This window comes from Sodalis sp. RH21, from assembly GCF_047324175.1.
Taxonomy (GTDB): Bacteria; Pseudomonadota; Gammaproteobacteria; order Enterobacterales; family Enterobacteriaceae; genus Acerihabitans.
The window spans coordinates 4,889,095-5,004,437 of sequence record NZ_CP178732.1; the positions used below are offsets into that span (position 1 = coordinate 4,889,095).

The 115,343-nt window shown below is 55.4% G+C and carries 102 protein-coding genes and 8 pseudogenes (2 of these 110 only partly in view); 35 read left to right on the top strand and 75 right to left on the bottom strand.

The window, feature by feature from the left end; genetic code table 11:
- Positions 1-170, bottom strand: the beginning of a protein-coding gene (locus ACL2XP_RS22640; protein ID WP_413735495.1) for an ArdC family protein. The gene continues 775 nt to the left of window position 1, outside the view; the window shows 170 of its 945 coding nt (coding positions 1-170); its start codon is at positions 168-170; the stop codon falls past the left edge of the window.
- A 402-nt stretch (positions 171-572) separates the two neighbouring features.
- Here ACL2XP_RS22640 and ACL2XP_RS22645 point away from each other — a divergent pair, with 402 nt between their 5' ends.
- From ACL2XP_RS22645 to ACL2XP_RS22655, 3 genes are read left to right on the top strand one after another with little or no spacing between them, the layout of a single operon-like run.
- Positions 573-2,903, top strand: coding sequence for a TerB N-terminal domain-containing protein (locus ACL2XP_RS22645; RefSeq protein ID WP_413739263.1), 2,331 nt, complete (start codon positions 573-575; stop codon positions 2,901-2,903).
- A gap of 3 nt (positions 2,904-2,906) precedes the next feature.
- On the top strand, positions 2,907-4,223 hold the full coding sequence (locus ACL2XP_RS22650) for an ATP-binding protein (protein ID WP_413735497.1): 1,317 nt from the start codon (positions 2,907-2,909) through the stop codon (positions 4,221-4,223).
- On the top strand, positions 4,220-6,415 hold the full coding sequence (locus tag ACL2XP_RS22655; RefSeq protein ID WP_413735499.1) for a DEAD/DEAH box helicase: 2,196 nt from the start codon (positions 4,220-4,222) through the stop codon (positions 6,413-6,415). Before ACL2XP_RS22650 ends, ACL2XP_RS22655 begins: the two co-directional genes overlap by 4 nt.
- A 172-nt stretch (positions 6,416-6,587) precedes the next feature.
- On the opposite strand, the gene ACL2XP_RS22660 is transcribed toward ACL2XP_RS22655, so the two are convergent.
- Complete coding sequence (locus ACL2XP_RS22660) at positions 6,588-8,063, bottom strand: PqqD family peptide modification chaperone (RefSeq protein ID WP_413735500.1); 1,476 nt, start codon at positions 8,061-8,063, stop codon at positions 6,588-6,590.
- Positions 8,064-9,381: 1,318 nt separating this feature from the next.
- Between ACL2XP_RS22660 and ACL2XP_RS22665 the strand changes: the two genes are divergently transcribed.
- Entirely contained in the window at positions 9,382-12,339 is a 2,958-nt protein-coding gene (locus ACL2XP_RS22665) for an RNA-directed DNA polymerase (RefSeq protein WP_413735501.1), read from the top strand.
- Between the two features lie 326 nt (positions 12,340-12,665).
- Here the strand turns inward: ACL2XP_RS22665 and ACL2XP_RS22670 are convergent, their stop codons facing one another.
- From ACL2XP_RS22670 to ACL2XP_RS22700, 7 genes and pseudogenes are all read right to left on the bottom strand, one after another.
- Positions 12,666-13,154, bottom strand: coding sequence for a GNAT family N-acetyltransferase (locus ACL2XP_RS22670; RefSeq protein ID WP_413735502.1), 489 nt, complete (start codon positions 13,152-13,154; stop codon positions 12,666-12,668).
- Positions 13,151-13,444 carry a DUF1778 domain-containing protein gene (locus ACL2XP_RS22675; protein WP_413735504.1) on the bottom strand — a complete coding sequence of 98 codons (294 nt, stop codon included), beginning with the start codon at positions 13,442-13,444 and terminating at the stop codon, positions 13,151-13,153. The genes ACL2XP_RS22670 and ACL2XP_RS22675 overlap by 4 nt, the downstream gene beginning before the upstream one ends.
- 320 nt (positions 13,445-13,764) lie before the next feature.
- Positions 13,765-14,238: a hypothetical protein gene (locus tag ACL2XP_RS22680; RefSeq protein ID WP_413735506.1), complete on the bottom strand. Its 474-nt coding sequence runs from the start codon at positions 14,236-14,238 to the stop codon at positions 13,765-13,767.
- 44 nt (positions 14,239-14,282) lie between these two features.
- Positions 14,283-14,375 (bottom strand): annotated as a pseudogene (locus tag ACL2XP_RS22685) (hypothetical protein); the annotation flags it as partial.
- A gap of 786 nt (positions 14,376-15,161) precedes the next feature.
- Positions 15,162-15,420, bottom strand: a pseudogene (locus tag ACL2XP_RS22690) (DUF2442 domain-containing protein).
- A 449-nt stretch (positions 15,421-15,869) separates the two neighbouring features.
- The gene (locus ACL2XP_RS22695) at positions 15,870-16,139 is read right to left on the bottom strand and encodes a hypothetical protein (RefSeq protein ID WP_413735507.1); all 270 of its coding nucleotides are present in this window, start codon (positions 16,137-16,139) and stop codon (positions 15,870-15,872) included.
- Positions 16,140-16,230: 91 nt separating this feature from the next.
- Positions 16,231-17,365, bottom strand: a pseudogene (locus ACL2XP_RS22700) (IS3 family transposase).
- 1,555 nt (positions 17,366-18,920) lie between these two features.
- On the opposite strand from ACL2XP_RS22700, the pseudogene ACL2XP_RS22705 reads away from it, so the two are divergent.
- Positions 18,921-19,079, top strand: a pseudogene (locus tag ACL2XP_RS22705) (IS3 family transposase); the annotation flags it as partial.
- Positions 19,073-19,171: pseudogene (locus tag ACL2XP_RS22710) on the top strand (Arm DNA-binding domain-containing protein); the annotation flags it as partial. The pseudogenes ACL2XP_RS22705 and ACL2XP_RS22710, both read left to right, overlap by 7 nt.
- Here the strand turns inward: ACL2XP_RS22710 and ACL2XP_RS22715 are convergent.
- From ACL2XP_RS22715 to ACL2XP_RS22725, 3 genes are all read right to left on the bottom strand, one after another.
- Positions 19,159-19,566, bottom strand: a complete 408-nt coding sequence (locus ACL2XP_RS22715; protein ID WP_413735508.1) for a hypothetical protein — start codon at positions 19,564-19,566, stop codon at positions 19,159-19,161. The pseudogene ACL2XP_RS22710 and the gene ACL2XP_RS22715 sit on opposite strands and share 13 nt — an antisense overlap.
- A 14-nt stretch (positions 19,567-19,580) precedes the next feature.
- Positions 19,581-20,651: a bifunctional DNA-binding transcriptional regulator/O6-methylguanine-DNA methyltransferase Ada gene (ada, locus tag ACL2XP_RS22720; RefSeq protein ID WP_413735509.1), complete on the bottom strand. Its 1,071-nt coding sequence runs from the start codon at positions 20,649-20,651 to the stop codon at positions 19,581-19,583.
- Between the two features lie 225 nt (positions 20,652-20,876).
- Positions 20,877-21,305: a methylated-DNA--[protein]-cysteine S-methyltransferase gene (locus ACL2XP_RS22725; protein ID WP_413735510.1), complete on the bottom strand. Its 429-nt coding sequence runs from the start codon at positions 21,303-21,305 to the stop codon at positions 20,877-20,879.
- Between the two features lie 41 nt (positions 21,306-21,346).
- Here ACL2XP_RS22725 and ACL2XP_RS22730 point away from each other — a divergent pair.
- Positions 21,347-21,597: pseudogene (locus ACL2XP_RS22730) on the top strand (DUF3644 domain-containing protein); the annotation flags it as partial.
- A gap of 407 nt (positions 21,598-22,004) precedes the next feature.
- Here ACL2XP_RS22730 and ACL2XP_RS22735 read toward each other — a convergent pair.
- Both ACL2XP_RS22735 and ACL2XP_RS22740 read right to left on the bottom strand, forming a co-directional pair.
- Complete coding sequence (locus tag ACL2XP_RS22735; RefSeq protein WP_413735512.1) at positions 22,005-22,211, bottom strand: ester cyclase; 207 nt, start codon at positions 22,209-22,211, stop codon at positions 22,005-22,007.
- Between the two features lie 268 nt (positions 22,212-22,479).
- On the bottom strand, positions 22,480-23,076 hold the full coding sequence (locus tag ACL2XP_RS22740) for a TetR/AcrR family transcriptional regulator (RefSeq protein WP_413735514.1): 597 nt from the start codon (positions 23,074-23,076) through the stop codon (positions 22,480-22,482).
- A 141-nt stretch (positions 23,077-23,217) separates the two neighbouring features.
- Here ACL2XP_RS22740 and ACL2XP_RS22745 point away from each other — a divergent pair, with 141 nt between their 5' ends.
- From ACL2XP_RS22745 to ACL2XP_RS22755, 3 genes are all read left to right on the top strand, one after another.
- The gene (locus tag ACL2XP_RS22745; protein ID WP_413735515.1) at positions 23,218-23,616 is read left to right on the top strand and encodes a RidA family protein; all 399 of its coding nucleotides are present in this window, start codon (positions 23,218-23,220) and stop codon (positions 23,614-23,616) included.
- Positions 23,617-24,332: 716 nt separating this feature from the next.
- Positions 24,333-25,382 carry a porin gene (locus ACL2XP_RS22750; RefSeq protein WP_413735516.1) on the top strand — a complete coding sequence of 350 codons (1,050 nt, stop codon included), beginning with the start codon at positions 24,333-24,335 and terminating at the stop codon, positions 25,380-25,382.
- Positions 25,383-25,403: 21 nt separating this feature from the next.
- Positions 25,404-26,378, top strand: coding sequence for a hypothetical protein (locus ACL2XP_RS22755; RefSeq protein WP_413735517.1), 975 nt, complete (start codon positions 25,404-25,406; stop codon positions 26,376-26,378).
- A gap of 154 nt (positions 26,379-26,532) precedes the next feature.
- Here ACL2XP_RS22755 and ACL2XP_RS22760 read toward each other — a convergent pair whose 3' ends face one another.
- The 4 genes from ACL2XP_RS22760 to ACL2XP_RS22775 all read right to left on the bottom strand — a co-directional run bounded on the left by ACL2XP_RS22760 (position 26,533) and on the right by ACL2XP_RS22775 (position 33,163).
- The gene (locus tag ACL2XP_RS22760) at positions 26,533-27,915 is read right to left on the bottom strand and encodes an MmgE/PrpD family protein (RefSeq protein ID WP_413735518.1); all 1,383 of its coding nucleotides are present in this window, start codon (positions 27,913-27,915) and stop codon (positions 26,533-26,535) included.
- Positions 27,916-27,982: 67 nt separating this feature from the next.
- Positions 27,983-29,437 (bottom strand): anion permease, encoded by a 1,455-nt coding sequence (locus tag ACL2XP_RS22765; protein WP_413735520.1) that lies wholly within the window; start codon positions 29,435-29,437, stop codon positions 27,983-27,985.
- A 23-nt stretch (positions 29,438-29,460) separates the two neighbouring features.
- Positions 29,461-30,894 carry an MmgE/PrpD family protein gene (locus tag ACL2XP_RS22770; RefSeq protein WP_413735522.1) on the bottom strand — a complete coding sequence of 478 codons (1,434 nt, stop codon included), beginning with the start codon at positions 30,892-30,894 and terminating at the stop codon, positions 29,461-29,463.
- A 208-nt stretch (positions 30,895-31,102) separates the two neighbouring features.
- On the bottom strand, positions 31,103-33,163 hold the full coding sequence (locus tag ACL2XP_RS22775) for a sigma-54 interaction domain-containing protein (protein WP_413735523.1): 2,061 nt from the start codon (positions 33,161-33,163) through the stop codon (positions 31,103-31,105).
- A 416-nt stretch (positions 33,164-33,579) separates the two neighbouring features.
- Here ACL2XP_RS22775 and ACL2XP_RS22780 point away from each other — a divergent pair, with 416 nt between their 5' ends.
- Entirely contained in the window at positions 33,580-33,828 is a 249-nt protein-coding gene (locus ACL2XP_RS22780) for a type II toxin-antitoxin system Phd/YefM family antitoxin (protein ID WP_413735524.1), read from the top strand.
- On the top strand, positions 33,829-34,155 hold the full coding sequence (locus ACL2XP_RS22785; RefSeq protein WP_413735525.1) for a type II toxin-antitoxin system RelE family toxin: 327 nt from the start codon (positions 33,829-33,831) through the stop codon (positions 34,153-34,155). It abuts the gene before it with no gap.
- 202 nt (positions 34,156-34,357) lie between these two features.
- On the opposite strand, the gene ACL2XP_RS22790 is transcribed toward ACL2XP_RS22785, so the two are convergent.
- Positions 34,358-35,230: a LysR family transcriptional regulator gene (locus ACL2XP_RS22790; RefSeq protein ID WP_413735527.1), complete on the bottom strand. Its 873-nt coding sequence runs from the start codon at positions 35,228-35,230 to the stop codon at positions 34,358-34,360.
- Between the two features lie 138 nt (positions 35,231-35,368).
- Here ACL2XP_RS22790 and ACL2XP_RS22795 point away from each other — a divergent pair, with 138 nt between their 5' ends.
- The 4 genes from ACL2XP_RS22795 (at position 35,369) to map (ending at position 37,648) form a co-directional block, all read left to right on the top strand.
- Positions 35,369-36,142 carry an SDR family NAD(P)-dependent oxidoreductase gene (locus ACL2XP_RS22795; RefSeq protein WP_413735529.1) on the top strand — a complete coding sequence of 258 codons (774 nt, stop codon included), beginning with the start codon at positions 35,369-35,371 and terminating at the stop codon, positions 36,140-36,142.
- A gap of 55 nt (positions 36,143-36,197) precedes the next feature.
- Positions 36,198-36,515 carry an NIPSNAP family protein gene (locus tag ACL2XP_RS22800; protein WP_413735530.1) on the top strand — a complete coding sequence of 106 codons (318 nt, stop codon included), beginning with the start codon at positions 36,198-36,200 and terminating at the stop codon, positions 36,513-36,515.
- Positions 36,516-36,662: 147 nt separating this feature from the next.
- Entirely contained in the window at positions 36,663-36,875 is a 213-nt protein-coding gene (locus tag ACL2XP_RS22805; RefSeq protein ID WP_413735532.1) for a ParD-like family protein, read from the top strand.
- Positions 36,872-37,648, top strand: coding sequence for a type I methionyl aminopeptidase (map, locus tag ACL2XP_RS22810; protein ID WP_413735533.1), 777 nt, complete (start codon positions 36,872-36,874; stop codon positions 37,646-37,648). The genes ACL2XP_RS22805 and map overlap by 4 nt, the downstream gene beginning before the upstream one ends.
- 227 nt (positions 37,649-37,875) lie before the next feature.
- Here map and ACL2XP_RS22815 read toward each other — a convergent pair whose 3' ends face one another.
- Positions 37,876-38,274, bottom strand: a complete 399-nt coding sequence (locus ACL2XP_RS22815; RefSeq protein ID WP_413735534.1) for a rhodanese-like domain-containing protein — start codon at positions 38,272-38,274, stop codon at positions 37,876-37,878.
- 86 nt (positions 38,275-38,360) lie between these two features.
- Here ACL2XP_RS22815 and ftrA point away from each other — a divergent pair, with 86 nt between their 5' ends.
- Entirely contained in the window at positions 38,361-39,353 is a 993-nt protein-coding gene (gene ftrA, locus ACL2XP_RS22820) for a transcriptional regulator FtrA (RefSeq protein WP_413735535.1), read from the top strand.
- Positions 39,335-39,478 (top strand): annotated as a pseudogene (locus ACL2XP_RS22825) (SDR family oxidoreductase); the annotation flags it as partial. The gene ftrA and the pseudogene ACL2XP_RS22825, both read left to right, overlap by 19 nt.
- 21 nt (positions 39,479-39,499) lie before the next feature.
- Here ACL2XP_RS22825 and ACL2XP_RS22830 read toward each other — a convergent pair.
- Positions 39,500-39,637 (bottom strand): hypothetical protein, encoded by a 138-nt coding sequence (locus ACL2XP_RS22830; protein WP_413735536.1) that lies wholly within the window; start codon positions 39,635-39,637, stop codon positions 39,500-39,502.
- Between the two features lie 109 nt (positions 39,638-39,746).
- On the opposite strand from ACL2XP_RS22830, the gene ACL2XP_RS22835 reads away from it, so the two are divergent.
- Positions 39,747-40,019, top strand: coding sequence for a hypothetical protein (locus tag ACL2XP_RS22835; RefSeq protein ID WP_413735537.1), 273 nt, complete (start codon positions 39,747-39,749; stop codon positions 40,017-40,019).
- A 66-nt stretch (positions 40,020-40,085) separates the two neighbouring features.
- Here ACL2XP_RS22835 and ACL2XP_RS22840 read toward each other — a convergent pair whose 3' ends face one another.
- From ACL2XP_RS22840 to phnF, 11 genes are all read right to left on the bottom strand, one after another.
- Complete coding sequence (locus tag ACL2XP_RS22840; RefSeq protein ID WP_413735538.1) at positions 40,086-41,981, bottom strand: methyl-accepting chemotaxis protein; 1,896 nt, start codon at positions 41,979-41,981, stop codon at positions 40,086-40,088.
- A gap of 239 nt (positions 41,982-42,220) precedes the next feature.
- Positions 42,221-42,826, bottom strand: coding sequence for an acetyltransferase (locus tag ACL2XP_RS22845; protein WP_413735540.1), 606 nt, complete (start codon positions 42,824-42,826; stop codon positions 42,221-42,223).
- On the bottom strand, positions 42,823-43,404 hold the full coding sequence (gene phnN, locus ACL2XP_RS22850; protein WP_413735542.1) for a ribose 1,5-bisphosphokinase: 582 nt from the start codon (positions 43,402-43,404) through the stop codon (positions 42,823-42,825). Before phnN ends, ACL2XP_RS22845 begins: the two co-directional genes overlap by 4 nt.
- Positions 43,404-44,540 (bottom strand): alpha-D-ribose 1-methylphosphonate 5-triphosphate diphosphatase, encoded by a 1,137-nt coding sequence (gene phnM, locus ACL2XP_RS22855; RefSeq protein WP_413735543.1) that lies wholly within the window; start codon positions 44,538-44,540, stop codon positions 43,404-43,406. The genes phnN and phnM overlap by 1 nt, the downstream gene beginning before the upstream one ends.
- A complete protein-coding gene (gene phnL / locus ACL2XP_RS22860; protein WP_413735545.1) occupies positions 44,537-45,244 on the bottom strand; it encodes a phosphonate C-P lyase system protein PhnL in 708 nt (235 codons plus the stop codon). The genes phnM and phnL overlap by 4 nt, the downstream gene beginning before the upstream one ends.
- A 33-nt stretch (positions 45,245-45,277) precedes the next feature.
- Entirely contained in the window at positions 45,278-46,066 is a 789-nt protein-coding gene (gene phnK / locus ACL2XP_RS22865; protein WP_413735546.1) for a phosphonate C-P lyase system protein PhnK, read from the bottom strand.
- Positions 46,063-46,932, bottom strand: a complete 870-nt coding sequence (locus ACL2XP_RS22870; RefSeq protein WP_413735547.1) for an alpha-D-ribose 1-methylphosphonate 5-phosphate C-P-lyase PhnJ — start codon at positions 46,930-46,932, stop codon at positions 46,063-46,065. The genes phnK and ACL2XP_RS22870 overlap by 4 nt, the downstream gene beginning before the upstream one ends.
- Positions 46,925-48,025, bottom strand: coding sequence for a carbon-phosphorus lyase complex subunit PhnI (locus tag ACL2XP_RS22875; RefSeq protein WP_413735548.1), 1,101 nt, complete (start codon positions 48,023-48,025; stop codon positions 46,925-46,927). The genes ACL2XP_RS22870 and ACL2XP_RS22875 overlap by 8 nt, the downstream gene beginning before the upstream one ends.
- Positions 48,025-48,606: a phosphonate C-P lyase system protein PhnH gene (gene phnH / locus ACL2XP_RS22880; protein ID WP_413735549.1), complete on the bottom strand. Its 582-nt coding sequence runs from the start codon at positions 48,604-48,606 to the stop codon at positions 48,025-48,027. Before phnH ends, ACL2XP_RS22875 begins: the two co-directional genes overlap by 1 nt.
- The gene (phnG, locus tag ACL2XP_RS22885; protein WP_413735551.1) at positions 48,606-49,052 is read right to left on the bottom strand and encodes a phosphonate C-P lyase system protein PhnG; all 447 of its coding nucleotides are present in this window, start codon (positions 49,050-49,052) and stop codon (positions 48,606-48,608) included. The genes phnH and phnG overlap by 1 nt, the downstream gene beginning before the upstream one ends.
- Complete coding sequence (phnF, locus tag ACL2XP_RS22890) at positions 49,053-49,781, bottom strand: phosphonate metabolism transcriptional regulator PhnF (RefSeq protein WP_413735552.1); 729 nt, start codon at positions 49,779-49,781, stop codon at positions 49,053-49,055. It abuts the gene before it with no gap.
- Between the two features lie 341 nt (positions 49,782-50,122).
- Here phnF and phnC point away from each other — a divergent pair, with 341 nt between their 5' ends.
- The 4 genes from phnC to phnE (ACL2XP_RS22910) all read left to right on the top strand — a co-directional run bounded on the left by phnC (position 50,123) and on the right by phnE (ACL2XP_RS22910) (position 53,789).
- Positions 50,123-50,956 carry a phosphonate ABC transporter ATP-binding protein gene (gene phnC, locus ACL2XP_RS22895; protein WP_413735554.1) on the top strand — a complete coding sequence of 278 codons (834 nt, stop codon included), beginning with the start codon at positions 50,123-50,125 and terminating at the stop codon, positions 50,954-50,956.
- A gap of 86 nt (positions 50,957-51,042) precedes the next feature.
- On the top strand, positions 51,043-51,975 hold the full coding sequence (phnD, locus tag ACL2XP_RS22900; protein WP_413735555.1) for a phosphonate ABC transporter substrate-binding protein: 933 nt from the start codon (positions 51,043-51,045) through the stop codon (positions 51,973-51,975).
- A gap of 69 nt (positions 51,976-52,044) precedes the next feature.
- Positions 52,045-52,908 (top strand): phosphonate ABC transporter, permease protein PhnE, encoded by an 864-nt coding sequence (gene phnE / locus ACL2XP_RS22905; RefSeq protein ID WP_413735556.1) that lies wholly within the window; start codon positions 52,045-52,047, stop codon positions 52,906-52,908.
- Entirely contained in the window at positions 52,908-53,789 is an 882-nt protein-coding gene (phnE, locus tag ACL2XP_RS22910; RefSeq protein ID WP_413735557.1) for a phosphonate ABC transporter, permease protein PhnE, read from the top strand. Before phnE (ACL2XP_RS22905) ends, phnE (ACL2XP_RS22910) begins: the two co-directional genes overlap by 1 nt.
- A 19-nt stretch (positions 53,790-53,808) precedes the next feature.
- Here the strand turns inward: phnE (ACL2XP_RS22910) and ACL2XP_RS22915 are convergent, their stop codons facing one another.
- Together ACL2XP_RS22915 and ACL2XP_RS22920 are read right to left on the bottom strand one after the other, a co-directional pair.
- Positions 53,809-55,674, bottom strand: a complete 1,866-nt coding sequence (locus ACL2XP_RS22915; RefSeq protein WP_413735558.1) for a methyl-accepting chemotaxis protein — start codon at positions 55,672-55,674, stop codon at positions 53,809-53,811.
- Between the two features lie 402 nt (positions 55,675-56,076).
- A complete protein-coding gene (locus ACL2XP_RS22920) occupies positions 56,077-56,646 on the bottom strand; it encodes a DedA family protein (RefSeq protein ID WP_413735559.1) in 570 nt (189 codons plus the stop codon).
- A 215-nt stretch (positions 56,647-56,861) separates the two neighbouring features.
- Between ACL2XP_RS22920 and yajD the strand changes: the two genes are divergently transcribed.
- Positions 56,862-57,203, top strand: a complete 342-nt coding sequence (yajD, locus tag ACL2XP_RS22925) for an HNH nuclease YajD (RefSeq protein ID WP_413735561.1) — start codon at positions 56,862-56,864, stop codon at positions 57,201-57,203.
- A gap of 11 nt (positions 57,204-57,214) precedes the next feature.
- Here the strand turns inward: yajD and ACL2XP_RS22930 are convergent, their stop codons facing one another.
- The 31 genes from ACL2XP_RS22930 to ACL2XP_RS23080 all read right to left on the bottom strand — a co-directional run bounded on the left by ACL2XP_RS22930 (position 57,215) and on the right by ACL2XP_RS23080 (position 88,249).
- Positions 57,215-57,901 (bottom strand): GntR family transcriptional regulator, encoded by a 687-nt coding sequence (locus tag ACL2XP_RS22930; RefSeq protein WP_413735562.1) that lies wholly within the window; start codon positions 57,899-57,901, stop codon positions 57,215-57,217.
- 218 nt (positions 57,902-58,119) lie between these two features.
- Positions 58,120-59,610, bottom strand: a complete 1,491-nt coding sequence (locus ACL2XP_RS22935; protein WP_413735563.1) for a mannitol dehydrogenase family protein — start codon at positions 59,608-59,610, stop codon at positions 58,120-58,122.
- 189 nt (positions 59,611-59,799) lie between these two features.
- Positions 59,800-60,186, bottom strand: coding sequence for a hypothetical protein (locus ACL2XP_RS22940; RefSeq protein ID WP_413735566.1), 387 nt, complete (start codon positions 60,184-60,186; stop codon positions 59,800-59,802).
- Between the two features lie 248 nt (positions 60,187-60,434).
- Positions 60,435-60,902, bottom strand: coding sequence for a hypothetical protein (locus ACL2XP_RS22945; RefSeq protein WP_413735568.1), 468 nt, complete (start codon positions 60,900-60,902; stop codon positions 60,435-60,437).
- A complete protein-coding gene (locus ACL2XP_RS22950) occupies positions 60,899-61,600 on the bottom strand; it encodes an HrpE/YscL family type III secretion apparatus protein (protein WP_413735570.1) in 702 nt (233 codons plus the stop codon). Before ACL2XP_RS22950 ends, ACL2XP_RS22945 begins: the two co-directional genes overlap by 4 nt.
- The gene (locus ACL2XP_RS22955) at positions 61,536-62,135 is read right to left on the bottom strand and encodes a type III secretion apparatus protein OrgA/MxiK (protein WP_413735571.1); all 600 of its coding nucleotides are present in this window, start codon (positions 62,133-62,135) and stop codon (positions 61,536-61,538) included. Before ACL2XP_RS22955 ends, ACL2XP_RS22950 begins: the two co-directional genes overlap by 65 nt.
- The gene (locus tag ACL2XP_RS22960) at positions 62,113-62,877 is read right to left on the bottom strand and encodes an EscJ/YscJ/HrcJ family type III secretion inner membrane ring protein (protein WP_413735573.1); all 765 of its coding nucleotides are present in this window, start codon (positions 62,875-62,877) and stop codon (positions 62,113-62,115) included. The genes ACL2XP_RS22955 and ACL2XP_RS22960 overlap by 23 nt, the downstream gene beginning before the upstream one ends.
- Positions 62,874-63,170, bottom strand: coding sequence for a type III secretion system inner rod subunit SctI (gene sctI, locus ACL2XP_RS22965; RefSeq protein WP_413735574.1), 297 nt, complete (start codon positions 63,168-63,170; stop codon positions 62,874-62,876). The genes ACL2XP_RS22960 and sctI overlap by 4 nt, the downstream gene beginning before the upstream one ends.
- Positions 63,171-63,190: 20 nt before the next feature.
- Positions 63,191-63,415: a type III secretion system needle filament subunit SctF gene (gene sctF, locus ACL2XP_RS22970; RefSeq protein WP_413735575.1), complete on the bottom strand. Its 225-nt coding sequence runs from the start codon at positions 63,413-63,415 to the stop codon at positions 63,191-63,193.
- A 19-nt stretch (positions 63,416-63,434) separates the two neighbouring features.
- Positions 63,435-64,637 (bottom strand): PrgH/EprH family type III secretion apparatus protein, encoded by a 1,203-nt coding sequence (locus ACL2XP_RS22975; protein ID WP_413735576.1) that lies wholly within the window; start codon positions 64,635-64,637, stop codon positions 63,435-63,437.
- A gap of 326 nt (positions 64,638-64,963) precedes the next feature.
- Positions 64,964-65,239, bottom strand: a complete 276-nt coding sequence (locus tag ACL2XP_RS22980) for an acyl carrier protein (RefSeq protein WP_413735577.1) — start codon at positions 65,237-65,239, stop codon at positions 64,964-64,966.
- A complete protein-coding gene (locus ACL2XP_RS22985; RefSeq protein WP_413735578.1) occupies positions 65,232-68,711 on the bottom strand; it encodes a hypothetical protein in 3,480 nt (1,159 codons plus the stop codon). The genes ACL2XP_RS22980 and ACL2XP_RS22985 overlap by 8 nt, the downstream gene beginning before the upstream one ends.
- A 19-nt stretch (positions 68,712-68,730) precedes the next feature.
- The gene (locus tag ACL2XP_RS22990) at positions 68,731-69,861 is read right to left on the bottom strand and encodes an IpaD/SipD/SspD family type III secretion system needle tip protein (RefSeq protein ID WP_413735579.1); all 1,131 of its coding nucleotides are present in this window, start codon (positions 69,859-69,861) and stop codon (positions 68,731-68,733) included.
- A 50-nt stretch (positions 69,862-69,911) separates the two neighbouring features.
- Positions 69,912-71,027: an IpaC/SipC family type III secretion system effector gene (locus tag ACL2XP_RS22995; RefSeq protein WP_413735580.1), complete on the bottom strand. Its 1,116-nt coding sequence runs from the start codon at positions 71,025-71,027 to the stop codon at positions 69,912-69,914.
- Between the two features lie 13 nt (positions 71,028-71,040).
- Positions 71,041-72,831: a type III secretion system translocon subunit SctE gene (gene sctE, locus ACL2XP_RS23000; RefSeq protein WP_413735582.1), complete on the bottom strand. Its 1,791-nt coding sequence runs from the start codon at positions 72,829-72,831 to the stop codon at positions 71,041-71,043.
- Positions 72,832-72,872: 41 nt separating this feature from the next.
- Positions 72,873-73,340, bottom strand: a complete 468-nt coding sequence (sicA, locus tag ACL2XP_RS23005) for a type III secretion system translocator chaperone SicA (RefSeq protein ID WP_413735583.1) — start codon at positions 73,338-73,340, stop codon at positions 72,873-72,875.
- Positions 73,341-73,435: 95 nt separating this feature from the next.
- Positions 73,436-74,494, bottom strand: coding sequence for an EscU/YscU/HrcU family type III secretion system export apparatus switch protein (locus ACL2XP_RS23010; RefSeq protein WP_413735584.1), 1,059 nt, complete (start codon positions 74,492-74,494; stop codon positions 73,436-73,438).
- Between the two features lie 82 nt (positions 74,495-74,576).
- On the bottom strand, positions 74,577-75,359 hold the full coding sequence (gene sctT / locus ACL2XP_RS23015) for a type III secretion system export apparatus subunit SctT (protein ID WP_413735586.1): 783 nt from the start codon (positions 75,357-75,359) through the stop codon (positions 74,577-74,579).
- A gap of 3 nt (positions 75,360-75,362) precedes the next feature.
- The gene (locus ACL2XP_RS23020) at positions 75,363-75,623 is read right to left on the bottom strand and encodes an EscS/YscS/HrcS family type III secretion system export apparatus protein (protein ID WP_413735588.1); all 261 of its coding nucleotides are present in this window, start codon (positions 75,621-75,623) and stop codon (positions 75,363-75,365) included.
- Between the two features lie 24 nt (positions 75,624-75,647).
- Positions 75,648-76,304, bottom strand: coding sequence for an EscR/YscR/HrcR family type III secretion system export apparatus protein (locus ACL2XP_RS23025; RefSeq protein WP_413735590.1), 657 nt, complete (start codon positions 76,302-76,304; stop codon positions 75,648-75,650).
- A complete protein-coding gene (gene sctQ, locus ACL2XP_RS23030) occupies positions 76,294-77,229 on the bottom strand; it encodes a type III secretion system cytoplasmic ring protein SctQ (protein WP_413735591.1) in 936 nt (311 codons plus the stop codon). Before sctQ ends, ACL2XP_RS23025 begins: the two co-directional genes overlap by 11 nt.
- The gene (locus ACL2XP_RS23035) at positions 77,226-78,131 is read right to left on the bottom strand and encodes a hypothetical protein (protein ID WP_413735593.1); all 906 of its coding nucleotides are present in this window, start codon (positions 78,129-78,131) and stop codon (positions 77,226-77,228) included. The genes sctQ and ACL2XP_RS23035 overlap by 4 nt, the downstream gene beginning before the upstream one ends.
- Positions 78,119-78,571: a hypothetical protein gene (locus tag ACL2XP_RS23040; protein WP_413735594.1), complete on the bottom strand. Its 453-nt coding sequence runs from the start codon at positions 78,569-78,571 to the stop codon at positions 78,119-78,121. The genes ACL2XP_RS23035 and ACL2XP_RS23040 overlap by 13 nt, the downstream gene beginning before the upstream one ends.
- Positions 78,555-79,850 carry a type III secretion system ATPase SctN gene (sctN, locus tag ACL2XP_RS23045; RefSeq protein ID WP_413735596.1) on the bottom strand — a complete coding sequence of 432 codons (1,296 nt, stop codon included), beginning with the start codon at positions 79,848-79,850 and terminating at the stop codon, positions 78,555-78,557. The genes ACL2XP_RS23040 and sctN overlap by 17 nt, the downstream gene beginning before the upstream one ends.
- The gene (spaK, locus tag ACL2XP_RS23050; protein WP_413735598.1) at positions 79,851-80,252 is read right to left on the bottom strand and encodes an SPI-1 type III secretion system chaperone SpaK; all 402 of its coding nucleotides are present in this window, start codon (positions 80,250-80,252) and stop codon (positions 79,851-79,853) included. It lies immediately after the preceding gene.
- A gap of 19 nt (positions 80,253-80,271) precedes the next feature.
- Positions 80,272-82,335, bottom strand: a complete 2,064-nt coding sequence (locus ACL2XP_RS23055; RefSeq protein ID WP_413735599.1) for an EscV/YscV/HrcV family type III secretion system export apparatus protein — start codon at positions 82,333-82,335, stop codon at positions 80,272-80,274.
- Positions 82,336-82,374: 39 nt separating this feature from the next.
- Entirely contained in the window at positions 82,375-83,487 is a 1,113-nt protein-coding gene (gene sctW / locus ACL2XP_RS23060; protein WP_413735601.1) for a type III secretion system gatekeeper subunit SctW, read from the bottom strand.
- On the bottom strand, positions 83,478-85,175 hold the full coding sequence (gene sctC, locus ACL2XP_RS23065; RefSeq protein WP_413735603.1) for a type III secretion system outer membrane ring subunit SctC: 1,698 nt from the start codon (positions 85,173-85,175) through the stop codon (positions 83,478-83,480). Before sctC ends, sctW begins: the two co-directional genes overlap by 10 nt.
- Positions 85,172-85,942 carry a helix-turn-helix domain-containing protein gene (locus ACL2XP_RS23070; RefSeq protein ID WP_413735605.1) on the bottom strand — a complete coding sequence of 257 codons (771 nt, stop codon included), beginning with the start codon at positions 85,940-85,942 and terminating at the stop codon, positions 85,172-85,174. Before ACL2XP_RS23070 ends, sctC begins: the two co-directional genes overlap by 4 nt.
- 171 nt (positions 85,943-86,113) lie before the next feature.
- Positions 86,114-86,566: a type III secretion system invasion protein IagB gene (gene iagB / locus ACL2XP_RS23075; protein WP_413735607.1), complete on the bottom strand. Its 453-nt coding sequence runs from the start codon at positions 86,564-86,566 to the stop codon at positions 86,114-86,116.
- Positions 86,567-86,572: 6 nt separating this feature from the next.
- The gene (locus ACL2XP_RS23080) at positions 86,573-88,249 is read right to left on the bottom strand and encodes a winged helix-turn-helix domain-containing protein (RefSeq protein WP_413735608.1); all 1,677 of its coding nucleotides are present in this window, start codon (positions 88,247-88,249) and stop codon (positions 86,573-86,575) included.
- Between the two features lie 1,225 nt (positions 88,250-89,474).
- Between ACL2XP_RS23080 and ACL2XP_RS23085 the strand changes: the two genes are divergently transcribed.
- From ACL2XP_RS23085 to ACL2XP_RS23100, 4 genes are read left to right on the top strand one after another with little or no spacing between them, the layout of a single operon-like run.
- Positions 89,475-90,683, top strand: a complete 1,209-nt coding sequence (locus tag ACL2XP_RS23085; RefSeq protein ID WP_413735609.1) for an MdtA/MuxA family multidrug efflux RND transporter periplasmic adaptor subunit — start codon at positions 89,475-89,477, stop codon at positions 90,681-90,683.
- Complete coding sequence (locus ACL2XP_RS23090) at positions 90,680-93,868, top strand: efflux RND transporter permease subunit (RefSeq protein WP_413735610.1); 3,189 nt, start codon at positions 90,680-90,682, stop codon at positions 93,866-93,868. Before ACL2XP_RS23085 ends, ACL2XP_RS23090 begins: the two co-directional genes overlap by 4 nt.
- Positions 93,865-96,984 (top strand): efflux RND transporter permease subunit, encoded by a 3,120-nt coding sequence (locus ACL2XP_RS23095; RefSeq protein WP_413735612.1) that lies wholly within the window; start codon positions 93,865-93,867, stop codon positions 96,982-96,984. Before ACL2XP_RS23090 ends, ACL2XP_RS23095 begins: the two co-directional genes overlap by 4 nt.
- Positions 96,985-97,031: 47 nt before the next feature.
- Positions 97,032-98,426 carry an efflux transporter outer membrane subunit gene (locus ACL2XP_RS23100; protein ID WP_413735614.1) on the top strand — a complete coding sequence of 465 codons (1,395 nt, stop codon included), beginning with the start codon at positions 97,032-97,034 and terminating at the stop codon, positions 98,424-98,426.
- 38 nt (positions 98,427-98,464) lie between these two features.
- Here the strand turns inward: ACL2XP_RS23100 and nirB are convergent.
- From nirB to ACL2XP_RS23115, 3 genes and pseudogenes are all read right to left on the bottom strand, one after another.
- A pseudogene (gene nirB / locus ACL2XP_RS23105) lies at positions 98,465-101,413 on the bottom strand (nitrite reductase large subunit NirB); the annotation flags it as partial.
- Between the two features lie 133 nt (positions 101,414-101,546).
- Positions 101,547-102,836: a nitrate- and nitrite sensing domain-containing protein gene (locus ACL2XP_RS23110; RefSeq protein WP_413739264.1), complete on the bottom strand. Its 1,290-nt coding sequence runs from the start codon at positions 102,834-102,836 to the stop codon at positions 101,547-101,549.
- Positions 102,837-102,987: 151 nt separating this feature from the next.
- A complete protein-coding gene (locus tag ACL2XP_RS23115; RefSeq protein ID WP_413735615.1) occupies positions 102,988-103,659 on the bottom strand; it encodes a TetR/AcrR family transcriptional regulator in 672 nt (223 codons plus the stop codon).
- Between the two features lie 378 nt (positions 103,660-104,037).
- Here ACL2XP_RS23115 and bhsA point away from each other — a divergent pair, with 378 nt between their 5' ends.
- Positions 104,038-104,304, top strand: coding sequence for a multiple stress resistance protein BhsA (gene bhsA / locus ACL2XP_RS23120; RefSeq protein WP_413735616.1), 267 nt, complete (start codon positions 104,038-104,040; stop codon positions 104,302-104,304).
- Positions 104,305-104,534: 230 nt separating this feature from the next.
- On the top strand, positions 104,535-104,792 hold the full coding sequence (locus ACL2XP_RS23125; RefSeq protein WP_413735617.1) for a hypothetical protein: 258 nt from the start codon (positions 104,535-104,537) through the stop codon (positions 104,790-104,792).
- A 28-nt stretch (positions 104,793-104,820) separates the two neighbouring features.
- On the opposite strand, the gene ACL2XP_RS23130 is transcribed toward ACL2XP_RS23125, so the two are convergent.
- On the bottom strand, positions 104,821-105,012 hold the full coding sequence (locus tag ACL2XP_RS23130; protein ID WP_413735618.1) for a hypothetical protein: 192 nt from the start codon (positions 105,010-105,012) through the stop codon (positions 104,821-104,823).
- A gap of 119 nt (positions 105,013-105,131) precedes the next feature.
- Between ACL2XP_RS23130 and ACL2XP_RS23135 the strand changes: the two genes are divergently transcribed.
- The gene (locus ACL2XP_RS23135) at positions 105,132-105,275 is read left to right on the top strand and encodes a hypothetical protein (protein ID WP_413735619.1); all 144 of its coding nucleotides are present in this window, start codon (positions 105,132-105,134) and stop codon (positions 105,273-105,275) included.
- Between the two features lie 173 nt (positions 105,276-105,448).
- Positions 105,449-106,330 carry a PhzF family phenazine biosynthesis protein gene (locus tag ACL2XP_RS23140; protein ID WP_413735620.1) on the top strand — a complete coding sequence of 294 codons (882 nt, stop codon included), beginning with the start codon at positions 105,449-105,451 and terminating at the stop codon, positions 106,328-106,330.
- Between the two features lie 63 nt (positions 106,331-106,393).
- Here ACL2XP_RS23140 and ACL2XP_RS23145 read toward each other — a convergent pair whose 3' ends face one another.
- The 3 genes from ACL2XP_RS23145 to ACL2XP_RS23155 are packed head-to-tail and all read right to left on the bottom strand — an operon-like array spanning position 106,394 to position 109,475.
- Positions 106,394-107,476 carry a lysylphosphatidylglycerol synthase domain-containing protein gene (locus ACL2XP_RS23145; protein ID WP_413735621.1) on the bottom strand — a complete coding sequence of 361 codons (1,083 nt, stop codon included), beginning with the start codon at positions 107,474-107,476 and terminating at the stop codon, positions 106,394-106,396.
- On the bottom strand, positions 107,473-108,717 hold the full coding sequence (gene clsB / locus ACL2XP_RS23150; protein ID WP_413735622.1) for a cardiolipin synthase ClsB: 1,245 nt from the start codon (positions 108,715-108,717) through the stop codon (positions 107,473-107,475). Before clsB ends, ACL2XP_RS23145 begins: the two co-directional genes overlap by 4 nt.
- Positions 108,714-109,475, bottom strand: coding sequence for an endonuclease/exonuclease/phosphatase family protein (locus tag ACL2XP_RS23155; RefSeq protein WP_413739265.1), 762 nt, complete (start codon positions 109,473-109,475; stop codon positions 108,714-108,716). The genes clsB and ACL2XP_RS23155 overlap by 4 nt, the downstream gene beginning before the upstream one ends.
- Positions 109,476-109,785: 310 nt before the next feature.
- On the opposite strand from ACL2XP_RS23155, the gene phoA reads away from it, so the two are divergent.
- Both phoA and ACL2XP_RS23165 read left to right on the top strand, forming a co-directional pair.
- Positions 109,786-111,237 (top strand): alkaline phosphatase, encoded by a 1,452-nt coding sequence (phoA, locus tag ACL2XP_RS23160; RefSeq protein WP_413735623.1) that lies wholly within the window; start codon positions 109,786-109,788, stop codon positions 111,235-111,237.
- Positions 111,238-111,404: 167 nt separating this feature from the next.
- Positions 111,405-112,511, top strand: a complete 1,107-nt coding sequence (locus ACL2XP_RS23165; protein WP_413735624.1) for a DNA alkylation repair protein — start codon at positions 111,405-111,407, stop codon at positions 112,509-112,511.
- On the opposite strand, the gene ACL2XP_RS23170 is transcribed toward ACL2XP_RS23165, so the two are convergent.
- Positions 112,508-112,978, bottom strand: coding sequence for a GNAT family N-acetyltransferase (locus tag ACL2XP_RS23170; RefSeq protein WP_413735625.1), 471 nt, complete (start codon positions 112,976-112,978; stop codon positions 112,508-112,510). The genes ACL2XP_RS23165 and ACL2XP_RS23170 overlap by 4 nt on opposite strands.
- A 74-nt stretch (positions 112,979-113,052) precedes the next feature.
- Positions 113,053-113,802: an SDR family oxidoreductase gene (locus ACL2XP_RS23175; protein ID WP_413735626.1), complete on the bottom strand. Its 750-nt coding sequence runs from the start codon at positions 113,800-113,802 to the stop codon at positions 113,053-113,055.
- A 99-nt stretch (positions 113,803-113,901) separates the two neighbouring features.
- On the opposite strand from ACL2XP_RS23175, the gene ACL2XP_RS23180 reads away from it, so the two are divergent.
- On the top strand, positions 113,902-114,270 hold the full coding sequence (locus ACL2XP_RS23180; RefSeq protein WP_413735628.1) for a winged helix-turn-helix transcriptional regulator: 369 nt from the start codon (positions 113,902-113,904) through the stop codon (positions 114,268-114,270).
- Between the two features lie 8 nt (positions 114,271-114,278).
- On the opposite strand, the gene umuC is transcribed toward ACL2XP_RS23180, so the two are convergent.
- Positions 114,279-115,343 carry the 3' portion of a translesion error-prone DNA polymerase V subunit UmuC gene (umuC, locus tag ACL2XP_RS23185; protein WP_413735629.1) on the bottom strand. Its footprint extends 204 nt past the window's final position, so the window shows 1,065 of its 1,269 coding nt (coding positions 205-1,269); its start codon lies off the right edge, out of view; its stop codon occupies positions 114,279-114,281.

The window sequence follows — 115,343 nt, forward strand, 5'->3', positions numbered from 1 at the left end:
TTAACCCCGGCTTCCAGTGCCGTAATGATGCTGTCGGTGACGGTCTGATAAATATCGGTTCTGGTTTTTGAACATTTCGTTTTTGATGAGCCTGACTGCTCCAGCGGGGATACGCTGGTCGCCGTTGCGGTGTTAGGGGCGCTGGTCTGGATATGCAAGGAAATAGACATGGTTTTTTCTCCGTCAGTGGTGTGATTTTCGTCTTCGTATCGCCTAACGGTTCGCTTTCCCGGCATCGTTCCGGCCCGCAAGGGCGCAGAATGCGTGCTATTTACCCTTGCGGGACGGGTTGTGTTGGGAAACGATTGGCCGGAAGCAGGTACAGAAACGGAAAGCTCACTGGAGAAAAAAGCTGTCGCTGCATACCAGAACGTAGCGCCCTTTGTTCCGCAGCGGTGAAATGGGGTTGGGGGTTGGTCACCCCTCGTTTAGACCCTTTATCTGTTATGGTTTTCGCTTGTACTCCTGCTGCATCACGGTATGATTTTGTTATCAGTCGTCTGGTTTCCTTACCGCAGCTCCCGATTGCGGAACCATGCGAGAAAGCGTCATTAGCTACTAAAGGTGTAAGAATGGGATTCTGGATTTTTTTTGCTGCGCTGATCGTTATCTATCTTCTCTTTTTCAAAAAGAAAAAAACTAGCTCAATTAGCCGGTACGGTGAAAACAGCGCTGCAAAAATTACAGTAAGCCCAACACCTCACCCTGTTAAATCAGTCAAAAGCGTTAATACTTCGTCATCGCAGATGCAAGCATTAGACGATGACAAGCTTGCAACTTTCAGTCTCGTTAACGGCTTAACGGTTGAATTTCTTGGTAGTCACGGACAAGAAAAAAATTTATCTACCCAACGTAATAGAGCTCCTGCGCGATGGATAAACCCCGGAGAAAATGTAAAAATCCAAAATATCGTTATCAATCGTGGTAATTTTTATTTTGGGGGACAGATAAAAGCTAATTTATCGGCAAAATACAATAAGTTTTATAATGATGGTTCCGATGCTTCGCTGGTTAGCGATGCGTTATCTGTCCAAACGGCCCCAAAACATTACGAAGATGATTCATTAGGGTATTGGCCTAGTTATTCGACACTCTCTCCATGCGGTCGTGGTGCCTACCTTGACTGGCTAGCTAGTGACCGAAGCGATCCTACCTGCCCTATCGGCTATGCTTTCATCTATTTTTATGGATTAGAACGCCGGGCACTGGTTGATGGAAAACAGAAAGACATCTCCGATAATGATTTCAGAATCTTATTTGAAGAAGTTTTACGATTGCGAAGTGTTTTTCAAAAAAATAATTCATTCCAGCATTACGCGACTCAATTAATGGAAGCCATGTCGCTTCTTCGGCCTAATACAATTTTAATCGAAAATGAAAATGAATATTTTGCTTCAGGAAGCTCATTGCTATTTCAATATCGCTTGGCAACGATTGTCGCCCAGGAGAAACCTGTTCCGACTGAGTTGGCATTGGCGTGGGTGAAATATTATACCGAATATACGCTACGAACTCCGGCGCGTCGCTGTGCAGAGGAGTTCGCTACGCTATTTAAACAACGTTATGCTAAAAAATTTGGTGAGGGTCTTGTGATTAAGCCCAACAAGACCCGACTCAAGTTAGATTACACTCCGGCTAGCAATTCGCTCAGGGGGATCAGCATTGAACTCCCCGATCTTCCTAATCCTAGCGTTCTGAGAGCACCTGTACAAAAATTGATGCAAATTGCAGAATCCTGCACCAACGATTTGGATGCTTACAGCCGCTACCTCGGTAAAAAAGATACATCAAGAAATGACATTGCTGCCATTATGTTACTGCCCAATGAAATCCTCACCGAAAGCGCAGGACAGATGTTTACGGAGTTTAAAAGCTGGGCCGAAGGTAAAATTATGGAAAGTTCCGGGCTTGCTACTGTCGCTGATTTCTGGTCCCGTCTAGGCATGCCGGTTCCTGATAAGCTTAATAAAAAAGAGGCCGAGCTTATGCAGAATTTCGCACAACGTGCGGGTTACGGAATAGCACCGGATATGAGATACCATCACTTCAAACCGGAACCTGACGGTAATGTTGTTTTATTTGCCGGAGGGCACGGCGAGTTCTTCTCACCCTCCGCAGAATTCATTTCGGTTTCCGTTGCACTCCGACTTGGTGCTATGATCGCACAAACAGATAAAAGTATTGATACATCGGAACAGGCAGCGCTGGAGAAAACGATTGATCATAACAGCGCGTTGTCACCGGAGGAAAAAAGCTCATTACACGCCTACCTCATATGGCGGCTTAATACGCCAGCCAGTATGGCTGGCCTGAGAGGCAGAATTGAGAAACTCACCGATAACGACAAATCTGTTATCGGTCATGTCATCGTAACCGTCGCCTGCGCTGATGGAAAAATTGATCCCGCTGAAATTAAGCAGCTGGAAAAAATTTACGCCAGCCTTGGGATGAATAGTAGTGCCGTAACCAGCGATATCCATCACCTGTCAACCGCAGAAAAAACATCACTAGCCGCCACACCGGCCGCATCAGGCACAGATAATGTATTTTCACTCAATGAACATGTTCTTGCGCGCCATGAGTCCGACACGAAAGATGTTCATCAGTTGCTGAGCACAATTTTTGTTGAGGACGAACCCGAAGAAATGCTTCAGGTAGTCACTTCTGCGCAATCAGCTTCTGGCCTTGATGAAGCGCATAATCAGCTGTACCAACACTTGCTGGTAAAAGAACGATGGCCCAGAAACGAAGTCGCCGAGCTATGCCAACGGTTTAACTTGATGGTGAGCGGTGCCATTGAAACTATTAATGACTGGTCTTACGAACAGATTGATGCCCCAGTTCTTGATGATGACGATGACATTTATGTTGACCTGGCAATTGCACAAGAACTCAAAGGATAATTCATGTCTGGCATTCGCATTCGTTTAAAAGAACGAGACGCTATTATTCAGTCGCTGAAATCAGGCGTTACGCCTAAAATCGGAATTCAGCATATTCAGGTTGGCCGGGTAAACGAGATAAAAGCGCTCTGGCAGGATATAGAACGTATCGCCGATGGCGGCGCCGGGTTCCGCCTGATTATCGGAGAATATGGTTCGGGTAAGACATTCTTTTTAAGCGTAGTTCGCTCAATAGCGCTAGAGAAAAAGCTTGTCACGGTGAACGCTGATTTATCTCCGGATCGACGCATACATGCATCAGGAGGGCAAGCGCGGAACCTCTACTCAGAATTGATGAAGAATTTATCCACCCGTAACAAGCCTGATGGAAATGCGTTATTGAGCGTGGTTGAGCGCTTTGTCACTGAGGCCAGAAAAGAGGCGGAAAGCACGAATTCTCAGGTTCCGATCATCATTCATCAAAAACTCGCTGCACTGTCCGACATGGTTGGCGGTTATGATTTCGCCAAAGCCATTGAGTGTTACTGGCAGGGCTATGAACAGGATAATGAGATTTTAAAATCTAATGCTATCCGCTGGCTGAGAGGTGAATACACCACGAAAACCGACGCCCGAAACGATCTTGGCGTACGCACCATTATTTCTGATGCTTCTTTCTACGATTCGCTAAAGCTGATGAGTCTTTTCGTCCGTCAAGCCGGATATACGGGACTACTGGTCAATCTGGATGAAATGGTCAACCTCTACAAGCTTGCCAATACGCAGGCCAGAGTCGCGAATTATGAGCAAATACTACGTATTTTGAACGATTGCCTTCAAGGAACGGCAGAACATATCGGCTTTCTGCTCAGCGGTACTCCGGAGTTCCTATTTGATCCACGTAAAGGGTTATACAGCTATGAAGCACTCCAGTCACGCTTGGCGGAAAACAGTTTCGCAAAGCGCGCGGGAGTTATTGATTACTCATCGCCGTGCCTGCATTTGGCCAGCCTGACGCCAGAGGAGCTCTACATTCTTCTGAAAAATCTGCGTCATGTATACGCGGGCGGAGAGGAGGATAAATATCTTATTCCCGATGAAGCCCTGACGGCATTTTTACGCCATTGTAGCGATACTATCGGCGATGCTTATTTTCGTACGCCAAGAAATACAATTAAAGCCTTTTTGGATATGCTAGCTGTACTGGAACAAAACCCAACTCTCCACTGGTCGCAGCTTATTGCAGATGTGGCTATCGCCGAAGAAAAACCCAGCGATATGGATGAGATCGTTTTAGGCATTAACTCGGATGAAGATGGTTTGGCAGATTTCAGGCTATGATAAGTGAATATCAGCGGCTGGACCCACGCATACAGAAGTGGATATACCGGCAAGGATGGAGTGATCTACGGGAGCTACAAAAAAAAGCGATTCCGCCGATTCTAGCGTGCGATCGGGATGTGTTGATCAGCGCCGCCACCGCCGCTGGTAAAACGGAAGCATTTTTTCTGCCCGCCTGCTCCGCTATCGCGAATATTCAAGGCGGTTTTGGTATCCTGTACATCAGCCCACTCAAAGCGTTAATTAACGATCAGTACCGACGGCTGGAAAGTCTTGGCGATGCACTGGAGATGCCCGTTACACCTTGGCACGGTGACATTGCACAGAGTCAAAAACTAAGAGCGAAGAAAAACCCTTCCGGTATTTTGCTCATCACTCCGGAATCATTGGAAGCTATGCTGATCCGTTCCTCCGGCTGGCTAAAGCAGGCTTTCGCTCCACTGGCTTATATTGTTATTGATGAATTCCATGCCTTTATCGGCTCCGAGCGAGGTATGCAGCTTCTCTCACTGTTGAATCGGATCGATCATATACTGGGAAGAGTTAACAACCCGGTTCCGAGAGTAGCACTAAGCGCGACACTGGGTGAGCTGGAAAAAGTACCATTATCTTTGCGGCCGAATCAGCGTCTACCTTGCGACATCATCACCGACAGTCAGGTCCACACTACATTAAAAGTGCAGGTAAAAGGCTACCTGGCACCCCGGACATCTACAGGTAAAGATCCACTACCTTCGGCTGAATTGCAGATCTGTCACGATATTTTTCGGCTTTGCCGTGGCGATTCCCATCTGGTTTTCGCTAATAGTCGCAAACGAACCGAAAGCATCGCCGCCACGCTCAGCGATCTCAGCGAAGCGAATATTGTTCCTAATGAGTTTTTTCCTCATCATGGATCGCTGTCAAGAGATCTGCGCGAAATCCTAGAACAGCGACTCCAGAAGGGGAATCTTCCCACCACTGCCATTTGTACGATGACGCTGGAGCTGGGTATAGACATCGGCAAAGTCAATTCCGTAATACAGGTAACTCCTCCGCATTCCGTTGCCAGCCTGCGCCAACGCATGGGGCGATCTGGCAGAAGAGGCTCCCCCGCCGCGCTACGGATGTTGATCGCAGAACATGAACTGACGCCCACATCAGGTATTGTCGATCAACTGCGACTACAACTTGTTCAATCAATGGCGATGATAAGACTGTTGATAGGTAGTAAATGGTTTGAACCTGCCGATACCCGGCAAATACATTACTCCACATTGTTTCATCAAATCCTGGCGATAGTTGCTCAGTGGGGAGGTGTGCGCGCGGATCAACTCTGGTCGCAACTATGCATGGATGGGCCGTTTCAGAAAGTCGGCTCAAATAATTTCAAAATACTGTTACGACATATGGGAGAACGTCAGTTTTTATCTCAGCTTTCCAGCGGAGAGCTGGTGCTTGGAATGGAAGGCGAACGGTTGGTTAATAAATACACATTTTATGCCGTATTCAGTACACCGGAAGAGTTTCGCATTGTCGCTGGCAACAAAACGCTGGGCTCTATACCTGTTGATTCGCCACTACTACCAGAACAACATATTATTTTTGGCGGACGACGCTGGAAAGTGACCGACATCGACAGTGACAAAAAGGTCATTTACGTCGAAGCGACAAAGGGTGGACAACCGCCTTTATTTGGTGGGGAGGGCATGTCTATACATGATGTTGTCCGACAGGAAATGTTAGCCATCTATCGGGAAGGCGATTACAGAATCACTGTTGGTGAACATAAGGTTGACTTTGCCGATACCTCAGCCATAAGTTTGTTTGAAGAAGGTTTACATTATTTTAACAGCAACAATTTATCTTCTGAATTTTTTATTCAGCAGGGGCAGCATGTTTATATCCTTCTTTGGCTGGGGGATCAAATCCTAAACACATTGTCGGCATTACTGCTTAATTCTGGCTTCAAGACCGGATCGTTTGCTGGTGTCATTGAGGTTGAACAAACTACAGTGGATGAAGTTAAACGTGTGTTAGCCAAAATACTTCGAGCTGGATTGCCATCAGAATTTCATCTTGCTGAAAGTGTTCCTGAAAAATTTCTTGAGAAATATGACGAAGATCTACCAGATGTGTTGCTTACTGAGGGATACGGATTACGAGCTTTTGATGTTGAAGGGGTTACTAGGTGGTTAGGAAAACATCTATAAAAGATTCATTTTATCAATCGCCATAAAAGAGGATATATATTCACACAGCCCGCAATAGTTTTTGAAGAGCGATATTCGATTGGCTTATATTCAGGCATCAGATCCGTCAAAGGGATAGTTTTGTCATGCCGCATTTCCAGTTCTGAGTGTGGCAAAATTTCGAAGTAGGCCATTATATCGTAATTTTTCCTTTTTGCTCAAGCATCATTTGTTTACTGAACTTAGCGATTTCACAAAAATACTCATTGACTGTTAACGGATCTCCCTGAGGACTCTCATTTGCATTTCTAACCATACACATGGTGCAAAACTCTTTATCAGCGCATTGAAGGCATTTAGGAAAGTCACTTTTGCGCAAACCTCTTAAATATAGGATTTTTTCAGAATAATCCCAAATATCACTCAAGGCAGTTTCTTTCACATTCCCCACAACATAACCCTGCCAGCCAGCACACGGATATACGTTTCCATTATCTTCTATACAAAGAGAAGAATTACAAACACTGCAAACAAAATCGCTTGGTGTAATATTTTTTTTATTTTCAGATTCCAATTTCATTTCTTTAAAATATTCTGCATTATTCGTTACTTTGCTGCTAATCACCTCTTTTACTTCATTAACTGAAAGACGACAATTCAAGTTATTTGTTGTATGATCATATCTTGCTATGAGGACGTAATCAGCACCAGCATGAACATTATATTTTTCAGCCCATTTTATAACATCACCATAATTTTTTTTGTTTAGTTGCATTATTGGACAACTTATTTGCAAAGGAATATTATTTTTAATCAGTTTCAAAATTGCATTTTTTGTTTTTTCAAAACTCCCTTTCCTTTTGGTTATTTCATCATGAATGGCGGGATTCATAGAGTACAACGAGACTTGAACACCCAGAAGAGGATTTGCTTTCATTTCATTTAGAATTTCATTATCAAGTAATGTTAAATTACTAAGAACGTTTACTGAAAATTCATATTCTCTACATTTCCTTAAAAAATCACAAAAATTCTTGTGCAACATTGGCTCGCCACCACTCAATGTCAGATGCAACACCCTCATTTTTTTACATTGTTCTAGAATAGAATAAAATAATTTAGAATCAATATTGCTTATTTTATTCTCATGAGGGATATAACAATGAATGCATCTTTCATTACATTTACTGGTTATCTCTATATGTAAGTTTGTAAGCTGAGGTTTACCGTTGAAGTGTTCTTCTAAAAAATCTTGCGTGGATTTTTCGGGATATAGAATAGGCGGGAAAGAAAATTTATCAATTAATTGTGGCTCTAAACTTTTATACGAAAACCTTTTATCGTTTTGTTCACACTCCTGTAACGTTTCCCCTGACACAATAAATCCATCACGTTCAAGTCTAGAATAGAACTCTTCAGCGTCATTCTGGATTGTACTAATGCCGACATCTGAAAATTGTTTTTTTATTTTGTTTACCAGATCATTAAGGGTTTGTGGTTTTCTATCTAAAGCAGAAAAAAAAACAGCTCCACTTTCCGATAGGATCTTATCACCAATGTAGTTTCTGTTATCATTTATTTTTTTATACCCAAAATTCCTATTATCCGTAATATACCCAAAGGAATCGTAGTTTCTGAATATGACATTAGCTTTTTTCTTTAAAAACATAGTAGTATACCTTAAGCAATAAGGCGATGAGTGTTTATAGTTTGATATCATAGCATGAGTAAATTGTTAGTCACGTACTCTCGTAAAGCCAGGATTTGAGATAGACTTAACACTTTAAGCATCTAAGTCACCTAAAGACAGCACTTTCATAACAACTGTAACTAATTAAGTATTTTAGCTACATTTCCCTGATGCTTGATGTAGCATAAACCACACCTTTATCAATCCAGACAATCGAAACGTAAACCAGAAAAAACTTATCTGCAAAATTGCAAGATATGTAAATAGAAATTATCTTCTACTAAAGGCATACGACCGAAATTCGGCGAAATATTAGATATAATATGGGCGTAGTCTGGACATAAGTTCTCTTTCCATAACTTGAAAATCTTTCTGTTTTGCAAGAATTAGAAAAACTAGATGCAAATTCTTACGCAACTTTGCTAACTCCTTCTTTCAACACTTAGAAATTCAAAAACATGGTACTGCTGTCTTCCATCAATGTAATTTAAGCTTTACTATCATCCATAGGAAAAAGCCTCTTGTGATTTAACTTTGAACGATTCATTACCAGAGGCTTACTATCAGTTACCAAAAATCAAACTTCCGATCCTCCCGCACAGATGAGGATTATCGATGAGTAATTAACGCCCAGTAGGTCCTGGTGGATTACAGGGTCTTCCGCTAGGTTTACTATTTGGACGGCATTGCGCCATTTGTGTGGTACTTTGTGCCAGAACTTCGGGTTTTTTATAAATCATACAATAAATCTCCTTTTTACAAGGCTATGATTACTTAATGTTTTATTATCAACAAGGAAGATAGAGAACACATTGTCTTAGATCAAATGTTGGGCAATCTAACTGGTCAAAATGTGAAGTCTGAATCACCACGGGTAATCTAGACACTTCCGAGCCGTTGTGGACTGCCCCTAGGATCAATCCACTGGATACCCGGACAGCGTTGACAAATTGGCTAAGTTTGCCCACGAGCGCCAGCTGACTTGCGGGTATACTTCAGATGTTGAATTTCTAAAGGATACATTGTGCGGTCAATTTCCGTACAAAATACCGTTATGGCTAGATTATGAAATCTTTATTACCGGGAAACAAAACTGTTGGTCGTCGCTGCGAGGGTTTTCCTCCCAGCATGGACTATGAAGTGTCTATCATCCCGCTGACTACTCGTATACACTTTTACCTCGCTGGCAGCGAGCACAGTCAAACGGCCATCACAGATTTTGTCACAGGTGTCGAAAATATGCTCAGACAAAATTGATAGATAAAATAAACCATCAAACAAACTAAGGTGTTATTAGATGAAGCTTGATATCACTCACGTTAAAGATGCATATATATATCTAAAAAGCTACGCCTATCATGAAAATCTTAATCTCTTTCTCAAGCAAGACATTGCTGAGTTTGAGGTAAGTAACGAAAACCTTAGCCATATTTTTAATGATATAAAAGACATTATTAATGGGGAACGCACTGTTGAAGGCAAAAAATTCAAAACATGGTTAAAAAGTATTAGTTATCATCTCCTACCTAAGCTTGTAGAGCGAAAGGAGAATTATGGTCAAAACGGAAAAAACGAAAGCAATGGTCTATTTATCAGTAATGTTCGCGATTCAGATAAATATCAGGTTTCTAAGGTAAATTATTTTATTAATGCTCCTGTAGAAATTCATATAATTGAAATATTGTGGTGTCTTTTCGCAGGACCCGCACTGGAAAATATAATGAGCAAGGACTGCTATGGTAATCGCATGCATCCTTCTTCGTTAAAATATGTAACCGATACTGATGGAGCAAAAGGTCAAGAAATATTCAAGCGGTACATCGATCAATACAATCGGTGGCGAGATCAGGCGATTGAGGTAGCAACAGATATTGCAAAAAATGGTGATGATGTAGCCTTGTTATCACTTGACTTAAAATCTTATTTTTATCATGTAGATTTAAACTTCGAGAAGATTGATGACGAAATTAAATCTCATTACAAGGATGACGTTACTCAGGCGGCACTGGCTCTCAAACTTAACCGGTTTTTAGAAAATATTTATTCACGTTATCAAAGTGTAATTGCCTCCAAAATAAAGCAGACACACATTAAGTGTAAAGATAAAAAAAGTCTACCTATAGGATTAGCCTCTTCAGCTATTATTGCAAACTGGTATCTCTCAGAATTCGATAACATCATAGGAAATGGTATAAGACCAGCCTACTATGGCCGTTACGTAGATGACATAATTATGGTTTTCAAACGCCCAATCTTTTCTGCTACTGACCCTATCAAATCTTTTGTAGATCAGTATCTCAATAATGTTCTGAAAACATCCAGTGGAGATTCTGAATACGTAATTAACGTGGATGACAACTTACTTCCGATTCAAAGGGATAAACTAATATTACAATTTTTCGATAAAGATCATAGTCGTGCAGGGCTTGAAGTATTCAAGCAAGAACTGGATGAAAGAAGCAGCGCGTTTAAATTTTTACCGAGCGAACATATTAATAAAGAGATGGACCAATTTGCTTATGATGTGCTCTATGATGGCTCCGCCAACAAGTTGCGCAGTATCGTTGGACTTGCAGAAAATGAGACCGAGCTGGCGAAGTATCTATCCAGTCATATAACTGCTCATAGACTCTGTAAACTTGACAAAAATAATCAAGTACTTCCTCAGATTAAACAGTTTTTTAAAGGACAAAATGCGCTCCAGTTTTTCCGTCTATGGGAAAAAATTTATCAGTATTCGGTAATTACTCGCAACTACAGCTTTGCTTCGTTTTTCTATCAATATATACAAGGAGAAATTTCTAAGATTGATAGCATTATGCCAAACTCAAAAAGACATTCTCCAATGTTAACCCAAAAACTACATGAAGACATGGTGCTTTATAGCAAACTTTCCTTATGCATTACCGTCGGATTATTTGATATAAAAAAAGTGCAAGAAGAGAACGATATATTTACCAGCAATAATGAGGGCGCATTCCATACAGCAAAGCGTGATCTCAGTAATTTGATTATTTATGGTTCGGATTTACACATTTTTTCATGGCAATTCAGATTTTCCAATCTCATTAGACACCATCTCGTTGCCTGGCCTTTGGCAAATTATTCAGACCAATATTCTGATTTAACAAATGAAACCGACTTTGTAAACAATTCACATTTTGAAATAGATAAGAATAAAATTAAATACTCGCCTCGGTTTATTCATTTCGATGAATGGCAAATATTTCATTTGAGTAAAAACCTGAGCCCCAACCGTGGCCTAAACCACTGGATGTCTCAGACAATTGATGAATACAAAGAAAATTTTTTTGGCCATAATTTTCCAGTCTCGTTTAGTAGTGAAGAAGTAAATGATGCAGGGATAACAAAATCACATTTACATGTGCATAGTAATGATACAAAAGCCACAATCACTTTAGCTATTGCTAACCTTCAGGTAGATGAGAGAAATATTAGTTCTGCAGTTCGAAAAGATTGCAAACCTAACCTCAGTTTTGAACGTCAAGAAAATTTATATAGCATCTTAAATTCAGCTTTACTTGAAAAAGCCGATCTGCTAGTTATGCCTGAAGTAGCTATTCCTGTAAGCTGGCTTCCCTTCATGGTGGCATTCTCAAGAAGGAATCAAATTGGTTTGGTTTTTGGGTTGGAACACTGGGTTTCTGATAACGTGGCATACAACCTTATTATTGAGGCACTTCCGTTTAAAATTTCTGATAAGTATAATTCCTGTGTAATGACTGCTCGAATTAAGAATCACTATGCACCATCAGAACTAGATCTTCTCGAATCTATTAGACTAATTCCGGGAAATAATGGATTTAAGCCGAATGCTTTTTATCACAAGGTTTCATGGCGAGGTATGTCTTTCGCTACTTACAACTGCTTTGAGCTTTCTGATATTACCCATCGAGTGTTATTCCGGTCGGAAATAGATCTCCTATTTGCATGTGTCTGGAATAAAGACACCAACTATTATCAGCACATTCTTGAATCAGCAGTGAGAGATCTCCATTGCTATACAGTACAATCTAACACTTCACAATATGGTGGCTCTTGCGTGCTTCGACCAACTAAAACGGATAGTAAAACAATGCTCTATGTTAAAGGTGGCGAGAACCCGTGCGTATTGACGACGAAATTGGATATTAAAGGACTAAGGGAATTTCAATATAAATCAAAACCTAGTTCTAATGACCATTTTAAACATCTACCTCCAGGTTACGACAGCAATTCGGTACTAGAGCGTTAAATTGACTGAATGAAAAGGAGTTTTATCGCGAGACGATCGATAAAAATGACATCAGCCCTGAGTTACCACTTATTACGGAAACTAATGAGCATCAAAGTATGCGTACCAAAGTATTGATACTTGGATTATGGGCTTTAATGCCCCTAGCCAGCCGTTTGGCTACTCGTTTCAGCCTGTCATTCGGCACTGGCTTGCTTATAGTGTAGCCATCCCGCATAATCGAGCCAATTACTATTTGGGATCATTGTTTTCCTTACAAAAGAGACAACCCAACCATAAAAAAAAACCTGCTAAACCGAGGAACAAATCGCTTTACACCGGAGAAATCAAACGCTCCCCGCCAAGTCCCCCAGCGTCACCATCAACATCATCGGATCAATCGGCGAAGGTTCAAACCCTACCCGCAGGTAAAACTCCCTTGCCTCATCAGATAGCGCATGAACCAGCATTCCACGAATACCGATAGTTTCCGCCACCTGAATCACCCGTAGCCCCGCATCTCTTACCAGTGCCCGCCCTACACCCTGGCAGTGCAATGATGTATCTACCGCCAAACGGCCCAGCACGACAACCGGGATCGGATCGGGCATATTGCGGCGAAAGCGTCCAGGCGCGGCAGTTGTCATCACTGCACTCGACGCCAAAGAGTAATACGCCTTCACCTTTGAGTCGTCGCAGCAGACGAACGTTCGGGATGCACCGGTAAGCTGATTTTTCATCGCCCGCTGTTTTAGCCAGTTGTCCATAGAATCCACGCCGCAGCAAAATGAGGAGAGAATATGCCCGGCGTGAAGGGGCTCAGGGGCTAAAATCACTTTTTCTGTTCCCACGGCGCAGGTGTTTGCATGGTTTTACGCAGCGCGGCGTTGGATGCAGGAACTTGATCCAGACGGGCAAGAAATTCCTGATAGGCCTCCGGGTCCGCCATAATGATGCGCTGCTCGATCAACGCTTCCTCGGCGGCAGCGTGCGCGGCCTCCAGCACAAAGTCAGTACGGTTTTTTCCTTTAGCCTTCGCCGCACGATCGATAAGATCGCGCTCAGCGGGTTTGATGCGTAAATTCAATGTTTCGCGTTTGACAGAAACGCTGTTCGTCGCTGGCATGGTGTCATCCTCCTGAGTCTTTCTCTGGAGATAAATTATACAGCATGCGTAACGCTGATGTCATTACGATTTATAGAAAACATGGGGAATCGAACCAAAGGAACGAATCGGGCCCTTTCCTTCGAATGTTGTCACACCTTTTTGATCTACAAGCAAAAATACGGGTCAATCTGCGGGTCTTGACAACCGGCGGAAATAAAATTTATGATGGAATTCAACTTAATAGAAAACTGAATGACCCCGAGTCCGGGCACCATTTATTAAAGAAATCACGATTTAAAAAAACCAGCCTGACGGCTGGTTTTTTGCTTTCAAGGTATTCAGTTTTCCTTAACCATATCCAGTTCCTCTATAAATTTTGCCCCGTCTGCGGTACGTATCCAGCGCGGCGCGCGCAGTTCGTCGGCGAAATACACCAACAAATCAAACAGCAGCCCGGCAAGAACCGGCTCCATCTCCGGCGATAGCGCACGCTCCGCCAACAACCGCGCCAGCGCCTGTCCGTACCCGCAGAGCAGATCGGCATCGGGCTCAAAGCGAGGCGATGTCCTGGGCCGGTCATCCACGGTCAGGCTTTCAATCAGATGAGATGGAATGGCATCGTCCAACGTGGGACGCAACTGCGCCAGGCAAAGGTCAAGCCGTGCGCAGAGCTTTTGGCGCTGTGCCGGATCGTCGCTTTGCAGCAAAGCGTCGGCCAGGTTTTCACAATGGCCGGCCAGAACGGTGAAATCGGTGGTTGAATTGAACGGGATGGAAAGTAACGCATGAGTTTGAGTGGGGATCGTAGCCATAAGGCACCCTCAGTGAGTAACAAACTATTCCCACCACCGGAGAGGCTAATCTCGCGGGTGGTGGAACCGGACGGAGTTAGCCTTACCGGCCTCACTGACACCGGCGCGTCTTGCGACGCCCCCGTCCGGCCCACCATTGAGATGTAGCAGAACGCACGACATAAAAAAAGCGCAAACGCGCTTTATGTCGTCAGTGAAGTTATGCAGGAGGCTAATCCCGGCACCTGAGTTTGCAGGCGCAGCTAAAAGATACCGTTAATGGCAATGAACTACAAGGGATATTTGTGTGGGAGAATGGCCGATAAAATTTTATTTAACCATTGTTTATCAAATGGTTACTTAATAAAAATTTGAGCTGAACTATGCTCCTCATCTCGGCCCCATTATCTTGGCTGCCGATAACGGCATGGCCGTTTTAAATTGTTTATGGGGATCGTTAGTGAATATCAATTAGGGTGAGAAATGAGTTTGTCATGGCATTGAGGTCAACTTTTTTCATCACCGGCTTATGGCGAACCACTTCCAGCGACCGATTTTGGTAAATGTCACTCCCCGGGGGACGGTGAGTACTCGGGAAAGCGGGTCGGCAGGAAATGCGCCGCTGTCAGCGTACCCGGCGGCCAGCAATGACAGCGTGAACCGCGTCAGTTTGCGACCTGTAATGCGAAATAGGTTGTGCCATCAGTATTTACGCCTGAATAATCTTAATTAAAGACGGATATTCTGGCGACGGCTAGAACAGGGACAGCACTGAACTTTTTCTGCTAATTGAAGAAAAAACATTATTAGGGATAAGCATTATTCTCAGGGAACAGGGAACGAAAAAATTTATTGTCCCTGAATCGGATACGGCGGAATTAATGCAATTATCAGGAGAGGAAAACGCCGGGATTACCGGCGCTTTGTTGGTTCTTAACCTGCTTTCATGCTGCAGTGTGGGGGCGGTGCGTCACCTCTCCGCGCCCGGCTAATAAACCTTCAACAGAAATATCCTCATCGAGATTGTCCCAGTGGATACCATGCCTGCTGAGTTCGAAGCTATTGCGGTCTTCATCAGATACATCCATCAAGCGGGGGGACCAGAGGCATGCCCAAAATTCTGGCATCGCTCAGTTCAACCCACATGGTTGCCTTATCAAACCGCACGGTTTTTGCTGAAATGGTTTCAGATAAAATAGTCATTCCATGCCTCCAGAAACGACGTTTCGTGTCTCCGCGTCAGGCTTAGGGGCCTACTGGGCGGCACTGGGCGAACAAAACCCTATCCGCCTGGCAAAAACGCGCCGCGTCCATCGAGAATATGAAACGTTTTAATCAGCAGCGTAACCGCTAACCCCTATCTGGATTAAGCCGCCACTCAACCCAAAACTTTCCAATAGCGGAGCATGACTAGACCTGACAGGCTGCTGAGGGCGTGAAGCGGACTACCGGTTTGAGCGAAGCCGGTTCCGATCTTTATATTCCTTCCCCCCTTCCTAAGCCATGCGGACTTAAAACAATCATCAGCTTATCTCACCCCAAAGCACCGATGAGCGGCCTGAACGGCGCACAGCGATGTACAAGTCTTAGCCTCAACGGTTCATGTCACTGCTGTCCGTCAATCCAAGGCCATCGGAAACGGCATGCTCTGGCTACTTTTTCCGGAAAAGAAAAACGGCAACTGCCGTCAGAACGCCTATCAGGGGCATGGCTATAGCGCCTGCTAAGAAGTTATGGTGATCTATTCGCTTTTCCCTGCGGATATCAACAAAGCGGGCAAGCGCGTGTTTTTTATCAGTGGCGCTGACCTCTTCGAATTGTTTCTTATAACCCTGTTCAGTAAGCTGAGAGGCTACGTCCGCGTCTGATTTTTCCAGAACAACGGTTTGCTTACCCTTTTTGAAAAAAAAGTAATCCGGCATTTGGCGCTCCACATGGAAGAGGATATGATTAAACAATATATCCGGTCTAACTCAATTGGACTGCCCCCAAAACCGTGGACATATCCTGTCCTCACGATGAGGCCCGTTCAAAGGCCTCGGGACTGACCCCGCCCAGATGGCTGTGCCGGCGGGTACGGTTGTAGAACACTTCAATATAATCGAAGATATCGGCGCGGGCCAGATCGCGAGTCTTGTAGAGTCGCTTTCGTATCCGCTCCTTTTTCAGGCTGCTAAAAACGACTCCGCCACGGCATTATCCCAGCCATTTCCACGCCGGCTCATGCTGGGCTCCAGATTATTGGCCAGGCAGAAACGCCGCCAGTCGTCGCTACCGTATTGACTGCCCTGATCCGAATGCACCAGGACGCGCCCGGCGGGTTTACGCCGCCAGAGCGCCATCAGCAGCGCATCCAGCGCCAGTTCGCGTGATAGGCTGGGTTTCATCGACCAGCCCACCACATTGCGCGCAAACAGATCCAGAACCACCGCCAGATAAAGCCAGCCCTGGCAGGTGCGAATATAGGTGATATCCGTCACCCAATACTGGTTAGGTGCCGTCACGGTAAAAGCCCTCTCCAGTCGGTTCGGCGCGACCACCGAGGGTCTGCCGGCGATGGGCCGCGGCGCTTTATAACCACGCACCGCTTTGATTTTATTGGCACTCATCAACCGGGCCACGCGATGCCGGCCGCAGGTTTCGCCAATTTCCCGCAGGTCGTCAAATACCCGCCGGGCGCCATAGACCCCACCGCTGACTGCATAAGAATCGCGGATGAGACCGAGCAAACGCTGGTTGTCTATCGCCCGGGCTGAGAGCGGCCGGTGCAGCCACTCGTAAAATCCTGCCCGTGCCACACCCAATACCCGGCACATCGTTTTAACGCGATACTCATGTCGATGATCGTTGATGAAGCGATACTTTAATCGGGGTCCTTTGCAAAGTACCGCGCGGCTTTTTTTAAGATATCGCGCTCTTCTTCCGTGCGGCGTAACTGCGCCTGCAGCTTGAGGATCTCGCTTTTGGCTTCCAGCAGATCGGCGGCGTGCTGTTCGGTTTTATCCGGCTTGATGGCTTTAACCCACTTATACAGGCTGTGGGGGGATACGCCCAGGCGGGCGGAAACGTCGGTGACAGAGTAGCCGCGTTCAACAATTTGGCGGACGGCTTCTTCTTTAAACTCTGGGGTAAAACGCTGTGTTCCCATGGGCTCCTCCTATGCTCAAACTATAGGCCAGGAATGTCCACGATCCCAGGGGCAGTCCAACTATAGGCCAGGAATGTCCACGATCCCAGGGGCAGTCCAGGCGACGTCGCTCGCGCTCAGTAAGAACAGTACCCATGATTTCGCTTTGACCAGTCTTAAACATAGTTCTAAGCCTACCTCTTATTTTAGGCGGGTCAAAGTGTATGGATCATCAGGGGGCTAATACACCAAATCAGTATGATGGGGCCACGGAGTCAGTATCAGCGGGTCAATATCGAACGGTAGGGTGAGTTCGCCACCCGCTTACAAAGCATTGACAGAAGGATACAGCCTATGATCTGAATGGCCATCCTTTTGACGAACAGCCAGGGCAAGTGTTAAGCCTCACAGACGTTAAAAGCCCCTACTCGGAGAGTCGGGGCTTTTAAGGTACTACGAACTTAAGATTTAACATTAATCAACTTTATAACAACTTACTGCCATGGGTACTGCGTTCATAGATGTACATGCGTATCACAGGATATATGAGCTACCTATATCTTACGATGTCCTCCCATCTGTTGACTGAAAGGTAATTGTTCACTTAGCCCTATTCGAATAACCCTAGCTAAGTCTGTACAGTACATCCCCCCTCGCGATATATACTCTGTGTTACGTGGCTTTACTTCTGTCGCGATATACATAACCTAATACCGTTTTACACCCATCGCGAATACTCTAACAACTATAAAGCCTTAACTCATCGCGTTTTCAGCACTAAACTAACATGCGATTGTAGAGATTAACTACTGGGCCTTAAAACATCGTCGCTCGGGTTTATTAAAGCGACCCTAACCGACATGGTGACACAATATACTTCATGGCCTTTATCGCATTATACCTTAATTTTATCCACTTCATACTTCATAATACTACTTCTTCTTCACCTTCACCGCCAACTCAATATAATCGTTACTGCTCAATGCGCTGGCGTTAGATATAAATTTAATACATCTTGCGATAATGTCAATACTGTTTTTACAACCATAGTTTTATTATCTGTAAATCACACTCGCGCTAGTCGGCTCCGCCTATCCAGCTTATTTTTCTGATGATGTGGCGATTGAGATTTAGTCTATTGTGTTCTATACAGTGTACGGGCACGCTCCGCATTAATTTCTCGCTTGGCTGCCAATATAAAACCGTGCTGCTGGAACTGAAATACATAATTATCTTTCATTTTAGTTACATTTCATTAACTGGGGGCGTTGGCGTGCGTAGCTGGCAAATGCTTATTGTTCTCATGGGGAGCCTTATGGTTGGCCTTGCTTGTTTTGGCTTAATATTCTCACTTCTACAATTACAATATAGCTAAGCTTGTTACATCAGAAAAAACAACGATAAAAGCATCCGCAACCTGATGGGGACGCGTATCAAAATCTTTATTAAATGGCGGTGAGTTGATAATCACAATCTTGCTCGAATTTTAAGGTTTAACTCGTTTTTTGTCGTCATCGGTGCAAAAGTGATCCACCGGAGGTGCGGACCAAAACTTGGACTACTTTGGAGGTAGTTCATGTACTCATACGAAGACCGCATCCGAGCGGTTAGGCTCTTTATCAAAGTCGGGAAGCGCACCAAAGCTACCGTTCGTCAGTTGCACTACTCGACGAAGAATGCTCTTAAAAGCTGGCATCGAGAATATGAACGATATCATGAGCTGCACGTTATCTACTGGTATCAACCAGCGGTTCGCGCCTGTGGTATTCCCGCTACCGCTTCGGCGGCAAACAGTCCCGCCTGGCCTTCGGTGCCTATCCACAGGTGATGCCGGGTATTTTGACGGGTTGGTTTTTCTGCCAAGCTGCATACTCTTTGGGCATGCAAACAGCACATGGCCTATAGCCGCAGCCTCGTTCAGAAAAAAGACGCGGTGCTTCATGTAGCCACCACGGGCAATACCAAGCCGGTTCAAATGGGATAGCGCCTGAACCTGGCCGGCTTTCTGATTGCACCGGCGGGAATCTACCACTTCCGCCGGATATGGCCGCCGAGGCTAGTGGAACGCGATGTGCGGCGCTCATGGTTTCGGTTAGGCGCGCCAGTTCGCGCGCCGTATCCGGGTGCAACAAGCCGGGCAACACGGCGTAGCCTTCGATGTCCAGTTGCGCGGAAATACCAACCCAATCCAATCGATCAATATTCGCGTAGCGTGCGGTCATTGGAAGGTTCTCCGTCAGCTCTTAGCTTCGGCTTCGCGGCGCAGCAGCTCGCGCTTGCGATCCACGCCCCAGCGGTAGCCGGCAAGATCGCCATTGCGCCGTACGACGCGGTGGCAGGGAATAGCCACGGCCAGGTGGTTCGCGCCGCAGGCTTGCGCGACAGCGCGCACCGCTTTGGGCGACCCGATGCGCTCGGCGATCTGCGTGTAGCTCACGGTCGTGCCCGGGGGAATTTCACGCAGCGCCAGCCAGACGCGCTCCTGGAAGGCCGTGCCCTGCACATCCAGAGGAAGATTCAGGCCGATTGCCGGCGCTTCGATGAAGCCCACAACCTGGGCCACCAATTGCTCGAACTCACCGTCACAGCCAATAAGTTGCGCCTTGGGAAACTGGTCCTGTAGACCGCGCACCAGCGCGTCCGGGTCATTGTCCAACAGAATGGCGCAAATACCGCGCTGACTCTGCGCAACCAGAATGGCGCCCAGCGAACATTGCCCCACCGCGAAACGGATGACCGCTCCTACACCGCCCGCCCGGTAGTCCCGTGCACGCATGCCCAATAGTTGATCGGAGGTTTCATAGAAGCGGCTGTTGGAATTGAAGCCGGCGTCATAGATGGCGCTGGTGATAGAGGCTTTTGGGGCGCTCAACTCCTCGCGCAGCTTGCGGGCGCGATAGGCCGAGCTATAGGCCTTGGGCGTCAGGCCCGTTTCAGCTTTGAACAAACGATGAAAATGAAACGGACTCAACTCGACCTCGGCGGCCAGGACGTCGAGTTGGGGCGGCGTCTCCGACGTTTCGATCAGCCGGCAGGCGCGCGCTACCAGCGCGGCGCGCTCGGACGCGGCACTGGTCTGGTCGCCGTGCGCGCGGCGGCTCGATCGATAGCCCGCCGCTTCAGCCGCCTCGACCGAATCGAAGAACTCCACATTCTTGCGCTTCGGTAGCCGCGCCGTGGAACTAGGATGGCAGTACACGCCAGTGGTACGCACGGCATAAATGAAGTGTCCGTCGGCGGCCGCATCCCGCGCCCGGACCGCTTCCCAGCGTGCATCATCCGTGTCGTAAGCAGTCGTCGTTTTCATGGCGGTAATCCTGAATTGGTTAATCACAGCGCCAGTATAGGCGGGACTTCATTCGCAAGAACTCTGATTCTTGCGAATGAATTTCATCGGCTGGGACGTCGCCACAAATACCAGGCCGCCACTGTGCGCCAAGGGCTCCATGCTTCGCGGATCTCACGCATCTGGCGCGGCGTCGGCGCATTCATCAGGCCCTTAAAACGGCGGTGGCCTTTCCGAAAGCCGAAGTCACTTATCGGCAGGGTGCAGGATCGCTCCAACCAATAATTCAGGAACATTTGCACCGTCCATTGACCAACGCCACGCAGGTATGCCTGGCGCCCGATCGGCGCGGCATCTGGCGGACGGCGCGCTTCGTCGAGGTTGGATAGCAACTTGATGGCCCGCCGGGACGCACGGTACGATGATGGCAATGGGGTTGGCGCCATTGGCCGCCCCCACGTCGATGGCCGCCCGCGGGCCGTCAAAGCCCAGTTCCTTGGCCAGCTTGCCGTAGGTTGTGGTTGTCTCCGTCGGGATACGGCGCAATGCGCCCCAGACCCGACGTTGCAACTCCGTACCAGCGGTCTCCGTTCGCAGCACGTCCAGTGCCTTCGGTTCCCCCGAGAAATAGCGATCAAGGGCCCCGGCGATCTCGGCGGGTGCGGGAATCTCCATCAACTTTAGGGCTGTGTCCGTTATTGCTGGGTAGGATCACTTGGCTTGGGGAGTTATTCCATTTGTTCAAGCTTGCCCCGCGCAAATTTTTTTCGCAATACCGGTGAGCAAATTGACGGCAGCTTCCGATTTAACGATGAGTTTTATCTGCTTGAAGCTAAATGGCATCAGCAAAAAACACCTGCCGCCGATCTGCATGTATTCGAGGGCAAGCTGGCTCGACGCGAAACTACGACACGCAGCAGAAACCGGCGAACCGTTTGCAGAATTTGAGCGTCTTTGTGCTCTTAAAGCGACTCATCCTGCATCAGGAAACAATAAAGACCGCGCAGCACCGTTCTCGAATTCAGGTGGTCAGTGCCTCCTACGAATTTACTTTGCGCAGTACTCAAGCGCCAACCTTGATACCCGCGCAAACTTACTTGAATTGTTCGTTACCAGGAAGGCGACGGCGATAGCTGTCAACGAAGTTGATACCAGTCAGCGTACCGCCGGCCACCGGGCCATTTTAATCTCCGTGGTCGCATCCACCACGGCCGATTCCAGAGCAACACCGCATACAAACGCTGGCAGAGCACGGGGTAACTATCAATTCATTTCTTATCAAAGAACGGCGGCCAGCAGCGGGGAAATATACTGTTTGACGAGGTTAGAATGGTCGGAGTCGGGAGGATCAGTGAAAAAAAACTAAGACCGTACCTAGTTGTTGAGGTCAGGGAATGCGGCACGGAAGTCGGTCATGAGGAACTTGATATCCTCGCGGCCCTGGCGAGGTTCGCGCAGTGAGTATTTGAGCAGCATGTCCGGCGCGGCGATCTCATCGATCACCGCGAGATTGACATCTTTGCCCCAGAATTCCGCGAACCAGCGGCCAACGATGGCCTTGTTCTGCTCTTCTTTGCTCATCGTCCGCTATTCAGAACTCCGATTCTTGCTGTCTAAGTAAATCCGATGTCTTTGCCGTAGTACCGGAGGAGCGCCCATTCCTCACCGGTAAAAAAGCCTGTTTTCAAGGGGTAATCTGCGCTGAACCTACAAGAGGGAGCAGGTCAAAAATAATGGACATCATCTTCAATAACTTGACGAGTAATTAACAGACGGTTCGGGCCATATGATTACGTTGAATAGCCAAACAGGTAATAATGAAATCTTTCACGTCGCCGAGATACGCATTCTACGGCCTGCCCGCCAGCAGACCGCTCACCAGAAGCTGAAAAGCATCTATCGCTTTTGGCAACGTCATCACCGGCTCTTCGCTCGCCGCGACCCAGAGGGCGGCATTCAATGCGGCCCCGTTTAGCAGACGAGCCGCGGCCTCTACATCCACAGGCTTTAAAATACCTTTATTCACCATATCAGCCACCGCGCTCCGGGTCGCATCCAGACAGGCATTCTGACTTGGCCACCGCGAGGGATCGCCCAGAAACGCCGGCCCATCCAGCAGAACGATACGCTGCACCTCTGGATCAAGCGCCATCTGAATATAGGCAACCCCTTCCGCCAGCAGCCTGGCCCAGTCATCCTCAGCAGACTGCGCCATTTCTTGCGCTCTCTTGGCCATCTCGCCATCGATCTGTGCGACAACAGCAGCCAGCAGCCCTTTTTTATCGCCAAAATTGTGATACAGCGCCCCCCGGGTCAGCCCCACGCTGGCGGTCAGATCGTCCATTGATGCTGCGGCAAACCCTTTATCAGCAAAGGCTTTACGCGCCGCTGAGATAAGTTTTACCCGGTTCGCCTCCATGGTTCCGGCTCGACGTTTCATTGCCATGCTTCCTCCATTTTATATACGAGCCGTATTTTAATTTACATACGGGGCGTATGTATAATACTATTCACATACGTTGCGTATGTGAGATTAACCGCATATGTCATGCAACGGCCGAACCGGCCCCTAAAAAAAGGCAATCCTATGATCCAGCGTGACCCGATTTTCCCCGCCAACCGCCATGCGTTGTACCAAAAACACCAATACTCCGCCGCCATTCGCTCCGGCGACTTATTGTTCGTATCCGGACAGGTTGGAAGCCGTGTCGATGGCTCGCCAGAACCCGAATTTGACGCCCAGGTAAAGCTTGCTTTTGAAAATCTTAAGGCAATCCTCGCCGCCGCTGGCTGTACACTTGACGATATTATCGACGTGACGACATTCCACACCGATCCTGAAAAACAGTTCGACACAATCATGGCGGTGAAGCGAGACATATTTCCGCAATCTCCTTACCCGAACTGGACAGCAGTAGGTGTGAACTGGCTTGCCGGGTTCGATTTCGAAATAAAGGTGATTGCGCGTATTCCTGAAAAAATGTGATCCTGCAATATCAGAACGGCAATCGATATGTAAAGCATACTATGCCTGATAGGTTTGGACTTATCAGGCATGCGCGAGAGCAATAGCAGCCTGCGGTATCCGCCGTTTTCCGGATACCGCGTTTTTTAGCTTCACGTTAGTACCTCACTTCCTGCAATCGATCATAATTGTGAAAAACCGCGTCTATAACGGAAGCGGCGTTACGCCGGATCTTTTCGATTACAGTAAAGTCTTTGACAACCGGACCCGGCGCTGCAGCCAGCTGGGTAGCATTAATCCAGGAGCCATTACACTCGGCGTGATTGACCCTGGCCGTACCGGCGCTATAATCTTTATCTTCCGTCCGCACGGTTCTGAAGCGCCATTCTTGGAATTTAGTGATCCCCCTTCTTTGATATGTTAATTAATTTCCATAATGTATTATTGCTCACAAATCCAGCATGGGAATTTTTTATTCCCCTTTCAAATTGCCAAATTTCGAGTGCAATATATCCATTGCTAGCACGGGGAGTATGACTTTTCAATCAAAATACGGCAATAAAACGGCTGCCGTGTTTTATTGATCTGATCGCTCATTTTGTATAATTTTTTGACGATATTTAAGTCGTCGAGGATCGTATTATCAATAATAATTGACATTGATAGTAACCTTTAAGTCAAGACATTCCCCCCCTTACAAGGGGTAACTATATTTTATTACCTCAAAGGAAGACCCAATGAAAAATATAATTTTATCGGTTTTCTTTACCTCATTATTTCTGGCAGGATTTACTGAGGCCGCAACGGTATATAATAAAGACGGCACCAAATTGAATCTTTATGGCCGTATCGAAGCTAAAATCGGCAATGAATGGACCAGCGATCAAAGCACCGCGGCAAATCTCACGGGACGTTTAGGCATTGACGCACAGCAAAAGCTCGATGATACATTTACCGCGATTGGCAAGATGGAATGGCAGGTCAACACGCAAGCAAATGATACCGAAACTTCCGACGACACCTGGAAAATACGGTATGCGTATGCCGGCGTGCAAACTACAGAATACGGTCGAGTGATGGTTGGCAGAACGCGCAACCCCATGTACCAATGGATGGGCATAACCGATAGGTATATGAATTTTACGCCAAACGTCTATTCCAATTGGGTCGGCACCCGTATCGATTCATCCTATCAGTGGAACCGCCAAGACGGTACCATTCAGTATGAATATTTGGGACATAACGTTGATCTGCGTACCGCCTATCTGATGGGCAACGGCGCGGGAGACAGTACCGTCGAAGATGGTTATATGAGCAGTCTCGGTTATACTTTTAAAACCACGCTCTTCGATAAAGCTTTAACCATTAAACCGGTCGTCGCTTGGCAGAAGTTAACCAAGAATCCGGAAAATAGAACCTTGTCGGGTAATTATACCCATTACATACAAGAGGGCCTCGGCCTTCGTGTTAACTATGATAAAACCTATTTGGGCGCGACCGTCGGCAGGCAGAAATATGAGCGGATCAATGCGGTCGAACGCAAGTTTGATGCGCTGGATACCTTGGCAGAATATTGGTTCACCAAAAAAATCGCCTTGCGCGGTGGCTATTCGCAATTAATAGAAAAAGCAAACGATGATTATGCCCATCGTAAGCAGTGGTTGGTAGAGGCAGAATATAAGCTACAGAAGGATATCCACCTTTCAACAACCTATATTCGTGATGAGCGCGACGATTATGAATCGCCGGATAACTTGTGGGTTGTCGGTCTGCGTTACGAATTTTAAACATTATTCAGGGTGAATAAAATGAAAATCAAATTAAGTATATTGAGTGCATTATTATTAACCTGCGGGTTGAGTCACGCGGCAGCATTACCACAGGGAAGCGGAAGTTTTGGCTTTGTGGTGCCGCAGACACACAAAAAGATGGAAGTGTTCAGCTATCAACCGCCTGGCGCCGATGCCCAGACGCCGGTGGTATTTATACTTGCCGGTTTAAACCGCGACGCGGATAAATACCGCGATTCATGGGTGGAAAATGCCACCAAAAACAAATTAATTGTTATTGCACCCCGTTTTGGCGAGGAAGATTATCCGGGGAATGACGGATATAACCTCGGTAATCTGGTGAATTCAAAGACCGGTAAAACCAATCCTCGCGGGGAGTGGGCGTTTACCGTCATTAGCGATGTGTTCGCCAGTATGCAAAAACAAGGCATCACCAAGCAGAAACAATACTATCTGTTCGGTAACAGCGCCGGTTGCCAGTTTGAGCACCGTATGTTGACCTTTGCTCCCGATGGCAATATAAAAGCAGCAATGTGCGCGGCGGCCGGCTGGTGGACAATGCCTGATGTCGAAAATCCCTGGCCCTATGGCCTGGATAATGCGCCGGTTGCCGTTAGCCGAAAGCAATTGGCCGCCTATTTTGCCCTACCCGTGTTGATTACGGTCGGCAGCAAGGACAACGATCCCTATCATCCGTTGCTGCGGCGTTCTTACGCGGCCATGGCCCAGGGCGAGAACCGGCTCGAACGTGCGAGATCTTATTTCCTGACGGGCAAACAGAAAGCCAAACGCTATAAGCTTCCTTTCAATTGGGCGTTCACCACATTGGAAGGCGTCGGGCATAACGGTGCCAAAATGTCGGCATACGGCGCCGAACAGTTTGCCTGGTTTGAGCAACATGGGAAATTCATGACGCAGGAACAACAGGAAACTAAAAACGAGGATGGCGGAGAGAGAAAATCCCAGGATGACGCCAGTAGCGAAATGAACTAAGCCAGTTGCGGCGCAGGAAATCCCGCCGGAACTCCTTGGTGGCGAAATCAGCAAGGCAATCACCGCCGAGTAGTCGAAGACATTACGGCCCGTTCCCTATACAGGGAACGGGCCGTAACCTTTGATCCGGCCGGCCTGCCCCCGGGGTGGAGTTTCATAAGCGGAACATACGCAATCCAGCGAGATCTCGGTGGGCCGGCATTGCAAGCAGGAAATCCAGCAACTTTTCTCCCATCGCGGGGGACCAGCCGCCGTAAATGATATTCCCGCGGAATTTGCGCAACAGATCGTCGTGGGACAGGGGGGCGCGTGAACTGCCGCGCATATAGGGCTGGCGGATTTCACGCACCTTGCCGCTACGGAAGGTGACCTTGATGTGGCCGGTATAGTTGGCCGGGTACTCGTTGTTCGGATCGACGACATAGCGGATCTTCTGGGCCAGCCGCAAGATCCTGGGATCGTGGACGAGTTCCTCGGAGAATTGCGCCAGCCCCGCATCCTGCTCGAAATAGGCCATGGCCATGCACCAAGGAACGCTGAATTTGGCCGCATAGCCGTTGCCGGGCTGATGCTTTTCCGCCAATGGCTCCCACAGCCGATGGACGTAGCCGTCGCTCGTCTCGCAAAGGATATCGGCGATGTCGTCCGGATCGTGGTTCTCGGCCGCCAGACGGATCATGCAATCCATATAAGGATGGGTCATGGTGCCGCTGGCAAAGGGTTTGAAGGTCAGATTATCGATCCGCCAGTTCTCGCCCACACCTTGGGTAAGGTGCTCATACGCGGGCTGCGCCGTCGGCGCGAACGCGTGATAGAAGCTGTGCTTGCCCTCGAACACCCGCCGCGGCGCGAGAAAACCTTGCTGGGCGATGCGGACGGCGCGATAGCCGGCCTGCGCAGCCCAGCCGGGATGCAGGCGCTTGGTCCACGCCCCTTCCGCCAGATATTCAATGATACCCGAGGCGAGGCTGCCGGCGACGCCGAAGGCGCTGGCCATGGTCCGTGGATTCAGGCCGAGTGCGGCGGCGACACCGGCGGCGGCGCCGAACGGTCCGATTGCGGCGGTGGGGTGGAAGCCCTGCGCGTGGATCTTGCCCGGCGCGACGGCATTGAGCCGGCAGGCGGCTTCCATCCCAATGGCGACGCCGAGTATCAGGTCCTTGCCGCTCAGACTGTAGCGCTCGGCAGCCGCCAGCACAGCCGGGACGGTGAAGCATCCGACATGGAGGGGGGACCCTTCCAGGGTATCGTCGAAGTCTTCGCCGTGGATAGCGGCCCCGTTCACCATGGCCGCTCCCGCCGCATCAAGCGCCCTGGACTGGCCCGGCGCGGTGCATTCGCCGTCCCGATCGCAACTGTCGATGAGCTGGCGCACATAGAGGGCGTGGCGTCCGGAGATCATCAGGCCGAAACAATCGATAAGATCATCGAGAATGATGCCGCGGGTTTTTTCGGGAATATCTTCGTAACGGACCTTGGCGAGGCTGTGGGCAAAGCGTTCGCTGACGCTGAGGTCCGAGGTGGCGGACTGGCTCATGTTGGAACTCCTTATAAAGGTATGGATCAAAAAAAAGAAAATCATCGTATTAACGCGCAGGCCGCCATTAGATCAGGCCTACCATCCGCCACCAGATCGGGCCGATGCCCAGGTAAATGGTCAGGAACACGACACAGAACAGCAGGCCGAGCAGCCAGAAGGGCCGCAGCGGGATATAACCGGAGTCGTAGAAGATGGGTCCGGAGCCCAGTCCGTAATGCGTGATGCCGCCCATCAAATTACTGGCGAAGCACAAACCCAGCACACCGAGCACCGGCGGCGTCCCAACTGCCAGGATGACGCCCAGGAATGCCGGATACATGGAGGCCACGTGCGCCGTCGCGCTGGCGAAGAAGTAATGAGCAAGCACATAGATCACGCACAATAGGATAAAAGCCGCGTGCCAATTAAATCCGCCGACGTAGCCTGCCAGCAACTCGCTCATCCACGGAATGAGGCCGAGTTTATTAAGGAAGTTGGCCATCATGACCAGAGCAGAAAACCAGATGAGCGTATTCCAGGCGCCCTTTTCCGCGGCCAGATCGGACCAGGACAGTACCCGGGTCAAGAGCAGGACGGCGAGGCCGACGAGGGCGGCAATGGTGGCGTTGACGTTGAAAAGCATGTCGCCGATGGTCCACAGTCCGATCAAGCCGACGAACACGCCGAGCATGATGTACTCGCTACGCGTAATCTTCCCCATCGCCGTTAGCTTCTCTTTAGCGAGCGCCGCGGCCTCGGGGCTTTTCTTGATCTCGGGCGGCCACACCACCATCAGGATCAGCGGCAGCACGGCCAGGCACAGGAAACCGGGGACGGCCCCCGCCAGGGCCCAGGTACCCCAGGTGATATCCACGCCGGCGTCGCGGGCGAAACCGACCATCAGCGGGTTGGACGCCATGGCGGTCAGGAACATCGCCGAGATGACCAGATTGCCCTGGAATGCGTTGGACATCAGGAACGATCCGATGCGCCGGCCGGTACCTTTGGCCGGATCGCTGTCGTAGGCAAGGGAAATCGCCAACTGCAGCGGGAACAGGATGCCGCCGAGACGCGCTGTGTTGGAAGGAATGACGGGAGCCAGGACGATATTGGTCAACGTCGTGGCGTAGGCCAGGCCAAGGGGCGTTTTACCCACCTTGCTCATGAACAGATAGGCGATGCGGTTGCCCAGTCCGGTCTTGAGGAAAGCCCGCGAAATAAAAAATGCGCTGCAAATAAGCCAGATCGTCGTATCGCTGAAGCCGCTCAGCGTCTGTGCCGGCGATAGCGTCTGGGTTAGTCCCGTCACGGCGATGGCGGTAAGGGCGATGACGGCCATCGGATAGGGTTTGGTCATGAAACCGACGATTGTCGCCACGAAGATGGCGAACAACTGCCAGGCCTTGGGATCGAGGCCCTCTGGACTTGGGATCAGCCATATGGCCAGGAACGTGCCGACCCATGCCAGGTGCGGCCAGTACATCGCGAGAAAATTTTTCGTGGGCGTTTGCCCTGCCGGAATACTTTGAGTGTTCGTCATGGTCATCTCTCCGGATTGCTGAATTATTCGTGCAGAAGCGTCATCAGGATCGTGGCGTCCTTCAGGTCCAGAACCCTCCAGGCGTGGTCGATCAGCTGCTTGGCGGCGGCGTCGCTGAGCACATTTTCGGCGCAACTGAAAACCTTGACTTCAAGTTCGGCGTCGGTGATGGGATTGTCGGGGCCGCCTCGGTAGCGCTCGTCGGCGTCGCCCCGGATCGAGCGGCCATCAGTGAGGACGATCTCGATGCTTGAGCGCATCTTGTTGAAGCCTTTAGCCTCAATGGCCGGATCGAACAGGCAGGAGATACGTTGCTGCATGGCCTGCATGGCGTCGCTGCCGACAAAATCATCGGAGAATTCCCGCTTGCCGGCCTTGCCGTTGAGCACAATCATGGACAGGATCGCCGGCAGGGAGAATTTGGCCTGCAGGTGGTTCTTCGCGATCGGGTAGCGGATTGGGTTCAGGATATTCGAGCCGGCACGCAACACGATCCGTTCAACCTCGCCGCTCTTGACGTCATTGTCCTTGATAAGCTTCAGCATCAAATCGGCGGACGGGTGGGTCAGCACGCCGCAGGGATAGGGCTTGATGCTTACGCCCGGCCGGTCGATGCTCCAGGTCTGGCCAAAACCTTGCGCGATCTTATCGCGCGAAACGCCACCGCCGAGCACGGCGCAAAACCCCCAGATCCCGTCCAGCGCAGAGGGATCGGCGGTATAACCCGCTTCGGCGAGGAGGGCGGCGGTAATGCCGTTCTCACAGGCACGGCCGACATGCAGCGGCTTGGTCATGGTACCGAAATTAACGCGGATACCGGCGGCAAAGCTCGCGGCGATGCCGAAACCCCAGCGCAGAGCGTCGCCTTGCAGGCCAAGCACCTTGGCCGCCGCCGCATATGCACCGAACGTACCGACCGTACCGCTGGAATGGAAGCCGCGCCGGTAGTGCTGCGGCAGCATCCATTCCGCGATCTTCGTCTCGACTTCGAATCCGGTCATAAACGCCAGCATAAAATCCTTGCCGGAGAGGCCGCCGCGTAACTGCGCGGCGACGAGGGCGCCGGTGAGGGAAGGTATGGTCGGGTGGGTAAGCAGGCCATATACGTGAGCGGGATCGAGGCTGACCTGGGAATCGTCCCAGTCGTGCGCGTGGCCGGCGGTCCCCATGATGCGCGCCGCGATGGGCGCGGGCACCTTGGCGCCGGGATCGCCGAGCAGCAAGGCTTCGCCCTTGCCGCCGGTATCTTTTGCGATCTTGGCCAGGATGTTTACGCATTCATGGTCGGAGCCGGCCACGTACAGCGCAAGACCGTCGAGCAGGCAACGGGTGCCGATGCGCAGTACTTCCGCCGGCATATCGTCGAAAGCGACGGTTTCGACGAATCGCGCTGCGTCCCGTGTCATGGCCATATCGGGCGGAATGGCGGCGAAAGGGTTGTTTTGAATTGACGTCATGATGTCTGGAGTCTCCGTGAGGTGTGATGCGGTTACTTGATGCTCTCGTTATGCAGGAGACATGCCATACTCAAAACGTATTGAAATAGCAGGGAAAATTAGAATGTGAGAGATTTTTCTGGCAATTATTGGGATATTGGGCCGACCTGAACCATCCAAATCAAACCGCGCCGCCGGCGGGCCGTACTCCGGCCCATTTGCCTGTCGCTCACATCTTTACGTCGTTGACATAGCCCAGAAATTCGCGGCCCAAAGGCGTGATTTCAGTGCCCTGTTTAGTTGAGCCGGCGCGCAGCATGCCGTGGCGCTTCAGCACGCCGAGATGGCGCCTCAGCGCGGGATAGGTGATGCCGTCGTCGTTTTTCTTCAGCAGGCTAAACACCGGCTCCCGCCCCAGGTTCTGGCCTCGGATCTTCGCGCTATAGAGGGCTAAGATCTCTTTGCAGACGTCCAGCGTGCCGTTCTTCATGAGTTCTTCGCGGAGGGCGGCGAGGGGAGCATGCGGCTTTCCCGTCGTTATGCACGCGTCGCTGGCCGATTGAAAATAGCGCGGAAGATCGGCGATGGCGCAGGTGCGGCCCGGAGGCACGACCGTGCACAGATAGGTAACCATGTTCTGCAGTTCGCGCACATTACCCGGCCAGTCGTAGGCGTTGCAGAAATCCTCCAGTTCCTTATCGAATTTCAGGTGATAGGAATGATGCGTTTCGGCGAAATGCCTGGCCAGAAGCAGCACATCGCCTTTGCGCTCACGCAGCGGCGGAATGTATAAGGGGCAGGTGCAGATCCGGTAAAACAGATCCTTGCGAAACTGCTTGGCGCGGATCATATCGCCGAGGCTTTCGTTGGTGGCGGCGATAACGCGCACGGAGATTGGCAGCACCCGCTCGCCACCGATGCGGCGCACCTCCCGCTCCTCCAGCACCCGGAGCAACCGGGCCTGCACGCCGAGCGAAGCGTTTCCCAGTTCGTCCAGAAAGATCGTTCCGTTATGGGCCTGTTCGAACAGGCCGGGCTTACCGCCGCGCCGCGCGCCGGTGAAGGCGCCTTCCTCGTATCCGAACAACTCGCTTTCAGCCAGGCTCTCGGGCAGCGCGGAAAAATTGAAGGCGACGAACGGGCCATTGGCACAGGCGGAAGCCTGGTGGATGGATTGTGCAAACAGTTCCTTGCCCGTTCCGCTCTCACTCTCCAGCAGCACGGTCAGAGAGGTGCCGGCAAATTTGCGGGCGATCTCAATCGCCTGGAGAATAGCCGGCGATTTACCCAATATGTTGGTGAAGGAATATTTCGCCGTGAGTCCCGTTCCCTTCAGCTTGCGCCTGACCTTGTTCTCCAGCTCCTGGACCCGGTTAACCGGTTTTACGATGATAATCGCGCCGATATTTCCGCCGATCGGCTCGGCAACCGGCCTGATCTGGAGAACATAATACTGCTGGTTGATCTTGGTGACGATTTCCTCGTTGCTGTTATCGTAATAGTACGAAAAGGGGCGTTCCAATTCGGTGAAGACATCTTCGAAGCGCAGTTCGCCGGTCTTGTCGACGCTCGCGATCAGGCCTTCGGCGCCGTGGTTCTTGAAGATGATGACGCCTTGTTCGTCAATGCCGAGGATGATCTCGTCGATATTGTTGATGATGGTATTTCTGCGCGTGCTGAGTTTATTGTTGCGCCGCGCCATCTCGAACACGGAATCCATATAGGTATGGGCGATGGAGTTGAGCACGTCGCCGGAAATGGAGAATGCCCGCAGGATTTCGGCATAGGTCGTGATGGTGATTTCCCTCACGCCGAGATCGATGAATCCCATGCTGTCGGGAACGCTTTTCTTTCTGCCAGCGCTGATGGCGACCGCCTGGTCCATGTTCGCAGGTTTGGGGCAGCCGGGATAATACGGAATGATGTTGAGATGATTGACCCCGAAACTGGCGATTTCCCGCATAAGATAGTTCGCCCTCTCCCGTGAGTTGTCGACTGCCAGCACAAGGGTTCCCTTGGGCAGTTCGAGAAGCTGGTCGAAGTTCGACGGGTTCACGAACCGGCCAGCCAGCAGTATCGTGGCGCCCGCCGGGAGAACGTGCCTGGCGTATTCATAAGTGCCGGGATAGGTCGCGAGGTATAGATCGTAATCGTGCGGCGGGGCATCTGCGCTGGTCTCAAGGCACCAGCACAGGATCTCGGCGTATTCACCGATCAGCGACCTCAAGCGCGCGCCCATGGCGTCGCAGACGACCTCCGCCAGACCGATCACACACAGTTTTTTCTTCATCCTTTTCACCCTTAGTGGTGAAGGAGATCGTGCCGGCGCCGGAAAATGACGAATTACGGATCGACGAACAGGGCGATCTCGCTGGAGCCCTTGTCATAGGGCATATTCCCCATCGTGAACGACTCCGATTATAGAATACCCGCCAGTCTATTACTTGATCATGGTCACTACCGGGACAATGGCATAACAGATGGCGTTGAACGGAAAAAGCGGCTGTTCGGCCACCGTAATACAAACCAATAAACAATGTATTAGCCGTGGATTTGATTCCGAGTCCGGCACCATGATTTAAGCCAAACCGAGCACGCTCTTGCCGTCTGGCCCTTGACTAATTCCCGCTTACATTTGCGGTTGCTCAAATCTAGGGCAGAGTTTATAATAAGACCTCAAATATGGTCTTTTTTGAGGTCTTATTTATGACTACTGCTATCTATGCCGATCGCTCGGCATCAATTTCCGAGCTGAAAAAAAATCCAACAGCCACCGTTAAATCTGGCGATGGCCGCCCTGTGGCGATTATGAATCACAGTAAACCGGCATTCTATTGCGTGCCCGCGTCGCTGTACGAAAAAATGCTGGAAATCATTGAAGATCGTCAGTTGGCCCGTGTCGTGCGTTCCCGCCTCGACGAGGAAGATATCGAGGTCAGTTGGGAGGACTTATAATTGCCGGAAAAGGAATTCAACACCAAGCTTAAGTTTAAAAAATCCGCAAAAAAGGATTGGGATGCGCTCGGTGGCAACGTTCGTGAAAAGTTTAAAAAGCAGCTTAAAAAACGCGCGGAATCCAAAGAAGCGCTAACTTCGATCAAGAACCAACTCTCCGGCGTAGATTTTTGCTACAAACTCACACTGCGTGCAGATGGTTACCGACTTGTTTATCAAGTTAAGCAGGATGATCAAGGCGAGGTCCACGTCATTATCACCGTCATCACCGTCGATCGCCGTGAGGATGTGTACGATAGCCTGCAAGATAAGATAAACAAGGATTAAAGAAACCCGCTTAACGGCTGGGACAAGGTTCGATACCCATATCTACGGCTCCCCTGCGCTATCCCGTCCTAACGTTGTTGGTTCCCGCCGGCTGCTGGCCGAACGCGCAGGCAATTATTCGCTCACCTCAATGAGTCGGTAAACGTCTTGCGCGGGCAAAACGTATCGCAGCAATATCAGCGGCGGAAGGTCCAGCGGCCGATCACCCCAGCCGTTGAAGCGCGAGGTCGACAAACCGGCGCAGCTTGGCCGTCATGCGCCGGTCGGCCAAATGAACGAGAGCCAGTGGCCATGACGGCGTGGCGGTATTGCCCAGCAGCCTGACCAGACGCCCCGCGGCAATGTCAGCGGCTATTTCGAAATCCGCCAGCAGCGCCACGCCTAAGCCATCTCGCACCGCCGACAGCAAGGCCGATCCATTATCGGCGACGAAGCGGCCCGACACCGGGACTGGCGGCAAGCCGGAGAACTGCCAGCGATTGCGCGGAACGCCATCGCGGAACAGGAGGCAATGGTGTTGCGCCAAGTCAGCTGGAGTTAGCGGCACGCCATGCTTCGCCAGATAGTCGGGCGATGCGCAAACCTGCCGATAACAAGGGCGCAGTGGGCGGGCAATCAGCCCGCTATCCGGCAGGTCGCCGAATCGGAATGCGGCCTCCGTGCCCTCCTCGGCCAGGTCTACGACCCTATCGGTTAGCCGTAGGTCAACTTCCACGTCTGGGTAGAGCCTGAGGTAATCGCGAACGAGCGGCGTCACGACGGTTGTGCCGAACGATACGGCGGCACTTACCCGCAAGCGCCCGGTGGGACGGCTATGCCGCTCGCGCGCCGCATCCTCCGCGGTTTCGACGCGGGCAAGCACGTCCAGGCAGTCGGCGAGGAAGGCCCGGCCCACCTCCGTCAGGCTTTGCCGGCGGGTAGTACGCTGGATCAGCTTGGTTCCGAGCCGGCGCTCCAAATCCTGAACGTGATTCGCAACCATGGTAGGGGACAACCCGCATATCCTGGCTGCCGCGCTAAAACTGCCCGCTTCCGCCACGCGGGCAAACACAGCCATGCTTTCTAATCGATCCATTTCACACTCCTGGTTGGATATGTTCGCAGTATTAAGCAGATTATCCAAATAAAATTGCTCAATTATAGTGATCCCTTGGCATCTCGGCGCGGTTGCGCCGATAAATCGGGCGAATAACGCAAAATAAGGAGCAATGACATGGGCAGGCTTGAACACAAGGTGGCTTTAATAACGGGCGGCGCGCGCGGGCAAGGCGCGGCGGAGGCGCGCTTATTCGTCCATGAAGGCGCGCGCGTGTTCCTGTGCGACGTGCTGGAGGAGGAAGGCCGCGCACTGGCCGCAGAGATCGGTACGGGCGCCAGCTTTGCCCGTCTCGACGTTACCGATGCCCGGGCTTGGCGGAGGGTGGTGGGCGAGATCGAGGCACAGGCAGGCCGGCTCGACATTCTCATTAACAACGCCGGCACCAACGTTCGCCACGCACTCACCGATACGACGCGGGAGGAATGGGATCTCATGCTGAACGTCAATCTGACGGGGCAGTTTCTTGGCATACAGGCGTGCGCGCCGCTGATGAAGCGCGGCAGCGGCGGCAGCATTGTCAACCTGGGCTCCACCGCCGGCATCATGGGCCATCCGGTCGCTGGCTATTCCACGTCCAAATGGGGAGTGCGCGGTCTGACCAAATCGGCGGCGATCGAGCTTGCGCCCGCCAACATCCGCGTCAACGCGCTCCATCCCGGCGTAGTAGCAACGCCGATGATGGACCCGGCCGGTACGCTATTTCGCGAGTTGGTTGAGCTGACGCCCTTAGGCCGCGCGGGCCGGCCCGAGGAGATGGCGGAGGTGGCCCTGTTTCTCGCCAGCGACGCCGCCGGCTTCATCACCGGCGTCGATCTCGCCGCCGATGGCGGTTTCAGCGAGCTGGGTACTTACGGCGCGGTGTGGAAACATCTTCACGCCGCATCCTGACGCGCCGGATGGCGTGTTCCATTTCCGGGACTATCGACACATAGAGGATCGTCAAATGGCTACTTACCACCTGCGCCGTTACTTTCTGGCGTCCGAAAACGCCGCCATCGCTTACCTGGCGATCTGGCGCGCCCACGTCGCCAGCCTTGGCGTATCGGGTATCGCCACCGAGGGCTTTTTCACAGTTGCGGAGAATGCCCGCGAAGTGGTGGCTCTGCTCCGCTTCGCTGAAGGCACCGACCCCGAACAGGCTATCCGTGCCTACATGGCGAGTCCAGGCTTCGCGCAGGACATGGCCGGCTTCGACATGTCGCAGATCGTGCGGGTCGAGGTCCAGACCCTCTCGCCAGGCGCCGGTTCGCCCCTCGGCTGAACGCAGCCCCGTTGCCGGGGCTTATTTAATACCTGTGGAAACTCAGCCGGCACCCGGCCTCTTTTAGCCGACTGCATCTGTCGTTGACCTTGGTTTTTAATTACGAAACGCATATGATGCATATATGAATCACATACGGAGATAATTATGGGTCTGGTCAATATTGATGATGATTTGCACGATCAGGTACGCAGAGCCACCAATGTATCATTACGTTCAATCAATGCTCAGGCCGCCTACTGGATCAAGGTAGGGATGTTATGCGAGACCAATCCTACGCTTAGTTTCAATGAGATCATGAAGCGTGAGTTGAGTAGTGCAGGTGTTTCTGCCGAGCCGCTGGCGGTGAGTGGGTCATGACCAAGCAACCTCGGGAACTGGCGTTGCTGGCCGAATCAGGACGACTATTGGCCTGCGTGTTTGGAATGCTTGACCAAATCCCGCTCCGCGGTATGTCGACCTTGGAAATAGACCACGCCGTAGAGCAATTTATTGTTAAAAACCTCCAGGCACGGCCAGCCAGCAAGGGGCAATATGGCTATGGGTTCGTATTGAACTCCTCCATAAATGATGTGGTCTGCCACGGCGTCCCATCCCAATCAGATGTACTGCGCGATGGCGACATCGTTAATTTCGACATTACGCTTGAAAAGAACGGTTATATTGCCGATTCCAGTAAAACCTATCTTGTTGGCGAGGTTGATCTGAGTGCCCGAAGACTGGTACGGACTACGTATGAGGCGCTGTGGAAAGGCATCCAGACGGTTCGTCCAGGCGCGCAGTTGGGTGATATAGGTTGGGCAATCGAACGTCATGCAAAGCGAGGCGGTTATTCTATTGTGCGTGAATTTTGTGGTCATGGCATCGGTCGCGAGATGCATGAGGAGCCGCAGATTTTGCATTATGGCAAGCGGGGAACCGGCCTCGTCCTGCGTGAAGGTATGGTTTTCACTATCGAACCGATGCTGAATCAAGGCGGACGCAGCGTAAAAACGGGGGCTGGCGGATGGGCCGTGATGACGAGAGACGGGTCGCTCTCCGTACAGTTTGAACATACCGTTGCGGTCACAGCCTCCGGCGTCTCGGTGCTGACCTTACGTCCCGATGAAATTGACATGATTAACCGGCTTTAATCGCCGTATTGAGCGGAGCAGACGAAATCGACGCCATCCTTGCCCGTACATCCTTACCCATATCTATAAGAATACGAGCGCCGCAACTGGATACGTCCGGGTCGGCGCGGGAAGATGGACTTTCTTCGCGCCCGGGCAGCGACCTCTAGCCAAACCGCATATAAAAAACCAGCCTGAAGGCTGGTTTCCCGCGTTAAGAGGCGGGGTCGCCAGCTCGTTAACCGAGACTATTCGCCGCTCGCGAAGGCAAAACCCTCATCTTCCCAGCCCGTGATGCCGCCGATCATCACTTTGACCGGCCGGCCGAGTTCCGCCAGCTTCAACGCCCCACGCTCGGCGCCGTTACAGTGCGGACCGGCGCAATACACCACAAACAGCGTATCCGTCGGCCATTGCGCCATCCGCTGCTCGGTAATATACCGATGCGGCAGATGCAGCGCCCCGGGAATATGCCGCCGCTTGAACGCTTCCGGCTGGCCGATCACCTGCAACAGCACGAAATCCATCTCATCGGCCGCCATGGAGGCATGCACATCGGCGCAGTCGGTTTCCAGCGTCAGGCGCTTGGCAAAATAGGCGCGCGCGTCTTGCGGCGAAGCAGATTTAATTTCAGATACATAGCTCATTTTATTCTCCTCTGGGTTAGGTCTTATAGTAAGCCGGCGTCACCTTTTGCTGGAAGATGGCAGCAATGCCATATAACATCTGAATCATGCCAAAATCATCCCTCGATAATCTCTCCGTCGTCGCGCTGGCCTACGACGGTCTTTGCACTTTCGAATTCAGCATTGCCGTTGAAGTGTTCGGCCTGCGCCGGCCGGAGATGGGCGATAACTGGTATCGGTTTGCGGTTGCCAGCGCCGATCCCGGCGAGCTGCGCGCGGCCGGCGGCATCCGCGTCCTGGTGGATGGGGGGCTGGAATTGCTGGCACAGGCCGGCACGATAATCATCCCCGGCTGGACCAGCATCGACCGGCCGGCCCCCGATAACCTGATCGTAGCGCTACGAACGGCCCATGCGCGCGGCGCGCGGATACTCTCCATCTGTTCCGGCGCCTTTATCCTCGCCCAGGCCGGACTGTTGCAGGGCGGCCGCGCCACCACCCATTGGCGCTACAGCGAAATACTGGCTGCGCGCTACCCGGATATCAGCGTAGCGGCCGACGTGCTGTATATCGATAGCGGCCAGGTACTGACCGCCGCCGGCAGCGCGGCCGGCATCGATCTGTGCCTTCATTTGGTTCGCCGCGACTTCGGCGCGGCCAAGGCCAACATGGTGGCCCGCCGGCTAGTAATCCCGCCGCATCGCGACGGCGGCCAGGCGCAGTTCGTCGAACGGGCGGTGCCGAGTCATTACGAGAGCGCCAGGCTCGGACCGCTGCTGGATCGTCTGCGCCGGGACCTGCCCGCCCAGGCACCCATCGCCGCGCTGGCCCGGTCCGCCGGCATGAGCACCCGCACTTTTCTACGCCGTTTCAAGGATGCCACCGGCACCACCCCGGCGCGTTGGCTGATGGCCGAACGGCTGAGTAAAGCGCGCGGCCTGTTGGAAGAGAGCAGCCTGACCATCATGCGCATCGCCGAGGTAGCCGGTTTCGGCAGCGCCGCCAACTTCCGACTCTACTTTCGCCGCCAGTACGCCACCACACCGGCGCAATATCGCGCTCGTTTTAGCCAAAGGGAACCGGAGGCACCGATCGCGTAAAAGATACTTTGCCGATGAAACGCGGCGACCAGCCTGAGGAGGTCGCCCAGGCAATAGCGCGGCTGTTGTCCGATGAGGCGTCATATGTCACGGGTAGCTTTATCGATCTGGCGGGTGGGAAGTAGCGTTTTCGCCTAGTTAACAAATTATTTAGTGGCGCATGACGAGAGCCGGCTTACCCGCATCCGCTGCCGATTGGCCAGCGCCAGCGCGATCGCCAACAGCGATAATACGATGATTATCACCCCGTAAATCTGCACCGATGGCCTGATAACGGTTAACATTACTCTAAAGAACGGCTTACCGTTATTCCCGCGCCAGACCGAATACAGCACGCCCAGGATATTACTTAGGGCAATCTGATACCCGCCGGCCGGTTGGCTGGAAAAAGCGGTGGGTACGGAACCTGACGGCGAACTGCGGGCCAGGCAGTCGCTGCGGGCCAATAATGGCCCGATTGAGGATATCCGCGCCTACCGATCGGCCGGCAAGCCGTTTTACGACCCGGCGGATATCCGCGTACCGGTGCTGCTGGTACACGGCGAATGGGATATTGATGCGCCGATTGCCCTGGCGCAGGCCTGGTTCTTGCGGTCCACCGGCGCACCGGTCAAACGTTGGGTGGAAATTGGCGAAGCCACGTATATGGCCGAAGATCCGTCTTGATTAAATAAATCGCGGTAAGCGCTTGCACACTTACCGCGCGATGGTTCACCCCGCAGGTTAGGCCAGTCAGATTTTAAATCCCGCCACCACGGTTTCCAACTGAACGGTCTGATCCTGCATCGCCTGGGCCGAGGCCGATAGCTGCTCCACCAGCGCGGCGTTTTGCTGCGTGGTGTTATCCAACTGGGCGATGGCCACATTGACCTGTTCGATGCCGAGGCTTTGCTCCTGGCTGGAGGACATGATCTCATTCATTAATGTCGCCACGTTATTCACGCCGGCCATGACCTCATCCATGGTGTTTCCCGCCGTGGATACCAACCGGCTGCCGGTGGCGATATTGGCCACCGAATCTTCGATCAGCTTTTTAATTTCCCTGGCCGAGGTGGCCGAACGCTGCGCCAGGTTGCGCACTTCGGAGGCCACCACCGCGAATCCCCTGCCCTGTTCGCCGGCGCGCGCGGCTTCCACCGCGGCGTTCAGCGCCAGAATATTGGTCTGGAAGGCGATGCCGTCGATCACGCTGATAATATCGACGATTTTATGGGAGGAACGGGTAATGGACCCCATGGTCTCCACCACGTTTTTGACCACCGCCGATCCTTTCCGGGCCACCGCGGAGGCGTCGCGCGCCAGATGATTCGCCCCTTCCGCGTTTTTGGTGTTCTGTTTCACCGTGCTGGTCAGCTGCTCCATGGACGCGGCGGTTTCTTCTATGGAACTGGCCTGCTCTTCGGTGCGGGCGGATAAATCCAGATTACCGCTGGCGATCTGGCGGGACGCCGACGCAATCGCCAGGCTGCTGTCGCCCACTTGCCGGAGGATGGTTTGCAAAAATTGCAGAAATTCATTGAAGCTGTGATTGATTTGATTGAATTCCGGGCTGCTGCTTTGCGGCAGGCGCTGGGTTAAATCCGCGCCGCCGGCGGAAAGCTGGCTGATATTTTTATTCAGCGCCGCGAGCCGGCGCATAAAGATTTTAATCGCCGCGATCAACACGACCAGCAGCAGCAGCACCAGCGGTATTTGCACCATGCCCAGGCTGGCCAGAATGCCATGCGTGCGGGTCAGCAACTGGCTGGTGGGCATATCGGTGGCGATAAACCATGGCCCGGTGATATTACTCATAAATAAGGTATGCGACGTGCCGTCATGGTCGTAGTCGGTAACCAAACTCGGGCTGTCTTTGATGCGATCGAGACTTTTGCGGATTTGCAGCGCCAGCGGCGACTGCTCGCCCAGGGAGGCCAGTTTTGGCAATTTATCGTTGCCGGCATGGCTGGTGCCGACGATGGTCCCATCCTGTTCAACGATATAAATGGTGCCGTGCACTTTGTTTTCCATCGCCGTCACCAACTGGTTGAAAAAGCCCAGCGTAATGTCGATGGTGGCGACGCCCCACTGCTTATCGCCCTTATAGATGGGCATGGCGCAGTTGGTGCGCGGTTCGGTGCTGGCATCATCAAAATAGGCCGGAGCCCATGCGCACCGGCCTTTTTCGCCCTTGGAGGCGGCCAGATACCATGACTGATCGAAATAATTATCGGACTCGGCGCTGTTCCAGAACGTATTGACCGTCAATTGATTGGACTTGTCGCGGGCAAAAAAGGTACTGAACTTCACTTTGGCGGGATCGCGCTGGTTCGGCAACGGCCAGATGCCGCCGCCAAAGACGGCGCTGTCGCCATATTGATCCACCAGGGCGGGCAACAGCCGGTCTATGGCGTCGCTGTCCATCTGCGCCACGGTCTGGGTAATGCTGCGCACTTGGGATTCCACCTTGATCAGGCGATCGTTGATCGCCACGGCGACATCGGCGACCTGGTTGGCGACCATGGCGCTTTCGGTCTGTCTCAGTTTGGGCGCGACGGAGATTTGGATGACCACCACGGTGACCGCGACCAGCGCAATAAAAAACAAGCTGATCAAAGCGATAAAGCGGGATTGAGTTGTTTTTAACATATCAGGGTACCCACAGACTAAGCAGCGAGATCGCTGCCTAACTAATAACGGCGTTTTCTGATATTTCTTTATATATAACTAGTGAATATCACTTTCCAAGCGATCGTTAATTAAACCCGGCAGAATATTATGCCAATGAAACTTTTTCGTATTCAATAACCGATACGGCGGGGATGATCCCGCCGCCACGGCGCTTCCCGCGGCTGCCGCCCGGCCCGCGCGCGCCGAGAAAGACGCAATCAGGGTAAATAGCGTTCGGCAAAGCTTTCGATATCGCGAAATGCCCCCATACGTTCTTGCAGGGTCCGATGATCCCAATGCCACCATTGGCTGCGCTCGATTCGTTCGATCAGCGCGTCGGGAAAACGCTGGCCGATGGGTTTGGCCGCGACCCCGGCGACGATGGTATAGGGCGCCACATCCTTGGTCACCACCGCCGCGCTGCCAATCGCCGCGCCGTTGCCGATGGTCACTCCAGGCATAATCACCGCGTTATGGCCGATCCAGACGTCGTGGCCGATGGTCACGTGCTGCTCGCGCCGCCAGTCGAAAAACGCCAAGTCATCCTCCCCCAGATCATATTCGGAACCACGGTAGGTAAAATGATGCTGGGCGATACGCTGATAAGTGGGGTGATTGCCGGGATTGACCCGCACATACGTGGCGATGGAAACGAATTTGCCGATGGTGGCGTAATAAATCTGGTTATGTCCGGCGGTATAGGAATAATCGCCGAAGTCGACCTCTTCTAAAATGGCGTCATCGGCCAAATGCACGTATTGGCCAAGACGGGTGTGGTTTAAGATCACGTTATTGCCGATTTTGGGTTGCGCTGCGTTGGTCATGATTGGGAGTCCCGTGGGTGTGATGCGGGCAGGGTTGCCGGCGGCGGCAACAGGGCCAGCATCGTTTTGAGCGTATCGGCCAGCGGGCCGTCGTTGTTGAGAATAAGACAATCCAAGGGCAAGTCTTGTTGGTACTCCCGCGCGCGGGCCAGGCGCCCTTCGATTTCACCGGCGGTTTCCCTGCCGCGCTGGCGCAGCCGCTGGTTAAGCACCCCCGGCGCCACGGCCAGGCATAACGGCATCAGTTGTTCCCCATACCGCCGCCGCGCCTGGGCCAGGTGCGCGCGCGAACCGTTGACAATCACGTCCACGCCGCGCAGCAGCCAGAGATCGATTTCAATACCCAGCGCGTAGCGCAGCTGATGCGCCTGCCAGTCGAGGGCGAACAGCCCCCGCTCGCGCCGGTGGGTAAACACGGCGTCGCTCAGCTCGATGTGATTTTCCCCGCCGGCGCCCGCCGCCCGGGTAATATAGCGATGCGCCACGGTCAGCGGTTGTTCCGGCAGGCGTTGCAGCGCCGCCAGCAGGCTGTCCTTGCCCGAGCCGGACGGTCCCATCAGATAAATTAAGCGCCCCATCAAAATACCTGCCGCCCTTGCCGCCACACATTTTTCACATAAACATGGCCGTTATGGCGATGGGCCAGCACCAAATCGGCGCGCTTGCCTTCGGCGATCTGGCCGCGATCGGCGAGTCCCAGCGCCCGGGCCGGATTACCGGTCATCAACATCACCGCCTGCGGCAGGCTAAAGGTATTGGTCTCATCCGCCGCGATGCGAAACGCCGCGTCCAGCAGACTGGCCGGGTAATAGTCGGAAGACAGAATATCCAGCACGCCAAGCGTCGCCAGATGATGCGCCGCCACATTGCCGGAGTGAGATCCGCCGCGCACGATATTCGGCGCGCCCATCAGCACCTGCAAACCCAGTTGATGGGAAGCGAGCGCCGCCTCTTCGGTGGTGGGGAACTCGGCGATGGCGCTGCCCAGATCGCGGGATTCCAGCACATGCTCCAGGGTGGCGTCGTCATGGCTGGCCAGGGTAATGCCGCGCTGGCGGCAATGGGCGGCGATCGCCGCGCGATTCGGGGCGGCCCAGCGCGCCGACAGGGCGATTTGCTGTTCTTCATACTCGTCCATCTGCCGGTCGGTGAGATGGTATTTGCCCTGGGTATATTCCCGGTATTTCACCGGCGAGACAAACTGACGCTGGCCCGGTGAATGATCCATTAATGACACCAGGGAAACCCCGGGTTTTTCCATTAATTGCTCAAACAGCGACAGCGTGCTGTCATGGGGCAGTTCGCAGCGCAGGTGCAGCCGGTGATCGGCGCGGGTCATGCCCGAATGCCGGGTAGCGATGATCGCATCGATCATTTTTTGCAAGGTGCCCGCGCGGTGGCCGCCGTCGCGCACATCGCCGATGGCCACCGCGTCCAGTACGGTCGTGATGCCGTTGGCGACCATTAACGCGTCATGGCTGCTCATGGCCGAATGGGCCGGCCAGTCGACATTCGGCCGGGGAGTAAAAAATTTATCCAGATTGTCGGTATGCAGCTCGATTAAGCCGGGCAGCAGCCAGCCGCCCTCGCCGTCCAGCGCCTGCGGCAGCCGGCTGGCGCCCGCGGCAAAGTTCCGGATCGCGCCGTCGCGCACTTCCAGCGAACCGTCGACGATTTCATCGGCCAATACCAGGCGGACATTATTAATGATCATGCGCGGTTCTCCACGGGCTGCGGCGGCTGCATATCATATAGCCGGTCGGCGACCCGCCGGCGCACCTCTTCATCATGGAAGATGCCGACAATCGCGGCGCCGCGCTGCTTGGCCTGCTCGATCAGCCCCACCACCGCCATGCTGTTGCGCTCGTCAAGGGAGGCGGTAGGTTCATCGAGCAGCAATACCGGATAATCCACGATAAAGCCGCGGGCGATATTCACCCGCTGCTGCTCGCCGCCGGAAAAAGTGGACGGCGCCAGATGCCACAAGCGCTGCGGCACGTTAAGCCGCTCCAGCAGCGCCTCGGCGCGCGCCCGGCATTGCAAGCCGTCGACGCCCAGTTCCAGCAGCGGCTGCATCACCAGGTTCAGCGCGCTGACCCGGGGGATAACCCGCAAAAACTGGCTGACCCAGCCGACGGTATGACGGCGCACCGCCAGGATTTCACGGGCTTCGGCCCGGACGATATCCAGCCATTGCCCCTGATGCCGCACCAGGATTTGCCCCTGGTCGGGCAGATAATTCGCGTAGAGCGAGCGCAGCAGCGTGGATTTACCGCTGCCGGAGTGGCCATGCAGCACCACGCATTCCCCGCCCCCGACGGTCAGGTTGGCGTCATGCAGCACCGGCAGGCGTACGCCGTTCTGGTTATGTAACACGAAGGTTTTGCTGAGATGCTCCACCTGTAATTGCGTATTCATCTGTTTGTTGCCCATAGCGTAATGTCACCCACTTCAGGAGAGGACCGACGAAACCAATAATTGGGTATAGGGATGATGGGGATCGTCCAGCACCCGATCGGTCAGGCCGCTTTCTACCACCACGCCTTGCTTCATCACCAATAAACGATGGGCCAGCAGCCGCGCCACGCCCAAATCGTGGGTCACGATCACCGCCGCCAACTGCATTTCCACCACCAGATTGCGCAGCAGATCGAGCAGCCGCGCCTGCACGGAAACATCCAGCCCGCCGGTGGGTTCATCCATGAATACCATGCGCGGATGAGTCACCAGATTGCGGGCTATTTGCAGCCGTTGCTGCATCCCGCCGGAAAACGTGGTGGGAAAATCATCAATCCGCGCGACCGGAATCTCGACATCTTCCAGCCAGCGGCCGGCTTGACGGCGGATATCGCCATAGTTGCGCTGGCCCATCGCCATCAGGCGTTCGCCGATATTGCCGCCGGCTGATACCCGGGGGCGCAGCCCGTCCAGGGGATATTGGTGCACCACGCCCCATTCGGTGCGCAGCAAACGGCGGCGATCGCTCTCGGCCATGGCGTAGAGATCCCGCGCCGCGCCTTCGCCCGGCCGGTACATAATCCGTCCCGCCTGCGGCGCCAGGCGCGCCGAAATCGATTTTAACAGCGTGGTTTTGCCGGAGCCGGATTCGCCGACGATGCCCAGGACTTCGCCGGGATAGATCTGGAACGACACGTCGCTAAATCCCTTACCCGGCGCGTAGAGGTGCGTCAGATGCTCCACCGACAGAAGCGGCGTGGAGGAAAGCGGTACAAAGGTCATGGCTGCTGCGCCTCTTGCTGATGGGAATGCTGCTCCAGTTGCTGTTGGCAAAAGTCGGTGTCGGAGCAAATAAACATGCGGTTGCCCAGATCGTCGAGTACCACTTCATCCAGATAGCTGTGGCGGGACCCGCACAGCGCGCAGGGCTGGTCCCACTGCTGTACGCTGAAGGGGTGATCGTCGAAATCCAGGCTGGCCACCTTGGTAAACGGCGGCAGCGCGTAGATGCGTTTTTCACGCCCGGCGCCGAACAGTTGCAGCGCCGGCATCATATGCATTTTCGGATTGTCGAACTTGGGGATCGGCGACGGGTCCATCACATAACGATCGTTGACCTTCACCGGATAGGCGTAGGTGGTGGCGATATGGCCGTAGCGGGCGATGTCCTCATACAGCTTCACCTGCATCACCCCGTACTCTTCCAGGGCGTGCATTTTGCGGGTTTCGGTTTCCCGCGGTTCGATAAAGCGCAGCGGTTCGGGGATCGGCACCTGGTAAATCAGGATCTGGCCTGCGGCCAGCGGCGTTTCCGGAATACGGTGCCGGGTCTGGATAAGCGTGGCCAGGCTGGTGCGCACGGTGGTGGCCACGCCGGATACCCGCTGGAAAAAACGGCGAATGGACACCGCGTTGGTGGTGTCGTCCGCGCCCTGGTCGATGACCTTCAGCACATCGTCGCTGCCGATAATACTGGCGGTCAGCTGCACGCCGCCGGTGCCCCAGCCGTAAGGCATCGGCATTTCCCGTCCGCCGAACGGCACCTGGTAACCGGGAATGGCCACCGCTTTGAGAATCGCCCGGCGGATCATGCGTTTGGTTTGCTCATCCAGATAGCCCGGATTGTAGCCGGTCAAGATCTCACTCATGCCGGTTCTCCCCCGGTGCGCCCGCACGCGTGGTAAATTCCCGGCGCAGGCGGTTGAGCAATTCCAGCTCGGCCTGGAAATCCACGTAGTGCGGCAGTTTCAGATGGGAGACGAAGCCCGCCGCCTCCACGTTATCGGCGTGCGCCAGTACAAACTCCTCATCCTGGGACGGGCTATCGACCGGCTCGCCGTAGTCGGGAGCCTGTAAAGCGCGATCCACCAGCGACATGGACATCGCCTTGCGTTCGGCGCGGCCGAAGACCAGGCCATAACCGCGGGTAAAATGCGGCGGCTGTTCCGGCGGATCGACAAAACCATTGACCATTTCACACTCGGTAAGCAGGATCTCGCCGATATCGATGGCAAACCCCAGCTCTTCCGGCACGATGGATACCGTCAGGTAGCCGCAGCGGATTTCGCCGGCGAACGGATGGGTGCGGCCGTAGCCGCGCTGGCCGGAATAACTCAGCGCCAGTAAGAATCCCTCATCGCCGCGCACCAACTGTTGCAAGCGGGCCGAACGGGAACAGGGATAGGCGGGGGGATGGCGGGTGATATCGTCCGGCTGGGCGCCGTCGTCCCGCTCCGCGGGCGCCAGCCCCTGGCGCCCCATCAGGTCGAAAACGTGGGTGCAGGTTTCCGGCAGCGGTTCATCGGCCCGCGGCGCCGCGGGCGCGTCGCCGCCTTCCGCCAGCAGGGTGAAATCCAGCAGCCGGTGGGTATAGTCATAGGTGGGCCCCAAGACCTGGCCGCCGGGCAGGTCCTTATAGACCGCCGAAATGCGGCGCTCAAGACGCATATTTTCCGTGCGCAGCGGCTCGCTGACCGCCAGGCGCGGCAGCGTCGTGCGGTAGGCCCGCAGCAAAAAAATGGCTTCGACCAAATCGCCGCTGGCCTGTTTAATCGCCAGCGACGCCAATTGCCGATCGTAAATCCCCCCTTCCGTCATCACCCGATCCACCGCCAGACCGAGCTGTTGCTCGATTTGGCCGCAGTCCAGCGCCGCCAGGGCCGCATCGCCGCGGCGCTGGTGGTTCTGTAATTGATGGGCGGCATCGATAGCCTGTTCCCCGCCTTTAACCGCAACGTACATCAGCATTCCTCCACATGGGTGGCGCGCGGCACGGCCATCAGGCCCTCGCCGCAAACCAGCAGAAAATCGATACCGAGCGGAAAACGCCGCGGCCGGTTAAGCAGATAATTGCGCACCGCCGCCGGCAGGACCGGGCTTATCCGGCGGCGGGTTTCAATACCCGGGCCGCTCAGATACAGCGCGGCGCCCTCGCTCAGGCTGGCGACCTGCACCACCGCCGTAGCGCTGAACTCAGGGGAGGTTTCGCTGCCGCTGGACAGCGCCGCCAACTGCGCGGCGCCGGGCAGCGTATCGAACAAGGCAAACGCGGCCGCGTCCAGGCGTTCGGCCACCGGCGCGCCGGTATGGAAACGCAGGTTATCCATCACCGTTTGCTCCCCAAGCGCGGGGCTGAGCCAGACCGGCGTTGCGCCGTCAGCCAGCGTCAGCAGCACGCTGGTCGCCGCCGGCCCGATGGCGCCCCATCCCGGCACGTCCGCCAGCGTGACCCGCACGCCCGGTTCGCCCAGGGCTTTAAGGATCAGGCGAAACGCCTGCTGGGATTGGTGAATGGGCTGGGTAAATCCCGCCAGTAACTCCATTAGTTATCCCCCCTTACCAGAGTAAAGAAATCAACCCGGCTGGCGGCGATTTCCCGCGCCCGCGCCTGCTGATGTTCCCGGCGCAGGGCGGCCAGCGGCTCAATGAGCCGCTGTTGCAACTGTTCATGGTGCGCCGGCAGTTGCAGCAGGGCATCGGCCAGGGCGCACAGTTCGGCGTGCGCCTTATCGCGCCCGGCCACATAACTGTAACCATAGGCGCCGCTGGTCAGACGAATCACCGCGCGGGTGACCGTCATATCGCCCAGGACAAACCGCCGCCCGGTCGCCCCCATGCGCGCCTGCAGCTGGGTCAGCCCGATTTCCGGCGCCCGCACCAGGTGAAAATCCACCCGCAGATCCAAGGCCTGCCAATGGGCCTTTAATTGCTGCGGGGGACTGGCCGCCAAGACCGCCATCCAGCATTGCCGTTGTTGTTGGGTAAACATTCAGTGCTCCATCGTCAGTTCGATCATATCGGCGCGCGACAGGGTGTAGGAATACTCCGCCACCCGGTCGCTGCCGGCGCAGGCGTTAATCGTACGCACGCATAGCAGGGGAATTTGGTTGGCCACTTCCAGCAGTTGGCTTTCTTTGGTTTGCGAACGCCGGGCGCTGATACGCGTTTGCCGGCGAACCAGCCCCTGGTCAAGGCGGGTTTTGATAAAGTCGTGCAGCGATCCATTGCGAAACTGCTGCAGGGCGGGCCACCAGCCCAGATCCGGCAGGTAATGGTCGATGACGCTCAGCGGTACGCCGTTGACCCGGCGCAGGGTGCGTAAATGGATCACGGTATCTCCCGCGTCGCAGGACAGCGCGCTCGCCACCGCTTCGCTGCAGGGACGCAGCACCGCCAGCAATAATTCGCTGGTGGGATGGCTGCCCTGATCCAGCAGATTCTGGCTGAAGTGGGTGCGGGCATGCAGCGGATAGTCATAGGGGCGCATCAGCACCAGGATGCCGATGCCGTGCCGGCGTTGCAGCCAGCCGCGGTCCACCAGTTGATCCACCGCCCGGCGCAGGGTATGGCGGTTCACCTGATAACGCTGCGCCAGCTGCTGTTCGGAGGGCAGATAATCACCGCAGCGATAGCGGGCGCGCACTTCTTGCTCCAGCAGCGCGGCGATTTCCTGATAGCGGGTGGGGTAACTGGTCGGATGTCTAGACAAGTTAAGCATAAAAAAATACTCCGCGAAGGGGCATGGCATGACGAGCACCGGCGGAACAAAGGGGGTGGATAATGGGGGCCATGATAAAAAATCCCGTGATGAAATTGCTTATCATGGTGCGGGGGCCAGATGACAATTACGTTAATCCGAGGTGACGTAAATATGAATAATAATGCCGGCGCCACTATGCTGGCGACCGGATGGTAATATAGCCCAAAGGCCCTTTACATATTCATCCAATAAGCGCCGCAGGCGTCATCTGACCATCATATAACGATCATCCTGTTGTCATAAATTAAACCCTTAATACATCCCATATCCTGTTGATAGCCCGATTCCGGAGCATAATTATGGCACAGGCAATATTGAAACTGGCGCAGGCCCATTACCATGAACCACTGCCGGGCCGCCAAAAACAAGTATTGGCGGTCAAAGGATTAAATAAGCAATTCAAAGCGCAGCAAAATGTACTGACCAATATCAATTTTAATCTTTTCGCCGGTGAACTGGTCGCGGTTATCGGCCGGTCCGGGGCCGGTAAATCCACCTTGTTGCATATGCTAAACGGCACCATCCCGAGTTCCGGCGGTGAAATGCTGCATTATCAGGAGGATGGTTCCACGCTGGATATCGCCAGGCTGACCGCGCGCCAGATGCGGCGATGGCGAGCGCAGTGCGGCATGATTTTCCAGGATTTCTGCCTGGTGCCGCGGCTGGATGTCATTACCAACGTCCTGCTGGGACGCCTGAGCCACACCTCTACGTTTAAGTCATTTTTTAAAGTATTCGATGACGGCGATCGCGCCAGGGCCATTGAATTATTGCAATGGCTGAATATGCTGCCCCACGCTTTGCAACGGGCGGAAAACCTGTCCGGCGGCCAAATGCAGCGGGTGGCCATTTGCCGGGCCATGATGCAAAACCCGAAAATCATGCTGGCTGATGAGCCGGTGGCCTCCCTCGATCCCAAGAATACCCGGCGTATTATGGATGCCCTGCAAAAGGTGGCGGAAAATGATATTGCCGTGGTGGTTAACCTGCATTCGGTCGAATTAGTAAAACAATATTGTACCCGGGTGATTGGTATTTCCCAGGGTAAAATCATTTTTGACGGCCGTCCCGACATGCTGGATGAATCGATATTACAGGCATTATACGGTGAGGAAGCCCCCCAGGTTCATTGACCGGTTTACGCACGCCGTACCGGCACGAAAAACATGGCGTCATGAGTTTTATTTCTTTTTCCTATTCACACACAAAGGCTATTCTAATGAACAAAATACTTTCCGTGATAACACTGCTGGCCGGCGCGATAATATCTTGCAACGGTAATGCGGCAGACGCACCCAAAGAGCTTAATCTGGGCATATTAGGCGGACAAAACGCCACGCAGCAAATTGGCGATAATATGTGTGTGAAGGAGTTCATGGATAAGACGTTAAACGTCGATACCAAACTGCGTAATTCTTCCGATTATTCTGGCGTCATTCAGGGCATTCTCGGCGATAAAGTGGATATGGTATTAAGCATGTCGCCCTCATCCTACGCCTCGGTCTACCTGAATAACCCCAAGGCGGTGGATTTGGTCGGGATCGTAGTGGATGATGCCGACCAGTCGCGGGGCTATCATTCGGTGGTCGTGGTAAAAGCCGACAGCCCTTATAAAAAACTGGAAGATTTAAAAGGCAAGTCTTTTGGTTTCGCCGATCCGGATTCCACTTCCGGTTACCTGACCCCCGACCATGTGTTCAAAAAACAGTTCGGCGGCAATATCGATAATAAATACAACAACTTTTTTTCCAGCATCACGTTCTCGGGCGGCCATGAACAGGACATCCTCGGCGTCCTCAACGGCCAGTTCGAAGGCGCGGTAACCTGGGCGTCAATGGTGGGCGATTATAATAGCGGTTATAACTCCGGCGCCTTCGGCCGGTTGATCCGTGCGGATCATCCCGATTTAATGAAACAAATCCGTATCATCTGGCAATCGCCGCTGATCCCCAACGGCCCGATTTTAGTGCGCAACTCGTTGCCGGCGGACTTTAAAGCCAAGCTGGTGGCCGCCATCAAACAGTTGGATAAAGAAGATCACGGCTGCTTTATCAAAGCGGTCGGCGGCAAGCAGCATATCGAAAATACGTCCCTGAGCGAATACCAGGATATTATCGATCTGAAACGCGAGTTGACCAAAGGCAACCGTTAACCGACCCGTGATGTTTATTAACCCGCGCCGGCCGGCGGTTCACGGCCGGCGTCACACCGGTGGCTTATTTTGAATACCGATTTCACTCATTATTACCATCAGGTGCGCCGCAAACAAAAACGCGACACCCTGCTGTGGTCGCTGGTGTTGGTGGTGTTATATCTCGGTGCCGGCAATATTGCCGAATTCAATCTTTATGCGGTATGGGTCGCGATTCCGCATTTTCTTGATTATTTAGCACAGACTATTCCCGTCCTGCACTGGAAACTCCTGTTCGCCGACGGCCATACCCAGGGCTCGCTGCCCTACTGGGGATACCGCCTGCATATTCAATTGCCGCTGATTTGGGACACCGTGCAGCTGGCGCTGGCTTCGACGATAATCTCGGTGCTGGCGGCAAGCGCCCTGGCCTTCCTGGCGGCGGGCAATACCAAAAGCCCCGCGCCGCTGCGCTTCACCATCCGTACCCTGGTGGCTTTTCTCAGAACCATGCCGGAGCTGGCATGGGCGGTGATGTTCGTGATGGCGTTCGGCATCGGCGCGTTTCCCGGTTTTCTGACGCTGGCGCTGCACACCATCGGCAGCCTGACCAAACTGTTTTACGAAGCGTTGGAAAGCGCCTCCAATAAGCCGGTGCGCGGTTTGACCGCCTGCGGCGCGGGCACGCTGCAAACTATGCGTTTCGGTTTGTGGCCGCAGGTTAAACCGATTTTCCTGTCCTATAGCTTTATGCGGCTGGAAATCAATTTCCGCCTGTCGACCATTCTCGGGCTGGTAGGCGCCGGCGGCATCGGCCAGGAGCTGATGACCAATATCAAACTCGATCAATACGATCAGGTCAGCATGACGCTCTTGCTGATTATTCTGGTGGTGGCATTGCTGGATTATCTGTCGGGCAAGCTGCGTAAATGGGTCGTCGAGGGTAAAAAATAATGTTGACCCAGAGGTTATCTCCGCAGGCGATACAACACATCAAGCAGCAGCACGGCGAGATATTCGCCCGGCAAAACCGCTATTTGCGCCGCGTCGGGCTGATTGCCGCGGTCGTCGTGCTGTATTACGTGTTTTTTTTCCTTAATTACGGCCTGCCCTGGCCCCGGCTGGTTAACGGCAGCCAGCAAATAGGCCGCTATTTCCTGCGCATGCTGGTTTGGCACGATGTCGCGTCCTGGCCCTTCGCCTACTACCTGGAGCAGATTTTTATTACCGTGGCCATCGTCTGGGTGGGCACCATCACCGCGTCGGCGATCGCGCTGCCGCTCTCGTTCCTGGCGGCCCGTAATGTGATGGCGGCGCCGTTTTTACGCCCCGTGGCCTCGGGCATCCGCCATATGTTCGATATTTTCCGCGGCATCGACATGGCCATCTGGGGCATGGTGTTCGTACGGGCGCTGGGCATGGGTCCGCTGGCCGGCGTGATGGCGATTATCGTGCAGGACATCGGCCTGCTGGGCAAGCTGTACGCCGAAGGACATGAAGCGGTGGATCAATCCCCCGGCCGCGGGCTGACGGCGGTGGGCGCCAATAATATCCAAAAGCACCGGTACGCCATTTTTACCCAATCCTTCCCGACCTTCCTGGCGCTCAGCCTGTATCAGATTGAGTCCAATACCCGTTCCGCCGCGGTGCTGGGTTTTGTCGGCGCGGGCGGGGTCGGCCTGGTATACGCCGAGAACATGCGCTTATGGAACTGGGATGTCGTGATGTTCATCACCCTGATTATGGTGGCTATCGTGATGGCCATGGACAAAATCTCATCCGTCTTGCGCAATAAATATATTGTCGGCGAAGATATCCCCTTATACCGGCCGTAGCGCCCCCGCGTCAGCCGGTTCAGGCCAAACGGAAATTGGCCACCATGGTCGCCAGCAACGCCGCTTGCGCTTCCAGGGTATTGGCCTGCGCGGACGATTCGGTGACCAGCGTGGCGTTTTGCTGCGTGGTGATATCCAGTTCGCCGACGGCGCGCGCTATCTGCTCGATGCCGCGGCTTTGCTCCTCCGAGGCCGATGAAATCTCGCCCATGATATTATTGACCCGTTCGACCGACGCCACGATATGGTCCATGGTGCCGCCGGCATCGGCGACCAATTTGGTTCCCGCCGCAATCCGCGACACCGTCTGGGCGATCAGGCCTTCAATCTCTTTCGCCGCCACGGAGCTGCGCTGCGACAAATGGCGCACTTCTCCGGCCACCACCGCGAATCCACGCCCCTGCTCGCCGGCCCGCGCGGCCTCCACGGCGGCATTCAGCGCCAGGATATTGGTTTGGAAAGCAATACTATTGATGACGGCGGTGATATCGGTGATTTTCCGGGAGCTGGCGGAAATTTCATCCATGGTTTTCACCACATTCTTTACCACATCGCCGCCCTTATGGGCGTCCAGGGACGCTTGCGCGGCGATCTGGCTGGCATGCCGGGCATTATTGGCATTATTCTTCACGGTGGAGGTCAACTCTTCCATGCTGGCGGCGGTTTCCACCACGGCGGCGGACTGCTGTTCGGTGCGCGAGGAAAGATCGTTATTGCCGGCGGCAATTTTGTCCGCGGACGAGGTCACTGTGCCGACGCAATCCCGGATATCCGCGATCATGCGGCGCAGCTTGCCATTCATTTTACCCATGGCGGCGGTGAGCTGCCCCAGTTCATCATGGCGATCCGGCTCGATGGACGCGCTGAGATCGCCATTGGCGATACGCTCCGCCAACGACAGGTTTTGCAATACCGGTATGGTTATTTGCCGGGTGATATACCACGATACCAGCACGCCGAGAATCACGGCAATCAGGCCAATGAAAATGGTAATGTTTGATGACTGGTTGGCGAGTTCGTCATTTTTCACCTTGATAATATCAATAATGGTTTTTACCGCGGCGCTGCTTTTATCCCCCGCCGTCTTGACGGCATTTTCCGCCTGGCCCAACCGCTGGAAATTGGCATAATACGCCTCGCTGAGGTTCTTATATTGGATAAAGCCGCCCCAAAACTTATCCACCGGAATTCTTTGCTCCGGGGTCAACGCGGGCAGCAGATCCCGATACGCTTTCTCCGCCTGGGCGAACCGGGTTTGCAGCAGTTTCAGGGCATCGTCGTTCCCCTGCAGGCGCAGTTGGTAAGAACCGTTTTTGAGTTCGGAAAATAATAAAATCAGCTGATTGGTTTTAGCTTGCCAGCCATCATCGCCCGGCTGATTAATCGGTACACCAGCCGCTACATCAGCAGGTACATTAACCGGTAAAGCAGCGAGTTCGGTCCTGAAGGTCTGGCTTGGGTCCTGGCGATATAAATCGTCTAATTGGATTTTAAGCGCCGCCCCTGCCTGGGCATAGCCGCCCATCTCGCCCAGGGTTTTATGAAAATCAGCCAAATGACGTTCTATATTATTAATGTTATCTTGGGATGTTTTATCCCATTTTAATTTTTGCGCGTCGCGGGTAAGCATGCCGGCATGATCGATAAAACCGGCCATCACTTTTCTTACCGCATCATCCGAACTATAAAGGTATTTGACCCGATTAACCTTAACCTGAAACACATCAATATTGATATTATATATCAGGTTGGTTTTTTCATATATATCCCGTATATCTTTAAACCGCTGGACGCTGAGGAACGTTGCTATCACCACCAGCAACAGCACTGCGCCAAAACCGGCGTAAAGTTTGTGGGAAACCTTTAAGCTATTTATTTTATTCATTAAATCTAGCGCCTTACCTCTGCGGATATCAATATCGCCATTTTTAATTACAGGATGTGTAATAAATGGAAACTCATGGTATGACTATCGGCACCGGGGCTGTTTTCTTTAGGGGAAAAGTGATTTAATGCAATAAAAAATATGGATATCTTGATAATTTTAATTATTTAAATCAGCCATGCCTATTCCCCCTGTGTTATAGCGGCGGGAGAGTTCATAGCCCAATATTGATAATTTAAATAGGGTCAAAAAATAACGTTCGGTAAAAATTTTAGTCGTGATAACGAGCATAACTCACCGGCGCAGGCACGGCTGCGGTCATTAGCCCAAATCGGTGCGCCGGTTCAGACGCTTTATTTGGGCATGTGAATAGAGCGTTGAGACGGCAATCACATAACGGGTTTAACGCCGCCGCCGGCGCAGCACATAACGCACGGCGCGCGGCACCAGCCACACCAGGACCAGCGCCGCCACCGCCAGCAGGCCGAACTTCAGGTGATGGTCGACCTTTTCCAGCCATGGCGCGATAACCTGGCCGCCCAGGTAACCCAGCGTGACGAAGATCAGCGCCCACGCCACCGCGCCCAGGATATTGAGCGGCACAAATTTGGCCGGCGGGAGCCGGCTGGCGCCGATTAATAACGGCCCAATCAGGCGAAAGCCATACATAAAACGCACCCCGATCACAAACCCCCGCGGATGGCGCAAAATTAACCGGTTGGCCCGCTCGATATTGGGTTGAGCCTGTTTAAAACGACGTAATACCGCGGTGCCGTAGCTGCGGCCGATAAAATAGAGCAATTGGTCGCCGGCAATCCCCCCCAGGGCGACTACCGCCACCACCGCCCAGTAGCGCAGCAGCCCCTCGTGGGCCGCCAGACCGCCGAGCAGGGTCACCGTTTCCCCTTCGGCCAGGCAGCCGATAAACAGCGCCCAATAGCCATACTCGGCGATGAAATGATTGATATCCAAGAGTCTCAGCTTCCCTTTGCGTAACATGGGCTGCGTAACATGGGCCAAACAGCCGCCGCGCCGGCGGGCGCGGTTATTAAAGCATAGACCCTGTTGCCGGCTATGACCGGCTCATGGCGTGGACGCTTTAACCGGGGCGGGTTAAAATATAGCGGCGGACGCCACTTTAGCGCTAATATACCCTATGCCCTTTTTTCTGACATCACAGGTTCCGTATGGCATTTATCCCTAAAAATTACGCCCGGCTTGAGACCGGCTACCGTGAAAAAGCCCTGAAACTGTTTCCCTGGGTCTGCGGCCGTTGTTCGCGGGAGTTTGTTTACTCCAACCTGCGCGAGCTGACGGTGCATCATATCGACCACGATCATAGCAATAACCCGGAAGACGGCAGCAACTGGGAAATGTTGTGCCTGTATTGCCATGACCATGAGCATTCGAAATATACCGAGGCGGATCAATACGGTTCTACCGTGGTGGCCGGCGAGGATGCGCAAAAAGATATGGGCGTCGCCACCCATAATCCTTTTGCCAACTTGAAATCATTAATGAAGAAATAATCGTTCTTGCGTTATTTATCCTCAAACCAGTCGCTATTTTGCTGGGCGATTGGCGTGATGGAGTAAATTAATTCCTGCAGATGTTCGCGCATCGCCTGTTCCGCGGCGTCGGCGTCACGGGCTTTCACGCCGTTAAAAATTTTATAATGCTGGCTGATTAAGCTTTGCGGCGGCGAGACCTGTTCGAGGCTGAGAAAACGCACCCGATCCATCGTGGCTTTGATTGATTCAATAATATCCCAGGCCAATGGGCAATCCGCGACTTGGGTCAGCAAGCGGTGAAAATCGTCATCAAGAGTAAAAAATTCACGCATTTGCTGATTTTGCGCCGCCAATTCCTGGCGATGCAAATTATGCTCCAGCAGTTGAATATGGGCTGGGGTAATATCCTGGGCGGTGCGGCGCACGATAGCGCACTCCATCGCCTGGCGAATAAAACGCGCATCCGCCACCCGCTTAGCGGAAATTCTCATGACGAAGGTGCCGCGCTGCGGCAGGATTTGCACCAGCCCCACTTCCGCCAGCTTAATAAAGGCTTCCCGCACCGGTTGGCGAGAAACCGCAAACCTGGCCGCTATTTCCTTCTCAGACAATAACTTACCAGGCGGTATGGTGCATTCAACGATATCTTTGCGCAGCAGCCGATAAATTTGCTGGTTGACCGGTTCGTTATTATTGAACTGAAAAAGTGTATCCATGCGGGTGTATGTGATCCTGAGGTATTAACAATGCATTTGAAGATATAATACCTGTTCCCCCAACGCAATTCTGCAATGGACTGCCGCATAATCGACACTAGCGCGGTTGCCGGCGGCTTTACCCGCCGGCCAGGATAATCCGCGCCTGATTCAACGCCGGCATGCCCCCACGGCGATAGCTTACCTGCGCTATCGCCGTGGGGACCCGCCGCCGGCCTTTATGCGTTGGCGTTGTTGCCCGCCACCAGGCTTACCGCCTGTTTGGCGCCATGGGTTTGTATTAACCCATAGGCATCGGCCACGCTGTTTACAAAGGCGGTATTACCCGGCAGATCGTCGCCAAACACGCTCTTGAGACTTAATAACGCCTCCACCCGCGCCCTGCCCTCGGCGGAATTTTGCACAATCTCGGCCAGGCGGTTTTTTAACGGGTCGCTGATATCAATCGTCTCGCCGCTATCGTCCACCCCGCCGACATAACGCATCCAGCCGGCGACCCCCAAGGCCAACAGGGGATAGGCCGTACCGCGCTCCAAATGCACCCGAATGGAATCCAGCATGCGCTGCGGCAATTTTAGCGTGCCGTCCATGGCGATTTGCCAGGTGCGGTGTTTTAAGCCGGTATTGCGATAACGCGCCAACAGGGAGTCGGCATATGCGCCGAGATCAACATCCGGCGTATGCAGGGTCGGCGCCTGTTCTTCCAGCATCAGCCGCCGGGCGGCCCTTACATAGTTATCATCTTCCATGCAGCGATCGATATACTGATATCCCGCCAGATAACCCAAATACGCCAGGAAGGAGTGGCTGCCGTTCAGCATCCGCAGTTTCATCTCTTCATAGGGCAGGACATTGGCCACCAGTTCGGCGCCGGCTTTTTCCCATGCCGGCCTGCCGGCAACGAAGTTGTCCTCGATCACCCATTGCCTGAAGGGCTCGCACGCTATCCCGACCGCATCTTCCATGCCGCCCAGCACGCCGCTGATTTTTTCCAGGCTGGCGGGAGTCATCGCCGGTACGATCCGATCCACCATGGTGGACGGAAAACTGACATGATGCTCAATCCAGTCGGCCAGCGCCGCATCGCGGTTTTTCGCCAGGGCGATCACCACATTGCGCGTAACGTGGCCGTTTTCGGGCATATTATCGCAGGACATTACCGAAAATGCCGGCAGCCCTTTTTCCCGGCGGATGCGCAGGGCCTCGATAATTACGCCCGGGGCCGACTGCGGCTGATGGGGGAATTCCAGATCGTGCTGGATAAGCGGATGATCGGTATCGATAGAGGCGGTGGACGGTAAATAGCAATAGCCTTTTTCGGTAACCGTCAGCGATACAATGGCGATATCCGGCTGCACCATGGCCTCGATTACGCGATCGATACCGTCCAGCGCGCTGTGCAGCGCTTCGCGCACCACCCCGACCACCCGGCCGTTCCAGTTATCGGCATTCATTTCGCAAACCGAATACAGCAGATCCTGTTGTTTTAATGCGTTAATTTGCTGCTCGCCGCCAATCAAGTTGACTTCGCAATAGCCCCAGTCGCTGGCATGTTCGGCGGCCAATATGTCGGCAAACACCGCCTGATGGGCGCGATGAAACGCACCGAAACCCAGATGGACAATGCGGGTTTTGAGCTGGTCGCGGGAATACGCCGGCGTAACGACCTTGCCGGATAACTGAGGTAATGTCTTAGTTGATAATTGCACGATTGAAGTCCTGGATATAGGCAAAAAACGAAGATAATGTCTACTACCATACAAGTGCTAAGATATTATTTTATTGAGCCGAGTCACACTTCTAATGAAAGAAACCAAAAGAAAGATAAAAAGCAGGGTTTTTTCCGCAGCGATGGCCGCGCCGGGCGAACCCGGCGGCGGCCGAACCATGCCGGTCGCTTAGCGGATGCTCACGATATCGGTGGCGCAATGCAAATAGCCGTTAAGGGCCTGTTTCCACAATAAAGAGTCGCCGGCGGCAGAGGGCATACCCGTTGCGCTGCCGCCGGTTTGGGACAGCAGGTAGCCGGGCGCGTAAACGGGCTTGCCGATCTCCTGCACCTGGCGGCACAGCGCGGCTAATTGCTGTTTATTGCTTAACCGGCCGTTGAGGGCCTGCCAGAATGCCTGTTGCTGCGCATGGCTGACCAGTTTCAACGCCTCGCCGAGCATGCTCGAATGCGCCTGCCTGGCCGGATCGGAATTGACCCGCAGCGCATCGAAATAGGAATAGGTGCCCGCCAGGGCATATAGCAATATACCGTCGTTAAAATTGTTCGCTTTCACGCAGCTTACCATACCCTGGTATAATGCCGGCGGTGTCAGGGTATTATTAATTGAGGCAGTTGGCAGACAACCCGGATTGGCGACCTGGCTCAGATAAGCCGTATTACTATTTTTTTTATTGCTCCCGGGCCCCGGCGAATGAGAACAGCCGGCTAGCGTCAACGCCAAGGTAATCAAGATTATTATTTTCATATTTCGCTCAATTTATTTTATCTATTTATCCATCTATTTCCGCAAAGAGTAAAATATCACCATTCTATTTTCCACTGGGCATTCTCATTAGTTTTGGTTAACATATCGCGGAGCATTTGTTGCATAACGGACGACGCATTATTGGCGCGAATACGCGTTTCGTCTACCGCCTTATATATTTCCCCCGTCTCGCCTTCTTGCTCCAGCCGGGTTAATACTCCCTCGAACAGGGAAATTTGCGCCTCACAGCTTGGATAAGGCGCCGGCGTATAACGCTGATTAAAGGACACCACGTATTCTTTTACCGTTTTAGCATTCAGCGGACTGATTGCCCATAACCCGGCATAAAAAGCCCGATCCATATCACTTGAAATCGGCGACGCGTTGGCGGCCGGGGATGGCGCGGCCAGCTCTTTTATCCGCTGGTCCAGCGGCACGGCTGATTTACCGGAAGCCGCCAAATGATCGAACGTGTCCGGCTGGCTTGAAGCCGACCCGCGGGCGGGGAAAAGAGAAGTTATCATCGTTCGTTGTCTCCTTGTCCCGGCTTATTCAGGACATGATGGTGTAAAAACAGTTCGTGTAACCGCCGCTGCGCGGATTCGGTAAGCTGGCGGCATTGTTCGGGCAATGTGGGAATGGCGGTCAGACGACGCACCGCGGCCGCCTGGAAATCGCCGGCATCGAATTCCGCCAGCCGATCGCCATATTTCATGACGAAGCGGTTTTCCGGATGATATTCAATGCGGCTTTTGCCCGGCCACACCGCCTGGATTTTGTGTTGCAGACGGGCATGGGACTCGCGGGCCGCTGCGGGCAGCAGCACGCACAGCGTGTCGGACGTGTCCCGCCCGGGCAGGGCCGCCAACCATTCGTCCAGCAGTTCCAGCAGCATATCCGGATGATTGAGCGCGGCGGACAATAACTGGCGGGCATGTTCATTGAGTTGCCCCTGCAATGCCGTACCCAGCCGCTGCTCCTGCGCAAGGTAATCGGCAACCGCGGCGGCGGCGGTCAATAAGCCTTCCTGGTACCCTTCCCGATACGCTTTCTGGCGGATATCGTCCGCCTGCTCCTGCGCCGTTTTGACCAGTCGGCCGGCTTGCCGGCGCGCATCGTTGACTAAATCAATGGACTGCCGCTGGCGCAGTAAATGTTTACGCTTGATTAAAACTCCGCCTGAACTCGGCGGCATCTGGAATAGCGGGATTTCTCTTGGCATATTGGCAAGCCAGCTTTATCAGTAATGGACTGGGAGGCGCAGCGGGTGCAGCGCCATCGCTCCGATCCATATCGGGTGAAAACAACAGGGGAATGCGCTGTTGTATGGCCAGCGGCAACCACGGCCCGCAGGCCAGTAGTTCGCTTTTCCCCCAGGCTAGCAAAGTATCCGGCATGATCACCGGGACAGCGGGTCCGGCCGAGGACTCGACGATGGCCAGCTCGGCAAATTGCCGCGCCCAGCCCGGCAATAAACGCAACCGTCCCTGCCTGGACAGCAGCGCCCGGTGCCGCTGGCAGGCCATCAGTAATGCGACCTGCGGCAACGCGTGCCAATGGCGGATAAAGTGCGCGGCCAGGCCGTGCTCGGGCACCTCCGGACGCTGGGTCGACCAGCACTGCGCCGCGATAACCATATCGTTGATAATGGACCGCGGCCCGCAGCCGCTTAATGGCGGGGCCAGCGGCAAGCGGCGCGGATGCATCCATGACAGCGGGTCAAACAAAATGACATCAAGGGGCGGGATGGTTTGCATCGGCAAGCCCCCGCCCGGGTCGCGATAATTTGGCCCTGCGCAGATACCACCCGCCGCCCGCCAGCGTAAGCAATAACGCCATGCCGCCGCCCAGCATTATCGGCCAGGTGCGTTGCCCCGCCTGCCGCGTCCGGGTATCGACGGGGGCATGCTGTTGCAACGAGGCGGGCCGGGAGAGTACGACGGAGATATTGTCGTATTCGACCTGGTTAAAGCTGTTCTTTAAAAACCGCTTGATATCGCCAATCATCAGCGTCGGATCGGCATCGCTCTGGTAATTGACCAGGGTGGAGAGATGCATTGGCTTAGGCGCCCGCCCGCCCTCCGCCGACTCAATGTCATAACTGACATGAACCCGGGCGGACAGCACCCCCTCCAGGGTTTGCAGCGACTGCTCAAGGCGCTGTTCAATAGCCGAATAGAGCCTGGCTTTTTCGGCGCGCGGCGAAGAAACCAATGAGTCGCTGGGAAAGAGTTGCGCAATTTCCATGCGGGGCTGGGCGGGCAGAGCATGCATTTTCAGCAAATCCACCGCAGCGGGAATATCGGCTTTGTTAACGCTGACGCTGTAGCCGGTCTTGCCTTTATCAACCTTGGCGGCATCGATGTTATTGCGCTGCAGCGTAGCGATAACCTCGTTGGCCTGGTGTTGATCCAGGCCTTTAAGCAGCGCTTCATCTTTACAGGCCGTCAGGCTCAGGGCCAATAAAGATGAAATCAGTAAAGGTTTGATCCTCCTCATGATCGCAGCAACGTTTCCACGGCCCCTACGATTTTACGCATCCCGGTGCCGATAAAAGTGACGGCGTTGCTGTAGGTCAACATGCCGGTTTGTAACCTCCCAAGCGTAGCGGGATGGGATAAATCAGGTGAAGCGAGCAGACCGGCAATGTCCTGTTTTTGCCTGGCGACATTGACGGCGGTAGCCGCCATGCTTTGCTGGGCGATGCTGCTGATTGACTCTATATCCCGGGGATCTTGCCTGATATCCGCGATACGGCTGGCGCTGATTTCCGCAATGCGTTCAATGGTCATGATTTTTCCTTTAATTACCGTTAGAACTTCGACAAAATCAAAGAATCGAGATCGGCTATTTTTTTAATCGCGGTGGAACTCAGGCTCTGGACGATATTATATTCATTCAGCTTTGCCTGGTATTCCGCCAGATACATCGGATTGGATGGATCGCTGCTGGCCTTTTCCAACGCGTCCTGGGTGGCGATATTGGCTTTTTCTACGCTAGGAACCAATTTGTCGTATATTGCGGTGATTGAACCCATGGGAAACTCCTGTGATGTATTAAGGTTTAGGGAAATACCAGTGGCCGGGGGTCATTTTCACGTACCCATGCTGGCCAAATTTGAATGATTTGCCTTTAAGCCAATCATCCATCATTTCGACGGCGAACTGCACATAGTGTCCGCTCCAGCGGCGTTCATGCTCTTCAAGGAAAAAACGCACCCGCTGAAGTTCGCCATCGTTCAACGCGCCGGTAATCACGAAAGTGACGCTATCGGGGTGATCAACCCGGGTATAAGGCAGCGCCAGCTTTTTAATCCCCGCCTCGGCCTGGCCGGCCACGGCTTCGTCATCGATTTCGGTGAATGCAATTTCCCGGGCATAGGGCAGTTGCGCCAGGAGTTGTTCATTTAGCGCCGCCTGCTGCTGCTCGCTGAGCCGGCCGCGCTGGCGGCTTAGCAGCAACACCGGCAGCTCCGGGTTATCGAGCCGGATCTGGTGCGCCATTAAAAAAGGGTGGTGCTGCCCCAGCCAGCGCCAGATACGCTGCGATTCTTCGCTGAGATTGGCCGTCCTGACCTGCCGGGTGGATTTCCACCGCACCAGCGCCTGCCTGGCCCAGACGGCATCGCGTTCGCTACCCGCCAGCACATACATCAACCCATCGCGCCCCGGCAATATTTGGTATTTCCCCGGTTCGTCGCCCAGCCGGCCGGCCAGGGCCTCGATTTCCCGCTGCTGGTTATCCCATTTGACCTGGACGAGCCCCAAAACCAGGGCGATGGCCCCCAGGCCGGCCAGGACGGCTATCTTCCAGCGCCTTGGACCGGGTGCTGGCGGCGGGACGGGAAGCGGCACGGGACCGGGCTGATAATTGAGTATCGCCTCAGACCAGGCTTCCCCCGCCCGCCGCACCGCCAGGACCACCGTTCCGACCGTTACGGCTTCCTGGGTGGCCAGCGGCAATTCCCGCACCGCGTTATCGGCAAGTTCGCGCAGCAGGAGGTTATCGCCAGCAGCGGGATCGCGGATGATTTCGAAATTAAATCCCGCGCCGTCGACGGGAATGAATATGGAGTCTTCGGGAAAGGAAAGCGGTTGATCCCCTGCCGCAGGACCGGCATCGCTTGCCGCGACAAACAGCGTGTTTCCCGCGGAAATATGATATTCACACCCTTTTAATTTTCCATTAAGCAGCCTGACGATAATGACGTCAGGGTCCGCGTCATTAGGGCTGAGGTATTTACCTTGTTCAGTATGCATGTTGAAATTTTATTAGCACTCAAAGGGATCATGATGGGACAGAGTATAATATGCCGCGAGATAACACTTCATGATGAAAATCTGATAAATTATTCTTCAAATGGACAATAAATAATTACGTAAATAATATTAAAAATTATAAACAATAATGGGTTGAACATCAGCCAGCGGGTCAACGCACCCGTAAAATCATTATTACACAGTTCGGCAAAAATATTGAGTATAAATATACTTAACCAAGCTCAATGAAATAAGAAACTCCTATAATAAGTTGAATTTTACGTGGAGATAACGCCGGGAAATTTTTCCCGGCGGATTATTTACCGCTATTTTTCCGCATGCCCTATTTTTTCACACACAATGGCGCGGAGATCCCCGACGGTTTCCATTGATAGCAGGTCACTTTCCGTAAGTTCGACGCCGAAAGTCTCGGCAACGCCGATTTCAATTTCCACCAGATCGAGGGAATCCACATAAAGTTCATTGACCAGATGGCAACTATCGGCGATTTCATGTTGCTGGCGGCCCAATCTGCACGCCAGCATGGCGTGCAGATTTTGTTGGATCAGGGGATTATCGCCGGTCCTCTGGGGGTTATTCATATTTTTTCCTGAATGCCGAACCGCTATTTTTTAGTCCGGCCAGTACGCCGGTTAAATCTTCCGCGGGCTGGTTTAGCGGCGCTATGCTCCTGGCCGGCGGCTGGCTGCGCGGATGCTGCGCCAGCCGCTTGCCCTGGTTGGACAGCACGACCGGCCCGGCGTCATGGCTGGGAGCCGCCCGGTCGCCGATGACCGCCCGCGGTTGCGCCAGCGGAGCCGCGCGCCGGGGAGCCGGGATAGCCGCCGGCCGCGAATCGATGACCGCTGCGGCCGGGGCCGGCTGGGTCACGGTGTAATCCCGCCTGATGGCGGATGCGGTGCGTTGGGCCACCTGCTGCGGCAGCGGCCGCCGGCCGGCGGCGTCCTGAGCGGCGTGCGGGCCATGCGGACCGTTATTTTCTTGCCCGGGGCGCGGATTTTGCGGGCCGCCGGCATCCTGAGCGGTGTGCGGGCCGCGCGGATCGCGATCTTCTTGCCCGGGGCGCGGATTTTGCAGGACGGCAGCGTCCTGAGCGGCGTGCGGGCCGTGGGGATCGTTATTTTCTTGTCCAGGGCGCAGATTGTGCGCCGCGACATCAACTTTCCTGAGCCCGGCCCGCAGGACTTGCGGGTCCTCGGCGGGCTGATTCAGCGGCGCGAAATGGGTAACCGGCGCCTGGCTGCGCGGATGCTGCGCCAGCCGCTTGCCCTGGTTGGACAGCACGACCGGCCCGGCGTCATGGCTGGGAGCCGCCCGGTCGCCGATGACCGCCCGCGGTTGCGCCAGCGGAGCCGCGCGCCGGGGAGCCGGGATAGCCGCCGGCCGCGAATCGATGACCGCCGCGGCCGGGGCCGGCTGGGTCACGGTGTAATCCCGCCTGATGGCGGATGCGGTGCGTTGGGCCACCTGCGGCAGCGGCCGCCGGCCGGCGGCGTCCTGAGCGGCGTGCGGGCCATGCGGACCGTTATTTTCTTGCCCGGGGCGCGGATTTTGCCGGCCGCCGGCATCCTGAGCGGTGTGCGGGCCGCGCGGATCGTTATTTTCTTGTCCAGGGCGCGGATTGCGCGCCGCGACATCAACTTTCCTGAGCCCGGCCCGCAGGACTTGCGGGTCCTCGGCGGGCTGATTCAGCGGCGCGAAATGGGTAACCGGCGCCTGGCTGCGCGGATGCTGCGCCAGCCGTTTGCCCTGGTTGGACAGCACGGCCGGCCCGGCGTCATGGCGGGGAGCCGCCCGGTCGCCGATGACCGCCCGCGGTTGCGCCAGCGGAGCCGCGCGCCGGGGAGCCGGGATAGCCGCCGGCCGCGAATCGATGACCGCCGCGGCCGGGGCCGGCTGGGTCACGGTGTAATCCCGCCTGATGGCGGATGCGGTGCGTTGGGCCACCTGCGGCAGCGGCCGCCGGCCGGCGGCGTCCTGAGCGGCGTGCGGGCCATGCGGACCGTTATTTTCTTGCCCGGGGCGCGGATTTTGCCGGCCGCCGGCATCCTGAGCGGTGTGCGGGCCGCGCGGATCGTTATTTTCTTGTCCAGGGCGCGGATTGCGCGCCGCGACATCAACTTTCCTGAGCCCGGCCCGCAGGACTTGCGGGTCCTCGGCGGGCTGATTCAGCGGCGCGAAATGGGTAACCGGCGCCTGGCTGCGCGGATGCTGCGCCAGCCGTTTGCCCTGGTTGGACAGCACGGCCGGCCCGGCGTCATGGCGGGGAGCCGCCCGGTCGCCGATGACCGCCCGCGGTTGCGCCAGCGGAACCGAACGCTGGGGGGCGGGGATAGCCGCCGGCCGCGAATCGATGACCGCCGCGGCCGGGGCCGGCTGGGTCACGGTGTAATCCCGCCTGATGGCGGATGCGGTGCGTTGGGCCACCTGCGGCAGCGGCCGCCGGCCGGCGCTGGCCTTTCCGGCCGGCATTACTTGCGCGCCGCCAATCCCGGTCGGGGAAGTATCCCGCGGCGGCGTCAGCATAAACGTACGCCGCGACGCGGCGTTTTCGGGCGGCAACGAGTAGGCGCGCGCGAGGGCGCCCAAGGAATTTACGGCGGCTGACTCCGCCTGCGCGGCGGTTAATGGCTCGCCGGCTCGTACGCCCTGCGCCTGGCCGGCGGATGGCGGTTCAACTTGCGCTGCCGTGGCGGGCCGCCCGGCAAGATTATCCGCCGAACGCGCGCGCGCGGCGCCGGGGCGGGGAAACGCGCCGGCCTGGCGGTCGCCATGGGCCGCGGTATTATTGGCCGGAGCAAAGGTCAGGTTGGTGGGCGCGAAGGTCAGATTGGTGGGCGCAAAGGTCAGGTTGGTGGGCGCGAAGGTCTGGTTGGTGGGCGCGAAGGTCTGGTTGGTGGGCGCGAAGACCTGCGTCGGCGCATAAATATTGTTGTAATAATTATAGGTATTGTAGGTAGCGCCGGGAGCCTGATGATCATCGCGCGCCGTGCGCCCGGCTTCTGGCCCGGGCCGCGGAACTTCCGGCAGCGGTTCGGGGCCGGCGGCATGGGACGGACCATCGGGCCGCTGAACGCCGGCCGGCCCGGTCGGGGATTCAGCCAGCCCGTCCGCCAGCTCGCGCAGGAAATGGAGCTTGGTGATTTGCACATTAAACGAATCGGCGATCGTCCGGATATCCACCGAAATATTGTCTTCCATACCCTGAAAAATATTCTCGGTTTTCTGATAGGCATGGCGGTCAAAGTACTGGCTGAACTCCCGCATTGACTCATCGGTCAGCTTGCCGGATATTTTTTGCTCTACATATTTGATCGCAAAAGGAATAATATGTTTTTCATATAATATTTTCCCGGCATTCAGCTTGCCCTCGCCGTACATTTTCGCCAGTACGCCCACCAGTTTATTTTCCAGGGCGCCGACTTTAAGGCAGGCGGACGCCTTGCCCGGCTGCGGGCTGCCGAAGATCGATTTTTTGCCCAGGCCATCCTTGACCATCATATCGGTCAGTTCCCGTATGATGCCATCCAGTTCCTGCTTTACCTGCTCGCCGGGATGCGCCAGCGTAGCCATTTGATAGACCGCCGCGATATTGGGCAACCTGAACTCGCGGGCGATACTGTTGCCATCCGGGTCGTTATACAGCCGCCGCAGCTCGGCGCCGCATTTGGGATTGGCGCGAAACAGCAGTTCCAGGCCCTGCTGATTGAATTGCGTTTTAAAATCGTCGAGGGAGATGATTTTTTCAGCGCCGGATTGCCCCGCGCCGCGGTCCGCGTCCGCGGGGGCGATACCGGTCACGCTATGATCAAAGGCGCCCCCGCCGGACGAAAGCAGGCTATCTTGACCCGCTGCCCGTGCCGCCCGGTTTTTTGACGCGCCGGCGGAACGATCAACATGAGATCCTTTTTTACCGGACGCTGATATCACGCGGGGCTGGCCATTGCCCACCCGCCTTATCTGATTCGGCCAGGCCGGTTTATCAGATAACAAGAGCTGGTTAAAGCGCTGCGGCGGCAGGCTGATTGACGTCATGTTGATGGAATTGGTCATAATAATCTCTCACTGGCAGCTAAAACGAGGCGATAATCTGTTTAAGGGCATCGGCACCTGAGGTAATGGATGAACTCAAGACTTTTACCAGGGTATCGAACATGGCGTTGGCATTGCCGTATTTGGTGGTCAAGGTTTGCAGCGTGGTTTTGAACTTGTCCGCCTGGGCGTCAAAGCCGCTGCGCCATGATTGATACTGAAAGGTGTTCATGGGTTTAACGCCGCTATCGGTTAAATCTTTTTTGATGGCCTCCAGCGGAGAAAGATCCATCCTGACCACATAACCGCCGTTGTAGGGCTGGACACATTTGGCGTCGATGCCCAGCTCTTTGGCCCACTCTTCCGCTTGGGCTTTGGTTACGCCGCCGGATTCCGGAAACAGGATACCGGCGGCCCCCACGGAGTACCGGTCGATCAATTTCTGGATCTCATCTAGCACCGCGCGATCAAACTGCATGGTCTGATTGCCTTTGTCATCGGTGGTAACTTTAAGATGGCGGGTCAAGCCGCTCATGAAATCGCTGAAATCCCGGAACAGGTTGGTATAGCGCTCCACCACCGTCTCATACACTTTGAGGTATTGCGTTTCGATCAGGCCGATGCTGTCCACGACTTGTTGCCAAAGCTCGGCATTACTGACAAACGAGGTGGCGGCATCGCCGGCGGCGAGACCGGCCGCCCGCGGGCTGATAAATCCGGAGAGATCCGGCGGCGCGGGCAAATGCGCCCCGCTCTCGATAGCCCCGTTTAATTTGGCGTTGGCCGCGTGCCGGATTACCGCGAGTTCCCCGTCAAAGGCAAACGCCCGGGCGGGACGGCCCCCGGCGCTCCCGGTGGTTTCCAGCGGGGCCTGGCCGGCAGGGGCGGGCGCGGCGGCCAGCGCCTGCTGGCGGTCGGTAACCTGCCCGATCGCGTCGCGGGTGTGGGCGGCGACCTGTCGGCAGGCGCGGTCTAAGGCCATGCGGCAATGGTCCCATTCCGCTTTGGCGTCGGCCAGCATAAGATGGTTTGCCGCCGGCTGCGGATTATCGGCCGCCGGCGAGGGGGGCGCAGTAACGCCCAGTCCCGGCGCGCCGGCAACGGGCGGTGCGCCAGGCGTCGCGGGTGCGCCCGGCATGGGCCGCATAACGGTAAAATTCAGATTTTCCATGGTCAGGTCACTCCGCGCCGTCCGCCAATCGTGGGCGGCGCTATTGAATATTAAACCGATTTACCGGCTATCATATTGGCCGTATCCAAATGGCCTTTTTGAATCTCGGCTAATTTTTGCTGCAATGTTTGCAGTAAATTCTCATGATCGCGGGCATTGGTATTGCTGGTGTCCGCCAGGCCGTCGGCCACCTGCCCCGCCTGCTGCAGCATATGTTGCTGGGCGTTCTCATTGGCCTGGATAACCTGGGTGTTGCCGCCGACGATGCCCGTGGTGGGATGGGCCATTTGCGAAATCAGCACGCCCTTCATTTTGGTTGCCTCGGCTTTGGCCATCAGGTTTTTATAATCGTTCTCTTCTTTATCGATCCTGGTTTGCGCCTTGATTTCGGTCTCGCGTTTGATGTGGGCGTTTTGCGCCGACGTTACGTTCGGGCTATGCTCTTTAACCGCGAAATTGCGTCCGTCGGTAGTGGCGAGTTTCGGCCGCGGCGGCATGGCGGGTACCGCCGGCGATGCGGCGGTACCCTTGGCGCCGTTGAGTTTGTTCATCGCCAGATCCGTCTTGGCCTGCTGGACCTGTTTCAAATTATTGTTGATGGCGTAGCGCTCGTTTTTAATCGCCTTGCCTTGCAAAGAGGCGCCCGCGCCGGCGATAGCGGTGCTGAATGCCGCCTGGGTGATTGCCCCGCTCAGCGCCGCCTGCCCGGAGGCCCTCATGGCGCTGGCCACGCCATCGGCCATTTGCCCTTTAACCAGCGCCATATCCGACTGATTGTGCCGATCGGCGGTTTTATTTGATTGCAGCGCCTGCAAAATAACGGCAAATAAAGCGGCGATATTACTGGTGGACAAATTGCCCACCTCGAATTTTTTCATCTCGGTTTTGCCGGCAATCAGCTTGGCCAAATCCTCGACCGGATCGCCTTCTCCGGCGCGTTGCGCCAGCGCCTGCCCCAACTGCCCGGCGCTCATCGCCCTGGACTTATCCGGCATACGCAGGGCATCGGCGGCGCCAACGCCCGCAACCCCCTGGTTGATTTGCGCCGCGCGATTGGCCAATTCCCCGCTGGTATCGGCCGGGCGCTGCTTTATGTCCTGCACGGCATCTTGCACCGCTGGATTGTTATAGATGGCGTGTTGCGGTTGAATTACCAAAGTGGTCATAATAGCTATCCTTTTAAGCAAATGTATTTCTAAGAATCATGTTGTTGGTACCGGCCGCATTCATTTGTATTTCTGATAAATCGGCCCATTTTTGCTGTATGTTTTTCTGGCTTTCGCTGAAATTATCCAACAAGGTTTCAAGTAATTTCTTTATCTGATCCAGCACGCTGGCCGATAAGGTAAAACCCGCCAGAATATCCTGGGCATTTTTTTCCGCCACGCCGCGCGCCACGCCCAATCCGCCCTGTACACCCGTAGTAGTCACGGTTGCGCCCACGTTTACCGCATTAAGATTATTGGAATATTTTTGCAGCGTTGCCGTATCCGACTTCAGCCCTAATCGATCCATCAGGCGTTTCATACCGTCGGATAACGCCATGCCGGATTTATTGGCCAGGTTTTTCAATACATCGGGCACTATTTTTTTGATCGCTTCACCGATCATTTTGCCTAAGGCCGAGGACGCGAATTTACTGGCGGCGGCCTTGCCGACAACAACGACGGCAATAATCAGCGCTACGGCGACCAGCGCCCCGACGATATTACCGACCATATTGGCGGTCGTGGAATCCACCCCCATTTTTTCCAGCATTTGGGTAATGCCTTTACTTAGCGCTTCCACCAAGGGTTGAATCACCTTTTCCATGATGGGATTTAAAATTTTCTCCATGAAGGACACGCCGGTAATGGCCTTGCCGATTTGATCGCCCACCATCAGCGCCAGCCCCACCGCGGCGAACGCCAGGCTGGCGCCGCCGGAAAACGCCGCCCCTATCACGCTCAGGGCGGTAATCAGACCACCGAGGATTTTGCCGACGCAGCCCATCGCCTTATTAAGCTCGTCGGCTTTACGCATTTCCGCCGCGGCTTTATCCGCCTGGTTTTTCAAATCCTGCTGGACGGCCACCTGGATACGCTGGAACAACTCGGCATCGCTTTCCAGCGCTTGCTGGCTATTTTTATCCACTAGCGTAATAAAAATGCCGATTAACAGCATCATCCGCGCCATGGCGTCCAGGGCCTGTTCGGCGTGCTCTTTGGTTGCCAGGCTTTGCTGGCTGCCGGTCAGCTGCATTTTGCCGTACAAGTCGTCCACCGCCTGCGCTTTATCGTTGGCTACCTGGTACGACGCATCGGCTTTGGCTTGCGCCTTCGCCATGTGTTCACCAGCGGTTTTCAGTTCGTTTTCCGCCGCCGACAGCGCCTGTTGCGCCTGGACATAGCCCTCATCTTCCGGGCTTAACAGCCCCAGGGCTTCCCCTGCCTGCTGGTAAACCCGCCGCTGCGTTTCCAGCGCCGTCTTGGCCTGTTGCAGCGCATCCATATCGCCAAGGGCCTTGTCATATGCCGCCTGGCTCTCGGTCACCGCCTGTTGGAACTGTTTGGCCAGCTCAGTGTTGGAGTGCCGCAACGCGGCGCTATTGGCCACTGAAATTTCCAGGCGGTTCGCCAGCTCCTGCAGGGAAACATTCGCCAATAACACCATGGCCTGGCCCAGCAAATAGGTAAATTTGGCGTTACTGTCGAGCTTACCCTCGGCGCCAAGGGATATCTTCGGCAACGGCAATTCAGGGGCGCCGTTTTTGCCCAACGGCGCCGGCGCGCCGCGAGGGGTTTTATCGCTTAATACCGCCAGCAATTCTTGTGCCGCGCCCTGCGCTTGTTTAAACAAAGTCTGGGCTTTGGACGGAGAAATATGCGTCTTATCAAATAGCGCCGAACCGGGCGTATTTTTTTTATCGACAATTTCTTCCGGGAGGTTGGTATAACCTAATTCAATACTGAGTTTAATGGCATCCGTCATATACGTTCTCCATTTTTTGAGAGAAATTCATTTAACTTTTCCTAATGATTTATCGTATCCAGGTAGGCTTTGGCCCGGATGCGAAAGGCTTCTTCCTGGCTATGCTCGATGACCAGTTCGAAACACTGTTTAGCTTTATTGGCCTTTTGCATCAACAATTGGCATTGACCGCTGAAAAATACTGGCCGATAGTCGTTTTGCGCCAAGGCAAACGCTACCGCATAAATATCCGCGGCTTTTTGGAATTGCTTTTGCAATTGATATACCGCGCCTAACCCCATGTAGTAATCCGGATTATAAAAATCATAAATGCACAAAAAACGGAAAAAAGTCGCGGCTTCGTCCAATTGGCCTTTGTTATAGAATGCATATGCATGTGCATATAATCCTTCCATCATCTCATCAGAGAGATCGTGTACATCTTTTAATGTGGTACCACTATTAACCGCGTTCCACAGCATATCCGCAATCTGATCTTCACTGACATTGGCATTATCATTAACAGTCATATTTTACTCCTGAAAATGTCACCATCGACAAGGATGTGACGTTATTAAATCATTAAGAAGGCACTGAAACTTTCAACTATCGCTCACCGATAAACCTACTCGGATTTAGGCGACTCTTCATTATCGCGCCAGGCATTTTCTACTTGCCGTAGCCACGTCATTAAACGCAACACTTCATCCAATTCTTCCAATCCAATAAAAGAATAGATACGGTGGGTTTTATAAATTTTCCGGGCCAGGGAAATATCACGAATAACCGGTACGCCGACTTTTTCGGCGTAAGTGCGCACGGCCAATGCCCGCTGGTTACATTCCAATACCGAGATAAACGGCGCAGGTACGATTTCAGGATTGAAATAGATACCAATGGCGATATGCGTCGGGTTAGCGATAATAAACTGCGAGTTCCTGATATCCGCTTTGGTCTGTTCCGACAAAATTTCCATATGGATTTGCCGGCGTTTTGCTTTAACCTCCGGATTGCCGTCCTGTTCTTTCATTTCCCGTTTCACTTCCTGCTTATCCATCTTCAACTCTTTGATATGCAGAAAATAATCGGCAATCGCATCCAGTAATGACACCAGCAGGATGCACGCCAGGCAGGTCAGGACCAGCGAAAGCAATAATTTGCTCCAGATGTCCACAATCGCCGCCGTATCCCCGTGCACCTGGGAAAATAGCAGCACCTTATGGTTGTGCCAGGTGATAACGATGGCGCAGGCGAAACTCAGCAGATAGAGCAAGGATTTAACAGTATCTTTAATGGTACGCAGGCTAAATATTTTCTTTATGCCTTTCGTCGGATTGAGGGCATTCAGATTGATTTTCAAGGCTTTGGTGGCGATCACAAAACCGGTTTGCAGTAGGGTAGGTAACGCCGAAGCCAGTACGCAGACCACCAAAACCGGAACAATCAGTTTTAACGCCAGCAGCAAAATAGCCGTGCTGTAGGCTTTGATATCTAATTCAAAATTGCCGGCGATCGGATGGCGATAGGCCACCATCAGCTCGGTTAACGAACTTATCGACGTCAACCAGATAACGCCGCACAGCAGCATGCAGGCGATAATCAAATCACGGCATTTGAAGGTTTGCCCTTTTTGCGCGGCATCTTTCAGGCGTTTCGCCGTTGGTTTTTCGGTCTTGTTTGACATACGTTTCCCGCAGCTGTTGGGCGCCGTTGTTATAAAGTCATTCGATAATATTTAACCTGACATAGCAGATTAAATTCGGTGATTAATGATTTTCAGTCACGATGGTCAACCAGGTACCGAGCTGATTCTGGTTGAGCCATAACGACCTGAACGCCTCAGGTAATATGGGTGAAAAATAGAGAATAATAATAAAAAACGCCACCAGGCTTTTTACCGTTAACGAAATGGAAAATGCATTCATCTGCGGCGCAAACCGCGACAGCAGTCCCAATAAAATCTCCGAAAGCAACAGCGCAGCCAATACCGGACTGGCAAGGATAATGACTTTACTCATTAATTGCGTTATCAGCCCGAAGGTAGGGACCAATGCCGGCGAACAGGTCGATAAGGGCTCGCACAGCTGATAGCTGGTCCTGAATGTTTCCAGCAGCAGCGTCAGCCCGCCCCCCAGCAAAAACAGGGCGCCGGCAAACAGGTTGAATAAATTGGCCAGCTCGGAGGTATCCACTCCGCTCATGGGGTCCAGCGTGCTGCTGATGGTGGCGCCGCGCTGGTTATCGATAAAGCTGCCGATACCGTGCATAATCCAGAAAGGCATGGCAAATAAGATCCCCAATATCAGCCCGATAAACACCTCCTGGAACAGGATAAGCAAATACCCGTTAATATCATCCAGAGGCAGCGCATTTATGGGGTATGGCCACAGCGAGGCGCCAATCAGCATGATTACCGGCATACGGATAGTGGCGCTGAGAATGCCGCTGGTAAAAAACGGCAGTAAAAAAAAGGCGGGCGTAATTCTTGCCGACCCCATCACCCCAGTGGCTAACCAGTGCGGCAGGTCAGAAAAAGCCGTGATATCCATAGGTTATTGCCGGCTCAGCGCCATGCTAATCACTTCGCGGCCGAATCCCAGCAAGGTTTCTCCATACCAACCCGACAGGATAAACAGGCAAAGCGTGACGCTTAATAATTTTATGCCAAAGGGTAATGTCTGTTCCTGTAATTGCATCACCGTTTGAAATAGCCCCACTAACAGCCCTACCACCGTGGCCACCAAAATAGGACCGGCGGATAATAGCAGCACCAGGTATAAAGCTTTATTACCTGCAAAAACCACATCGTTCATTTTTTTACCCTATTTTCCTGAAGGCTACGTGGCCAAATCGATATACTGTAAAATCAAACCTTGGGAAAGTAAGGTCCAGCCGTCCAGTACGACAAAAAGAATAAGTTTGATCGGTACCGAGATCGTTATCGGGCTCATCATCATCATTCCCAGCGCCAGCAAAATACTCGAAATAAGCAGGTCCACCACCACAAAAGGCAGATATAAGTAGAACCCGATTTTAAAGGCGTTTTTTATTTCGCTTAACGCATAGGCCGGCAGCAGCGCCAGCATCGACGGAGGCGATAATTCGTCGTCATTATGATCGTCAGCGTTCTGCGCCGACTGGGCCCGCTCAAAAAAACGGGCTAATTCCGGGTCTGAATATTTTTGCAGGTAGCTTTTATATCCGTCCAGACCGTTCTCCATGAAATTAATCACGGAATCCGAACTGGCCATATCCACCTGATGCTCCTGGAACGAGGCATAGGCGTCGCGTGCCACCGGCGCCATAACAAATAGCGCCAGCAGCAAGGCAACGCCGTTGAGGGTGGTATTCGAGGGTACCTGCTGTAGGCCCAGGGCGTTTCGCACCATGACAAATACAATGGAAAACTTGATATAGCAGGTTCCGGACGCGATCAGAAACGGCAATAACGATAAAAACGTTAATACGCCGATTAACCCCAGGTCACTGGTCATCGGGCATATCCTGATAGAGTTCCATCACTTCCACTCCCAGGCGGTCCTCCAATTGCACTAATTCACCGCGGGCCAGCAGGGCGCCATTGGCCCTGATCTCGATTTTTTTCTCGCTGGCCGGGTCCATTTCAAGCACCTTGCCGGCAAACAGTTGTTGTATTTCGCCGATGGCGAGATATCGCCGTTGCAAAATAAATTCCAGTTTTAGCGGCACGGGGCTTAGCGCATCGCTCATGCCGGCCGGGCCCGGGTTTCCCGGCTCGTCTTCTTCAGGCAGGTCATATTCTTCGTAATGTTCGTCCATCATAATCATCTCTTCGTTTTGAAAAAATTGGCCGATAATCTTGCCCTGGCATATAACCTGCCGGTCGGCGCGGGTAATGAGCATCACATCGCCCACGGCGAGCCTGGCCGCCAGCCCGGCCGGTAGCCGGCTGGTGCCGATTACCCATTTCACCGCCAACGGTATGTGCCCCAGGCGCAGCGGAGCCAACGCCGGGGGCGGCACCCCGCAATCGTCTAATGCGGTGACCCAAAGCGGGCATTCACGGGCGGATAAACGGGGCAAGGGCGACGCCGGGCCGGACGGCGCAGCCACCATGGCTTCCGCGCGCAGCGACCGGTAGGGCAAAGCGTAATGTTCAAAGGTCAGCGGCTGGGCCACGGCATTAAACAACGCCATGATTTTGCCATCGTCGCAGGCATGCCCAGCCATGGCGGCAAGTTCCGGGGCGTGGTACGCCAGCCAGGTCCTGGCATGGATAATTGCCCGCCAGGCGCCGTTATCGGCGCTAATGGCCATTTGGCCCTGGCCGCCAGCGGGCGCGTCCAGCCCGACGGCGATCCCGTGCGCGCGCCAAGTCGCCAGCGCCTGCCGCCAGGCGATATCCGCCCGCGACAGTGCGCGCAATTGCAAATGACTCACTGATCCTCCTCCCGCGGTTCTTCCCGATCCCGGCCCCGCTGACGCTGTTGATCGGAGGCGGGCATAACCCTGTAACCGTCGGCCTCGGGCCGGTTGGCCAGCAGATTGTCATGGGTCAATTTGTTGGATGGCATCAGGATTTTTTGCCCGTCCAGGGAAATCTGCACGCTGTTTACCCCGGAGGCGTACTCCGACTTAAAGGTAAAGGTGGCGGTTTTTCCGCTGCCCGGTGCGGTCGACGACCTCTGCGGCGCCGGCATATTGATGCCCTGGCGCGGCTCCTGGGCCAGCCAGTCGGGGGCCTTGGGCCGTGACGGCGCCGATTCGGGAAGCGGCCGGGCCATGGCCGGATACGCGGCCGCCGGCGGTTCGCCTTGGTCAACCGGCGTTGGCGCGCCGGCGGTGTCACGCGGTTCCGGTTCGCTCGCGGGCGGCGGCGCGGCATGCTTTGCCTTGGACCGGTCAAAGGTTTCCTGCGCAGGCGCCGGGGAATGCGGCGCCGCCAAGGAAGCCAGGGGCGTCGGAGCCGGTTTCCCGGCGGACTTGGCCGCTGTGTTCAACGACTGCGCCAAGCGGCCATCGAGGGTCCAGCCCACCGAGCCGGCGCCGCGTTGATCCCGCCTGGCCCGTTTCCCCGCCTGTGGAATATCCGTAACCTGCCGCGGCAGGAGTCCCGGGACCGTCAAGCCCGCGCCATCTTCAATTTCGCCGCGTTTTCGTTTGCCGGTGCTGCCTTCGCCCTTGGACGGCCGGCCCGCGGCATCGTCCCCTTCGGTTTGAGACCGGGCGATCCGCTGCTGATGGACCGCGCTTTCGGCGGCCCGGGCGGTGATATCCACCGCCGGCGCGTGGCCGGACGCCCCATAGCCCGGATAACCCGCCGATCGATTTAAGATTTCCACGTTATTATCTCCTGCATCTCGGTTTCATCCTGGCGGAGCCGGAGTAACCGCAATGTCTGTTTTTTCCGCTTGAGCAATGATTGATATTTGTCTTGTTGGCGCTGCCAGCGCTGCCGCTCCGACCCGATGGCCTGGAGTTGCTGCCCCAGGTCCAGGCATTGCTGGTTTAACCGGGTTTCCTGCAGGCCCAGCTCCAGAATCCGGCGCCGCAATACCGCCAGCCGGCGTTGCCGTAAAAAAAGCTCGCTTCGATCCAACGGCCCCTGGGGCCGCTCCAATTCAAGCAATTGCCGCAGGCCGGCGCGCTGCTGTTGCAAGGCGGCTTGCTCCGCCATGACCTCTTGCCGGCGGCGTTCAGTGGTGATCAACCGCAGATCGCACCGCTGGCTATTAACCTCGCACCGGCGCACCAGGGTGCTGATTTTATGAAACAGCGTCATACATCACCTGAAGCGTGGCGTTGAAATCCGTGCGTTCCTCCAGAGACTGGCGCAGCAAATCCTGCAATGCCTGGCGCTTGTTCATGGCGCGATCGTTTTCCGCGTTTTCGCCGGCTTGGTATTCGCCCAGATCGAGAAATATTTGCAGCTCCTCAAGCTTGGCCAGCAGCCGGCGGACTTCTCCCGCCAGGCTTTGATGATGTTCCTGGGTCACTTGTCCGGCCACGCGGCTGATGCTGCGCAGGATATCTATCGCCGGATAGTGGTTTTGCGCCGCCAGTTTGCGGCTCAGGTAAATATGCCCGTCGAGGATCGAGCGGATCTCGTCGGCTATGGGGTCCGGCTCATCGTCGCTTTCCAGCAAAATGGTATAAAAGGCGGTGATGCTGCCGCGGCGGGTATTGCCCGGACGCTCAAGAATGCGCGGCATGGCGTCAAAAACCGATGCCGGGTATCCCCTGCGCGCCGGGGCCTGTCCCTGGGCCAGGGCCACATCGCGCAGCGCCCGCGCATAGCGGGTGATGGAGTCCATAAACAGCACCACCCGCTTACCCCGATCGCGGAAATACTCGGCTATGGTGGTCGCGACCATGGCGGCATTACAGCGATCGAGCGACGAGTAATCCGACGTGGCGTAAACCAGAATACATTGGCCCTGCCGTCCCGAACGGCGCAGCGCCTCGGTGAACTCGGTGACCTCGCGGCCGCGCTCGCCGATTAAGCCGATCACGAACACATCCGCATCCGCCTGATCGATCAGCATATGCATCAGCACGGTTTTACCGCAGCCGGCCGAAGCGAAAATGCCCACCCGCTGCCCGATGCCGCAGGTCAGCAGGCCGTCAATGGCCCTGATGCCCGTGATAAAGGGTTGGCGAATGCCGCTACGCTCGGAATACGCGGGCGCATCGGTATCGATATTGCGGATTTCCGGTTGGCAACTTGCGGCCGGCGGGATAAGCCGCTCGGCGATACGCCCGGTGGGGTCGATCACCGTGCCCAGCAGGTCCTCGCTGACGTTGACCACCAGCTGCTGGCCGGTCGGGTGCAGCACCACATCCCGGGATAGCCCCCGGCTGGGGCCGATGAGGCTTAATACCGTGCGCTCATGGTGAAATCCCAGCACCTGGGCGCGGGCAATAACGTCCCGGCACGCCCAGCTGCGGCGAATTTCACAAATTTCGCCCACTTTCACCCCGGGCAGGACCGCCTCGATGATGGGACCGGTCAAGCGCAGGGGCAAAGCCTGCCGGCGCAGCAGCCGCAAGTGATGTGTCATTTACTGCATAACCTCGACAAAACGTTCCAGACGCTCGAAGAAGCCGCTGAGCGCCACCGCAAAATTTTGTCCGCTGGTCAGGCAAGTGGGATTGAGCAGCGCCTTCAGCTCAAGGTAACCCTCATTTTTGGCCAGTAAAAACTGCTCGCCGCGAATAAACTCGGCGCTGCGCATCAACTCGCCCAGTAATGCCGGGGCCCGCTGTTCCAGCGTATTCTCGTTATATTCCGCAATGCGCGACCATAACCAAATATCTTCCTCCTGGCTGCTGATATAAATGCTTGGCAGATCATTAAAATCAAGTGCAATAGTTGAATGGCTATCAAAATTATCCAACAAATTTGGATCACAGCCACTGTCCAGTAAGGCTTCACGAACTAAAGCGGCGATATCAACATACATGTATTTTACTCCAGGTTAATTAAATAGTTTTGATAACATTAACATTGACGGCTTCGGTCAACTCACCAAAAGACATCACTTCAAGGTCGCGAAAACGCGTTTCAATCAGCTTTTTAATAAAACGACGCACATCCACCGAGGTTAATAACACCATATCTTTATGCGCTATAAATATGTTTTCTAAACCTACGGTAAATAGATCCATTAATTCATCTGAAACCGCCGGTTCCAGGTTAAGAAATGCGCCCGAGGAAGTATTTCTGATACCGCCTCGAATCATTTCCTCTACTTCAGCCGAAATAATAACCACCCTAAGCTCATTATTGACGGCGAACTTATGGCAAATATAACGCGCCAAGGCATTACGCACATGTTCAACCAGCGTAATAACATCTTTTTCCCGCGGAGCCCACAGGGCCAATGACTCCATGATCAGCTTCATATTACGCGTGGATATCCGTTCGGTTAACAAGCGCTGCAAGACTTCGGCAATGCGCTGCACCGTGGCATGGCGCAGCACTTCCTTAAGCAGGTCGGGATATTTATCTTCCATCATGTCCAGCATGTGCTTGGTTTCCTGCACGCCGAAAAACTCATTGACATGGTGGGACAGCAGCACCGAAAAACACTGGTAAATTTCATCAATCGCCGGGCGCAGCTGATAGCCCAGCGGCACCAGCGTCTCCCTGGCCTGCGGTTCTACCCAGATTGCGTCTTTTTCGACCCTGGCGGACATCGCCAGCTGATGGATCTCATCCGAGCCATTGACCACCCGCAGTAAATCAAAATGAATCGTAAAGGCGTCCGCCCGGATTTCGTTGATCAATACCGCCAGGGTTTGTTCGTCGACATTATCCGAGGCGCGCAGCATGATTTCCGGCAACTTGACGCCATAATCCACAAAAAACTGGCTGCGCAGCCGCTCATTCAGCTGTTCTTTTTCCAATAGCGCATAATTGGCACGCGAGACTAATAAAATCAGGGCGACGGTTTCTGCCGCCGTGCGGTCGAGATCGCCGATAATGCCCATCTTGCTGTCCAACCCCAGGTTTTGCGCCGACAGTCCTTCGTCGAAATCCATGTTGCGGGTTGCCGCGCCGTCCTGGGATGGCAGGGATTTTTGGGACTTCCGGTACCGGAAAAAAAACAGGCCGCTTAACGACAGCGCCAGCAAAATAAATACCGTCAGCGGGAACCCCGGCAGCATGCCGATCGACAGGGCCAGAAAAGCGGTGATCAGCAGGACAAATGGGTTGCCGAGCAATTGCTGCATGATGGTGCGGCCCATATTGTCGCCGTCGCCATTTACCCTGGTGACAATCAGCCCGGCGCTGATGGAAATCAGCAGTGCCGGAATCTGCCCCACCAGGCCGTCGCCGATGGTCAGCATGGTGTAGGTCGCCAGCGCGACGGACAGATCCATATGGTGCTGGCTCATGCCCACCGCGATACCGCCGATAAAGTTAACGAACGTGACGATAATGCTGGCAATGGCGTCGCCTTTGATGAATTTCATCGCCCCGTCAAATGAGCCGTACAGCTGGCTTTCGCGCTCCAGCACGCTGCGCCGCTCGCGCGCGCCGTCCGCGTCAATCATGCCGCCTTTTAAATCGGCGTCGATACTCATTTGCTTGCCGGGCATGCCGTCGAGGGAGAAACGCGCCGCCACTTCCGCCACGCGCTCGGACCCTTTGGTAATGACGATAAACTGCACTACGGTGACGATGGCGAAGATGACAAATCCCACCACCAGGTTATCGCCAATGACGAATTGACCAAAGGTGGCGATGATTTCACCCGCGTCGGCGTCGTTGAGGATCAGCCGGCTGGTGCTGATCGTCAGCGCCAGCCTGAACAGCGTGGTGATCAGCAACACCGAAGGAAAGGTGGAGAAGCTCAGGATGCGATCGATATAAAAGGCGCCCATAAAAACCAATATGGCCAGGACAATATTAAGGCCGATCAAAAAATCCACTAAATAAGTTGGCAATGGAATAATCAGCATTGCAATGATCATAATGACCAATGTCAATATCAGCAGCTCCGGGCGCGAATGAATATTACCTAAAAATTTGTTAAACACGTCATTATTCCATTACATTATCAAGGCGGAGGTGGAAAGTTATTGATCTCGTCTTTTCTCAATCAGCTCATGCTTATAGGCGATAGCGGCCAGCCTTTCGAGCTCGCCTAGCAGCAGGTAGACACATTCACTGTTTTCAAATAGTTCATGTGGTAATAATTTACATGCACTATATATAGTTTGCAGAAGAGCCGATCGCTCATGATGATATGCCAGCAACACGTCTTCGCCTAATAAAGCATTGAGATGGCCGCCTATTGCCGCCGGCTGCCGCAATAGTGAAAACAGCAATATCAGCCAGTCCTGCTCAGGCTTATTTAAACCAGCGATTGCTTTATTGGATAATAATTTTTTAATGAATAAACTATCCGCGGATCGCAGCCGTTTTAACTGGCCCAGTTTGTTGATTAATCCGCCAAATTCCATCCTGGAACAGCTGGGGTCCTGGGAGTCAATATCCGTCAGCAGCGCCGACTCGATGAAATCCAGCACCACGCCGCGGTATTGATAACCGTAACCCGCAATCCAGTCTTTATAATCTTCAATGCCGTCCCGCTCGCTTTGCAGAAACCGACGATAGCTGCCGCGCAGCAGGGCCGGTTTCAATTCCAGGTATTTTTGGCCAAAGAGCCTGGCTTTTAACCCGCAATTGATCCCGGCCTGCAGGTCGCGCGGACCGGCGTGCTCCTCCACCTGTTGCAGCATGGCCTTGAGCAGCGTTTTGCTTTTTTCGCTCAGTTGACGCTGGCGCAACAGCTCGCGCAGCACCAACACCAGATCGCTATCGTCGGGAAACAGCGAACGGGCGTGGCGCAGCAGGTTTTCAATGGAAATATCCGCCGCCGCCGATACCTTCAGCAATGATTTCGCTTTCGGCACGGTATCCTCATCAAGGACACGCTCGAACCCCTCGGACAGGGAATCGCCCTTCTTTTCGTATTGGCGCCGATTGCTGAACTGCGACGCCGCGGCCGATAATTCGTCGCTGGCCTGGACAAATTTTTGCACCCGCCCGGCCGGCGTCTCGTCCGCTTTTATTTCGTCGGCCGCCGTCCCGGTCGTGGCGGACTCGGAACGCTGGCGGGCATTGGGACGTTCCGATCGGCCGGGGGTGGCATAGACCGGTAGGTTACTATTTATGTTTAGCGCCATTTCTGACTGTCCAGATAGTTGCGCGACCAATCCGCCAACAGCTCGGGCTCGCGATTTTTGATGAATTCCTGTACGAACTCGCCGGCATCCGACTCTATCGGCTCGGTGATTTCACGGGGCTGGATCAGGAAAATACGCACCATATTGGACTGGCTGGCCTGTTTATAACTGAACATTCCGCCGACCAGGGGAATACTGCCCAATACCGGGATTTTGGCCGTTTTACCGGAGGTTTCGTCGCGGGTATAGCCGCCGATTAACAGGCTTTTGCCTTTCGGCACCCGGGCAATGGTGCTGATCTTGGTACGCCCGACTTTCGGCAAAACGCTGTTGGCCGATTCGTTGTTCATCGGGATTTCGTTGCCATCCTCGATATTGAGCACCATTTCGATCTGTCCGTTGGCGGCAAAACGCGGCAAGACGCTGACCATGGTGCCATAAGTGACATGCTGCAGGTCGACGGTGCGCTCGCCAATCAGCTGCGTATAAAACGTGCGGTTGTTATCAAAGATGGCCGGCACATTTTCCTGGGTCAGGACTACCGGGCGGGAAACGATATTCGCCCGGTTTTTTTGCGATAGCGCGTGGATGGACGCGACGAACCGCGCCCCGTCGAGGGTGGAATAAGACCCGCCGTTAAAATTGACGCCCAGCTGGCTGCCGATATTGACCGATCCCTGCCAATTCACGCCGATATTTTCCAGGTCTTCTTTTTGCACATCGACGATCCAGAGCGACAATTCGACATGGCGTTTTGACGTATCCAGCGCCGCGACCAGATTGGTGACTAGCTGCACCTGTTTCGGGGTGCCTTTTACCAGCAGGCTGTTGGTATCAGGGTTGGCAATGACGCTGATAGGCCCGGCCGCCGTCTCGGCGCGCAGCGCTTCGGCCAGGCTCGCCCTCGGCTGGAACGGCGGCCCGGCGGCCGATATATTCTCGATATTGAATTCAGGCATCTGCGGCGCCGGCATGGCGTCGGGCGTCAGCCGCTGCACATTGGGCGCCACGCCTTTGTCGGCGCCGCGCAATAATTGTTCGATTACCGTGGCGATGCCGGGAATGGTGACTTGCTCGCCGCGCAGCTCGAAAGTGCGATCGCCGACGAACGTATTGCTCAGGTGAATAACCGCGGCTTTTTCACCGCTGCCTTGATTGCCGGGCTGTTCATCCATAAACTTGGCGGTGTTCAACACCATATCCACATAGACCGGCGGCCCGGAAATATAAAATGTGCCGCTGTTATTATCGCCGCGCAGGGGATAACGCTTGTCGTGCAATTTTGATTGCCGCAAAAAACTCTCAAGTGAACTCAGTGAAATATGATTCAGCGACATCACTGAATTGCGCATTTCACCCGCGTCATAAACGTAGATAGCCTGCCCATCCGAATACCAGATTAAGCCTAACTGCCGGGATATTTTTTCCAGCAGAGCCTCTGGGTTACTGAAATCAAACTCGCCGCTGATTTGTTTGCGCGCCGCGAGTTTGCTGACAATCGCGGGTTTGCCCAGCCGGGATGACAAGGCATCGAAAAATATTTTCAAGCCGTCTTTATTGGCAATATATCCTTCGGCGCCGGCGTCCGCTCCCGGGGCCAGGGGGTTGGCGTGTATCAGACCCGGCAGCGCGCTGCCCATCAGGCACCAGCAGAGCAGACTGCCTTTGATTAATTTATGAGATTTCATTTTTCCGATTTCTTATTGATCATGTTCCATAATCCCCGGGGGGAAACACCGAATGCATCCCGAATATCATTCGAGAGATGCGAGGAGGAGGCATAACCATGCCGCATGGCGGCCTCCGTCAGGCTTTGTCCTTCTTCGACGACATCCAGCAAAGCCCGCGCGATACGCCAGCCCCGTAATTCATTTTTGGCGGAATTACCTAACGCATTACGGCATAAGCGGCGGAAATGGGAATAAGACAACCCATAACGCTCGCCCAATTCATGTAGCTTGTCGCTATTTACCGACTCGTTTAATAGAAACCGGATTAACCAATACCACTCGGTGCGGCGCAGGAATGCGGCCAGCATGGCCATTTCCTCCGGAAGAGCCTGGGTTTGCGATAGCAGCCAGCGTTCAACATCGCTACAGGTGGCTATTTGCGGATAGTCGCTCAGTTTTATGCTTTGCCAATGCTGTTGCTGATCGTATTTTAATGACAAGCCGCGGGATTCATCGATGAATACCTGAAGTTTCACCAGCGCAAATAAAGGTAGTTCCTGATGATTCACCCGCCCGGCCAGCACTTCCAGATTGACCCGGTTCATAACTAAAATACCGCGCCAGCCTTGCGTTATATTTAATTTTGCGGTTGCCTGCGCCGACTGAAAGCGAATCAGGCAGTCCTGCTCCCTGGCATCAAGCAGCCAGCATCTGGGATCGGTAATATCCTGTTTGGCGTTTGCAACGAGCAGAGTGCTAGGTAAAACAATATTATCCTTGTTCATAATTAGCCCCGCTCTCTTTTGATTTAACTTTACATTCATAATAATGCCTTTATGTTTTTGAGAAATCATGATGGGAATCTGATTCAGGGTCTAATGTTTTGGCTGCTTTTATATTCTTTCACGCTGGCGGGAAATAGACCATTAAGTAAATGACTTCACATATAAGTAAGATCACTTATTAGCCGCCGGTGTTAATACCTGATAATGTTGCCATACGCGGCGGGCGTAATTCATCCGTACTTTCTGGCGCCCGGCCGCCGTGCCGGCATTATATGCGCCCACCGCTTCCCAGGAATATCCATACCGCTTCATCATATCCGCCAGCACCGAGGCGCCGACCATTATCGAAACGCAGCTATCCTCGTACAGATGCTTTTCGTCGATGCCGAGTTTTTGCAGGCGGGGCAAATGGATACTGTTGATCTGCATAAGACCGATATCCCGGCTGCCGTCTTTATTGATGCCCAGCGCGGCGGGGTTCATGTTGGACTCGGCGATCGCAATCGCCTGCAGCAACCGGGCCTCGATTCCAAAATGCCGTTCGGCGTCCGACCAGCAGTTGGCCAACGCCGGCGTGGTGGCCAGCAGCACAAATAACCACACGGCCAAATGTCGTACCATCATGATGGTTTATTCACCCTCCTGCGCGCCATACAGCGACTTGACCCGGGGATCGTGACGCCAGAGCATTAAACAGGTCGAAGACGAGGTGGACAGCTGGTCATACCATTTTTTGGCGGCGCGCATCCCCTGGCACCGCAAAATCACCGGCAGCAAGGCCGAGGGCATCAGGTGCTTTGACTGTTTCATTATTCGCGTCACCTGTTCGCTATTCGCGCCGGCGGGTTCGGAAAATAAACGGGTATAAAGAGTGTTGAAATAAACGATACCGTCCCGCTCGCCGCCGTGCCGAAGATGGCCGATGAGTTCCAGCGCATGCCGCGGCTGGCCTTCGCCGCATAAAATCACCGCTTTCATGCTTAACAGCACCGGATGGGACATAGCCGCGCCGCGCTGCCGTTCCGCGATGCCGAGCGCGGCGGATGGGTTGCCGTTGCAGTATTCCAGCCACATCATCAATACCTGCGTGGCGATGGCCCCGGGTAATGTTTGATCCACCTGGCGGGCAAAATACAGCGCGCGGGTGATTTCCCCGACAATAAACAAATGCCACGCATAATAATAATTAACCGAAGGGTTATCCGCGGACAGCGCCAGCGCCTGGCGAAACATTTCCGCGGCCTGGCCGTAATCGCCGTTCAGCCCGTGCAGCACCCCGCTCATCGCCAGCGCCAGCGGATGGTCGGCCGCTTTAGCCAGCACCTGGTCCACTAACTCGCCGCATTCCTGCAATGCGCCGTCTAGCTCCATCATCCCCAATTGACCCAGGGCGAAATAGCACTCCGCCAGATGGCAAAGCAGGGTGATGTCATCAGGTATGGATTGGCGGCACTGCTGGAATAATCCCAGCGCCTGGTTCAGGCTGTCGGGGGTATACGCCATGAAAGCGCTGCGTCCTTCCCGCAGCCATGCTGCGCAGGAAGGTTCACGCACCGGCCCGGCCGCTGCGTCCCGGGCGGCTTTCAAGCCGGGGATATGGCGCAAGATAAGGGGCCTGAGAAGATTTTTCACCCGGTCATTAGTCAGTCCGGCGTCAAGGGAAATACCCTCGCGGTGCATGACAAAATGATCGTGCGTACGGATTAATTCAATACGCAACGACGGCTGGTTTCCCAGGCTTAATTCATAACCGGTCAGGTAATAATCCGGCCGGATTTTCTCCAGCAATTCCAGGGTTGACTGCACCGAGCGGCAACTCAACGTCAGCGAAGAGGGCAAGACGTGCAGCCCCGCCGATGCGTATCCGCTCATTTCCTGCACGAGGGAGTCATGCAAGCCCAGCGTATCCAAATGGCCGGTCATGTCAAACGGCAGTACGGCGACAATGGCGTTGGCGCTGCCGGTGGCGGCCTTTTCCGCTGGGGTGATGCGGGTTACGGGCAGCGTAAAACGATACCCTTTGCCATAAACCGTATCGATAAACCGGTTGTGTTTACCTTCCTGCAGGAGGCGGCGCAGGACATAGATACAGCGCGTAAGGGACTCTTCGGCCACATTGCCGCCGGACCAGACTTCGTTGATGAGCCGATCTTTGGTGACCACTTCGCCCGCGGACTCCAGCAGCAGGATCAGCACCCCGAGTTCTTTGGGGGAGATACTGATTTTCTGGTCTTTGTAAAACAGAATACGCGTTGAGTTAAGGATAAAATCACCAAACGTATACTGCACTTTAAAATGGTTGATCACCTCTTTTCTTATTCCTTTAATAGGAAGAGGCGCTGGAAAGGATTTTTCAGCTGGTGATTCATCGAATGTCGTAATCATATTTAGCCCCCTACCATTAAATTAATAGAATTTAAATGTATACCTTCACTAAATTGAGCCTATGGCATGACCACTGTATGCTTCATCAATACGTCTCGTTTTTTCAACGATTACTGTGTTTGAGAGCGATAACCACACGCTTGCAATGGACTTAACCATAAAATTAATAAAACGAACTACAATCATTAATAATGCTATTATTTAAAAGATTATAAAATATTGCTTTATATGATCATCATCTCGCAATTATTTCAACGAACTATCGCCCTGCGGCCGCCGTTCTGCCTTCGCACCCGCTGTTTCGGCAATATTATTCCTGGATAACAACCCTTTCATGAATACAGCTTACAAGCATATGGCGATACCGTTTGTCGCGCAGATCATAAAAACATTAAAATAATAGTTAACCTTATGCCTCTGCCGTTCTCGGAATGAGATAAAATAAATTTATCATTCAATTAATGAATATGTTTATATATTTATTCTAATGCAGTCCAGAAGCGCAATAATAGCAGTGGCAATAAAATGCGAATTCGAGGTGATTATATAGTGAGCGGGGCGACTGTCAAATTAGCGGGCAAATAGAAGAGTAAAGTTATCCATAATCCTGTTTCAGGAAATGCATTATGGCGCTATTTTAGCGTGATAATCGCCAACGGGAAGCAAGAAAATTCAAACTTAATTATTTATTTTAACATTTTTAACCTTATCAAAACATGCACACCAGAGTTAATCGTCGCTTAAAAATACGCATCTCTGCGGTTAACCCTTTAAAATATCAGCAATAATCCCCCATTAACCAATGGCGATTTATTTTTATATAGGAAGCATATACATTTCAGGCCATTAATTTACAAAATACTAATTTGAAGATAATATTCAAATAGATAGTGAGTATATTATATAATAGAACATGCTTACTGTTATTTAAACGCACCGAATAATCCACTGCTATCGCTATTTCTGGCTGAAAAGGGCGAGCGGCGGCGGGTTTCGCTTGCGGTACCGGTGTTTTCCACCCAGCCGGCGGCGCAATTCCACGCAGAAGTGAAACGGTTTTTGACGAAACTTTTACAATATCGACGGGCAAATTACTTTATCCTAGTACGATGATGAACCTTAGCCCACCATTGGCCGCCCCTATCGCATGAAAACCCATCCACAACGAAAAATCAAATGGCGTAATATCGTCTTCCTTGTCGTGGCGCTGTTACTGATAGCTGCTGTGCTGTTGTTTTTTTTCCTCCGTCATCCTTCCGGCACAGGCCCTGGCAAACCGGGCATGGGTATGGGCATGGGCCTTGCCACCCCGGTCCATAGCGGCACCGCCAAACAGGCGGATGTGCCGGTGTATCTTTCCGCTCTGGGCACCGTAGTGGCGAACGCCAGCGTAACCGTCACCAGCCGGGTGGACGGGCAATTAATGCAGGTTTATTTTGCCGAAGGGCAAAAAGTCGCCCAAGGGCAGCTATTGGCGCAAATCGATCCGCGCAGCTACCAGGCCACCCTGGAGCAATACCAGGGGGAACTGGCGCAAAACCAGGCGCTGTTGAAAAGCGCGCAGCTTACGCTGGCCCGGTATAAAACCCTGTTCGCCCAGGATTCCCTGGCCCGCCAGGATTTAGAAAGCCAGACCGCGACGGTGGGCCAGTACCTGGGCACGCTTAAAGCCGATCGGGCGCAAATCGACGCGGCGAAACTCAACCTGGAATATGCCCGCATCACCGCGCCGGTCGCCGGCCGGGTGGGATTACGGCTGGTTGACGCCGGCAATATGGTGCATAGCAGCGATGCCACCGGCATCGTGACCATCACCCAGACCCAGCCTATCGCGGTCACGTTCAGCCTGCCGCAGGCCCATATCCCCACGTTATTGAAGACGCTGCACCAGGGTCAATCCCTGCCGGCGACGGCTATCGATCAGGACGGCACCACGGTGCTGGACCAGGGCGAACTGAATTTTATCAGCAATGAGATAGACAGCGATACCGGCAGTATCAAGCTGAAGGCGATTTTTGCAAATAACGATGAGCATCTTTATCCCAACCAATTCGTGAATATACGGCTGCAAACCGGCACGCTGACCGGGGCCACGGTGATCCCCGCCCAGGCCATGCAACTGAGCAGCGAGGGGGAGTTTGTGTATGTCATCAAGGCGGACAACACCGTGGACCGCCGGGCGGTTAAATCCGGGCCGGTGTTTGGCGATGATATGCAGGCCGTCTTGTCCGGCGTCGCCCCGGGAGAACGCGTGGTGACGGAGGGCATCGATCGCCTTAATACCGGCAGCAAGGTTTCGGTGGTGAATGCGGCGGCGGCGAATACGACGGAAAGCAAAAGCGTGACCGCACAATGAATCCTTCCCGTCTGTTTATCCAGCGCCCCGTGGCCACGATTTTATTGATGATCGGCGTGCTTATCGCCGGTGTTTTTGCCTATCGCATGTTGTCCACTTCCGCCCTGCCGCAGGTGGATTACCCCACCATCCAGGTAACGACGCTTTATCCCGGCGCCAGCCCCAGCGTAATGGCCTCGTCCATCACCGCCCCGCTGGAGCGCCAATTGGGGCAGATGGCGGGCCTGGGCCAAATGTATTCCACCAGCTCCGGCGGCGCGTCGGTTATTACCCTGAAATTCACGCTCGACCTCTCCCTCGACGTGGCCGAGCAGGAGGTGCAAGCGGCCATTAACGCCGCCGACAGCCTGCTGCCCACCGACTTGCCCAACCCGCCCACCTATAAAAAGGTCAATCCGGCGGATACGGCGGTCATTACGCTTGCCGCCACCGCCGATACCCTGCCGCTGATCAAGGTGCAGGATTTGGTCAATACCCGCATCGCCCTGAAGCTGTCGCAGATTTCCGGGGTGGGCATGGTGACCCTGGCCGGCGGCCACCAGCCGGCGATCCGGGTGCGCATGGACCCCCATGCCCTGGCGGCGCGCAACCTCACGCTGGAAGATGTTAATACCTTGATTGGCGAGAGCAACGTCAACGGGTCGAAAGGCGGGTTCGACGGCAAGCACCATTCCATCACCATCGATGCCAACGATCAGCTGCGCACGGCGGCGGAGTACGGCAATCTGATCCTGACCTACCAGAACGGCGCCGCGCTGCGCCTGCGGGATATCGCGCAAATCGACGAGGCGGAGGAAAACGTATTCCAGTCCGCCTGGGCCAACCGCCGTCCGGCCATCGTAATCAGCGTGCAGCGCCAGCCCGGCGCCAACGTGATCTCGGTGGTGGATAATATCAAGGCCCAATTGCCCACGCTCCAGGCCGCGCTGCCCGACGGGGTCAAGGTGGAGATTTTATCGGATCGCACCCAGACCATCCGCTCTTCCATCAGCGACGTGCAGTTTGAACTGCTGCTGTCCATTGCCCTGGTGGTGATGGTCACCTTTGTGTTCCTGCGTAATCTGGCGGCGACGCTTATCCCCAGCATCGCCGTGCCGCTGTCGCTGGTCGGCACCTTCGGCGTTATGTATCTGGCCGGCTTTAGCCTCAACAACCTGTCGCTGATGGCGCTGACGGTGGCCACCGGTTTTGTGATCGATGACGCCATCGTGGTGGTGGAGAATATCTCGCGCCGCCTGGAAAACGGTGAAACCCCCATGCAGGCCGCCCTTAACGGGTCGGCGCAGATCGGCTTTACCATTATCTCGCTGACCTTTTCGCTGATAGCGGTACTGATCCCCCTGCTGTTTATGGGCGACGTGGTGGGACGCCTGTTCCGGGAATTCGCCATCACCCTGGCGGTGGCGATCCTGGTTTCCATGATAGTGTCGCTGACGCTGACGCCGATGCTGTGCGCCTATTTGCTGCGCCATATCCCGGTGGAAAAACAGAGCCGCTTCAACCGCAAAGGCGGCCAGCTGTTCGACCGGCTGGTAGCCGGCTATGACCGCTGGCTGACGGTGGTGCTCGACCACCAGCGCCTGATGCTGCTGGTGGCCCTGGCGACCCTGGCGCTGACCGCGCTGCTGTACATAATGGTGCCCAAGGGGTTCTTCCCACCCCAGGATACGGGGTTGATCCAGGGGATTACCGTGGCTTCGCAGGATGTCTCGTTCGGTGAAATGGGCGTACGCCAGCAGCGCCTGGCGGATGTCATCCTGAAAAACCCGGCGGTGGAGAGCGTTTCATCCACCATCGGCATCGACGGCAATAATACCAGTCTTAACAGCGGCCGGCTGCAAATCAACCTGAAACCGTTCGCGGATCGCGACGCGCGTTCCGATGCGATTATTACCCAGTTGAAACAGGCCACGCAAAATGTTGCCGGCATCGAACTTTATATGCAATCCGCCCAGGATTTGACCGTCAACGATCAGGTGACGCCCAGCCAGTATCAGTTCACCCTCGACGATGCGGATAGCGAAAATCTGGTTGCCTGGACGCCGAAATTGGTGGCCAAGCTGCAACAGCGTCCGGAATTCAGCGACGTGGTGAGCAACCTGCAGGACCAGGGGCAGGTCGCGTATGTGGAGTTGAACCGCGACGCTGCGGCGCGCTACGGCATCACCGCCGCTGACGTGGATAATGCGTTATATAACGCCTTCGGGCAGCGCCTGGTTTCGACCATTTTCACCCAATCCAATCAGTACCGCGTGGTGCTTGAGGTCCTGCCGAAGTATCAGCAGTCGCCGGCGTCGTTCGATGATATTTATCTGGCGGCCAACCTGAACGATAGTACCAGCGGCACGTCGGCCGCCAGCACGACCTCCGGCACCACCAGCACCACCAGCACCGCTACCGCCGCCGCTACCGCCGGCGCCATGGTAAAACTCACCTCCATAGCGCGCATCCACCTGCGCACCGGGTCGCTGCTATACGCCAGGTTGAACCAATTCCCGGCGGTCACCCTGTCGTTTAACCTGCACACCGGCTACTCGCTGGAACAGGCGCAAAAGGCCATACAAAGCGCCACCGACGAGTTGCAATTGCCCGCCAGCATCACCTTGCGCTATCAGGGCGAGACCTCGGCTTTCCAGAACTCCACCGATAATACCCTGTGGCTGATCCTGGCGGCGCTGCTGACCATGTATGTGGTGCTGGGCATTCTTTACGAGAGTTTTATCCACCCGGTAACCATTTTGTCCACCCTGCCGTCGGCGGCGGTGGGCGCCCTGCTGACGCTGCTGTTCGCCAATACCGAGTTCAGCCTGATTGCCCTGATCGGGGTGATCCTGCTGATTGGGATCGTTAAAAAGAACGCCATTATGATGATCGACTTTGCGCTGGAGGCGGAGCACCGGCAGCATCTCACGCCCCGCGAGGCGATCCACCAGGCCTGTCTGCTGCGCTTCCGGCCGATCCTGATGACCACCATGGCGGCCCTGCTCGGGGCGCTGCCGCTGATGCTGGCGCACGGATCGGGCGCGGAGCTGCGCCGGCCGCTGGGGTTGGTGATCGTCGGCGGACTGATTTTCAGCCAGGTATTAACCCTGTTTTCCACGCCGGTGATTTACCTGTGGTTTGACGGGCTGTCGCAGCGCGGGCAGCGGCTGTGGGGCCGGATCGGCAATCAGGAGCGCCGATGAATATCTCCCGGGTGTTTATTTTTCGTCCGGTGGCGACGCTGCTGCTGACGCTGGCGATTTTGCTGCTCGGCATCCTGGGCTACCGGCTGCTGCCGGTGGCGCCGCTGCCGCAGGTGGACTTTCCCACGATTATGGTCAGCGCCAGCCTGCCCGGCGCCAGCCCGGAAACCATGGCCGCCACGGTGGCGACGCCGCTGGAACGCGCCCTGGGGCAAATCGCCGGCATCAGCGAAATGACGTCCAGCAGTTCGCAAGGCTCCACCAACGTGATTTTGCAGTTTGATCTCGATCGGGATATCAACGGCGCGGCGCGCGACGTGCAGGCCGCCATCAACGCCGCGCGCAGCCTGCTGCCCTCCAGCATGCCGTCGCTGCCCACCTATCGCAAAGCCAACCCGTCCGACGCGCCGATCGTCATGCTGGCGCTAACCTCCACCACCCGCAGTAGCGGACAGCTCTATGACCTGGCGTCCAGCGAGATCCAGCAAAAGATTGCCCAGGTCACCGGGGTGGGCCAGGTGTCGCTGGTGGGCAGCTCGCTGCCGGCGGTGCGCATCGATCTGCGCCCGCAGATGATTACCCATTTCGGCCTGTCCCTGGATACCGTGCGCAGCGCCGTGGCCAATAGCACCAGCAATTTGCCCAAAGGCGTATTACAGGGGGACCGGCAGTCATGGGTGGTGGACGGCAATGGCCAGCTGGATCTGGCGCGCGATTACCGGGCGCTGATCGTCAGCTACCAAAACGGCACCGCCGTGCGGCTCGGGGATGTGGCCACCGTCTACGATTCGGTGGAAGATAAGTATAACGTCGGTTATTACAACCAGACGCCGGCGGTGATGATTGGCGTCACCCGCCAGGCGGGCGCCAATATGCTGGAGACCATCGACGCCATCAAGGCGCGCCTGCCGGCCCTGGCCGCCACGCTGCCCGGCGATGTCGGTTTGCATATGGTGGTCGATCGATCGCCGAATATCCGCGCCTCGCTGCGCGATACCGAAGAGACGCTGCTGATCGCCATCGCCCTGGTGATCGGCGTGGTGTTTATTTTCCTGCGCAATGCGCAGGCGGTGATTATCCCGGCCCTGGCGTTGCCGGTATCGATTATCGGCACCTGCGCGGTGATGTACCTGCTCGGCTACAGCCTGGATAACCTGTCGCTGATGGCGCTGATTATCTGTACCGGCTTTGTGGTGGACGACGCCATTGTGGTGCTGGAGAATATCACCCGGTATATCGAAGAGGGCATGGGGCCGGTGCGGGCCTCGCTCAAAGGCGCGCAGGAAGTGAGCTTTACGGTGCTGGCCATGACGCTGTCGTTGGTGGCGGTATTTATTCCCATCCTGCTGATGGGCAGCATTGTCGGCCGCCTGTTCCGCGAATTCGCGGTGACGCTGACCGTCTCGCTGCTGATTTCCATGTTGGTTTCCCTGAGCCTGACGCCGATGTTATGTTCGCGGCTGCTGCGGCGCAAAGCGCCGGTCACCCGCAGGCCGAACCGGTTTTATGAGCTGATTGAACGCGCCCTGGCCAGGCTGCTGGCCGGTTATGCCATTGCGCTGGCCTGGGTGATGCGGCACCAGCGGCTAACGCTGTTCAGCCTGCTGCTGACGGTGATGCTCAATATTTTTCTGTATACCGTGGTGCAAAAGGGGTTTTTTCCCAACCAGGATACCGGCCTGCTTATGGGCATGCTGCGCGCCGACCAGAACGTATCGTTCCAGGCGATGAAGCCCAAAGTGGAAGAATTTTCCAGGCTGATCCAGCGGGACCCGGCTGTGGACGGGGTATTGTCCTCCATGGGCAGCGGCGGGTTCGGCTCGCGCAATACCGCCAATTTTTTTGTCCATCTGAAGGACTTTTCGCAGCGCGACGCCAACGCGGCGCAGGTGGCCAACCGGCTGACCGCCCAAGGGCTGAACCAGCCAGGCATCCAGCTATTTTTAATGCCGGCCCAGGATCTGCATATCGGCGGGCGCAGCGCCAATGCGCTATATCAATACAGCCTGCAGGCCGATGATTTGGATACCCTGCGCATCTGGACGCCGAAAGTAAAAGCCGCGCTGGAAAAAATACCGCAGCTGACCGGCGTGGACGCTGATTCCCAAACCGGCGGCCAGGAAGTGATGCTTAATATCGACCGCGACAAAGCCACCCGCCTGGGGGTCAATGTCAAGATGCTCGATACCCTGCTCAACAACGCTTTTAGCCAGCGGCAAATCGCCACCCGGTACAAGACCCTGAATCAGTATCACGTAGTGATGACCCTGAGCGACGATTTCACCGGCGATCCGGCGATCCTCAACGATCTGCTGGTGGTAAACGAGGCGGGCCAACAGATCCCCATCGCCGCCTTTGCCAGCTTCAGCGGCGCCAACGCGTCCCTGTCGGTGGCGCACCAGGGCCAATCCGCCACCAGCACCGTGGCCTTTAACCTGGCGGACGGCGTGTCCCTTGAGCAGGCGCAGCAACTGATTAAAACCGCCATGGCGCAAATCGGTTTGCCGACCACCATCCAGGCGGGCTTCCAGGGCACCGCCAAGGCTTTCGCCTCCCTGACCGCCAGCATGCCGTGGCTGATACTCGCGGCGCTGGCGGCGGTCTATATCGTGCTGGGGGTGCTCTATGAAAGTTATATCCACCCGCTGACCATTCTGTCCACCCTGCCGTCCGCCGGGCTGGGCGCGCTGTTGCTGCTGATTATCACCGATACCCAGCTTACGGTCATCGCCCTGATCGGCATTTTGCTGTTAATCGGCATCGTCAAGAAAAATGCCATTATGATGATCGATTTCGCGCTGGCGGCGGAGCGCAAGCAGGGACTCAGCCCGCAGCAGGCCATTACCCAAGCCTGCCTGATGCGCTTTCGCCCGATAATGATGACCACGCTGGCGGCGTTTTTCGGCGCCCTGCCGCTGGCGCTGGGCAGCGGCGGCGACGCGGATTTGCGCAGCCCGCTGGGAATGGCCATTGCCGGCGGACTGGCGCTGAGCCAGTTGCTGACGCTGTTCACTACCCCGGTGGTTTATCTGTATCTCGATCGCCTGAGCCGCTCCAGCCGGAGTGCCTGGCAGCGTTACGGCAAATCCGGCGCGGCGCGGCCAGAAACCCGCTAATCCCTATTAACTTTTACAGCGAATTGATACACAGCGAACTTATGATAATGATATCCAGACATTTCACCCTGAGGCTGCTCCCCCTGGCGCTGGCGCTGGCGCTTGCCGGCTGTATGGTGGGACCGGACTACCAGCGCCCGACCGCGGTGGTGCCGGCCGGGTTTAAGCAGGCGAAAGGCTGGACGCAGGCGATGCCGCAGGACCAGTTGGGCAAGGGGGAGTGGTGGGCCGTCTACCGGGACCCCACGCTCTCCGCGTTGCTCAGCCAGGTTAAAGTCTCCAACCAGAACGTGGCGCAATATGAAGCCCTGTACCGTCAGGCGCGCGCGCTCACCTCGGCCGCGCGTTCTAACCTTTATCCCACCATTGCCGGCACCGCGGACACCACCCGCAGCGGCAACCGCAGTACGGTGGGCAATACCCATGAAGCCCAGGTCAGCGCTAGCTGGGAGCTGGATATTTGGGGAAAACTGCGCCGTACCCTGGAGGAAAACCAGGCCAGCGCCCAGGCCAGCGCGGCCGAGCTGGCCAATATTACCCTCAGCGCCCAGTCCGAACTGGCGCAGGCTTACTTTCAGCTGCGGGTGATGGATCAGCAAATCGCGTTATATCAGCAAAGCGTTGACGCCTATCAGCGCTACCTCGATGTCATTGAAAATAAATACCGGGTCGGGAGCGAATCGCGCGCCACCCTGGCCCAGGCGCAAACCCAGTTGGAAAGCACCAGGGCCTCCTCATTGGATCTGCAATGGCAGCGGGCCCAGTTGGAGCACGCCGTGGCGGTGCTGATTGGCCGGCCCCCGGCCCAGTTCAGCCTGCCCCCCGCTCCGCTTATCGCCACCTTGCCGCAAATCCCGGTGGAACTGCCCGCGCAATTATTGCAGCGTCGTCCCGATATCGCTTATGCGGAACGTAATGTAGCCGCGGCCAATGCCGCCGTGGGCGTGGCCCAGGCGGCCTATTATCCGGATTTGACCCTGAGCGCCAGCGGCGGCTTCCAGAGTTCGGTGCTGCATAACCTGATCTCCATGCCGAACCGGGTATGGTCGCTGGGACCGGAGCTGAGCGGGACGCTATTGGACTTCGGCGCCACCAAGGCCGGCGTGGAGCAGGCCAGGGCCAGCTACGACGCCAGCGTCGCCAGCTACCGCCAGAGCGTGCTTGAGGCCTTCCAGGAGGTGGAAAACTATCTGGTCGAGCTGTCCACCCTGGAGGCGGAAACCGCCGCGCAGCAGCGCGCCGCCGAGTCCGCCCAGGAGTCCGCCCGCGTTACCCTCAACCAGTACCAGGCCGGGATGATTGATTACCTGGACGTGGCCACCACCCAGAACACCAGCCTGTCCCAGCAGCAAAACCTGCTGTCGCTGCGCAGCACCCAATGGACGGCCAGCGTGCAGCTGATTGTCGCCCTGGGCGGCGGCTGGCATAACGACGGCCGCTAAGCGCCGCGGCCGGGCGTTGCCCATCCCCCGGGGGCGCTTTAATCGAGTTCGGCCACCGGTTCCCGCGCCGTCAGCGGGCTGGTGGCGACCCAGACCCGGCCCTGGCGCACTTCCACCGGCCAGGCCGGCACCGACAGACCGGCATCGTCCAGGCACACCCCGTCGCGCAGGCGGAAATGCTTTTTATACAGCGGCGAAATCACCACCGCTTCGCCGGCCACGTCCCCCACCAGCCCGCGGGCCAATACGTTGGCGCCGCTGCCCGTCTCCAGGTTGGATAACGCAAACACCCGGCCGCCATGCCCGGGTATCCCGCAGTTATCAGGTAGCCCGCCGTTATCGGGTAAATAGAACAGCGCGATTTGCCGCTCCCCCAGCCTGGCGGCCATGCCCGCGTTGGCCGGGATCGCCGCCAAATCGCACACCGGCAGCCAGCTTTCGGTTTGCGCCGCCGGCACCATGGAAGCCGCCGGCAGCGGTTTTTCCGCGGCCGTGGCCGGGCGCACCTGCTGGCGCTGCGGCACCATCACCACCGCTTCATCGGGCCGATCGCTGTTGAGATAGGCGCGAAACAGCGGCAGCCGGTCTTTATCCGCCAGGGCGGTATGCCATTCGCATTGATAACTCGCCACCACCGACTGCATTTCCCGCTCCAGCTCGGCGCAGATCCCCAGTTGGTCATCGATAATCACCCGGCGCAGGTACTCAAGGCCGCCTTCCAGGTTATCCAGCCAGGCGCTGGTGCGTTGCAGCCGATCGGCGGTGCGGATATAAAACATCAGCAGGCGGTCGACCAGGGCGATCAGCGTATCGGCATCCAGATCGGTGGCCAGCAGGTCGGCGTGGCGCGGTTTCATGCCGCCGTTGCCGCACACATAGAGATTCCAGCCCTTGTCGGTGGCAATCACCCCGATATCCTTGCCCTGCGCTTCGGCGCACTCACGGGTACAGCCGGAAACGCCCATTTTGAATTTATGCGGCGAACGCAGCCCTTTGTAGCGGTTCTCCAGCCTGACCGCCAGGCCGGTGGAGTCCTGCACGCCAAAGCGGCACCAGGTCGAGCCGACGCAGGATTTGACGGTGCGCAGGGATTTGCCATAGGCGTGCCCGGTTTCGAAGCCGGCGTCCACCAACTCGCGCCAGATAACCGGCAGTTGCTCCATACGGGCGCCGAACAGGGCGATGCGCTGTCCGCCGGTGACCTTGGTATAGAGGTTATAGCGCGCGGCCACCTGGCCGATGGCGATAAGCCCCGCGGCGGTGACTTCCCCGGCGGGCATGCGCGGCACCACCGAATAGGTGCCGTCTTTCTGGATATTGGCTAAGAACCGATCGTTGGTATCCTGTAGCGGCAAATGCTCGGGCCGCAGCACATAATCGTTCCAGCAGGACGCCAGCAGGGAAGCGGCCAGCGGCTTGCAGATCTCGCATCCCAGCCCGTGGCCGTGTTGGGCAATCAACTGTTCAAAGGTGCGGATATTATTCACCCTAATCAGGTGATACAGCTCCTGGCGGGAGTAGGCGAAATGCTCGCAGACATCTTTCTTCACCTCCACGCCCAGTTGCGACAACTCGTACTCCATCACCTGCTTGACCAGCGGCACGCAGCCGCCGCAGCCGGTACCGGCCTTGGTGCAGGCTTTGACCGCCGCCAGGTCGACCGCTCCCGCCGCCACCGCCGCGCGGATATCCCCTTTGCTGACGTTATGGCATGAGCAGATCTGCGCCCCGTCCGGCAGGGCCGCGATCCCCGGCCCTTTCGGCGCGCCCCCGGCGCCGGCCGGCAGAATCAGGCTTTCCGGCCGGTCCGGCGGAGCCATATCGTTAAGCACCATTTGTTGCAACGTGCTGTAATCGGCGCTATCGCCCACCAGCACCGCCCCCAGTAAATGTTTTTTATCGCCGGAGACCACGATTTTTTTATACACCTGCCCGGGACCATCGGTCCATGAGTAGCTCTGGCTGCCGGGAGTCGCGCCGTGGGCATCCCCCACGGAGGCCACCTCGACGCCAAGCAGCTTCAGCTTGGTGCTTAAATCCGCGCCGGTAAAGGCCGCGTCCCGATCCGCCAGGCAGGAAGCCAGGGTGCGCGCCATTTGATAACCGGGGGCCACCAGGCCGAACAGCCGATCGCGCCAGGCGGCGCATTCGCCGATGGCGTAAATATCGGCATCGGAAGTCACGCAGCGGTCGTCCACGGCGAACCCGCCCTGCGCGCCAAGCCGCAGGCCGCAGGCCCGGCCCAGTTCATCCCTGGGGCGGATACCGGCGGAAAACAGCACCAGATCCGTAGCCAGATGGGTACCGTCGGCAAAGTCCAGGCGCAGGCCGCCGTCCTCGCCGGCGAGGATCGCCAAGGTGTTTTTAGCGGTGTGCACCACGACATCCAGCGCCTCGATTTTTTGGCGCAGCATCGCCGCGCCGCCGTCGTCAAGCTGTACCGCCATCAGCCGGGAGGCGAATTCCACCACGTGGGTCTCCAGGCCCAGATGCTTGAGCGCATTGGCGGCCTCCAATCCCAGCAGGCCGCCGCCGATCACCGCCGCCGAGCGCGAATCGCGCGCCCGGGCGGCAATGGCGTCCAGATCGTCCAGGGTGCGATATACCAGGCAGCCCGGGCGGTCATGGCCGGGGATCGGCGGGACATAGGCGTAGGAACCGGTGGCCAGCACCAGCCGATCGTAGCCAAGGGTGGCGCCGTGATTATCCGTCAGGCATTTGCGCCGGCGATCGATGGCGGTAACGGTACTGGCGCCGTGCAGTTCGATGCCGTGGCGTGCAAAGAATCCGTCTTCCACCATCGACAGCGATTCGGCGCTGCGGCCGGCAAAATATTCCGATAAATGCACCCGGTCGTAAGCGGGCCGGCTCTCGGCGCCAAATACGACAATCCGGTAGCGCCGGTGCAAATGATGCTCGACCAATTGTTCCAGAAAATAGTGGGCCACCATGCCGTGGCCGACAACTGCTAATACGGGTTTGCTCATCTCTTAAGTCCTTGCATAAAAAAAAGGCGTCCAAAAACATGCAATTCCTGCATGTTTTTGGACGCCTTTATCCGGTGACCCGCGCCGCGCCGCCATTGGCCCAGCCCGAGGTCTTGCTATGTATGGTTAATCGCTACTGCTTTAATACCTCTTCAACCGCCAGCAGCGCGGCGGCGACTTCGATCAATTTTTTATTCTGGTTCATCGCCATGCGGCGCAAGGTTTTGTACGCCTCGTCTTCGCTGAGCCCTCGATGGGCGATCAGCAAGGCCTTGGCCCGATCGATCTGTTGACGCTCATTTAGCGTGGCATGCATTTGCGCCAGCTCATCGGCCAGGTTTTGCAGCCGGCGCGACTGCTGGCGCACCATGGCCACTACCGAGCGCCCCAGCTCCGGACTAAGGCCGTCGCTGCTTAATCGCTGTTTTGCGGCGTGTTCCGGACCGTTAACGGGCATAAATACCGTATAATCAGCCTGTTCGCCGATTTGCCGCACCAGCAGTTCCTCCAGCAGCGCGTCGCCGGGCTGGCCACCGGGATGGCCTTCGGCCGCCGCGATGCTGGCCCGGCATAGCCGCATCAGGGTGGCGGCCAGCCCGTCCTCGACGGTCTTCATACCGTCGATGCGCCGGGTGGTAACCGCAAACCAGTCAAGGCTGCGATCCGGTTCGGGAGACGCCAGCGCTTTACCGGTGCCGGCGATCCGCCGCAGCCGTTCAAAATCGCCCGGCTCTTGCCCGCACAGATCGCGCCAGCGCTGCAGGTCCGGCGGCTCGGCGAAATCGGCGAACGTGTCGAAGCACCGTTCCTGCCCCTCGATCAGATCCAGCAACTGCCGCCGCTGCCCGTCGCTGAACTCGCGCGCGGCAAACCCGGCCGCGCCGACGGCCCGCTCCTGCCCCGCCAGCTCCTTGCCCTGCATAAAACTAAACATGGCGATCAGCGCGCGGGAAATAACCGGCTCCGCCGCCGTGTCCGCCGCGGTAAACACCAGCGCCAGCAGCGTGCGGATAATACCGTTGAAAGCCGCCGTAACCTGGGCCGGCGCCAGGGCGGCCTGCCGCACCTGGTCGCGCAGCGCCGGCAGGGAACCGAGCGCGTATAACACGCCGGCCACCCGGCCCAGCCTGTGATTTTCCGCCGGTAACGCCGCGGGCCCCGGCTCAAGCGCCGCCAATAATGCCAGCACGTCGCGCTGGGCGTTGGCCACATCGGCGATCCGCAGCGCAATGGCGTCGGCATACAGGCGCCGATCCGAGCAGAGGTAGATATTGGTGGCCCCGCGTTCGCGCTGCAGCATATGCACCAGTTGGCTGACCGCGCCCACCAGCTCACAGGTTTGCAGTAATTGCCGCAAAGCCGTCACCTCGCTTTGCCGGGCGGCCAGCAGGAAACGGATAGCAGTGTGAGTATCGGCGACCAAAGGGTTCATGGCTCCTGCCCGAATTAACGAAATCATGACCTCGATAAGCTATAATACCGGCCCGGGGCAAAAACACCCTGCGCAGAATCAATTTTCACTCGATCCCGCCGCCATCACCCCAGGTCGACGGGAACCCAATAGCGGCCGGCCATCAGGCGGTCGTTCCGGTTTTCTGACCGACCGCCGCGCCCATGCGCGCCAATTCCGGCCATACGGTCATCAGCGTGGAGACGATGCCGTCCAACTCTTCATGACTGGCGCCGTCGCGGGCCTGGACCGACATGCCCTGCAGGATACAGGTCAGGTATTTCGCCAGGGTCGGGATATGGGTTTGCGCGGGTAAATCTCCCGCTTTCTGGCGCGTGCGTAAAAAGTCCGCCAGCATATTTTCCTGGAAATGATGCCGGGCACGCAGCATTTTCGCCACTTCATCGGAAGATGAGGACAGCGCCGCCGACGTACAGATAATAAAACAGCCCGACGGCAGATCCTTATCGGTGTACATAGCCGCGGTGTCGCGCATAAAGTCTTCGGCCGCCTGGGCTACCGAGCAGTCAGGATTGGCCAGCAGCGCCTTGCCCCGTTCGGCGAATTTGGTGATATAGCGTTCGGCCGCCGCGCGGAATAAGCCTTCTTTATTGCCAAATTCACCGTAAAGGGTGGGCGCCTTGGCCCCGGTGGCCTCGACTAAATCGGCCAGGGAGGTGGCTTCGTAGCCATGGCGCCAGAAAAGTTGCAGGGCTTTATCCAGCGCATCGTCGCGGTCGAATTGTTTCGGACGTCCGCGTCCTTTCCGAATGGACGCAACTTGATCGGTACTCATGTGATCCTCTCTTATCGCAGTTCTGGTATAAACGGGAGATTTTTATCAAGGTATGGTTATAAATCTCCGCTATCCTATATAATTAACGATCATTACAAAAATTACAAGGGTATTTCGTCACATTCCACAAAGAATGTTAAATTTTTGCCCCATGCCCTTGCAAAACCTGGATTTGCCCCCCGTTTCGGTTGCCGCCGCAGCCGGCCGTCACTTTCTTTCAAGAATAATTTTCTTACTATACAAGCAGATAAAAAATATATTAATGATCATTAAAATATTATCTTGATCCGTGGCGCAGATATGGCTAGCATTTAGTTATCGAACGTTAACAAATAATGTTCGCCACCGAATCCAGAAAACCTATAGAGAGAACCTATTATGAACCGCATCAACAACGTAAAATACGCTCTTGCCGCCATTGCCCTTGGCGCCGTTTCTTTTGGCAGTTTCGCCGCCGACCTGGTGAGTTCCGCTCCGACGGGACAGCAGCAGGTAGGCGTAATCAGCGCCACCGGCGGCACCAACCTTTCCTCGCTGGAAAGCCAATTATCCGCCAAAGCCGCGGCCGCCGGCGCCAAGTCGTTCACTATTACCTCGACTTCCGGCCAGAATAACCTGCACGGCACCGCGGTAATCTATGAATAATCGCCGCCGGGCGACGTTGCCGGGACGACGCCCGCCTGGCGTTATGCTATGCAGGCGTTGTTGGTGGCATTAAGATAATTTTCATATATTTCAGTCATATGAGTTATAAATTAATGATCATTAAATAAAAATTGATCATTTTCATGAACAGGTCTATTATTTGTTTAGTAGTTGTTAATAAAACATTGCCGCCAATGAGAACGTGCTTGACGGCACCGGGAGTCGCCATCATGAAAATATTCAGTCTTACCATCGCCGCCCTGGCTCTAAGCGCTTTGTCCTACGGTAGTTTTGCCGCCGATATGAACCACGCCAGCGCTTATGACGGGCAACAGGCCGCGGTAATCACCGCCAGCGACAGGCACGAGATGCCGTTACGGCTGGGCAACCCTAACGAAAAAGTTGCCAAGGACGGCGCCCGCGCCTATCCGATGACATCGGTTTCGGGCCAAAACAATATGCACAGTACGTCGGTGGTCTATGAATAATGCGTTACCGGCGCCAGCCGGCCAGTGCTTAAAATCCGTCGATTATTTCTCTTTTTAATAGCGTTTGCGTATTTTCTCTTCGCAAACGCTTTTTTTCCTCCCGCAAGAATAATCCTAATTCACCCCGCCGGAAAAAAATAAAATTACCGGTAATTAAGTCTTTTCTTATTTTCATTGAGACCTGTATTATTCCTTTTTCCGCCAAATCTTCTTTTTCCATTAATAATCGCAAATAGAAACATCTCCGATAAATATCTTTACGGTTAACCGCGTTGACCCCGACCTATATAAAGTAAATGATTCAAAGGTGAGTCAATTCTTAATATATGGAGCACGCCAATGCGTCGTATCATGGTATTTCTCGGGATTATCGTTCTTAGCGCCGCCCTGAGCGGCTGTCTGTGGCCACCGCCTTGGGGCGGCGGCGGTGGGGGCCACGGCGGCGGCGGCGGCGGCGGTCATTATGGCGGCCCGGGCCGCTAATATCAGATTTTAAGCGCGTTTGAAAACCGCACGTCAACTGTTAGGCTACTTCCTGACATTTGGTAGTGCGGTTTTTTTATCCACGGTTATCAGCGCTTTCACTCCACTTGCAGTTATCCCCCAATCAAGCCAAAATCGAAAACTGTCGCCTCACTGTGCTCAAAGGACGCGTTATGACCGAGTTGCGCGGTTTTAAACAGGTTGATGTCTTTACCGACACCCCCCTGCTGGGTAATCCGCTGGCGGTAATTCTCGACGCCGACGGCTTATCCGATCAACAGATGCTGGCGGTGGCCCGCTGGACCAACTTATCCGAAACCACCTTTGTCCTGCCCCCTTCCCTGTCCGGGGCCGATTATCACGTCCGCATTTTTTCGCCGTCGGGAGAGTTGCCCTTTGCCGGCCACCCGACTCTGGGAACCGCCCATGCCCTGCTGGAAAGCGGTTTTAAACCCAAGACCCGCGCCCGGCTAATACAGCAATGCGGCATCGGGCTGGTGGAGATCGACCTCTCCTGCGCCGGCCAACTGGCCTTCCAGGCGCCGCAGGCGCAAATATTCACGGTCAACGAAAGTTACTTTCCACTGCTTAACGCGGCGGTGGGCGGCGCCACCCGGGTAACCTGGTCGCCGCCGGTGGTGGTGGACATGGGCATCCGCTGGCTGGTGGTGCGGGCCGACAGCGCGCAGGCGTGCTTGCAAATCACTCCGGACAGCGCCGCGCTGGAGCGATTATTAAGGCGCTGCGAAGCCAACGGACTGGCCATTTACGGACCGCATCCGGCGGACGGCCAGGCGGATTATGAAGTCAGGGCGTTTGTGGTGGAGCTGGGCGCGCTGGTGGAAGATCCGGTTACCGGCAGTGCCAACGCCTGTCTGGCGCGTCTGCTGCATGCCCAGGGTTTTCCCGACAATCCCTCGTTCGCGCAATCCTACCGCGTTCGGCAGGGCACCGCGCTGCAACGCAGCGGCCGCTTACAGGTCTATTTTACCGCGGGCGCGCCCTGGATTGCCGGCCAATCGGTCACGGTGGTCAACGGCAGCTTCAAATTATGAGAATGCAACCCCGCTTTTTAACATCGAATCGCCGCCGCTCCCGCCCTGGGCCAGGTTTTTTTGTTAATCGGGCAACCGGCCGTCGTCAGCGGACGGCTTGGCTGCGCCGTTAGCGGGCGCCTGCGCCGCGTGGGCCGCTTCCCGCCGCTGGTTTTTCTCCCGCAGGACTTTGGCGCGGCTCTCCAGCCACAGATAAAGCACGATGGCCAGCAATAACGGCGCGATAAAATAGATGGCCCGATAGGCCAGCAGGGCGGCGATGATGGTGCCGTGGGACAAATGTTCGCTGCTCAGCATGGCGACGAATACCGCCTCCAGCACGCCGATCCCCGCGGGGATATGGACGATCACCCCGGCGATGCTGCTGACCAGCAGTACGCCGAGCACCAGCGGGAAGTCAACTTTGTCATTGAGCAGGATATAGATGATGGCGGCCATGGCCAGCCAGTTGGCGCAGGAGGCGACCAGCTGCGCGCCGGCCATGCGCAGGGACGGCAGCACCAGTTTCTGCCCTTTGATGGTCCAGCGGCGGCGTTTGGAAAAGGCGCACAGCCACAAATAGGCGGCGATAAACAGCAGCAGGCCGATGCCGATTAACCGTATCGCCACGTCGCCGATATCCCATTTGGCCGGCAGCTTGAGTACCCCGAACGCGCAAACGATGCCGGCGAGCAAAATATAGCCCAGCCAGTTGGTGGCCAGGCTCAGGCTGAAGATGCGGGTAATGGCGCTATTTGACAGGCCCAGGCGGGAATACAGCCGGTAGCGCATGCCGATGCCGCCCACCCAGGCGCTCAGGGTAAGCGTAAACGCGTAACAGATAAACGACACCAGCAGCACCTGCTTTTTGGCCAGCTTATGGCCGCAATAAGCGCGGCCGATAAGATCGTAAATGCCGTAGAGCAAATAGCTGAAAACCACCAGGCCCACCACCATCAATATCGCATTGCGCCGATAATGTTCGATAGCCTGGGCAACCTCGTCCCAATCCACCTTGCGGGCGTAAATCACCAGCAAGACAATAACGCCGATAAAAAACAGCCCGGTCAGGACTTTTTTAGTGACGGACCAGAGCCGTTTTTTTTTACGGCCGGGACCGTGGTCCGGCACGGACGGCGCTTTGCGGTTCGCGGCATCCCGGGTCATGGCTTGGCCCCTTCATTTTCAGGTTCGGCGCGATCCTGCATTTCCAACTCCGGCTGAACCGGCGGCGCCACCAGGGCCAATTTCGGCGTATGGGCGGGCAGCCAGCCAATCCACGCCGGGAAGTGGCGCAAAAAATGGAATACCACCACGCTTTTCGCCAAATGCCAGTAGGTCTGTTTGGGCACCATGGTTTTGTCAATCAACTGGCAGTCCCGTTCAATCAGGCCATTGAGATTAGCGCGCAGCTGGCCGGTGAAGGCGGTGTCATGGATAACCACATTGGCTTCCAGGTTCAGGGACAGGCTGAGCGGGTCGAGATTGCTGGACCCGACGGTGGACCAGCCGTCGTCTTTAACCGCGACTTTGCCGTGCAGCGGGCGGCGGACATATTCATAAATCTGCACGCCTTCCGGCACCAGATAGTTATATAACATGCGCGCCCCCACCTTAACGATGGGCATATCCGGTTCGCCCTGCACGATAAGCTTAACCCGAACCCCGCGCCGCGCGGCATTACGCATCTCTTTGAGCAGCCGGTAGCCGGGGAAAAAATAGGCGTTGGCGATAATCACCTCCCGCCTGGCGCTGCGCAGCATATCGATATAGTGGCGTTCGATATCCGTATCATGTTCATCATTGTCGCGATAGACAAACAGCGCCTGCGCGTCGCCGGGCTGCGCGTTATGCGCCGGCAGGCGGGAACGGCGGCCCCACCAGTTGCGGTGGTGATCTTCTTTATACAGCGCCTGCAGGGTGAACCGATGGATATCCTCCACCACCGGTCCCTCCAGTTCCACCGCATAATCCTGCTTGGCTTCCGGGCCGTAATCGCTCAGATGCTCGGCGGAAAAATTAATGCCGCCGATAAAGGCGATAAGCCCGTCCACCACCACGATTTTACGATGCAGCCGGCGAAACAGGTTGGTGCGCATCCCCATAAAGGCCGGCCGGGGATCGTAATACCGAAAACGGACGCCTGCGGCGGTGAAGGCATTGACGAACTCGTCGGACAAATCAGCGGAGCCATAGCCGTCCACCAGGACTTCCACGCGCACCCCGCGCTCGGCGGCGGCGATCAGGTTTTTTTGCAGGGCCTTGCCCACTTTATCCTCGAACAGGATAAAGGTTTCCAGCAGCACTTCTTTGGTCGCTTTACCTATGCGCTCATACAGCGCCGGGAAAAATTCTTCGCCGTTTTCCAGCAGCTTGATGCGATTGCCGTCCCGCCATTCCATATTCATAGATGGATCTCCACGGCAAGGGGCGCATGATCGGATAAATGGGACCAGGGCTGGTTGGCCAGGGAGGTCGGCTCGCTGATGCGGGCATTCTTGACATAGATGCGATCGAGGCGCAGCAAGGGGAAACGGGCGGGAAAGGTGCGGGCCGGGCGGCCGCGGGCCTGGGTAAAGACTTCCACCAGGCCGGCTTCGCGGCCGAGAATTCCGTTGGCGCGCTGGCGCCAGTCGTTAAAATCGCCGGCCACCACCAACGGCGCGTCCGCGGGCAGCGCGGCGATATGCTTGCTCATGCGCAACATTTGCCGATGGCGATGCTCCTCTTTTAAGCCGAGGTGCACGCAGATCATATGCAGTTGTAAATCACGATCGGGCACCTGCAGGACGCAGTGCAGCATGCCGCGCTTTTCGGTGCCGTCGATGGAGACATCCAGATTCTCGTGGCGGGTAATGGGAAACTTGGAAAGCAACGCGTTGCCGTGATCCCCATCGGGATAGACCGCATTGCGCCCATAGGCGAAATCGGCCCAGATGGTATCGGCCAGAAATTCATATTGCGGCACCACCGGCCAGTTCTCAAAACGCAGCGAATGCTTTTCATGCGCGCCCAGCACTTCCTGCAAAAACACGATATCCGGAGAGACGGTGCGTACCGCCTCGCGCAGCTCCGGCAGGATAAAACGCCGGTTAAACGCGGCAAAACCTTTGTGGGTATTAATGGTGAGCACCTTAAAGGAAAATCCCTGCTCCCCTTGCGACATGCGCGGCGCCTCCTTCTTATCATGATAATCAGACCGAAGCATGGTATTGAACCCCTGATAAAGTAAACAGCAAAGGCCAACGCTTCTGCCTAAAGTTGCGAAGCGCGGAGCTGGCCTAAAATGAATAGTTTTTTTGACAATAAGTATGCTTATTATCGTAGCTGCTGGGACCCAACTCCGCCAATGCCGGGGCGGCGGCCGGGGCTGTTTATGGGTTATTGTCATAAATTCATCATCTGCGTTACGTAAACTTACATAATGATATATTCAGACATGCCCATTCATTCGCTTGGCTACGGGAGTTTTATCCATGCAGCATATTTGTTCTTCGGTACGCTCTTTCGTTCTGACCGGCGCCCTGCTGACCGGCGCCTTGGCAACGGATAGCAGCGCATTGGCCCAACCGGCATCCGCAGCGTCCGGCGACACGTTCGATCGCGCGGCCCGCGGCGATATAACCCAGCCAGGGGGCGCCCGCCGCCTGCAATCCGATCAGACGCAGGCGCTGAAAGCGGCCCTGACCAATCAGCCGGCGAAAAACGTTATTTTGCTGATTGGCGACGGCATGGGGGATTCGGAAATCACCGCGGCCCGGAATTATGCGGTGGGCGCGGGCCAGTTTTTCAAAGGCATCGACGCCCTGCCGCTGACCGGCCAATACACCCACTACGCCCTGGATAAAACCAGCCATAAACCCGCTTATGTGACCGACTCGGCGGCCTCAGCCACCGCCTGGACCACCGGCGTGAAAACCTATAACGGCGCGCTGGGGGTGGATGTGTTCGGCAAGGATCACATGACCATTCTGGAACTGGCCAAGGCGGCCGGTAAAGCCACCGGCAATGTCTCTACCGCCGAGCTGGAAGACGCCACCCCGGCGGCCCTGGTGGCCCACGTCAGTTCCCGCAAATGCTACGGCCCGGAAGCCACCAGCAAAAGCTGCCCCGCCCAGGCGCTGGAAAACCAGGGACGCGGGTCCATTGCCGAACAGCTGCTCGACGCCCGCGCCGATGTCACCCTGGGCGGCGGCGCCAAGACCTTCGGCGAAACCGCCAAGGCCGGGCAATGGCAAGGCAAAACGCTGCGTGAACAGGCGCAGGCGCGCGGTTATCAGTTGATCGGCGATCTGGACGGCCTTAACGGCATCACTGCGGCCAACCAGGACCAGCCGGTGCTCGGCCTGTTCGCCGAAGGCAATATGCCGGTACGCTGGATCGGCCCCAAAGCAACCTACCACGGCAATATCGACCAGCCGCCGGTAACCTGTACCGATAATCCCAAGCACACCGCCAGTATTCCCACCCTGGCCGCGATGACCCAAAAAGCCATCGACCTGCTGAAAACCCATCCGAACGGCTTCTTCCTGCAGGTGGAAGGGGCATCCATTGATAAGCAGGATCATGCGGCCAATCCGTGCGGCCAGTTCGGCGAAACGGTGGATCTGGACGAGGCGGTGCAACAAGCCCTGGCGTTCGCCCGCGCCGACGGCAATACGCTGGTGCTCGTGACCGCCGACCATGCCCATTCAAGCCAGATCATCGAAGCGGACGCCAAGGCGCCCGGCTTGACCCAGGCGCTGACCACCAAGGACGGCGCGGTCATGGCCATCAGCTACGGCAACTCGGAAGACCCCGACTCCCAGGGCCATACCGGCACCCAGCTGCGCATCGCGGCCTACGGCCCTTATGCCGGCAACGTGGTCGGCCTGACCGATCAAACCGACCTGTTTTATACCATGCGCGACGCGCTCGGCATCCAATAGCGCAGCGATCGGCGGGTAACGCATTCGCGCCGGCGCCGGCGCGGATCGAACCTGCCGGGACGCGTCCCATCCCCTGCTCCGGCCGGAGCGCGTCGCGACCAAACTCCGGCTTTTCTTTAGCGCTGAAAAGCCGTAGCCTGTAGCGCTATCCCCCAGAGACGAGCCCTATGTCCGAGCCGAGCGCCCCCGCGCTGAAAGAAATTTTTAATCACGCCCGCCTGCGGCATATCGCCGCGCAGGCGGCCGCCGTCCACGACGGCTTTGATACCGGCCGCTTCCTGGCCGCCACCGCCGACGGGCTGGAAGCGCTGTCGCTGATGGCGCGGCTGCGCCGGGTAAGCGCATGCCTGCATGAGGGGCTGCCGGCGGATTACCCGCAGGCGCTGGCGATTTTGCGGCGGCTGGCGCCGCGGCTGGACAATCGCTTTGTCACCCTGGTATTGCCGGAATATGTGGCGATGTATGGATTGGATGATTTCGATTTATCGATGGACGCCCTGCGTTTTTTTACCCCGTTCGGCTCTTCGGAGTTTGCGGTGCGGCCGTTCCTGCGCCAGGACCTTGCCCGCGGCCTGGCGCTCATGGAGACCTGGTCCCGGGACGGGGACGAACATGTCCGGCGGCTGGCCAGCGAAGGGAGCCGCCCGCGGCTGCCCTGGTCGTTTCGCCTGGAAGCCCTGCGCGCCGACCCGTCGCCGGCGGCGCCGATCCTCAACCAGCTGCGCGGGGACCCTAGCCTGTATGTGCGCAAATCGGTGGCCAATCATCTTAATGATATCACCAAGGATCATCCGGACTGGGTGATGGATCTGCTGGCGGGCTGGCCGTTGGATCATCCGCCCACCGCCTGGATCGCCCGCCATGCGCTGCGCACGCTGATCAAGCAAGGGGATCGGCGCGCGCTGGGGATCGTGGGTGCCGGCCACGTCGCCCAGGTCGGGGTGGAGGACTTCAGCGTTACCCCGGCGGCGATCCGGCTGGGGGATAGCGTGCGGCTGGCGTTTCAGCTGCGATCCACCGCCTCCCTGCCCCAGCGGCTGGTGATTGACTATGCGGTACATTACGTTAAAAAATCCGGCGGCACGTCGGTCAAGGTGTTTAAACTGAAAACCCTGACCCTGGCTGCCGGGGCGACCCTGGCGATTACCCGGGCGCAAATCATCCGTAATTTCACCACCCGGGCGCACTACCCCGGCAGGCATGCCGTGGAGATTTTTATCAACGGCGAATGCCTGGCGCGCGGGGCGTTTACCCTGCTGCCCGGCGGGAATTAGCCGATTCGTTTGGCCATATTCACCCCGGTGACCCGAAAGCCGCTGCGATCGTACAGCGCCCGGGCGCCGGGATTATCCGCCGCCACCCGCAGTCCCAGCTCGGTAATGCCCCGGGCGCTGAGCCGGCTATCAAGCAACGCCAGCGCGGCTTTGCCATATCCCCGGCGCCGCCAGGCGTCCAGGATGCAAAAGTCGCTGATAAACGCCGTATTCCCCTGCCAGCCAACCCATAAATAGCCGATGACGGCCGCGGCCCGGCCGTCCCCGGCCAGCTCGATGCAATACAGCTGGTGGCCCGGGGTATCGACTCCCTGGGGCAAATAGCCGTTAATGCTGCGGGTGGCGTTAACCCGGCCTTTCTCGATGCCGTAGCCGTGGTTGCCGCTCAGATCCCGAGCATATTCTTCAATAAAAAAGCGGCGGTATCCATCATACTCGCCGGCGGTCATTTCTCTTAAATTCAACATACGAAGCAGGTACCTGGCCGTGACATGGAGGTGCGGTTAGGCCGCCATGATAACAAATCCGCCTTGATAATAAATCACAATGCGCTTACCCCACCATCAACGATTAATTCGCTGCCGACCGTAAAGGCGGATTCGTCCGAGGCGAGATAGACCGCCGCTTTGGCCAATTCCAACGGCGTGCCCAGCCTGCCGAGCGGCACCAGGGCCTTGATTTCCGCCAGCAGGGCCTCATGGGCCGCGCCGCTCAAACCCAGCTTATCCAGCGCCGGCGTGCGGGTCGGGCCCGGACTCAGACTATTGACCCGGATGCCCCGCCCCAGCAGTTCCCCCGACAGGGTGCGGGCCAGCGACAGCAGCGCGGCCTTGCTGGCGGCATAGGGGCCGCTTTGCGGCAAGCCGATATGGGCGCTGACCGACCCGCACAAAATCACCGACGAGGGGGAGCGCAGCAGCGGCAACAAGGCCTGGATCAGAAAAAACGGCCCTTTGAGATTGGTGGCCATCAGCCGATCCCAGCCCGCCTCATCCCAGGCTTCCAGCGGGCGATGGGTGACATCGGCGGCATTGACCAGCAATATGTCCAGGCGCGGCCACAGGTCGGACAGCCGCCGTGCCAGCGCGGCCTGGTCCGCCAGATCCCCCGCATCGCCCGGCAGGCAGACCACTTGCCCGCCCAAGTCCCGGGAGGCGTCGCGCAGCGCGCTTTCGCTGCGCCCGGTAATGGCCACGGCGGCTCCCTCGGCCAAAAACTGACGGGCGGTTTCCAGGCCAATGCCGCTGGAGCCGCCGGTGATCAAAGCATATTTATCGGTTAATCGGGTCATCGCTATTTTCCATTCGGGGCGAAAAATGCCATTATTATGATGATGGTATTAAAATGATAGTAGGTACCAAATGGATACTAACGCAGCAGGAGGGATGCAATGATGCCGCAGGCGATTGCGCAACAAAAAATTAATTCACTGCCGCCGGTTACCGCCCCCTGCCCGATGTTGCAGTTTGTCGGGCTGGTGGCGGGCAAATGGGCCATTCCGATTTTATATCGGCTGATTGTGCTGGACGGCCCGGTTCGCTTCGGGGAATTGCAGCGGGGGGTCTATCCGATTACGCAAAAAGAGCTGACCCGCCAGCTGCGCGCCTTTGAAAATAAGGGATTGGTGCGGCGCACCGTTTTCGCCGAGATCCCGCCACGGGTGGAGTACCAGGTCACGGCGCTGGGCAAAACGCTGGAAGCGCCGCTACGCGCCCTGGCCCAATGGGTGACGGCCCATCAGGATGATCTGGGCGCATAGCGCCGCGTTCACAATACCGCTACGCGCGGCAGGTCGCTGACCCGGGTGGTATAGGCCGGCGACAGCATCTCGCGTTTCATTTGCCAGTCCTGGCGGATGCCCTGCCCGGCAAACCAGATTTTGCCCCGCCCCGAGCGATTGATTCGATCCAGGGTCGCCATCAGCGCTTCCCCGTGCAAACGGGGCGCAAAGGGATCGAACAGGCTCAGCTGCGCCACGCCCTGATGATAAAAATCCCCCAGTACGATGCCCGCTTTCATATAACGCCGATCCTCCAGCCAAATGGCGTCCAGGCAGTGGATCGCCTGGGCGATGATATCCCGGGAATCATTGGTGGGGAACGGAATGAGCCGAGTGGCCTGGTTGCCGTAAAACCGCTCCCCCGCCGCGTGCGGGCTGGTTCTGAGAAATACCGACACCTGCCTGCAATATTGATTTTCGCCGCGCAATTTCTCCGCCGCGCGCACGGCATAACTGCATACGGCCTCGCGCATATCCTGATAACGGTCGATCCGGGAGCTAAAGCTGCGGCTGCACAGGATCTGCTGCTTGACCGCCGGCATTTCCTCCACCTCCAGGCAAGGCTCGCCGCACAATTCCCGCACCGTGCGCTCCAGCACCACGCTGAAATTTTTACGGATAAACGCCGGGTGGGAATCCGCCAGTTGCAACGCCGTACCGATCCCCATGGTGCGCAGCGCTTTACCCAGCCGCCGTCCGATGCCCCAGACTTCCTCAACCGGCAGCAGGGCCATTAATTTGCGCTGGCGCAGCGGCGATGAGAGATCCACCACGCCGCCGGTTCTACTCCACTGCTTCGCCGCATGGTTGGCCAGTTTCGCCAGGGTTTTGCTGGGGGCGATGCCCACCCCGGCGGTCAGTTTGGTGCATTGGTGCAGCCGCTGGCGCACGTCGCGGCCAAACTGCTCCAGCGCCATGCAGTGGCTGACGCCGGTCAGGTTGAGGAACGCCTCATCGATGCTATAGATCTCAACCGACGGCGCCATTTCCTCCAGCAGAGTCATTACCCGGTGCGACATATCGGCATACAGGCCGTAGTTGCTGGAGAATAC

Bases quoted from the DNA above. Each gene is read 5' to 3' on its own strand.
- ACL2XP_RS22645 (WP_413739263.1), top strand. From the start codon at position 573: ATGGGATTCTGGATTTTTTTTGCTGCGCTGATCGTTATCTATCTTCTC.
- ACL2XP_RS22650 (WP_413735497.1), top strand. From the start codon at position 2,907: ATGTCTGGCATTCGCATTCGTTTAAAAGAACGAGACGCTATTATTCAG.
- ACL2XP_RS22655 (WP_413735499.1), top strand. From the start codon at position 4,220: ATGATAAGTGAATATCAGCGGCTGGACCCACGCATACAGAAGTGGATA.
- ACL2XP_RS22660 (WP_413735500.1), bottom strand. From the start codon at position 8,063: ATGTTTTTAAAGAAAAAAGCTAATGTCATATTCAGAAACTACGATTCC.
- ACL2XP_RS22665 (WP_413735501.1), top strand. From the start codon at position 9,382: ATGAAGCTTGATATCACTCACGTTAAAGATGCATATATATATCTAAAA.
- ACL2XP_RS22675 (WP_413735504.1), bottom strand. From the start codon at position 13,444: ATGCCAGCGACGAACAGCGTTTCTGTCAAACGCGAAACATTGAATTTA.
- ACL2XP_RS22680 (WP_413735506.1), bottom strand. From the start codon at position 14,238: ATGGCTACGATCCCCACTCAAACTCATGCGTTACTTTCCATCCCGTTC.
- ACL2XP_RS22695 (WP_413735507.1), bottom strand. From the start codon at position 16,139: ATGCCGGATTACTTTTTTTTCAAAAAGGGTAAGCAAACCGTTGTTCTG.
- ACL2XP_RS22715 (WP_413735508.1), bottom strand. From the start codon at position 19,566: ATGACCGCACGCTACGCGAATATTGATCGATTGGATTGGGTTGGTATT.
- ada (WP_413735509.1), bottom strand. From the start codon at position 20,651: ATGAAAACGACGACTGCTTACGACACGGATGATGCACGCTGGGAAGCG.
- ACL2XP_RS22725 (WP_413735510.1), bottom strand. From the start codon at position 21,305: ATGGAGATTCCCGCACCCGCCGAGATCGCCGGGGCCCTTGATCGCTAT.
- ACL2XP_RS22735 (WP_413735512.1), bottom strand. From the start codon at position 22,211: ATGAGCAAAGAAGAGCAGAACAAGGCCATCGTTGGCCGCTGGTTCGCG.
- ACL2XP_RS22740 (WP_413735514.1), bottom strand. From the start codon at position 23,076: ATGGCAATGAAACGTCGAGCCGGAACCATGGAGGCGAACCGGGTAAAA.
- ACL2XP_RS22745 (WP_413735515.1), top strand. From the start codon at position 23,218: ATGATCCAGCGTGACCCGATTTTCCCCGCCAACCGCCATGCGTTGTAC.
- ACL2XP_RS22750 (WP_413735516.1), top strand. From the start codon at position 24,333: ATGAAAAATATAATTTTATCGGTTTTCTTTACCTCATTATTTCTGGCA.
- ACL2XP_RS22755 (WP_413735517.1), top strand. From the start codon at position 25,404: ATGAAAATCAAATTAAGTATATTGAGTGCATTATTATTAACCTGCGGG.
- ACL2XP_RS22760 (WP_413735518.1), bottom strand. From the start codon at position 27,915: ATGAGCCAGTCCGCCACCTCGGACCTCAGCGTCAGCGAACGCTTTGCC.
- ACL2XP_RS22765 (WP_413735520.1), bottom strand. From the start codon at position 29,437: ATGACGAACACTCAAAGTATTCCGGCAGGGCAAACGCCCACGAAAAAT.
- ACL2XP_RS22770 (WP_413735522.1), bottom strand. From the start codon at position 30,894: ATGACGTCAATTCAAAACAACCCTTTCGCCGCCATTCCGCCCGATATG.
- ACL2XP_RS22775 (WP_413735523.1), bottom strand. From the start codon at position 33,163: ATGAAGAAAAAACTGTGTGTGATCGGTCTGGCGGAGGTCGTCTGCGAC.
- ACL2XP_RS22780 (WP_413735524.1), top strand. From the start codon at position 33,580: ATGACTACTGCTATCTATGCCGATCGCTCGGCATCAATTTCCGAGCTG.
- ACL2XP_RS22790 (WP_413735527.1), bottom strand. From the start codon at position 35,230: ATGGATCGATTAGAAAGCATGGCTGTGTTTGCCCGCGTGGCGGAAGCG.
- ACL2XP_RS22795 (WP_413735529.1), top strand. From the start codon at position 35,369: ATGGGCAGGCTTGAACACAAGGTGGCTTTAATAACGGGCGGCGCGCGC.
- ACL2XP_RS22800 (WP_413735530.1), top strand. From the start codon at position 36,198: ATGGCTACTTACCACCTGCGCCGTTACTTTCTGGCGTCCGAAAACGCC.
- ACL2XP_RS22805 (WP_413735532.1), top strand. From the start codon at position 36,663: ATGGGTCTGGTCAATATTGATGATGATTTGCACGATCAGGTACGCAGA.
- map (WP_413735533.1), top strand. From the start codon at position 36,872: ATGACCAAGCAACCTCGGGAACTGGCGTTGCTGGCCGAATCAGGACGA.
- ACL2XP_RS22815 (WP_413735534.1), bottom strand. From the start codon at position 38,274: ATGAGCTATGTATCTGAAATTAAATCTGCTTCGCCGCAAGACGCGCGC.
- ftrA (WP_413735535.1), top strand. From the start codon at position 38,361: ATGCCAAAATCATCCCTCGATAATCTCTCCGTCGTCGCGCTGGCCTAC.
- ACL2XP_RS22830 (WP_413735536.1), bottom strand. From the start codon at position 39,637: ATGTTAACCGTTATCAGGCCATCGGTGCAGATTTACGGGGTGATAATC.
- ACL2XP_RS22840 (WP_413735538.1), bottom strand. From the start codon at position 41,981: ATGTTAAAAACAACTCAATCCCGCTTTATCGCTTTGATCAGCTTGTTT.
- ACL2XP_RS22845 (WP_413735540.1), bottom strand. From the start codon at position 42,826: ATGACCAACGCAGCGCAACCCAAAATCGGCAATAACGTGATCTTAAAC.
- phnN (WP_413735542.1), bottom strand. From the start codon at position 43,404: ATGGGGCGCTTAATTTATCTGATGGGACCGTCCGGCTCGGGCAAGGAC.
- phnM (WP_413735543.1), bottom strand. From the start codon at position 44,540: ATGATCATTAATAATGTCCGCCTGGTATTGGCCGATGAAATCGTCGAC.
- phnL (WP_413735545.1), bottom strand. From the start codon at position 45,244: ATGAATACGCAATTACAGGTGGAGCATCTCAGCAAAACCTTCGTGTTA.
- phnK (WP_413735546.1), bottom strand. From the start codon at position 46,066: ATGACCTTTGTACCGCTTTCCTCCACGCCGCTTCTGTCGGTGGAGCAT.
- ACL2XP_RS22870 (WP_413735547.1), bottom strand. From the start codon at position 46,932: ATGAGTGAGATCTTGACCGGCTACAATCCGGGCTATCTGGATGAGCAA.
- ACL2XP_RS22875 (WP_413735548.1), bottom strand. From the start codon at position 48,025: ATGTACGTTGCGGTTAAAGGCGGGGAACAGGCTATCGATGCCGCCCAT.
- phnH (WP_413735549.1), bottom strand. From the start codon at position 48,606: ATGGAGTTACTGGCGGGATTTACCCAGCCCATTCACCAATCCCAGCAG.
- phnG (WP_413735551.1), bottom strand. From the start codon at position 49,052: ATGTTTACCCAACAACAACGGCAATGCTGGATGGCGGTCTTGGCGGCC.
- phnF (WP_413735552.1), bottom strand. From the start codon at position 49,781: ATGCTTAACTTGTCTAGACATCCGACCAGTTACCCCACCCGCTATCAG.
- phnC (WP_413735554.1), top strand. From the start codon at position 50,123: ATGGCACAGGCAATATTGAAACTGGCGCAGGCCCATTACCATGAACCA.
- phnD (WP_413735555.1), top strand. From the start codon at position 51,043: ATGAACAAAATACTTTCCGTGATAACACTGCTGGCCGGCGCGATAATA.
- phnE (WP_413735557.1), top strand. From the start codon at position 52,908: ATGTTGACCCAGAGGTTATCTCCGCAGGCGATACAACACATCAAGCAG.
- ACL2XP_RS22915 (WP_413735558.1), bottom strand. From the start codon at position 55,674: ATGAATAAAATAAATAGCTTAAAGGTTTCCCACAAACTTTACGCCGGT.
- yajD (WP_413735561.1), top strand. From the start codon at position 56,862: ATGGCATTTATCCCTAAAAATTACGCCCGGCTTGAGACCGGCTACCGT.
- ACL2XP_RS22930 (WP_413735562.1), bottom strand. From the start codon at position 57,901: ATGGATACACTTTTTCAGTTCAATAATAACGAACCGGTCAACCAGCAA.
- ACL2XP_RS22945 (WP_413735568.1), bottom strand. From the start codon at position 60,902: ATGATAACTTCTCTTTTCCCCGCCCGCGGGTCGGCTTCAAGCCAGCCG.
- ACL2XP_RS22950 (WP_413735570.1), bottom strand. From the start codon at position 61,600: ATGCCAAGAGAAATCCCGCTATTCCAGATGCCGCCGAGTTCAGGCGGA.
- ACL2XP_RS22955 (WP_413735571.1), bottom strand. From the start codon at position 62,135: ATGCAAACCATCCCGCCCCTTGATGTCATTTTGTTTGACCCGCTGTCA.
- ACL2XP_RS22960 (WP_413735573.1), bottom strand. From the start codon at position 62,877: ATGAGGAGGATCAAACCTTTACTGATTTCATCTTTATTGGCCCTGAGC.
- sctI (WP_413735574.1), bottom strand. From the start codon at position 63,170: ATGACCATTGAACGCATTGCGGAAATCAGCGCCAGCCGTATCGCGGAT.
- sctF (WP_413735575.1), bottom strand. From the start codon at position 63,415: ATGGGTTCAATCACCGCAATATACGACAAATTGGTTCCTAGCGTAGAA.
- ACL2XP_RS22975 (WP_413735576.1), bottom strand. From the start codon at position 64,637: ATGCATACTGAACAAGGTAAATACCTCAGCCCTAATGACGCGGACCCT.
- ACL2XP_RS22980 (WP_413735577.1), bottom strand. From the start codon at position 65,239: ATGAATAACCCCCAGAGGACCGGCGATAATCCCCTGATCCAACAAAAT.
- ACL2XP_RS22985 (WP_413735578.1), bottom strand. From the start codon at position 68,711: ATGACCAATTCCATCAACATGACGTCAATCAGCCTGCCGCCGCAGCGC.
- ACL2XP_RS22990 (WP_413735579.1), bottom strand. From the start codon at position 69,861: ATGGAAAATCTGAATTTTACCGTTATGCGGCCCATGCCGGGCGCACCC.
- ACL2XP_RS22995 (WP_413735580.1), bottom strand. From the start codon at position 71,027: ATGACCACTTTGGTAATTCAACCGCAACACGCCATCTATAACAATCCA.
- sctE (WP_413735582.1), bottom strand. From the start codon at position 72,831: ATGACGGATGCCATTAAACTCAGTATTGAATTAGGTTATACCAACCTC.
- sicA (WP_413735583.1), bottom strand. From the start codon at position 73,340: ATGACTGTTAATGATAATGCCAATGTCAGTGAAGATCAGATTGCGGAT.
- ACL2XP_RS23010 (WP_413735584.1), bottom strand. From the start codon at position 74,494: ATGTCAAACAAGACCGAAAAACCAACGGCGAAACGCCTGAAAGATGCC.
- sctT (WP_413735586.1), bottom strand. From the start codon at position 75,359: ATGGATATCACGGCTTTTTCTGACCTGCCGCACTGGTTAGCCACTGGG.
- ACL2XP_RS23020 (WP_413735588.1), bottom strand. From the start codon at position 75,623: ATGAACGATGTGGTTTTTGCAGGTAATAAAGCTTTATACCTGGTGCTG.
- ACL2XP_RS23025 (WP_413735590.1), bottom strand. From the start codon at position 76,304: ATGACCAGTGACCTGGGGTTAATCGGCGTATTAACGTTTTTATCGTTA.
- ACL2XP_RS23040 (WP_413735594.1), bottom strand. From the start codon at position 78,571: ATGACGCTGTTTCATAAAATCAGCACCCTGGTGCGCCGGTGCGAGGTT.
- sctN (WP_413735596.1), bottom strand. From the start codon at position 79,850: ATGACACATCACTTGCGGCTGCTGCGCCGGCAGGCTTTGCCCCTGCGC.
- spaK (WP_413735598.1), bottom strand. From the start codon at position 80,252: ATGTATGTTGATATCGCCGCTTTAGTTCGTGAAGCCTTACTGGACAGT.
- sctW (WP_413735601.1), bottom strand. From the start codon at position 83,487: ATGGCGCTAAACATAAATAGTAACCTACCGGTCTATGCCACCCCCGGC.
- sctC (WP_413735603.1), bottom strand. From the start codon at position 85,175: ATGAAATCTCATAAATTAATCAAAGGCAGTCTGCTCTGCTGGTGCCTG.
- ACL2XP_RS23070 (WP_413735605.1), bottom strand. From the start codon at position 85,942: ATGAACAAGGATAATATTGTTTTACCTAGCACTCTGCTCGTTGCAAAC.
- iagB (WP_413735607.1), bottom strand. From the start codon at position 86,566: ATGATGGTACGACATTTGGCCGTGTGGTTATTTGTGCTGCTGGCCACC.
- ACL2XP_RS23085 (WP_413735609.1), top strand. From the start codon at position 89,475: ATGAAAACCCATCCACAACGAAAAATCAAATGGCGTAATATCGTCTTC.
- ACL2XP_RS23090 (WP_413735610.1), top strand. From the start codon at position 90,680: ATGAATCCTTCCCGTCTGTTTATCCAGCGCCCCGTGGCCACGATTTTA.
- ACL2XP_RS23095 (WP_413735612.1), top strand. From the start codon at position 93,865: ATGAATATCTCCCGGGTGTTTATTTTTCGTCCGGTGGCGACGCTGCTG.
- ACL2XP_RS23100 (WP_413735614.1), top strand. From the start codon at position 97,032: ATGATATCCAGACATTTCACCCTGAGGCTGCTCCCCCTGGCGCTGGCG.
- ACL2XP_RS23115 (WP_413735615.1), bottom strand. From the start codon at position 103,659: ATGAGTACCGATCAAGTTGCGTCCATTCGGAAAGGACGCGGACGTCCG.
- bhsA (WP_413735616.1), top strand. From the start codon at position 104,038: ATGAACCGCATCAACAACGTAAAATACGCTCTTGCCGCCATTGCCCTT.
- ACL2XP_RS23125 (WP_413735617.1), top strand. From the start codon at position 104,535: ATGAAAATATTCAGTCTTACCATCGCCGCCCTGGCTCTAAGCGCTTTG.
- ACL2XP_RS23130 (WP_413735618.1), bottom strand. From the start codon at position 105,012: ATGGAAAAAGAAGATTTGGCGGAAAAAGGAATAATACAGGTCTCAATG.
- ACL2XP_RS23135 (WP_413735619.1), top strand. From the start codon at position 105,132: ATGCGTCGTATCATGGTATTTCTCGGGATTATCGTTCTTAGCGCCGCC.
- ACL2XP_RS23140 (WP_413735620.1), top strand. From the start codon at position 105,449: ATGACCGAGTTGCGCGGTTTTAAACAGGTTGATGTCTTTACCGACACC.
- ACL2XP_RS23145 (WP_413735621.1), bottom strand. From the start codon at position 107,476: ATGACCCGGGATGCCGCGAACCGCAAAGCGCCGTCCGTGCCGGACCAC.
- clsB (WP_413735622.1), bottom strand. From the start codon at position 108,717: ATGAATATGGAATGGCGGGACGGCAATCGCATCAAGCTGCTGGAAAAC.
- ACL2XP_RS23155 (WP_413739265.1), bottom strand. From the start codon at position 109,475: ATGTCGCAAGGGGAGCAGGGATTTTCCTTTAAGGTGCTCACCATTAAT.
- phoA (WP_413735623.1), top strand. From the start codon at position 109,786: ATGCAGCATATTTGTTCTTCGGTACGCTCTTTCGTTCTGACCGGCGCC.
- ACL2XP_RS23165 (WP_413735624.1), top strand. From the start codon at position 111,405: ATGTCCGAGCCGAGCGCCCCCGCGCTGAAAGAAATTTTTAATCACGCC.
- ACL2XP_RS23170 (WP_413735625.1), bottom strand. From the start codon at position 112,978: ATGTTGAATTTAAGAGAAATGACCGCCGGCGAGTATGATGGATACCGC.
- ACL2XP_RS23175 (WP_413735626.1), bottom strand. From the start codon at position 113,802: ATGACCCGATTAACCGATAAATATGCTTTGATCACCGGCGGCTCCAGC.
- ACL2XP_RS23180 (WP_413735628.1), top strand. From the start codon at position 113,902: ATGATGCCGCAGGCGATTGCGCAACAAAAAATTAATTCACTGCCGCCG.